The sequence below is a fragment of the Pseudoalteromonas sp. Angola-4 genome (genome assembly GCF_028599265.1).
Taxonomy (GTDB): Bacteria; Pseudomonadota; Gammaproteobacteria; order Enterobacterales; family Alteromonadaceae; genus Pseudoalteromonas; species Pseudoalteromonas atlantica.
Genome location: NZ_JAQREK010000004.1, coordinates 173,014 through 275,935, shown reverse-complemented (window position 1 = coordinate 275,935; position 102,922 = coordinate 173,014). Strand labels below are relative to the sequence as shown.

87 protein-coding genes and 3 pseudogenes (1 of these 90 cut by a window edge) are annotated in these 102,922 nt (G+C 41.6%); 42 read left to right on the top strand and 48 right to left on the bottom strand.

Annotated elements, in window-relative coordinates; all coding sequences use genetic code 11:
- Positions 1-102 precede the first annotated feature (102 nt).
- Entirely contained in the window at positions 103-699 is a 597-nt protein-coding gene (locus PSH48_RS08120; RefSeq protein WP_273611333.1) for a GGDEF domain-containing protein, read from the top strand.
- Between the two features lie 10 nt (positions 700-709).
- Here the strand turns inward: PSH48_RS08120 and PSH48_RS08115 are convergent, their stop codons facing one another.
- The 3 genes from PSH48_RS08115 to PSH48_RS08105 all read right to left on the bottom strand — a co-directional run bounded on the left by PSH48_RS08115 (position 710) and on the right by PSH48_RS08105 (position 1,520).
- Positions 710-928 (bottom strand): DUF6500 family protein, encoded by a 219-nt coding sequence (locus tag PSH48_RS08115; RefSeq protein WP_273611332.1) that lies wholly within the window; start codon positions 926-928, stop codon positions 710-712.
- A 145-nt stretch (positions 929-1,073) separates the two neighbouring features.
- The gene (locus PSH48_RS08110) at positions 1,074-1,211 is read right to left on the bottom strand and encodes a hypothetical protein (protein ID WP_273611331.1); all 138 of its coding nucleotides are present in this window, start codon (positions 1,209-1,211) and stop codon (positions 1,074-1,076) included.
- Between the two features lie 57 nt (positions 1,212-1,268).
- Positions 1,269-1,520: a hypothetical protein gene (locus tag PSH48_RS08105; RefSeq protein ID WP_004589590.1), complete on the bottom strand. Its 252-nt coding sequence runs from the start codon at positions 1,518-1,520 to the stop codon at positions 1,269-1,271.
- Positions 1,521-1,836: 316 nt separating this feature from the next.
- On the opposite strand from PSH48_RS08105, the gene PSH48_RS08100 reads away from it, so the two are divergent.
- Entirely contained in the window at positions 1,837-2,262 is a 426-nt protein-coding gene (locus tag PSH48_RS08100) for a hemerythrin domain-containing protein (RefSeq protein WP_004589589.1), read from the top strand.
- An 84-nt stretch (positions 2,263-2,346) separates the two neighbouring features.
- Here PSH48_RS08100 and PSH48_RS08095 read toward each other — a convergent pair whose 3' ends face one another.
- The gene (locus PSH48_RS08095) at positions 2,347-2,760 is read right to left on the bottom strand and encodes a hypothetical protein (protein WP_273611330.1); all 414 of its coding nucleotides are present in this window, start codon (positions 2,758-2,760) and stop codon (positions 2,347-2,349) included.
- A gap of 348 nt (positions 2,761-3,108) precedes the next feature.
- On the opposite strand from PSH48_RS08095, the gene PSH48_RS08090 reads away from it, so the two are divergent.
- The 10 genes from PSH48_RS08090 (at position 3,109) to PSH48_RS08045 (ending at position 19,842) form a co-directional block, all read left to right on the top strand.
- The gene (locus PSH48_RS08090) at positions 3,109-5,463 is read left to right on the top strand and encodes a TonB-dependent receptor (RefSeq protein ID WP_273611329.1); all 2,355 of its coding nucleotides are present in this window, start codon (positions 3,109-3,111) and stop codon (positions 5,461-5,463) included.
- 16 nt (positions 5,464-5,479) lie between these two features.
- On the top strand, positions 5,480-7,633 hold the full coding sequence (locus tag PSH48_RS08085; protein WP_273611328.1) for an FAD-dependent oxidoreductase: 2,154 nt from the start codon (positions 5,480-5,482) through the stop codon (positions 7,631-7,633).
- A 1-nt stretch (position 7,634) separates the two neighbouring features.
- Positions 7,635-8,453: a DUF547 domain-containing protein gene (locus PSH48_RS08080; RefSeq protein ID WP_273611327.1), complete on the top strand. Its 819-nt coding sequence runs from the start codon at positions 7,635-7,637 to the stop codon at positions 8,451-8,453.
- Positions 8,440-9,717 carry an ABC transporter substrate-binding protein gene (locus PSH48_RS08075; protein ID WP_273611326.1) on the top strand — a complete coding sequence of 426 codons (1,278 nt, stop codon included), beginning with the start codon at positions 8,440-8,442 and terminating at the stop codon, positions 9,715-9,717. The genes PSH48_RS08080 and PSH48_RS08075 overlap by 14 nt, the downstream gene beginning before the upstream one ends.
- Positions 9,714-11,468, top strand: coding sequence for an ABC transporter permease (locus PSH48_RS08070; protein WP_273611325.1), 1,755 nt, complete (start codon positions 9,714-9,716; stop codon positions 11,466-11,468). The genes PSH48_RS08075 and PSH48_RS08070 overlap by 4 nt, the downstream gene beginning before the upstream one ends.
- 23 nt (positions 11,469-11,491) lie before the next feature.
- The gene (locus PSH48_RS08065) at positions 11,492-12,130 is read left to right on the top strand and encodes an ATP-binding cassette domain-containing protein (protein ID WP_273611324.1); all 639 of its coding nucleotides are present in this window, start codon (positions 11,492-11,494) and stop codon (positions 12,128-12,130) included.
- Positions 12,131-12,157: 27 nt separating this feature from the next.
- The gene (locus PSH48_RS08060; protein WP_054981733.1) at positions 12,158-12,802 is read left to right on the top strand and encodes a CDP-alcohol phosphatidyltransferase family protein; all 645 of its coding nucleotides are present in this window, start codon (positions 12,158-12,160) and stop codon (positions 12,800-12,802) included.
- Positions 12,795-13,586: a sterol desaturase family protein gene (locus PSH48_RS08055; RefSeq protein WP_273611323.1), complete on the top strand. Its 792-nt coding sequence runs from the start codon at positions 12,795-12,797 to the stop codon at positions 13,584-13,586. The genes PSH48_RS08060 and PSH48_RS08055 overlap by 8 nt, the downstream gene beginning before the upstream one ends.
- A gap of 595 nt (positions 13,587-14,181) precedes the next feature.
- Positions 14,182-16,842, top strand: coding sequence for a glycoside hydrolase family 16 protein (locus PSH48_RS08050; protein ID WP_273611322.1), 2,661 nt, complete (start codon positions 14,182-14,184; stop codon positions 16,840-16,842).
- 66 nt (positions 16,843-16,908) lie between these two features.
- On the top strand, positions 16,909-19,842 hold the full coding sequence (locus PSH48_RS08045; RefSeq protein WP_273611321.1) for a TonB-dependent receptor: 2,934 nt from the start codon (positions 16,909-16,911) through the stop codon (positions 19,840-19,842).
- A gap of 50 nt (positions 19,843-19,892) precedes the next feature.
- Here the strand turns inward: PSH48_RS08045 and PSH48_RS21190 are convergent.
- From PSH48_RS21190 to exaC, 7 genes and pseudogenes are all read right to left on the bottom strand, one after another.
- A pseudogene (locus tag PSH48_RS21190) lies at positions 19,893-21,364 on the bottom strand (S41 family peptidase).
- A 228-nt stretch (positions 21,365-21,592) separates the two neighbouring features.
- The gene (locus PSH48_RS08030; RefSeq protein ID WP_273611318.1) at positions 21,593-22,105 is read right to left on the bottom strand and encodes a DUF421 domain-containing protein; all 513 of its coding nucleotides are present in this window, start codon (positions 22,103-22,105) and stop codon (positions 21,593-21,595) included.
- A 594-nt stretch (positions 22,106-22,699) separates the two neighbouring features.
- Positions 22,700-23,066, bottom strand: a pseudogene (locus PSH48_RS08025) (DUF7674 family protein).
- 129 nt (positions 23,067-23,195) lie between these two features.
- On the bottom strand, positions 23,196-23,609 hold the full coding sequence (locus PSH48_RS08020) for a helix-turn-helix domain-containing protein (protein ID WP_273611317.1): 414 nt from the start codon (positions 23,607-23,609) through the stop codon (positions 23,196-23,198).
- Positions 23,610-23,821: 212 nt separating this feature from the next.
- A complete protein-coding gene (locus PSH48_RS08015; RefSeq protein WP_071951667.1) occupies positions 23,822-24,169 on the bottom strand; it encodes a DUF3024 domain-containing protein in 348 nt (115 codons plus the stop codon).
- Between the two features lie 117 nt (positions 24,170-24,286).
- The gene (locus PSH48_RS08010) at positions 24,287-24,634 is read right to left on the bottom strand and encodes a hypothetical protein (protein ID WP_004589544.1); all 348 of its coding nucleotides are present in this window, start codon (positions 24,632-24,634) and stop codon (positions 24,287-24,289) included.
- A 434-nt stretch (positions 24,635-25,068) separates the two neighbouring features.
- Entirely contained in the window at positions 25,069-26,589 is a 1,521-nt protein-coding gene (gene exaC, locus PSH48_RS08005; protein WP_273611316.1) for an acetaldehyde dehydrogenase ExaC, read from the bottom strand.
- 172 nt (positions 26,590-26,761) lie between these two features.
- On the opposite strand from exaC, the gene PSH48_RS08000 reads away from it, so the two are divergent.
- Positions 26,762-27,658: an AraC family transcriptional regulator gene (locus PSH48_RS08000; protein WP_273611315.1), complete on the top strand. Its 897-nt coding sequence runs from the start codon at positions 26,762-26,764 to the stop codon at positions 27,656-27,658.
- A gap of 79 nt (positions 27,659-27,737) precedes the next feature.
- The gene (locus PSH48_RS07995) at positions 27,738-28,769 is read left to right on the top strand and encodes a LacI family DNA-binding transcriptional regulator (protein WP_273611314.1); all 1,032 of its coding nucleotides are present in this window, start codon (positions 27,738-27,740) and stop codon (positions 28,767-28,769) included.
- Between the two features lie 73 nt (positions 28,770-28,842).
- Here PSH48_RS07995 and gtfA read toward each other — a convergent pair whose 3' ends face one another.
- On the bottom strand, positions 28,843-30,315 hold the full coding sequence (gene gtfA / locus PSH48_RS07990) for a sucrose phosphorylase (RefSeq protein WP_273611313.1): 1,473 nt from the start codon (positions 30,313-30,315) through the stop codon (positions 28,843-28,845).
- A 173-nt stretch (positions 30,316-30,488) separates the two neighbouring features.
- On the opposite strand from gtfA, the gene PSH48_RS07985 reads away from it, so the two are divergent.
- The 3 genes from PSH48_RS07985 to PSH48_RS07975 all read left to right on the top strand — a co-directional run bounded on the left by PSH48_RS07985 (position 30,489) and on the right by PSH48_RS07975 (position 35,320).
- A complete protein-coding gene (locus PSH48_RS07985; RefSeq protein ID WP_096042800.1) occupies positions 30,489-31,706 on the top strand; it encodes an MFS transporter in 1,218 nt (405 codons plus the stop codon).
- A gap of 164 nt (positions 31,707-31,870) precedes the next feature.
- Positions 31,871-34,261: a TonB-dependent receptor domain-containing protein gene (locus tag PSH48_RS07980; protein WP_273611312.1), complete on the top strand. Its 2,391-nt coding sequence runs from the start codon at positions 31,871-31,873 to the stop codon at positions 34,259-34,261.
- Positions 34,262-34,372: 111 nt separating this feature from the next.
- Complete coding sequence (locus PSH48_RS07975) at positions 34,373-35,320, top strand: carbohydrate kinase family protein (protein ID WP_273611311.1); 948 nt, start codon at positions 34,373-34,375, stop codon at positions 35,318-35,320.
- 42 nt (positions 35,321-35,362) lie between these two features.
- On the opposite strand, the gene PSH48_RS07970 is transcribed toward PSH48_RS07975, so the two are convergent.
- The 8 genes from PSH48_RS07970 to PSH48_RS07935 all read right to left on the bottom strand — a co-directional run bounded on the left by PSH48_RS07970 (position 35,363) and on the right by PSH48_RS07935 (position 44,532).
- Positions 35,363-35,815, bottom strand: coding sequence for a nuclear transport factor 2 family protein (locus PSH48_RS07970; RefSeq protein ID WP_273611310.1), 453 nt, complete (start codon positions 35,813-35,815; stop codon positions 35,363-35,365).
- 153 nt (positions 35,816-35,968) lie between these two features.
- Positions 35,969-36,349: an STAS/SEC14 domain-containing protein gene (locus tag PSH48_RS07965; protein WP_273611309.1), complete on the bottom strand. Its 381-nt coding sequence runs from the start codon at positions 36,347-36,349 to the stop codon at positions 35,969-35,971.
- 225 nt (positions 36,350-36,574) lie between these two features.
- Positions 36,575-37,267: a cupin domain-containing protein gene (locus tag PSH48_RS07960; RefSeq protein WP_273611308.1), complete on the bottom strand. Its 693-nt coding sequence runs from the start codon at positions 37,265-37,267 to the stop codon at positions 36,575-36,577.
- Positions 37,268-37,358: 91 nt separating this feature from the next.
- Complete coding sequence (locus tag PSH48_RS07955; RefSeq protein WP_004589533.1) at positions 37,359-38,825, bottom strand: carbon starvation CstA family protein; 1,467 nt, start codon at positions 38,823-38,825, stop codon at positions 37,359-37,361.
- 451 nt (positions 38,826-39,276) lie between these two features.
- On the bottom strand, positions 39,277-40,194 hold the full coding sequence (locus PSH48_RS07950; RefSeq protein WP_024032786.1) for a carbohydrate kinase family protein: 918 nt from the start codon (positions 40,192-40,194) through the stop codon (positions 39,277-39,279).
- Positions 40,195-40,196: 2 nt separating this feature from the next.
- Complete coding sequence (locus tag PSH48_RS07945; RefSeq protein WP_273611307.1) at positions 40,197-41,720, bottom strand: mannitol dehydrogenase family protein; 1,524 nt, start codon at positions 41,718-41,720, stop codon at positions 40,197-40,199.
- A 36-nt stretch (positions 41,721-41,756) separates the two neighbouring features.
- A complete protein-coding gene (locus PSH48_RS07940) occupies positions 41,757-43,478 on the bottom strand; it encodes a purine-cytosine permease family protein (protein ID WP_029772305.1) in 1,722 nt (573 codons plus the stop codon).
- A gap of 382 nt (positions 43,479-43,860) precedes the next feature.
- Positions 43,861-44,532, bottom strand: coding sequence for an HAD family hydrolase (locus PSH48_RS07935; RefSeq protein ID WP_029772306.1), 672 nt, complete (start codon positions 44,530-44,532; stop codon positions 43,861-43,863).
- Between the two features lie 373 nt (positions 44,533-44,905).
- Between PSH48_RS07935 and PSH48_RS07930 the strand changes: the two genes are divergently transcribed.
- From PSH48_RS07930 to PSH48_RS07920, 3 genes are all read left to right on the top strand, one after another.
- The gene (locus PSH48_RS07930) at positions 44,906-46,444 is read left to right on the top strand and encodes a catalase (RefSeq protein ID WP_273611306.1); all 1,539 of its coding nucleotides are present in this window, start codon (positions 44,906-44,908) and stop codon (positions 46,442-46,444) included.
- 67 nt (positions 46,445-46,511) lie between these two features.
- Entirely contained in the window at positions 46,512-47,006 is a 495-nt protein-coding gene (locus tag PSH48_RS07925) for an ankyrin repeat domain-containing protein (RefSeq protein ID WP_273611305.1), read from the top strand.
- 392 nt (positions 47,007-47,398) lie between these two features.
- Positions 47,399-48,265, top strand: coding sequence for an alpha/beta hydrolase family protein (locus PSH48_RS07920; protein WP_273611304.1), 867 nt, complete (start codon positions 47,399-47,401; stop codon positions 48,263-48,265).
- Between the two features lie 20 nt (positions 48,266-48,285).
- Here PSH48_RS07920 and yddG read toward each other — a convergent pair whose 3' ends face one another.
- Positions 48,286-49,206: an aromatic amino acid DMT transporter YddG gene (yddG, locus tag PSH48_RS07915; RefSeq protein WP_024032801.1), complete on the bottom strand. Its 921-nt coding sequence runs from the start codon at positions 49,204-49,206 to the stop codon at positions 48,286-48,288.
- A 175-nt stretch (positions 49,207-49,381) separates the two neighbouring features.
- On the opposite strand from yddG, the gene PSH48_RS07910 reads away from it, so the two are divergent.
- The 7 genes from PSH48_RS07910 (at position 49,382) to PSH48_RS07880 (ending at position 57,001) form a co-directional block, all read left to right on the top strand.
- Entirely contained in the window at positions 49,382-50,035 is a 654-nt protein-coding gene (locus PSH48_RS07910; protein ID WP_024032802.1) for a TetR/AcrR family transcriptional regulator, read from the top strand.
- A 3-nt stretch (positions 50,036-50,038) separates the two neighbouring features.
- Entirely contained in the window at positions 50,039-50,521 is a 483-nt protein-coding gene (locus PSH48_RS07905; RefSeq protein WP_054981718.1) for a putative 4-hydroxy-4-methyl-2-oxoglutarate aldolase, read from the top strand.
- A 345-nt stretch (positions 50,522-50,866) separates the two neighbouring features.
- Complete coding sequence (locus tag PSH48_RS07900; RefSeq protein ID WP_273611303.1) at positions 50,867-52,075, top strand: amidase family protein; 1,209 nt, start codon at positions 50,867-50,869, stop codon at positions 52,073-52,075.
- On the top strand, positions 52,072-53,646 hold the full coding sequence (locus PSH48_RS07895; protein ID WP_273611302.1) for a gamma-glutamyltransferase family protein: 1,575 nt from the start codon (positions 52,072-52,074) through the stop codon (positions 53,644-53,646). Before PSH48_RS07900 ends, PSH48_RS07895 begins: the two co-directional genes overlap by 4 nt.
- Positions 53,643-54,467 (top strand): sulfite exporter TauE/SafE family protein, encoded by an 825-nt coding sequence (locus tag PSH48_RS07890; protein WP_004587085.1) that lies wholly within the window; start codon positions 53,643-53,645, stop codon positions 54,465-54,467. Before PSH48_RS07895 ends, PSH48_RS07890 begins: the two co-directional genes overlap by 4 nt.
- A 3-nt stretch (positions 54,468-54,470) precedes the next feature.
- Positions 54,471-55,700 (top strand): pyridoxal-phosphate-dependent aminotransferase family protein, encoded by a 1,230-nt coding sequence (locus PSH48_RS07885; RefSeq protein ID WP_004587084.1) that lies wholly within the window; start codon positions 54,471-54,473, stop codon positions 55,698-55,700.
- 14 nt (positions 55,701-55,714) lie between these two features.
- Complete coding sequence (locus PSH48_RS07880; protein WP_273611301.1) at positions 55,715-57,001, top strand: allantoate amidohydrolase; 1,287 nt, start codon at positions 55,715-55,717, stop codon at positions 56,999-57,001.
- 111 nt (positions 57,002-57,112) lie between these two features.
- On the opposite strand, the gene PSH48_RS07875 is transcribed toward PSH48_RS07880, so the two are convergent.
- The 10 genes from PSH48_RS07875 to PSH48_RS07830 all read right to left on the bottom strand — a co-directional run bounded on the left by PSH48_RS07875 (position 57,113) and on the right by PSH48_RS07830 (position 65,909).
- Positions 57,113-57,664: a YrbL family protein gene (locus PSH48_RS07875; protein ID WP_273611300.1), complete on the bottom strand. Its 552-nt coding sequence runs from the start codon at positions 57,662-57,664 to the stop codon at positions 57,113-57,115.
- A 426-nt stretch (positions 57,665-58,090) separates the two neighbouring features.
- Positions 58,091-58,402, bottom strand: coding sequence for a hypothetical protein (locus tag PSH48_RS07870; RefSeq protein ID WP_004587081.1), 312 nt, complete (start codon positions 58,400-58,402; stop codon positions 58,091-58,093).
- 266 nt (positions 58,403-58,668) lie between these two features.
- Complete coding sequence (locus PSH48_RS07865) at positions 58,669-60,207, bottom strand: glucan biosynthesis protein (protein WP_273611299.1); 1,539 nt, start codon at positions 60,205-60,207, stop codon at positions 58,669-58,671.
- Positions 60,208-60,642: 435 nt separating this feature from the next.
- On the bottom strand, positions 60,643-61,395 hold the full coding sequence (locus PSH48_RS07860) for an SDR family oxidoreductase (protein WP_273611298.1): 753 nt from the start codon (positions 61,393-61,395) through the stop codon (positions 60,643-60,645).
- An 81-nt stretch (positions 61,396-61,476) separates the two neighbouring features.
- Entirely contained in the window at positions 61,477-61,710 is a 234-nt protein-coding gene (locus PSH48_RS07855) for a hypothetical protein (RefSeq protein WP_004587078.1), read from the bottom strand.
- Positions 61,711-62,374: 664 nt separating this feature from the next.
- Entirely contained in the window at positions 62,375-62,677 is a 303-nt protein-coding gene (locus PSH48_RS07850) for a hypothetical protein (RefSeq protein ID WP_256847962.1), read from the bottom strand.
- A 117-nt stretch (positions 62,678-62,794) separates the two neighbouring features.
- Positions 62,795-63,886, bottom strand: a complete 1,092-nt coding sequence (locus PSH48_RS07845) for a PIN domain-containing protein (protein WP_273611297.1) — start codon at positions 63,884-63,886, stop codon at positions 62,795-62,797.
- Positions 63,887-64,025: 139 nt separating this feature from the next.
- The gene (locus PSH48_RS07840; RefSeq protein ID WP_273611296.1) at positions 64,026-64,451 is read right to left on the bottom strand and encodes an energy transducer TonB; all 426 of its coding nucleotides are present in this window, start codon (positions 64,449-64,451) and stop codon (positions 64,026-64,028) included.
- Positions 64,452-64,800: 349 nt separating this feature from the next.
- Entirely contained in the window at positions 64,801-65,052 is a 252-nt protein-coding gene (locus PSH48_RS07835; RefSeq protein WP_064387089.1) for a Rho-binding antiterminator, read from the bottom strand.
- A gap of 17 nt (positions 65,053-65,069) precedes the next feature.
- Positions 65,070-65,909, bottom strand: a complete 840-nt coding sequence (locus tag PSH48_RS07830) for a DUF417 family protein (RefSeq protein ID WP_055255482.1) — start codon at positions 65,907-65,909, stop codon at positions 65,070-65,072.
- 96 nt (positions 65,910-66,005) lie between these two features.
- Here PSH48_RS07830 and PSH48_RS07825 point away from each other — a divergent pair, with 96 nt between their 5' ends.
- Positions 66,006-66,440 (top strand): GNAT family N-acetyltransferase, encoded by a 435-nt coding sequence (locus PSH48_RS07825; protein WP_273611295.1) that lies wholly within the window; start codon positions 66,006-66,008, stop codon positions 66,438-66,440.
- Between the two features lie 3 nt (positions 66,441-66,443).
- Here PSH48_RS07825 and PSH48_RS07820 read toward each other — a convergent pair whose 3' ends face one another.
- From PSH48_RS07820 to PSH48_RS07810, 3 genes are all read right to left on the bottom strand, one after another.
- A complete protein-coding gene (locus PSH48_RS07820; protein ID WP_004587070.1) occupies positions 66,444-67,079 on the bottom strand; it encodes a trimeric intracellular cation channel family protein in 636 nt (211 codons plus the stop codon).
- Between the two features lie 486 nt (positions 67,080-67,565).
- Positions 67,566-67,745, bottom strand: coding sequence for a hypothetical protein (locus PSH48_RS07815; RefSeq protein ID WP_096042782.1), 180 nt, complete (start codon positions 67,743-67,745; stop codon positions 67,566-67,568).
- Between the two features lie 134 nt (positions 67,746-67,879).
- Positions 67,880-69,034, bottom strand: coding sequence for an iron-containing alcohol dehydrogenase (locus tag PSH48_RS07810; protein WP_004587069.1), 1,155 nt, complete (start codon positions 69,032-69,034; stop codon positions 67,880-67,882).
- A 221-nt stretch (positions 69,035-69,255) separates the two neighbouring features.
- Between PSH48_RS07810 and PSH48_RS07805 the strand changes: the two genes are divergently transcribed.
- Complete coding sequence (locus PSH48_RS07805) at positions 69,256-70,155, top strand: LysR family transcriptional regulator (RefSeq protein ID WP_273611294.1); 900 nt, start codon at positions 69,256-69,258, stop codon at positions 70,153-70,155.
- A 183-nt stretch (positions 70,156-70,338) separates the two neighbouring features.
- On the opposite strand, the gene PSH48_RS07800 is transcribed toward PSH48_RS07805, so the two are convergent.
- From PSH48_RS07800 to PSH48_RS07760, 9 genes are all read right to left on the bottom strand, one after another.
- Positions 70,339-70,734 (bottom strand): DUF4019 domain-containing protein, encoded by a 396-nt coding sequence (locus PSH48_RS07800; protein ID WP_248443452.1) that lies wholly within the window; start codon positions 70,732-70,734, stop codon positions 70,339-70,341.
- Positions 70,735-70,839: 105 nt separating this feature from the next.
- Positions 70,840-71,853 carry an MBL fold metallo-hydrolase gene (locus PSH48_RS07795; RefSeq protein ID WP_273611293.1) on the bottom strand — a complete coding sequence of 338 codons (1,014 nt, stop codon included), beginning with the start codon at positions 71,851-71,853 and terminating at the stop codon, positions 70,840-70,842.
- 9 nt (positions 71,854-71,862) lie between these two features.
- A complete protein-coding gene (locus PSH48_RS07790) occupies positions 71,863-73,761 on the bottom strand; it encodes a TonB-dependent receptor domain-containing protein (RefSeq protein WP_273611292.1) in 1,899 nt (632 codons plus the stop codon).
- Positions 73,762-73,972: 211 nt separating this feature from the next.
- The gene (locus PSH48_RS07785; RefSeq protein ID WP_248532346.1) at positions 73,973-74,707 is read right to left on the bottom strand and encodes a DUF5020 family protein; all 735 of its coding nucleotides are present in this window, start codon (positions 74,705-74,707) and stop codon (positions 73,973-73,975) included.
- Between the two features lie 30 nt (positions 74,708-74,737).
- Entirely contained in the window at positions 74,738-76,114 is a 1,377-nt protein-coding gene (locus PSH48_RS07780) for a uracil-xanthine permease family protein (protein ID WP_054981699.1), read from the bottom strand.
- A gap of 78 nt (positions 76,115-76,192) precedes the next feature.
- Positions 76,193-77,260: a BMP family ABC transporter substrate-binding protein gene (locus PSH48_RS07775; RefSeq protein ID WP_273586956.1), complete on the bottom strand. Its 1,068-nt coding sequence runs from the start codon at positions 77,258-77,260 to the stop codon at positions 76,193-76,195.
- Between the two features lie 67 nt (positions 77,261-77,327).
- The gene (locus PSH48_RS07770; protein WP_273586955.1) at positions 77,328-78,254 is read right to left on the bottom strand and encodes an ABC transporter permease; all 927 of its coding nucleotides are present in this window, start codon (positions 78,252-78,254) and stop codon (positions 77,328-77,330) included.
- A 2-nt stretch (positions 78,255-78,256) separates the two neighbouring features.
- Entirely contained in the window at positions 78,257-79,360 is a 1,104-nt protein-coding gene (locus PSH48_RS07765; protein WP_273586954.1) for an ABC transporter permease, read from the bottom strand.
- Positions 79,357-80,916, bottom strand: a complete 1,560-nt coding sequence (locus PSH48_RS07760; RefSeq protein WP_273586953.1) for an ABC transporter ATP-binding protein — start codon at positions 80,914-80,916, stop codon at positions 79,357-79,359. The genes PSH48_RS07765 and PSH48_RS07760 overlap by 4 nt, the downstream gene beginning before the upstream one ends.
- Positions 80,917-81,116: 200 nt before the next feature.
- On the opposite strand from PSH48_RS07760, the gene xdhA reads away from it, so the two are divergent.
- The 8 genes from xdhA to puuE are packed head-to-tail and all read left to right on the top strand — an operon-like array spanning position 81,117 to position 90,180.
- The gene (gene xdhA / locus PSH48_RS07755) at positions 81,117-82,622 is read left to right on the top strand and encodes a xanthine dehydrogenase small subunit (protein ID WP_273611291.1); all 1,506 of its coding nucleotides are present in this window, start codon (positions 81,117-81,119) and stop codon (positions 82,620-82,622) included.
- Positions 82,609-84,948 carry a xanthine dehydrogenase molybdopterin binding subunit gene (gene xdhB / locus PSH48_RS07750; RefSeq protein WP_273611290.1) on the top strand — a complete coding sequence of 780 codons (2,340 nt, stop codon included), beginning with the start codon at positions 82,609-82,611 and terminating at the stop codon, positions 84,946-84,948. The genes xdhA and xdhB overlap by 14 nt, the downstream gene beginning before the upstream one ends.
- Positions 84,941-85,831 carry a xanthine dehydrogenase accessory protein XdhC gene (gene xdhC / locus PSH48_RS07745; protein ID WP_273611289.1) on the top strand — a complete coding sequence of 297 codons (891 nt, stop codon included), beginning with the start codon at positions 84,941-84,943 and terminating at the stop codon, positions 85,829-85,831. Before xdhB ends, xdhC begins: the two co-directional genes overlap by 8 nt.
- The gene (gene uraD / locus PSH48_RS07740; RefSeq protein ID WP_273611288.1) at positions 85,828-86,328 is read left to right on the top strand and encodes a 2-oxo-4-hydroxy-4-carboxy-5-ureidoimidazoline decarboxylase; all 501 of its coding nucleotides are present in this window, start codon (positions 85,828-85,830) and stop codon (positions 86,326-86,328) included. The genes xdhC and uraD overlap by 4 nt, the downstream gene beginning before the upstream one ends.
- Positions 86,325-86,663 (top strand): hydroxyisourate hydrolase, encoded by a 339-nt coding sequence (gene uraH / locus PSH48_RS07735; RefSeq protein ID WP_273611287.1) that lies wholly within the window; start codon positions 86,325-86,327, stop codon positions 86,661-86,663. The genes uraD and uraH overlap by 4 nt, the downstream gene beginning before the upstream one ends.
- A gap of 2 nt (positions 86,664-86,665) precedes the next feature.
- Positions 86,666-88,030 (top strand): guanine deaminase, encoded by a 1,365-nt coding sequence (gene guaD, locus PSH48_RS07730; protein WP_273611286.1) that lies wholly within the window; start codon positions 86,666-86,668, stop codon positions 88,028-88,030.
- Between the two features lie 4 nt (positions 88,031-88,034).
- Complete coding sequence (locus PSH48_RS07725; RefSeq protein ID WP_273611285.1) at positions 88,035-89,240, top strand: urate hydroxylase PuuD; 1,206 nt, start codon at positions 88,035-88,037, stop codon at positions 89,238-89,240.
- Between the two features lies 1 nt (position 89,241).
- Entirely contained in the window at positions 89,242-90,180 is a 939-nt protein-coding gene (gene puuE / locus PSH48_RS07720; RefSeq protein WP_004587051.1) for an allantoinase PuuE, read from the top strand.
- Between the two features lie 140 nt (positions 90,181-90,320).
- Here puuE and PSH48_RS07715 read toward each other — a convergent pair whose 3' ends face one another.
- Entirely contained in the window at positions 90,321-92,822 is a 2,502-nt protein-coding gene (locus tag PSH48_RS07715) for a S8 family serine peptidase (protein WP_273611284.1), read from the bottom strand.
- Between the two features lie 572 nt (positions 92,823-93,394).
- Between PSH48_RS07715 and PSH48_RS07710 the strand changes: the two genes are divergently transcribed.
- Genes PSH48_RS07710 through PSH48_RS07695 form a run of 4 tightly spaced genes read left to right on the top strand, consistent with a single transcriptional unit; the run spans position 93,395 to position 96,521 of the window.
- The gene (locus PSH48_RS07710) at positions 93,395-94,897 is read left to right on the top strand and encodes a curlin (protein ID WP_273611283.1); all 1,503 of its coding nucleotides are present in this window, start codon (positions 93,395-93,397) and stop codon (positions 94,895-94,897) included.
- Positions 94,898-94,934: 37 nt separating this feature from the next.
- Complete coding sequence (locus tag PSH48_RS07705) at positions 94,935-95,333, top strand: curli production assembly/transport protein CsgE (protein WP_004587048.1); 399 nt, start codon at positions 94,935-94,937, stop codon at positions 95,331-95,333.
- Positions 95,323-95,748 (top strand): curli assembly protein CsgF, encoded by a 426-nt coding sequence (locus PSH48_RS07700; protein ID WP_004587047.1) that lies wholly within the window; start codon positions 95,323-95,325, stop codon positions 95,746-95,748. The genes PSH48_RS07705 and PSH48_RS07700 overlap by 11 nt, the downstream gene beginning before the upstream one ends.
- Complete coding sequence (locus tag PSH48_RS07695) at positions 95,748-96,521, top strand: CsgG/HfaB family protein (protein ID WP_004587046.1); 774 nt, start codon at positions 95,748-95,750, stop codon at positions 96,519-96,521. Before PSH48_RS07700 ends, PSH48_RS07695 begins: the two co-directional genes overlap by 1 nt.
- 129 nt (positions 96,522-96,650) lie before the next feature.
- On the opposite strand, the gene PSH48_RS07690 is transcribed toward PSH48_RS07695, so the two are convergent.
- The 4 genes and pseudogenes from PSH48_RS07690 to PSH48_RS07675 form a co-directional block, all read right to left on the bottom strand.
- Positions 96,651-97,340 carry a response regulator transcription factor gene (locus tag PSH48_RS07690; RefSeq protein WP_273611282.1) on the bottom strand — a complete coding sequence of 230 codons (690 nt, stop codon included), beginning with the start codon at positions 97,338-97,340 and terminating at the stop codon, positions 96,651-96,653.
- A gap of 172 nt (positions 97,341-97,512) precedes the next feature.
- Positions 97,513-99,015, bottom strand: coding sequence for a trehalase family glycosidase (locus tag PSH48_RS07685; RefSeq protein WP_273611281.1), 1,503 nt, complete (start codon positions 99,013-99,015; stop codon positions 97,513-97,515).
- 16 nt (positions 99,016-99,031) lie between these two features.
- Positions 99,032-100,270, bottom strand: coding sequence for an MFS transporter (locus PSH48_RS07680; protein ID WP_273611280.1), 1,239 nt, complete (start codon positions 100,268-100,270; stop codon positions 99,032-99,034).
- Positions 100,271-100,434: 164 nt separating this feature from the next.
- Positions 100,435-101,445: pseudogene (locus tag PSH48_RS07675) on the bottom strand (LacI family DNA-binding transcriptional regulator); the annotation flags it as partial.
- Positions 101,446-101,724: 279 nt separating this feature from the next.
- Between PSH48_RS07675 and PSH48_RS07670 the strand changes: the two are divergent.
- Positions 101,725-102,922, top strand: partial view of a TonB-dependent receptor gene (locus tag PSH48_RS07670; RefSeq protein ID WP_273611279.1) — the 5' portion only. Its footprint extends 1,052 nt past the window's final position; the window shows 1,198 of its 2,250 coding nt (coding positions 1-1,198); the start codon lies at positions 101,725-101,727; the stop codon falls past the right edge of the window.

Here is a 102,922-nt window from a genome sequence, read left to right as displayed (position 1 = left end):
TCTGCGCCAGTAAGACCTTTACCAGCTTGCAGTTCAGCTAATGCTTTGTTGAAGTCGAAAGATTGAGTCATGTGTCACTCCTGTTTTCTTAATAATACTGAAATGACACAGATTTCTAAACACTACCGCTTAAGTGCCTCAATTGCCTTTATTTTGGTCATCGTGTCGTTATTTTTATTTTACCGCCAAATGCGCCAACGTAAAAAATACCATGCTATAGCATTAACCGACTACCTAACTAACAGCTTAAATCGGCGTGGCATTTTGCAAAAAGCAAATGAGTGTTTATCCCAGCAGAGCCTAGCAATAGCCATTGTCGATTTAGATTACTTTAAAGCTATTAACGACAAATTTGGCCACGATATAGGAGATTTAGTACTTATAAAATTTGCTCAAGCAGCAAAAGACACACTAAGTACTAACGATAAGTTTGGCCGCTATGGCGGCGAAGAGTGGCTATTCGTTTTAAAAACGCAAAGTCGCGATAAAATAAACAACTTTTTTGAAAATCTTGAAAATAAGTTAGCGCAGTACTGCAGTCATATTGAGGCATTGCCAAGTAAAACACACGTCACCTTTAGTGCTGGTGTGGCAATAAGTCATGCTAAAAGCGACTCACTTAGCGAGCTAATTAAACGTGCAGACCAACAACTCTATAAAGCAAAAGAAAATGGTAGAAACCAAATAGCAATCGCGTAAATATACGTTATTAGTCGCCTTCAATAATCATTTGTTTTATTTTTATCGCTTTTTCAAAGTGATCTAACTTATGGGTGTGTATCCACCACGTAGCGGCTTGCATCAACAGCTCAGGATCCGTATTTTTATTTGCAAAAAAAGCGTAAAAAGAAAGGCCTACGTTTTCGCCTTTGGCTGCTATTTTTTTATCGCACACAGCTATAATTTTTGCTTTTAGTTCTTCATGCATACATACCTTGTTTAATTGTATTTTAATTATCTAAATATACCGTTTAAAAAACTAACAATTAGCTGTAAAAGACTTCTATCAACAATACTATGATTCTCAAACTCTTTATTAGGCGTATTTACTTTTGTAGCTTTGCATTCATTATTTAGCGGCTCATTTTATGTATATTGGTTTCATAAGCTATATCAGCTTGCTCCATACATTGTGCAGAGCCCGCATAAGGCTTTGCCGCACAGCCAGTTAAAAATATACACAATGAAAATACAATTAAAAACGCTTTCATATTCAATCCTATTTTACGCACCCTTGTGCTTTAAATTATAGCTGTAAGTTTGCTTACTTAGTCGGCTATTAAAACAAGTAGATCAATAAAAAACACACCAACTTCATCAAAAAAAGTGTCGCCTTTAGCATCCTTTTTTATTTGAGCGCTTACACATTCATTGTAAACCTCTGAGCTTGTTTTAGCGCCATTTAGCTCAGTCATTTCTGCCTCTTGTATGCATACACGTCGTTCAGAATGCTCGGCTGTACTACATGCACTTAATAACGCGCACAGTAATAATGCTGTAGTGGGGCTTTTTAAGTTCATCCTTAAACTATCCTAATATCTAAAGTTTTATAAAAATATAGGTAAGGCAAGTATGTACAGCTTGTACCCAAATAATGCGCTACTTTACCATCTCAATAAAATACCCAACCAGTAAAAATATGTAAGCTTATGTAGCGTCAAAAGCAATCACCTCTTTTAATCTGAAAAAATTGCAGCTGTTTATGTGTAAAAGTTACAGAGCAACTCCATCCAAACCAGCCAAAAGTACATTAAAGTCAATTATATCAACACATTAAAATTTGGCACTGCGCTTGCTTTTAAAAGTTTATAAAGCAATTACAGCAAGGAAAGAGTTATGAATATTTTTGAAGCGCTACGTCACGACCACGATAAACAACGCGAGTTAGTAGATGCCCTTATTCAAACGCACGGCGATACGCAGCAGCGCCACAAGCTAATGGACGAACTAAAAACCGAATTAGAAGATCACGCAAAATTTGAAGAGCGTTATTTTTATAACCCACTCATGTTTGACGATTTAACGCACGAAAAAGCACGCCACAGTGTTGCTGAACACCATGAAATTGACGAATTAATAGAACAACTTGAAGACACCGAAATGAGCTCATCTGCTTGGTTAGTTGCAGCTAAAAAATTGCACCATTTAGTGCATCATCATTTAAGTGAAGAAGAACATGAAGTATTTCAATTAGCGGGTAAAGCCCTAACCGAAGGACAAAAAGAAAGCCTAGCTAAACAGTATAACGATGCCATGCATTAGTTATTAATTAAACCGACTTCCATACACTCCCTTGTGTACTTATTGGTTATAAGCCGTATGGCTTATAACCATTTTTTTGCAGCGCTACTTAATGGTAAATTTAACGTCTTGCTCGCGTAACACATACAGTGCAACACACGCTGCCCACATTGGCCACGCTGTAAAAAACAATAAGTTATTAAAGCCATCAATATACTGATTATAAGATGAAAGCGTAGAAAGGCCGTGCATTACAAATATAACGCCATAAGTAAGGCGCTTTTTAATACCCACTAAAAAAGCCAACACTAAAATAAGCTGTAACGCCCCCAGTACATAAGCAACCACATCTGTAGAGCCGCTAATACCATAAAAATGCTCAAAAATTCGTGCGCTATGCCCAGGGTTAACAAACTTATCAAACGTCCACATAATCATTACAATAAATACGCCTAGGCGTAGCGAAAAAAGCGACCACTGCAAACGATTTTGAAAGTCAGTACCTGTTGTACCAGTCATAAAATTTCCTTAAAACTAAATAATTTAATGTTGAAACTAGCAAGACCGCTCAACACATATTTTATTTCATCTTAATGTATAATTTTTTAATAAATTCTGTGCCCTGCTTTGCGTTTGTTTGCGTATAAAACCGCTATTTATAAATTACGACCTTATCATGGCAATAACTAACTACAGTATTTGTAAAACAAAAACATAGTGCCTAAAACTGAATAACGCTTTTGAGCAATGTGCTAAACTTTTAACGTTTCATTCTAAAAAACAAAAAGAATTAATATTTACTGAAAGTTATTCACAAAGCTGCAGGTCTTTATTGCCACATTCACACTAACCAAAATGAGAACCCTTTTGAAACATTCATATTTGGCACTTTTTATAGCCGCTTCACTCACACCTAATTTTTATGCTCATGCGGCACAATCTGCAGCTAATACCGACTCAATTGAACGTATTGAAGTAGCAGGCCAAACGATTAAATCTCAAGGGCTTTCTGTAAAACATGCCACTATTAACGGCCCCTTCGGCGACAACCTTGCACTGCAAGACATAGCACGCTCAGTCACGCCTATTTCAAGCGAGTTAATAGAGCAACTAAATATTACTACCCTACAAGACGTACTAGCAGTAAGCCCAAACACATACTCTGCAAGTGGCTTTGGTGCACCCAGCTTACCTACTATTCGTGGCCAGCTAGGTGAGCTTTTTCAAGATGGTACACGTCGTCAAGCGGGTAATAATGGCTTTGGCGTGCCGTTATCGTTCAACTCTATAGAACAAATAGATGTAGTAAAAGGCGCACCGCCGGTTTTATTTGGCTCAAGCCAACGTAACGGTGGTTTTGTAAATTTACACTCAAAGACTGCCTCTACAGATGAAAGTAAAGGTAAAATTAAGCTCTCAGCGGGGCGATGGGATCAATACAGTGCCCAGGTAGATTACACTGCCCCCATTATAAAAGATAAAGTGGGCCTAAGAGTAAGTTACGAGCACCTCGATGAAGGCAGCTACTACGATTACTCAGGCACTAAAAGCGACAGCTTATTTGCAGCAGTTAGAATTTTGCCAGATGATAAAAGCAGTTGGGATATTAACTTTGAGTTATACCAAGTTGAATTTACCGACAACGCCGGTATTAACCGCCCTACTCAAGCCTTAATTGATGATGGCCTTTATATTACCGGCCAAGGCGTGCAAGCCAATGGCAGTACCGTACCTGCAGCGGGTTCAATTGTTTCGCCTACTGGGCAAGTAAAAATAGATCGTAGCACCGTACTTACCGACCCTGATAACCAAAACGAAGCTACAACTTATTTAATTCACAGTATTTATAAGCGCGAGCTAAGTGCTAATGCCTCACTTAAAAACATTACGTATTTTCAGCATTTACAGCGTGAAGAAATAGCCCAAAACAGCTTCGTAGAAATTATAGACGGCGCCGATACAGCGCAAAACCGCACTGAGCTTACCTACCGTTGGAATAGTGACCAACAAACAATTTTTGCTTTTGACGTACGCTACAACAAAGTACTTGGCTACAGCCAATTTACTACCGAAGCCGATTTACCAATTGATTTAACTGGCCCACTTTCAAACCGTCGCATTCCCTTAACCGATGCACAAAAAGCACGTTTAGTAGAGCTAAGCCCAGGTGTATTTGTATCGCCTGGTGGTCAATACGATTTAGATAACGATGGCAGCGGCGACTTTAACCTATCAGACACCACCGATTCACGCTCATGGCAAACTGGGCTTGCTATTCAGCAAGACTCTGATTGGGGCGATAAACTTCATACCAGTGTGGGTTACCGCATTGACTTTTACGATGTAGAAGCAAACGACCCTATTGCACCACAAGGGCAAGTTGCCGCAAGCGACAGCATTAACGAAACCCTGCATTCTGGCCAAGTTAGCTTTAATTACAAATTAAATAGTGATTACACCACTTATGGTGCAGCAAGTTATAACGAAGCCACATCAAACAGTATGGCGGGCGGTACATCGCTTGGCAGCGATAATACAATTAGCGCACAAAATTTTGCAACCGAAAACACCTTAGTCGAGTTTGGCTTAAAGTACGCCCCTACCAATAGCGACTGGTACGCTGATGGCGCGGTATTTAGCCAGCGCCGTAGTTTACGTAATCGCGACGGCAGCAATACAGGTATTCGTACTACAGGTTTTGAAAGCCAAGTATTTTACGATGCCTACCCTTATTGGCTAAGTGCGGGTTACAGCTACATAGACGCTCGTTACGACAATTCTGCAAGCAGTCAAGATTCTGCTCAAGTAATCGATGCATTTGACAATTCACGCCCAGATATTATTGCAGGTACCGGCGTTGGCGCACCAAGTTTTACCGCGTTTGCACCTTCAAACCGCCAAGTTCAGGGCATTCCTGAGCAATCGTTCAGTTTTAACGGAAATTATTCAATTAATTCGAAATGGCAAATGGGTTTTTCAGGTCTATATACAAAGAGTTACCCATTAGACTTTTTAGCAACAGTTAAAATTCGTGATCAATACACGCTAAACGTTAATACTAGCTATGCTTTTACGCCTAGGACTAAGTTGCGATTAGATGTAAACAATGTCACTAATCAAAAAAACTGGCGCCCTGTATTTGAAGGTGGTTACTTTGGTGCAACATTGGCATTTCCAGAACTGCCAATAAACGCAAAATTAACACTAACCCATAATTTTTAAGAGCGGTTGAGAGAACATGATTAAAAAACTATTTTTGGTATTGATTGCAGCAGCGGCTATAGGCTTGTTCTTTCACTTTAATTTACACCAGTTACTTACGCTTGAAGGCTTAAAAGGCTCGATGGATCAATTTAGCCAATATAAAGAGCAATCGCCATTATTGGTTTTTGGTGGCTTCTTTTTATTATACGTAGTGGTAACGGCTCTCTCATTACCGGGGGCGGCTATATTAACACTAGCCGCAGGTGCGTTATTTGGCTTAGTTGAAGGCTTATTGGTTGCCTCTTTTGCCTCTACGGTAGGTGCTACGCTTGCCTTTTTAGTATCGCGTTACTTATTGCGCGATACAATTAAACAACGTTTTCCTGAGCGCTTAGACGCTATTGACGCAGGCGTTGAAAAAGAAGGTGGCTTTTACTTATTTACGCTTAGGCTAGTGCCAGTATTTCCGTTCTTTTTAATTAACTTATTGATGGGTGTTACCGCCATTAAAGCATGGACCTTTTACTGGGTAAGCCAAGTAGGCATGCTGGCGGGTACATTTGTATTTGTAAACGCAGGTACGCAACTTGCGCAAATTGAGAGCTTATCAGGCATTTTATCGCTCGATCTTATTTTATCGTTCGCTTTATTGGGTGTGTTCCCTTTTATTGCTAAAGGAATCTTAAACGTGTTTAAAAAACGTCGCGTATACAAAAATTACACTAAACCTAAAAAGTTTGACCGTAACATAATTGTTATTGGCGCAGGTGCTGGAGGCTTAGTAACAAGCTACATTGCAGCAGCAGTTAAAGCCAAAGTAACCCTAATTGAAGCCGGCGAAATGGGTGGCGACTGTTTAAACTACGGGTGTGTGCCAAGTAAAGCTGTTATTAAAAGCGCTAAAATTGCCGAGCAAATTCGCCACGGTGAACACTACGGCCTAGAAAACATGGCACCACAGTTTTCGTTTAAAAAAGTAATGGCACGTGTACACCAAGTAATTGCCGACATCGCCCCGCACGACAGCGTTGAGCGTTACACTAACCTAGGCGTAGATGTAGTTAAAGGCTACGGTAAATTATTAGACCCGTGGACTGTAGAAATTAAGCTTAACGACGGTGGCACGCAAACATTAACCGCCCGTACTATTGTTATTGCCACAGGCGCACGCCCATTTGTACCGCCACTTCCTGGTATTGAAGAAACAGGCTATGTAACAAGCGATACTTTATGGACTAAATTTGCTGAACTTGAAGAAGCCCCTAAAAAGCTTGTTGTACTTGGCGGCGGCCCAATTGGGTGTGAACTTGCACAAAGTTTTGCACGCTTAGGCTCAAATGTTACGCAAATTGAAATGGCAGAGCGTATTATGATCAAAGAAGACCTAGAAGTGTCTACCTTTGCTCACGAAGCGCTTATTGAGAGCGGCGTAAACATTTTAACATCGCATCAGGCACTACGCTGTGAAGCGCGCGACGGTAAAAAATTCATTGTGGTAAAACATAACGATACCGAAATCGATATTGAATACGATGAGCTACTATGTGCTGTGGGCCGAAGCGCTCGCCTTAAAGGTTACGGCCTTGAAGGACTTGGTATAGAAACTAACCGTACTGTAGTCACTAACGAATACCTTGAAACGCTTTACCCTAACATTTTTGCCGCTGGCGATATTGTTGGCCCGTATCAGTTTACGCACGTAGCCGCTCATCAGGGTTGGTACGCAGCAGTAAATGGCTTATTTGGTAATCTTAAAAAGTTTAAAGTAGATTACCGTGTAATCCCGTGGACTACATTTATTGACCCAGAAGTAGCACGTGTTGGCTTAAACGAGCAAGACGCTATTGATAAAGGCATTGACTATGAAATCACTCGCTTTGAATTTGAAGAGCTAGACCGCGCCATTACCGACAGCGCCACCAAAGGCTTTATTAAAGTAATTACACCAAAAGGCAAAGACAAAATACTCGGTGTTACTGTGGTATCTGAGCACGCTGGCGATTTAATAGCTGAATTTGTACTGGCAATGAAACACGGTTTAGGCCTTAACAAAATACTAGGCACAATTCACAGCTACCCTACTTGGGCTGAAGGTAACAAGTACGCTGCAGGCGAGTGGAAACGCGCTCACGCACCTGAAAAAGTACTTAACATGCTTGAAAAATACCACGCATGGCGCAGAGGCTAATATGTTTAAAACACCTTTAAAAGCGCTACTGTTAGGGTCTGCTTTACTTGCAACATCGTTTGCAACGTCATTTTCGGCCCAAGCTCAAAATATGCACGAGGGCTGGAACGCATTATTAAACAACCATGTTGTAGCTATTAATCATGGCCACAGCACAGAGGTTGATTACGCAGCAATAAAAGCTAAGCACAGCGAGCTTAAAAGCTATTTAGATTTGTTATCGGCTGTTACGCAAAATGAGTTTGATACATGGGAAAAACCAAAGCAGCTGGCGTTTTTAATCAACGCATATAACGCCTTTACTGTTGAGCTAATATTAACAAAATACCCAAACCTTAAATCAATTAAAGATTTAGGCAGCTTTTTTAGCTCACCATGGAGCAAAGAGTTTGTGCCATTACTTGGTAAAACGCGCAGCCTTGATGATATAGAGCATGGTTTAATACGTGGCAGTGGTAAATACAACGACCCACGTATTCACTTTGCTGTAAATTGCGCAAGCATTGGCTGCCCAGCACTTCGTGAAGAAGCCTACACAGCCACTGATTTAGAAAGCCAATTGCAAGCGCAAACGGTGCGTTTTTTATCAGATACAACCCGCAATATAGCGCAAGGTAATACGCTAAGTGTATCTTCAATATTTAAGTGGTACGGCGAGGATTTTGAACAAGGCTTTAAAGGTGCAAATACGCTGCAGCAGTTTTTTTTGCAATACCCTAAAGCACTAAAACTGGTACCCGCTCAGCAAAAAGCGCTTAAAAATAACGACATGAAAGTTAAGTTTTTAGACTACAACTGGGATTTAAATGCTCGCGAATAAATGTTGGCAAACATTATCGCGATACAGCTTTTGCTGTGTCGCTTTTTGCATTTGCCTTGTTATTAGCTTTAAAAGCCTAGCAAGTACACAACTACAAAGCCGTTGGCAACAAATAGAAAGCTTAGGTAAAAACCAAAGCGTATATTTTTATGCGTGGGGCGGCGATGCGCAAATAAATGCATATATTAAATGGGCTGCGCAGCAAGTAAAAGCCAAATACAACATTAACTTAGTACATGTAAAACTCAGTGATACCAGCGAAGCCGTAAGCCGGGTACTTGCCGAAAAATCAGCAAACAATAACGATAAAGGCAGCGTAGATTTAATTTGGATAAACGGTGCTAACTTTGCCACCATGAGCGAGCACTCATTATTACTTAAACAATGGGCTAATAAGCTGCCTAATTTTAGCTACACCGACCCTAGCAATAACCCCGCTGTTAATTTTGATTTTGGAATACCCACCAACGGGATGGAAGCACCTTGGGGCCAAGCATCGCTCACCTTTTACTACGACAGTTTAGCAATCGACGGCACTGCAAATAACACACTACCAACAACCCTAAACCAATTACTTAGCTGGAGCGCACAAAATCCAGGGCGCTTTAGCTACCCAAAGCCGCCTGACTTTTTAGGCATGAGCTTTTTAAAATACGCGCTTGTTATGCTACATCAACAAAGTGATGAAACACTTAAAGCACTGTTAAATCAGCCAGCTACTGCACAAAACACAGCCCAAGTATTAAACCCATTATGGGACTTTTTAAATAAGCTGCACCCAACACTTTGGCGCGGCGGTAAACACTTTATGCAAAGTGGTGCACAAATGCGCCGCTTAGTAGGCGACACAGAGCTAAGCATAGCATTTACGTTTTCAGCACCCGAAGTGCCCGCAGCCGTTAAACGCTATGATTTACCAAAAAGTATTCGCAGTTATGCAATGCAAGATGGCAGTTTAAGTAACACCCACTTTGTGGCTATTCCTTATAATGCAAGCCACCAGCAAGGTGCGCAGTTAGTGGCTAATTTTTTATTAAGCCCAGAGGCGCAAGCTCAAAAACAAAAAGCGCCTATATGGGGCGATAAAAGTGTACTTATTCAATCAACGCTAACACCACAGCAACAAGCCTTATTTAAAACAACGCAACCGCATCCAAGCGCGCTGCCTTTAAATAGTATTAAACGCACGCTAAGTGAGCCACACCCAAGCTGGGTAAATGCTATTTTGCAAGGTTGGCAAGCGCGTTTTGGAGTAAACCAATGAGTGTTGTTTCAAATAAGTTAGCAGCGAGCTCAACGCTTAAACCACATAAAAGCGCCGATATGTTTAGCAAATTAGTGACATTAAGCCCACGCTTTTTACTGGCATTGCTTATTTTACCTGTAATAGGCGGCTTAATTAGCGTGCTATTGCCCGCTTTTGGTTATGCGCCGGTACTTGAGCACACAACACTTGGCCTACATGGCTTTACTATGCTCATGCAAACACCCGGCCTAACACACATGGTTATGCTAAGTGTTGGCAGCGGATTAATAAGTACCTTACTAGCCTTTACCATTACATTAATGATTTTAGCGGCATTTTTTAATAGCCCGTGGCTTAACCGTATTCAGCGTTTATTGAGCCCGATACTGGTAATTCCCCACGCGGCAGCGGCTATTGCGGTTGGTTTTTTAATTGCTCCTTCGGGAATGATCTCGCGCTTAGTATCGCCTTGGTTTAGTGGGTGGGAACTTGCGCCTAACGGCATGTTTCCGCACGACGCGTTTGGAATTAGTATAATTTTAGGCTTAACGCTTAAAGAGCTGCCTTTTTTACTGTTAATGGCGCTAGGTGTGCTTGCCCAACCTGAGCTTGGCAAAAAACTGCGCCAACAACATAAAGTAGCGCTTAATTTAGGCTACTGCCCTATGACGGCTTTTTTTAAAGTAGTATTACCAAGCCTTTACCCATTGCTGCGCCTACCCATTTTAGCCGTATTAGCTTATGCCAGTGCAAGTGTAGAAATGCCACTTATTTTGGGGCCAAATACACCACCCACATTAGCTGTAGCTATAATGCACTGGTTTAACGATGTAGATTTAAACCTGCGTATTAAAGCCTCTGCAGGGGCATTATTGCAGCTTGTACTTACTGGTGGTTTGCTAGCACTTTGGCTTGGCGGCGAAAAAGCCATAAAAGCATTATTTAGTGATTTACTCACCAATGGCGAGCGAGAATATGGCGGTGTGTATTGGCAAAAAATAACGACCGTATTAACAGTATTTGTAATTGGCTTTATTTTGCTTTCATTAATTGGCTTAATTATGTGGTCGGTTGCCGGATTTTGGCGTTTTCCGGCGGCACTGCCCGAGCAGCTCACGCTACTTCACTTTAAAAGTGCGCTAATGCAAATGCAACACCCGCTTTTTAATACCCTTGCGATAGGGTTAGTAACTACGTTATTTGCCATTATTATTACCCTTTTGTGCTTAGAGTCAGAGCAGTTAAGTGCCAAACCCATGTCGCGCTTTACCAGCTTAATTATTTATTTACCGCTGCTTGTACCAAGTATTGCGTTTTTATTTGGCCTAGTGTGGCTGCAACAACTAGTAAATAACCAGGCCGCGTTTTTTAATGTGGTATTTACCCATTTATTGTTTGTACTACCGTATGTGTTTTTATCGCTTGCGAGCAGTTATAGGCGCTTAGACCCTCGCTTTGCTCATGTAGCAGCAAGCCTTGGCGCAACGCCCTGCAAAGTGTTTTTACAAGTAAAATTGCCCCAGTTATTTGCTCCTATTTTAATTGCGGCGGCACTTGGTTTAGCCATTAGCTTTGGCCAATATCTCCCTACGCTTTTAGCCGGTGGCGGGCGCATAGCAACCATCACAACCGAAGCGGTTACCCTTGCTAATGGCGCAAGTAGGCGTACCAGTGCAGTGTATGCCATTATGCAAATGGCATTGCCACTCATTGGCTTTATACTGGCGTGGGTGTTACCTAAGTACTTTTTTAAAAGCGCCCATCGCTAACCCATAAATTAAAAGGCTTTTTAATGCAGTCATCTTTAGAGATTAAAAATTGTGAGCTTTATCGTCAAAACCAGCAATTACTTAGCTTAAACGAGCAGGTAAAAGGCGGCGAAATACTCACTGTTATGGGGCCATCAGGCAGTGGTAAATCAAGTTTATTAAATTGGCTTACCGGCACATTACCCAGTGGTTTTAGCGCAAATGGCGAAGTGTGGCTTAACGGCGAAAATATTAATAACTTACCCGCACATTTACGCCACATAGGCGTGCTTTATCAAGATGCGTTATTATTTTCGCATTTATCGGTAAGCGGTAACATTGCCTTTGCTATGCCTAAAGGCAATAAAAAACAGCGCCTTGAAAAAATAGAGCACGCCCTTGAACAAGTTGGATTAAAAGGCATGGCTAATCGCCACCCCGACAACCTCTCAGGTGGGCAACAAGCCCGCGTTGCTTTATTGCGTATGCTATTGAGCGAGCCAAAAGCTATTTTACTTGATGAGCCCTTTAGCAAGCTCGATACCCAATTAAGAGTAGATACGCGCGAGCTAGTATTTAGCCAAATACGCGAGCATAAATTGCCCGCTATTATGGTAACTCACGATCATAGCGATGCAGAGGCCGCAAACGGCAAACTGATCACCTTAAATTTAGTCAAGTAAACGCACAAAAAGCACAAGGCACCAAGCATGTTAGACAAATACATCACCCCAGTAATAAAGCCACTGTTAACCCCTGTTGTGGCGTTAATGCACAAACGCGGTATAACGCCCGACCAACTTACTGTGGCAGGCTTTTTAATAGGCCTATTAGCTGTGCCATTAATTGCGTATGAAATGTGGTATGCAGCGTTAACGGCTATTGCTTTAAATCGTATTTTAGATGGGCTAGATGGTGCATTAGCACGCCATGCAAATTTAAGTTCAAGCGCTGGCGGCTTTTTAGATATTACCCTCGACTTTTTATTTTATGCGGCAATTCCGCTTGGCTTTATTTTGGCAAACCCTGAGCAAAACGCGATTGCAGGTAGCATATTACTGGCCACTTTTATAGGCACTGGCTCAAGCTTTTTAGCCTTTGCCATAGCCGCCGAAAAATTTAAGCTCGAAAAACCCCAGTTTAAATACAAAAGCTTTTACTATTTAAATGGTTTAACCGAAGGCACAGAAACCATCGCGCTGTTTATTGCTTTTTGTATTTGGCCGCAGCACTTTGCCCTAATGGCGAGTATTTTTGCCACTGCGTGCGCTATTACTATTTTTACACGTATACATGGTGGTTATAACACGCTTAAACGCCAAGAAGCTGATGAGGTTAAACAAACCAATGAGTAATGAAATTTGGTGGCGATTAGGGTTCTTTTTTAGCATTTTGGTTATTATGATGCTGCTAGAATCGCGTATGCCTGCCCGTAAATCGCCGATAAAAAGTACCACCCGATGGTTGGCCAATTTTGGACTGGTGTTTGCAGCCTCTGTAATTGCTCGCTTAAGTGTACCAATAGGCTTAACTGCCGTAGCGCTTTATAACCAAGAGCACGGCATTGGTTTATTTAATCAAATAGCCACACCAAGTAGTGTTGCTATTATTATAAGTATATTACTGCTTGATATAGTTATTTATTGGCAGCACCGGCTTTTTCATCAAGTGCCTATTTTGTGGCGTTTGCACCGTGTGCACCACGCCGATGCCCATGTAGATACCAGCACAGGTTTGCGCTTTCACCCTATCGAAATTGTGCTCAGCATACTTATAAAATTGATTGCCGTTACCGCTTTAGGAGTACCTGCTATTGCAGTATTAATATTTGAAATAGCACTTAATGGATTAGCGCTGTTTAACCACGCCAATATACGTTTACCCAATGCCATAGAAAAACCACTTCGGCTCATATTAATGACCCAAATACTGCATCGTATTCACCATAGTCAACGCGTGAGCGAAACCAATTCAAACTATGGATTTAGCGTTATTTGGTGGGATAAACTGTTTGGTAGTTACAAAAATGAAGCGCAAAAAGCCGATAACGACATAGATATAGGCTTAAAAGAATACCCTAACCCGCAGCAAAACGCCTCGCTGTGGGGCTTACTAATTATGCCGTTTAAACGTAAATAAGCTGCCATTTCAAGTGGCTACAATACTATAAAAATAAACAATAAATTATGGGGTAAATGCGTATTTAAATTTACCCATTTACCTTATTAAACCCCGCCAAAGCCTTATTCCCTTTAATTTAACCTTTACAAGCTAATCGCTTTAAAGGGTTTACTAACCTATTGAATGCTATACCACTTTCACTTTTTTTAACTTTCGTTTTTTGTAAAAAAGCAAAATTACACGCCATATAGTTAGCCTAATACGGGTAAATCATCGCAATTAGCGCTAAATGTAATTGCTGCAGGTCACTTTAATATTTACCGCTTAAGTAAAATATTAATAGATGTATTAAAAATGCAACATTTCAAATAATGTAAGCTGTTAAATTTATTAGCGATTTAGTTAATAACTCCAATTGGTAAACTGGTCTTACCGTAAACTAAATGTAAATAAAACACACAAATATGTTGACCATTTACGTAGTGCGCAATACTATTTGTAAGCGCTTACAAAAACACATGATAAATGTAAGCGCTTACAAAAATAAATATGGTTCTTTTTAATAAGTTTAAACACACATTCTGACAACAATCTGTGAAACCGGGGTTCAGCTATGAACATTGAAAAAACACACATTGCTCGCTTACTGGCTGCTATTTCGTTAGCGTCTTTAGCTGGCTGTGGTGGCGACTCAGCCACAACATCTAATTTTGAAAATATCGACGCTTCTGAGCCAGTTTCAGATTGGCAACTAGTATGGAGCGACGAGTTTGAAGACTCAGCCATTGATACTAATAAGTGGAACTTTGAATTAAACTGCGATGGCGGTGGTAACAACGAAAAACAATGTTACACCGATAACGAAGAAAACGCCTTTATACAAGACGGTGTGTTAAACATTGTTGCCCTACCCGCGACAGAAGGCGCTGAAAAGCCCTACACTTCTGCGCGTTTAAATACCCGTTACAATGCTGATTTTACTTATGGCCGCTTTGAAGTGCGCGCAAAGCTCCCTTCGGGGCAAGGCAGCTGGCCTGCGTTTTGGATGCTACCAACCGATGAAGAATACGGTACATGGCCACGCTCAGGCGAAATTGATATTTTAGAATCAGTAAACCTAAAAACCGCTGACGAAGATGGCGGTGTTGAATCAAGCATTCATGGCACATTGCATTACGGCCGCGCTTGGCCAGATAACAGCTACACAGGCCAAGAGTACAAATTTCCTGAAGATAGCAACCCAGCAGATGACTTTCATACTTACGCAGTAGAGTGGCAAGAAGGTGAAATACGCTGGTACGTTGATGGCTACCTATATGCCACACAGCGCCAATCAGAAGTATTATATAATTCCAAAGGCGAAGCCGCAGGTTTGAAACATCGCGGTTGGTTTGCAGAGTATTTTGAACAAGGTTCTGGCGAGCTAGAAACTCATTGGGATAGCGCTCCTTACGATAAGGACTTTCACTTACTGTTAAATTTAGCAGTAGGCGGCGACTGGCCTGAAAACGTAAATGAGTTAGGCGTAGATGCCAGCGCATTTGAAAACGGCCAAACGTTTGCAATTGACTACGTACGTGTTTATCAATGTGCATCAAACCCAGATACCGGCAAAGGGTGTGAAACTATTCGCCCAGGTTACGATAGCCTAGACGATGCCCTGCTAGAGGGCGAAGCGCCTATTCCTAGCCCGCCATCTACAGGTATTGCTACACCGTTAACTATTTTTGGCGACAGCTTTAACCCTAACTGGCCAGCATGGGATTGTTGTGGTGGCTCTACACCTGCAATTGTAAGTGATGAAGAGCAAGGCGACGTTGTTGAATTTACAATAGGCAGCGAGCCTACAGTGGTTGGTTTTATTAGCCGCGATGCGTTTATTACTGACGAAAACGGCGCTGCAACACCTTTTGATGCATCACCTATGCTAGAAGAAGGCTACGTACGCTTTAAAATGAAAGTAACCAGCGCACCAAGCGTGCCAGACACACCTTGGTTTGTAAAACTTGAAAGCACAGAAGCCTCAACCGATGCTGATATGCCGCTTACAAGTAGCGTTGAAGGCCAAGCACCTGTAGTAGGTCAGTGGCAAACCTATACATTTTTACTTTCTGACCTTGCTGACTTAGATTTAGATATCAGCGCAATTGACGTACTTATGGTATTTCCTGAGTGGGGCACGGGCGAAGGCGCAACCTTTTTAATTGACGACGTTGAGATTACACAAGACAACCTAGGCGCATCACCAGAGCTAACTATTTTTGAAGATGAGCAAAACCTAGCATGGCCAATGTGGGATTGTTGTGGTGGCTCAACGCCTATCGAAGTGGTAGATGATGAAGCGCACGGTGTAACCGCTGAATTTAGTATTGGTGCAGAGCCTACAGTAATGGGCTTTAACAGCCGTACTGAAGTAGGTGGTGCAGGTGAGTCATTTGATGCAAGCAGCATTTTAGATGAAGGCGTTATACAGTTTGACTTAAAAGTAACGTCTACTCCTAGCGACCCGTCAACTGCGTGGTTATTTAAAGTAGAGGCAAATGGTGCAACTTCATTTGCAGAACTTGAGCTAACGCAAAGTGTTGAAGGTGTAGCGCCAGTGACTGGCGAGTGGCAAACTTATACATTTAAGTTATCAGATCTCGCAGGTGCAGGCCTTGATGTAAGTGCAATTGATGTACTTATGATTTTTCCGGCATGGGGCGCAGGTGAAGGCGCGGTTTACCGTGTAGATAACGTTAAAATTTACAACCCTAATGCAGCGCCCGTTGCCTCTGGTGAGCTAAACGTATTTACAGATACAGTCGCCGATCAGTGGAGCATATGGGATTGCTGTGGTGGTTCAACACCTACTACAGAAACCGACGATGATCAGCACGGCGCAGTGGCTCAGTTTAGCATTGGTGCAACACCTACTGTAATGGGCTTTTTAGCCGATGAAGGCGTATCGTTTGATGCATCAGCCCTGATAGAAAATGGCGTTGTACAGTTTGATTTAAAAGTAATAACAGCACCTTCAAACGTGGATGCACAATGGTTATTTAAAATTGAATCAATTGGCGCTTCAAGCGCAGTAGAGCTGGCATTAACGCAAAGCAATGAAGGGCAAACACCTGTTACAGGCGAATGGCAAACATACACCTTCCCTATTGGGCAACTATTTGATGCGGGCTTAGATATTAGCGCTATAAACGTGCTCATGGTATTTCCTACGTGGGATATGGGCAACGGCGCACTATACCGCATAGATAACGTGATTATCGCGAATCCATAAAAACACACTACAATAGGCGCATGGCGCCTATTGCTACACAACAACATTTTATAAAGCAGAGCTATTATGAACACATTCAATTTTAAAAAGAGCCAACTCGCGGCTTCTGTGTCTCTTATCATTGCTGCAAGCACGTTAAATACGGCCATTGCTGCCGAAGCAGACACTGCAGCATCTCCTGATGTAGAAGTTATTGAAGTAAAAGGTATTCGTGGTTCACTTATTCGTTCTATGGATATGAAACGTGATTCATCGGGCGTGGTAGATGCCATTTCAGCAGAAGAAATGGGTAAATTTCCAGATACCAATTTAGCAGAATCATTACAGCGCATTACCGGTGTATCGGTGAGCCGTGCAAACGGTGAAGGTAGCCAAATTACCGTACGTGGTTTTGGCCCAGAGTTTAACTTAATTACGCTAAACGGCCGCCAAATGCCAGGCACAGGTTATACGCGTTCGTACAACCTTGAAAACATTGCCTCTGAAGGCGTAAGTGCGCTAGAAGTATTTAAAACAGCGCGCGCCGATGTACCAAGCGGTGGTTTAGGTGCTACAGTTAATATTTCTACTGCGCGCCCTTTTCAAAAGCCAGGTCAAAATTTTTCAGCCACGGTTAAAGCAAATCACGACTCATCAAACGAAGCCGGTGATGATGTAACCCCGGAGCTTTCTGCTGTTTATAGCAACACATTTGCAGATGACAGATTTGGTTTTGGTTTTTCGTTTTCGCACCAAGAACGCGACTTTCAAAAACAACGCGCCAATATCCAAGGTTGGCAAGCCAATGTTGATTTACCTGAATTAGATAGCAGTAACGTTGTTGATAACCGTACTGACCCATCAGGTAACTACTACTTCCCTAAAGACATGAACTACTCTATTGAAGATGTAGAGCGTGAACGTACTAACGGCCAAGTTACTTTTCAATTTGAACCTGTTGATGGCTTTGTAGCCACCTTAGATTACACAGCAAGTAAAGCGGTTACGGGCTCTGAAAGTATTGGTTGGGGTATTTGGAACGACTTTGGTAGCAATATTAATGGCTACGAGCTTGATGAAAACGGCACCGCTGTTTATGCCGATATTAGCGGTAACGATGCCTCGTTTACAGCCAACAAAGGCACCACAGAAGTAAAAGCACGCTCTATTGGTTTAAACCTAGAGTGGGAAATTAACGACACGTGGCACGTTGAACTTGATTACCATGACTCTAAAAATGAAACCGATAACGGCGCCGATGACGGGCTAGGCAGTACTGGCCAAGTGATTTTAGGCTCTGATCAGCTAGCAAACAAAATTTACGATTACCGCGCAGGCGAAATTCCAAGTGCTCAAGTTAACTGGTTAAACGGCACAAGTGAATTAACGCCAGGCGAAATTGACTCTAACTTTAGCCAATTTACGCACTCGCCGGGTGAATCAAACATTGAGCAATTACAATTACATACCACTTGGTACAATGAAAACTTTGATATTGGCCTAGTTAAAGTGAAATTTGGTGCATCGCGCACTGAGCAAAACACCGGTGGTTACACTGCATGGAGTGGCTTAGTGGGTGGCCCAGGCTTTAACCCATCGTACACAGAAATATTCCCAGATAGCATGTTTACTCGCCACGATACGTCGGGCCTTTTAGATCAATTTGATGGCGGCGGCAGCAACTTACAACCAGGTTACTACTACACCTACGATTTTGACGAAGCAGTGGCTCGCCAAATGGCTTACCTAACTTCTGATGTAACCGGTGGCGATGCATACGCAGCCAATGCTTACATGGATGGAATTGATAGCGAAAGCTACGTAGAAGAAATTACAAACAGCTTTTATATTCAATCAAGCTGGGAGTTTGATGTAAGCGATTACTACGTAAAAGTAAATGCAGGCCTGCGCTACGAGCAAACAGATGTAACCAGCACAGTACGCCAACGTGTTGAAGAACAAGTAAACTGGATCAGCGCCTCAGAATGGATAATGCAATATGCAGCCGGCGGCGATGATAACTTCTTAGAGCAGCAAGGCGATTACGACATATTATTACCGTCAATCGATGTAAGTGTTGATTTAACCGAAGACGTTGTAGCCCGTGTTTCATGGGGTAAAACTATGTCGCGTGCACCACTGGGAGATTTAGCCGGTGGCCGTAGCTTAACAGGCAGCCCAAAACCTGGCTCGCGCACGGGTAGCCAAGGTAATACAAATTTATTGCCGTTTGAATCAACCAATCTCGACTTATCATTAGAGTATTACTACGCAGAAGGCAGCTACGCCTCTGTTGGTTACTTTAAAAAAGACGTAGATAACTTTATTCAAACCACCATTACGCAAACCACGATTGAAGGTCTATACGACATTTTAAACGGCCCGCGTTACTTACAAGCAGTTAGCGATATTGAATCGCGCGGCGAGCAAGCAACCACCGATGCTATTTTTGCGCAAATGATTAGCAATGGTTATGGCAATGCGAATGGCGTCATTGAGCCAAATAGTGATGACCCACTTATGGTATGGAACATAAGCCAACCACAAAACACCGACAGCAAATCGGTAGATGGTTTTGAAGTGGCTGTTCAGCATTTAATTGGCGAAACTGGTTTTGGTGTAGGTGTTAATGCCACGTTTGTAGATGGCGATGTAGAATTTGATAGCGAAAGCCTAGACCAACAAGCTCCGCTTACAGGTTTAAGTGACTCAGCTAACTTTCAAGGCTTTTACGAAAAAGACGGCCTATCGGTTAAAATTACTTACGCATGGCGCGACTCGTACTTAATTGGTGTAGGCCAGGCACAAGGCTCAGCCGATGCACCACCGCAATATGCTAAAGCCTACGGCCAATGGGATATGAGCGTAAACTACGATGTAAACGAAAACGTAACGGTATTTTTTGATGGCATAAACTTAAATAATGCCACCGAAGAAGGCTACGGCCGTTACGAAGAGCAGTTTTTATTTGCTAATCAGTACGGCCCACGCTACTCAATTGGTGCCCGTTACACGTTTTAAACTATTCCCTAGTTAGAATAGTTAAGCCGCTTGTTTAACAAGCGGCTTTTTTATAACGCTTTTATTTGCTCAAGCAATACATCAGTTGTCCAATCAATGCCTTTATATGCCACATCGGGCTTATAAAAATCCCCTGCCCCTCGCGCTCTGTTTACGTATACTTTGTTAGGTACAATCACTTTCCCCAACCCTGAAGGTAAATCAGCTAAGCGTACTTCCATATACATAGAATCAGCACTACTTGGCGCACCGAATAACGTGGTATTTTCAAAAAGCTTAAACTTATCAAGCGCATCTAAACAAGCACTGGCGCACTGCGGCGGAACAATAACAAACACCTTGGTTTTAAAGTCACTAGTTAAAGGCTTTTGTGGTATGTTATTTAGCGTATTGGTTTCTTGCTCTACATAAAATGGATCACCACTTTTAAGTGATAAAGCCATACCCGCAGCTGTGATTTTAAATATTTTCAATAATTCAGGCTGATTTTTTACAACCTCTAATAAAGACACTACATGGTCGGTATTATCCTTTGATGCTCTCCACCACACTTGCGTGTTTTGAGAAGTATTATTTACTTTTTGTTCTACTATTTTTTGCCCCATAGTTCTTTGGCTATTTGTGAGCTCCAATAAGATGAGCCACCTTGGTTATGGCGCAAATCTAACACCACGGCTTTTGCAGTAAGTAACTTGCTACGCTGCTGTTGTATTTTTTCAAACACTTTATTGTAGGCAGCAGTTTGCTTTTCGGTTGATGAAAAGCTAGGCATAGCAATCCACGCGATATTTTTTTCAGGCCAGGTTAAATCAATGGGGAGTTCATCACCGTTGTAGGCATTTTCTAAATGCTTACTGACTGACTTAGGCCTTACAGACCAATTTAATACGTGTGTATAGGTATCGCCATTGGCTTTAACAAATTCGCATTCTTTTAAAGGAGTTAAAAATGGGTTGCCCTCGTCAATGAGTAACCGCCAACCTTGCTGCCACCAATGGCCAGGTTGTGCAACTTGCCCATAAAACTTAAACACTCTCTCACGTATTAAGGTATCGGTGCTTTGTCCATCACATTGGCTTACAACGTCGCCTTTGCTAACATTTTTGTTTTCACTGTAATACACTTTTAGCGCATCACCTCGCCACACAGCTCTAAAGCCCGGCCAGCGGCGCGCGGGTCTATCTACGCTTGAAAACGCACCGGCGTGGCCATCTTGTAAAATAGTGCTAAAGCGCGCAATTGCCGCTGCATGAACCTGCGGCCCACTCGCTTGAGCCGACAATGTAAGTGCTTCTGCTTTTGCTTTATTTAATAAGTCAGGGAACGTTGGATTATTAACATCAAACATACCGGGATGATTTTGTGCGGTAATGCTATATGCTGCCTCAATATCGCGCTCTGTTATACTGCGCCACTGCTCAGGTGTAGTAGGTATAATCGGCTCTTGTGCGGCATTTACAACTGCTGGTAGTAGTAAAATTGGGAGCAATACATAATTGGTTATTTTTGTTTTTATAGTCATGAAAATCCATTTAAGCTAAAATAAATTACTGGTACGTTATTGTTCATTAACAATACTAATAAAGCGATTTAAGGTACATAAGTAAATACATACCTGGCACCTAAGTTAAAAACTTAAGAATCGTCCAACCTTATTTAGTAGGTGAGCAATGTGTCTGATACAGTAAAAAAGCCATGCCAATTAATTTTGGTGCTTGAAGGTAATCTTCGGCCGCTAAAAATTGTCCAATTAGTACCGGGGATTTCTTAACTTCATAATCAGTTGATCATAATTTTCACTTTTCGGCACAATACTTAATTCACCATCGGCCTCGAAAACCACCGCCATAACTGTGCTTAAATCACCAAAACCGGCTTTTCGAACACTCGCTTCCACTTCGGTGCTGGTGAGTCGAGTGTCTTTCATAGCAGCCTCTATATATTCACCGTCGAAAAAAACTAATTGTGGAGAGGTTTTGACTACTTTGTCGAACGTCGAAAAATGGGCGCTGATCCAAGTGAGTAAATATTGTAAAAATAGGAGCAAGCTTACCGCGACTAAAACCTCAACTATAACCACGTCTTTCAATAAGATAGCAGAACCCAAGATGGAGCCTGCCGCTACGGTGATTATCCAGTCAAAGTTATTCATTTTAGCAAATGAGCGTTTACCCAATAAATGCGTCGCTAGGATTAAAAAGGGATAAATAATCAAGGTTGTGGTAACAATGCGCGCTATTTCACTCCACGATTCAAAAAACATATTTCCCTCTACTTAAGGTGCTGAATATACTAATAATCATATAAACTAAACAGCCACCTGAATCACACAAACTAGGCAGTCACCTTAATAAAACAAACAACACTGTGCAACTAAATCTGCCATACAGATTCAGGATTTATCTTCTATTAATGGGTCTCTTTACGGATGGTTTTTAATTTATGTCAGGGCATCAAATTATAATGGGACCTAACAAGTTATGATGGGACCCACTTTATTTAGCCTATTAGAATCTAGGCTTTTTAAAGAGCAAAGTTTAAGATGGGAGTTTTGTTAATTCTTTCTCTGAATTTTTTTAACTAAAGGCACTATCGCTAAAGCTAGCAATACGGCAAGAAAAAAGCTCACAAACGTATTACCAAACACCCATCTAAAAAAGATTCCTGAGAGAGATAAAACAAAAGCTGACCAAAGCCATGGATTTATATTCTGCATACTATCTAGAGCACCTCATAACACCCTGCTTAGGGGCGCAAACACATGGGCTATAATTTGGATCGAAGCGACGCTGCCCATGTGTATGCATCCCAGCGAACGAAGTGAGTGTGTTGATTAGGTTGTTAGGTGCGTGCATATTTAAACCACTACCCTAGGGGCTTTACCATGAAAGCCCCTAGGGTAGTTTTTTGAGATTATCTGGCACGAGAGGCCAGCCACGCTCAATACCTTCTTTTGTACCTTTCCAGAATAAGTGCTCTGTATAATATACATCTATGTATTCGAATTCTGCTTTGGTTGCAGTATCTAGTTTTTCGCTCATGTACTGCAACTGTTCTAATGCTTCTTCTAAATTACCTTGGTTAAACAAAATGGTTGTCAAATTTGCGAACTCTTCCATTAGGAATGTGGGTGCCCATGTTTCATGTTTTTCCATGAGAGGCACAACGTCAGGAAATTTAGTGCGGATCTCTTTTAAGAACTGTCTTATCTCTGATTTGGCCATTGATTTCTCAGAAGCACCTAACTTTTCAATAACGGGCGCAGACACGTAGGGCATAATAGCGAAGCCGCCCTGCGTGTATGCGTCCCGGCGAACGAAGTGAGTGCGTTTATTGAGTTGTTATATCGCTACTCACCAATATTTCTTCGTATCAATATAGTGCTTCATGTTAGAAAAGATGTAAGCTAGAAGAAAAAATGCCGGCGTCGCAATTACGTCGGGTTTTATGAACCAAATTAATAGGCCCATGAGCATCGTTATAATTTCTAACATAATAATTTGCTTTCTTGCTTTTACTCCCCAAAACGAAAACCTGACCCATATTGGCTCTTTGTTCCATTCTTTAGATGTTTTGTCTATCACGATAATTTCCTCTTGAAGTTTAGAAATGTCAATTTCAAACACAGAGGCAAGGGCTTTAAGAGATTCTATGCTGGCCTTGTTTCCACTTTCTATTCGTTGAATAGTTCTAGTACTCAAGCCGCTTAACGTGGCAAGTTGTTCTTGTGACCAGTTTCGTTTTTCTCTAAGACGTTTGACTATCATTTGGGCTCCTTACCAATGTGAGAGGAAACTATCCATGTTTTAATCGATTGTCGGTTACGAAATTCACACGACAGTGGGGCGACAGGCGATGTTTACAGCGATATAACTTTTAAATAAGGGGCGCAGGCGCGTGGGGCATAATGGCGAAGCCGCCCCGCGTGTTTGCGTCCCAGCCCGCGCAGCGGGCGAACTTGATTTTTTTGTTATGTGACTTACCCAAAAAAACAAGCGTATTCATCATGATCTATAACGGCAAAGACTTGCTCAATAGTTTTTACATACATATTTGGCTCATAGCCATGCCATTTTAGATCTTGTCGCATCCAGAAAATTTTCCATTTACCTTGAGCGCGGATAAAAGTTGCTTTAGCCATGTCCAGGTCATGATATTCATTTGGGCTGTTCCAAACAGGACGCGTTTCATATATATAAACTGATTGCTTCTCCAGCCGCCAACCAATGTCTAGCTCATTTCTAATATGCACTGGTGGCCTACGCTTATTTAAAAAAGCGTTGGCAGCTTTTTCTATCTTCTTTATTTCGAATTCACTTAAGGCCATAAAAGTTTAATTTTCCACCTGTCACATAACGCCACATTAAGCGGCAAATGATAGTTGGCTAAAATAAGTGAGGCACGAACGGAAAGCCAACTGTTATTAGTCCGTTTGAATGCCTTGTTAGTTGCTAAACTCTGTGACGTGCCAAAGCTCTCCTGATGGCCCCCACAAATAAACAACTTTACCCCAATGCTCTGTTTTTATTGGTTCGTACTTTATGTCGAAACCATCTAATCTAGAAATAACTTCAAAAGCCTCGTTTATATCTAAAACTGAAAGTTGGAACATCAAATTTTTAGCTAGATCTTCGTTATAAAACCTTTGTAGGAAAAAAGTGCATTCACCGTTTTCAAATAAAGATAAATCATCGGTGACATAATCCATTTGAAACCCCAATGCTTGGTAAAAAGATTGGGATATTTCGTAATCCTTACTAGGAATAAAAACTCTAATATCATCAACTTTCACCGGACTCTCCTTTTGCAACTAACAACTTTGTCTACGACATTTGTCGTTTTATAAACCGACAAATGTCCCTATATTACAATGCATTTATCTTAGCCAGCAAATAACCACCTGTAAACAATTAGTTAACTAGAAAGAAATCTCCGTTAATGCTGTAACACACCTAAATGGGGGAGATCAGTTATATCCGACAATGCATAAATCGCTGTACATTTTTAGAGCAACTTTTATAAAAAGTTAATATCGTAAAATCGTTTTTAACGCAGGTAATGAGTTATTAAAACGCTTAGGTTTTAACGTTTTGAACCCGGCTGGTATTGTACTTATATATTACAACACGCTTAAAGTAGCGTTGTGAGCAATGTGAATAAAAGCGCTGCAAATATGCAGCGCCCTCATTACTTAATGGTTGTTGTGTTTAAGTTTGAATTGCTTTATTAGAAAAAGCCGAGCGGGTCTTCGCTATAGCTCACTAATAAATTTTTAGTTTGTTGGTAGTGATCGAGTGCTAGTTTGTGTGTTTCACGCCCTATTCCTGATTTTTTATAACCACCAAATGCAGCATGTGCTGGGTACATGTGGTAACAGTTAGTCCACACTCGGCCAGCTTCAATTTTGCGTCCCATGGTATAAGCACGGTTCATGTTTCGGCTCCACACCCCTGCGCCTAAGCCAAATTCTGAGCTGTTGGCAAGTTCGAGTGCTTCAGCTTCATCTTTAAAGGTCGACATAGAAATAACAGGGCCAAAAATTTCTTCTTGGAACACACGCATGTCGTTTGTACCTTTAAGCAGTGTAGGTTGTATGTAATAACCACCATTTAAATCGTCATTTAGCTGCTCTACGTTTCCGCCGGTGAGTACTTCAGCGCCTTCTTTTTTACCTATGTCTATGTAACTAAGTATTTTATCAAACTGTGCTTTTGAAGCTTGAGCGCCCACCATGGTTTCGCTGTCGAGTGGGTTACCGCGTTTAATTTGTTGGGTACGTTCGAGTATGCGCTCAATAAACTGCTCGTATATATCTTCTTGAATAAACAATCTTGATGGACAGGTACATACTTCACCTTGGTTAAAGTAAGCAAGTACGGCGCCTTCTATGGCTTTTGATAAAAACGCATCGTCTTTTTCCATTACATCATTAAAAAATATATTGGGCGATTTACCGCCAAGCTCTACCGTTGAGGGAATAATATTTTCAGCAGCACATTTTAAAATATGTGAGCCAACAGGTGTAGAGCCTGTAAATGCAATTTTAGCAATGCGTTTACTTGTGGCCAGTGCTTCGCCTGCTTCTTTACCAAACCCATTTACAATATTGAGCACGCCTGCAGGCAGTAAATCACCAATAATGTCCATTAAAACTAAAATAGATGCTGGAGTTTGTTCGGCTGGTTTTAGTACCACACAGTTACCTGCAGCAAGTGCCGGTGCAAGTTTCCATGCGGCCATTAAAATAGGGAAGTTCCACGGAATAATTTGCCCAACCACACCTAACGGTTCGTGAAAATGATACGCCACCGTGGTTTCGTCAATTTCGCCAATACTGCCATCTTGCGAGCGCAGGCACCCTGCAAAGTAGCGAAAGTGATCGGCCGCTAACGGAATATCAGCCGCGAGTGTTTCGCGAATGGCTTTACCGTTATCCCATGTTTCGGCAACGGCTAGTAGCTCTAGGTTTTGCTCAATTCGGTCGGCTATTTTTAGCAGTATATTACTGCGCTCGGTCACCGAGGTTGTGCCCCACTGCTCTCGCACTGCATGCGCTTTGTCGAGTGCTAGGTTTATATCGTCTTTGTCGGAGCGAGGTATTTGGCAAAATACCTTACCATTTACTGGGCTTATATTATCAAAGTATTGGCCGTTTACAGGCTTTACCCACTCCCCGCCAATGTAATTACCGTATTGGTTTTTAAAGTTTACGAGTGCGCCGTCGCTGCCTGGGTTTGCGTATATCATGTGTGTGCTCTCTTTATTGTTGTTAGCTAAAGGTCGAACATTTATATAAAACAAAATGCTTTATATTTAATCAGTGTTGTTTGACATTAGCCTAACGAGCACCTAAAAACTTGATTAGCTGTCCACAAAAGTTGTCTGTGAGTCCACACTAATAAAAATTTAAAGGATTGATATGCACACATCTCAGTTAAACAAAAAACGCCAACAACTTGATGTTTTAATTGAAAATAAAGTGACATTTGCAGCAGATAACAGCGAGTTGAGCATTTACGACACGTACCAACGCGCACAAAAGGTGGCACTGCATTCAAAGGAGTTACTGTTTTGTGCCATGCTCAGCGGTAAAAAAGTAATGCACGTAGAAAGTAGCCAATACCATAAAGCATTTTTACCCCACGAGTCGTTTGTATTAGCGCCAGAGCAAGGTGTATTAATTGATTTTCCACAGGCATCTATGCACGCCCCAACCACGTGTTTAGCAATTGAAATAAGCAAAGATAAAATAAACGCTGTGGCGAGTGCGCTTAACATGCAGCAAAGCTTTGCACACGATGGCGACTTATTCGAGTATGTTCCACAATTGGTACACAGCCAACATAATAGTCAAACGCAGCAATTATTAGAGCGCATGGTGCACTTATTTAGCGAACAAGGCGCACAGCGACATTACTTAATTGATTTGTCGTTAAACGAATTGATCGCCCGGTTGTTACAACAACAAAGTCGCGACTTATTACTCGCTAATAGCGATAAACCACGCCTTAAAACAAAAATAAGCGATGCACTGCTTTATATGGAAGAGCACTTAAACGAAACGCTCGATATAAATACCTTGTGCAAAATAGCCTGCATGAGCCGCAGTAAGTTTTATCAGCAGTTTAAATTGGCATTTGGCACTACCCCAGCCCTTTGGCAGCAACAATTAAGGCTTAAAAAAGCCCGCAATCAATTACTGCAAGGCCATGCTATTAGCCAAGTGTGCTTTGATGTTGGGTTTAATAGCGCAAGCCACTTTAGTCGTGTATTTAAACAAACCTTTGGCATTGCGCCTAAAGAGTGCCGGCATTAAGGCTAAAACCTTATTTTTTACTTTGCTAACGCCCTGAATATGTTAGTTTATTAACATGAGTATTGAGTAAAGAATTGGTATGAGTAAGCAAACCCGCTGGACCCTAAAAAGTATTGCTAAAGAGTTAGGTGTATCTAACGCAACAGTCTCTAATGCGTTTAATCGCCCTGATCAGCTATCGGCTAAACGCCGAGACGATATTCTTGCAGCGTGCAAAACCTTGGGTTATTACGGGCCCAATAAAGCCGCGCAATCGCTTCGCAGTGGTACGTTTAATATTGTGGCGTTAGTACTGCCCGATAGTGTGGAATATATGGTGTCTGACCCTGTGGCCAGTAGCTTTATGCGGGGTGTAACCTCGGTGCTTGAAAAAAACGGCATTAATGTTTTATTGTTTTCAGGAAATAGCGATAACCTTAACAGTGTGGTCGACTTCGTTGATGGCTTTATTTGTTATGGCCGCCCTCGAAATAACACATTAGTAGAGCAGTTAAAAACGGTCTCTAAACATGTGGTAACTATTGATTTTGATATAGCCCGCAATGCCTCAGTAAATATTAATAACGAGCAAGCAAGTTACGAAATAGCCAAGCATGTTTTAAAAAATCAAAGCGATAAAGTCGCTATTTTAGGCTTAAGATTACTTGATGAAAACGTATTGTGCCGCGTATATGAGCACCACGAATTTGAAACGGGGCAATCTATTTCGCACCAACGTTTACGGGGTTATCAACGTGCTTTAAGTGAGGCAAATATAACCGTAGCTGATGACCGCATTTGGAATATACCTGAGAGCAGCGAGCGTTTTGCTAACATTGCCGCCAAAGAGGTGTTAAGTGCCTCCCCCCGACCTAACGTTATCATTTGTATGAGTGATTTAATTGCCCTTGCCACCATGCGAGAAGCGATAAAACAAGGCATAAAAATAGGTGAAGAACTGCGTATTGTCGGCTTTGATGGAATAGACGAAGCCGCTCGTTTTGTGCCGCGCCTAACCACTATTCATCAAAACAGCCAAGAAAAAGGCGTAATGGCCGCCGAGCTCTTTATATCAAAAGAAGAAAAAATATGTGATGTAAGTTACGAGCTAGATATTGGCGCAAGTGGTTAATAGGTTATGTTAAAAAAGACTGGGTAAACAAAAGCCAAGCTCAAGAGCTTGGCTTTTATGTTTTAATAGCCTGTTAGGCTAACAATGCGTTTAAACTTATCGTTGTTTCTTCATCACCATTTACTTGAGTAATAAGCGCGTCTCGTGTTTTAAAATTAACACTTAATGCAATAGACTTATCTTCTAGTTGCCACGTTAAACAACATATTCCCTGGGTGCCGTGAGCACTAAACTCTCCTGCAAAAGCGGGGTGTTCATTACGTAATTTAATGAGCTCTATTAAACCTTTTACTACAGGTTTATTGAGTGCGTGCTCAATTGTTTCAGTATTTAAATACGGGCGGTTAATATCACGGCCCACATTGGTACGCGCAAGTAAATCCATATCGTTTTCGCAGGCAAATAAACCGCCGTAGTACACTTGCGGCACACCGGGGGCAAAAAACTGTATGGCACGCGAAATCAAATAATCTAAATCGTTAGCGCCTAATGCATTGTAATACGTGCAATTTACTTGGTATAAATCAACATTACTGGCAGCAGCACCCGTAGCTTGGCGGCTTTGGTTGTTACTGTTGGCATGCATGGTTTCTACAAGCGTATCTATTTGCTGTGCATTTAATAGCCCTGGCTTGTCGCCCATTGGACCAGCATCAATAATGCCTATGCCGTCGTGCGTATCAAGTACCGTTAAACAGTTGCGTGGTGAAATTTGTAACCATTTAAGCAGTGCATCTACATCGTTATTAAATAAGCTATGTAAAATAAGCGGCGGTAATGCAAAGTCGTAAACCATGTTTACACGCTTTGCTACTTCTACTTGTGTTTGGTAGTGGCTATGAATTTCAGCAATGGTTTCCATGCCAAGCTCGTTTGCTTGCTTTGACAGGTTATCTAGGTAGCCAAAGGTTTCGTCTAGCATAAAACAGTTAGTACCGGCTTGTTTAATTGCGTAACCCGCTGCATCTAAACGAATAATATTTACGTTATTTTCAGAAAACTTAGTTAATACGTTATTTAAATACGCAATACCTGCTTCAACTTTTACGTTTATATCAATTTGGTTATCGGTAAACGTGGTCCAAAAGTCATACGTTTGACCATCGCCACACTGCATTGGCGTAAAACAGCTACCGGGACGCGGGCGATAAATTGCTTGTTGCTCTTGCTCGCTCATACCATTTGGAAAAACGTCTTCTTTTGTTAAAAACAAATCCCAAAATTCTGATTGCTTACCTTTAGCTAGCACATCTTGAAACTGATAAGACTGCGCCGATACATGGTTAACGATTAAATCGGCCATTAGATCATGGTTTTCACCCAGTGCTTGAATATCAGCCCATGTACCAATGCGAGAATCTACTTCGCTGTGATCAATCGGGTCAAAGCCCGCATCGCTTCCATCAATAGGATTATAAAAAGGTAAAAGGTGCACACCACCAAATACGCCCTTCAAAGGACCTTTTAACAATGTTGTAAGTGCGTTTATATCTTGACCTGTAATTCGATCAGCGTATGTGATCAATTGAACTTTATTCTTCATCATGTGTGATTACCAAGTTGAAACTTAATCGATTAAGATATATCTTTAACTAGCACGTACAATTTTACAAGTAATTTTTAAATATTTTACATACAAAAGTTGTGGCAACGGTAATACTAACTAGAGTAAGTGATTGAGTTATTACTATAACTTGAGCCACAACGAGGAAAAATCACATGACGAATTTACACACACACACCCAAAGCGACCCAATGCAGCGCATACGAATACTCACTTACATGATGTTTTTTATGTTTGCGATGACCTCAGATGCAGTAGGTATGATCATCCCTGAACTGATCACAGAGTTTGGTTTAAGTATGACCCAAGCCAGTGCTTTTCATTATGCACCTATGGCACTCATTGCCTTTAGTGGCTTGTTTTTGGGCTTTTTAGCCGACAGCCTAGGCCGTAAACAAACCATAATGTTAGGCTTACTAATTTTTTCGCTCAGCTGTTTTTTGTTTGCCTTTAGTAACAGTTTTTCGGTATTTTTAATTTTGCTGTGCTGTATAGGGCTTGCCATTGGTTTATTTAAAACCGGCGCACTAGCGCTACTTGGCGATATATCTGCAAGTAACGCAGAGCACACTAAAACCATGAACAAAGTAGAAGGCTTTTTTGGTATTGGTGCCATAGTTGGCCCTGCGCTGGTAGGCGTACTGCTTACTCAAAACGTGAGCTGGACTTATCTGTACATTATTGCCGGCGTTATGTGTTTAATTTTAGCGTTAATGGCATGGCGCGCCGACTACCCAAGTGTTGTTAAAAGCACAGAAAAGCCCGCTTCGCTTGCCACCACCATGAAAATGATTAAAAACCCGTACGCACTTGGTTTTTCATTGGCTATTGCCTTATATGTAGCTACCGAGGTTGCTATTTACGTGTGGATGCCAACACTTTTAAAAGATTACACAGGCTCGTGGCCTTTACTTGCAACCTACGCACTTACACTATTTTTTGTATTACGTGCTGCTGGGCGCTTTATTGCTGTATGGCTTTTAAATCACTTTAGCTGGCAAGGGGTTATGGCTTATTTAAGTTTAGGCATCGCACTGTGTTATGTGGGCACTTTGGTAGGCGGAGTTGATTGGGCGGTAGGCTTGCTTCCGCTTTCGGGTTTATTTATGTCGATGGTTTACCCTACTTTAAACTCTAAAGGTATATCGTGCTTTCCTGTTGCACAACATGGTGCAGTAGCGGGTGTTATTTTATTTTTTACCGCGCTTTCGGCCGCACTTGCGCCTTTATTTATGGGCATGATAAGTGATTACTTTGGCCACGTACGCTACGGCTTTTACTTAGCTACCGGCTTTGCTGTGATCTTATTTTTAGCCATGCTTTATAACTTTTACCGCGACCCTGCGGCAAAAGCATTAACTAAAAATGCATAAATGGCTGCTCAAGCCAGTATAAAAAACACCTTTAAAATCAATACAAAAATAAAATAAGAGCAAATTACACACAAAAACAATTTGCTTATTGTAAAAACTTTGTTATTTTTACTTAATCGATTAAGTAAAAATAACAAACTCACACAACACAATGAGGCGTTAACATGACAACACACCACACACCTTTATATTTAATCAGTGCCTTAGCACTTGCAGTAAGCCAAGGCGTTCATGCACAAGACGAGCAAGAAACCAAAGTGCAAGCCAACCAAGGGCTTGAAACTATTGTTGTTACCGGTGTACCTCGCCGCACAACTATTATGGCATCGAGCTCATCAGTAAGCAGTTTATCGCTTGAGCAAGTTGAGGTATCAACGCCACGCTCAACGGCTGAAGCATTTAGAATTATTCCGGGTGTTCGCGCTGAATCAACAGGCGGTGAAGGTAACGCAAATATTGCAGTGCGTGGCTTGCCTGTAGCATCGGGTGGCGCTAAGTTTTTACAACTGCAAGAAGATGGTCTGCCTGTAATGCAGTTTGGTGATGTTGCCTTTGGTAACGCCGATATTTTTATGCGCCTTGATAACACAGTGCAAACAATCGAATCAATTCGTGGTGGCTCAGCCTCTACATCAGCCAGTAATGCACCTGGCGGCATAATTAACTTTATTTCTAAAAACGGCGAAAACGAATCGGGTAGCGTATCTACTACTGTTGGCCTAGATTACGACAGTGTACGCACCGACTTTGAATACGGCACCTATTTAACCGACAGCGTGCGTTTTCATGTAGGTGGCTTTGTACGCCAAGGCGAAGGCCCGCGCGAAACAGGCTACACATCAAATAAAGGTGGCCAAATTAAAGCTAACCTTACTAAAGATTTTGAAAACGGCTACGTACGCCTTTACTACAAACACCTAGACGACAAAAGCGTAGGTTACTTACCAATGCCAATGTACTCAAATGGTGACTCTATTGCCGGGTTTGATGCGCAATCAGATACACCGCATTCAGCATTATTTACCAAAACAGTGCGCCTAAATGGCGAAAACCAAATTAGCAGTGGCGATTTACGCGACGGCATGAACCCTAAAGTGGATGCGGTAGGTTTTGAAGCTGTATTTGATTTAGATAACGATTGGCGTATCGAAAACCGTTTTCGTAAATCGTCAATTAGCGGCAACTTTAACTCGCTTATTCCTGCTGAGGTTGGCAGCGCATCGTCTATTGCACAAAGTATTGGCGGTGTAGGCGCAACACTGAGTAACGCAAACACAGGCGAAGCATTTAATGATGAACTTGCCATGCGTATTCACACTTTTGATGTAACGCTTAATGACTTTGGCTCTATTGTTAACGATTTTAAACTAACTAAATCGTTTAGCGATGACACTAGCCTAACCTTTGGTTACTTTGCCTCTACACAAAACATTGCTATGTCGTGGTTATGGAACTCGTACTTAATGGAGCTTAAAGGCGACAATGCGGCACTTTTAAATGTAACCGCAGCCGATGGCACTGAGTATTCAGAAAATGGTTTATATGCATACGGCACGCCTTATTGGGGTAACTGTTGTCAGCGCGATTACGACACCGAGTACGACACTCGCGCACCGTATGTTGCGTTTTCAACAAAACTTGGTGATGTAAGCATTGATGCAAGTGCCCGCTACGACAGCGGTGAAGCACGCGGTAACTACGCAGGTGCCGTAACTTCAACAGTAGATATGAACCGCGACGGTACTATTTCTATTCCTGAGCAAAACGTAGCAGGTATTGATATAGCTAATGCAAGCCCTGTAAATTACGACTGGAGCTACTCGTCTTATTCTGTAGGTGCTAACTACCAAATTGACCCAAGCCTAGCTACGTTTGCACGTATTAGTAAAGGCGGGCGCGCAAATGCAGACCGTTTATTATTTGGTAAAGTACGCAGTGACGGAAGCGTAGCTGATGAAGATGCAGTAGATGAAGTAAACCAATTTGAGATTGGTGTGAAAAAACGCTTTGATTCGTTCTCGGTATTTGCAACAGCCTTTTACGCAGAAACAGAAGAGCAAAACTTTGAAGCAACATCGCAAACCTTTTTCGACCGTGAATACGAAGCAAAAGGGATTGAGGTTGAATCAACTTACTTTATGGATGCATGGGACTTTAGAGGTAACTTTACTTGGACCGATGCTGAAATTGCAAAAGATGCGCTAACTCCTGAAGTTGTAGGTAACACACCACGTCGCCAAGCGGATTTAATTTACTCACTAATGGCGCGTTACAGCTACGATAAAGGCGCGGCAGGTGTAAGCTTTATTGGTACAACCGATGCTTATGCACAAGATAACAACGACCTTAAGTTTGACGGCTACACACAAGTAAATGCGTTTGTAAGCTACGACTTATCAGAAAACTTAAACCTTGCGCTTAATGTAAACAACCTATTCGATACAGTGGGTATTACAGAAGCCGAAGAAGGCTCAGTACCAGAAAACGACATTATTCGTGCCCGTACTATTAACGGCCGCACTACGTCGGTTACTTTAAAATACGCTTTTAACTAAATGTGTGTATTGCGCTGCAGTGAGTCATCGCTGTAGCGCCTTTTAAAGTATGAATAAATAACACCCTTCATGTTTTAGCCTAGCCTTGCTAGGCTTTTTAGGATATTCCAAATGACCAAACTCCTGTGCTTAGGCGAGCTTTTAATTGATATGCTGCCACAAGATGCTCATAACTCAGCGTACTTACCCATCCCTGGTGGTGCACCTGCTAATGTTGCTGTTGGCTATGCCAAACTTGGCGGTGAGGCTGCATTTTGTGGTGGTAAAGGTGACGATCATTTTGCCAATCAATTAAGTAATGCACTGGCGCAATACAATGTAAATACAGACTATTTAATTACCATTGCTGGCTCACAAACCGCCATGGTAATAGTAAGCCTTGATGAAACAGGCGAGCGCAGTTTTGGCTTTTATCGCCATAACACAGCCGATGTACTTTTAACCCAAGCGCATTTAGCGCAAATAAATTGGCAAAGCATAAGCACCCTGCACTTTTGCTCAAACACCCTAACCGATCCAGCCATAGCTAGCACAACGGTTAAAGCGCTAGAACTTGCTAAAACACATAATAAGCTCGTTAGTTTTGACGTAAATTTACGCTACAGCTTGTGGGAAAACACCCATGATATAGCCAGCAATGTACAAGCCTGCTTCGCTTATTGCGACATAGTTAAGCTTTCGCGTGATGAACTTAATTTTTTAGCAAAGCATAGCGAAACAACGGGCGAAGATTACATTCAAATGCTATTAAATACCGGAGTAAAACTGGTGTTTTTAACCGACGGGCCTGAGCCTGCTACGGTTTACCACAGCGCATTTATACTTAACGAATCTGCACCAAAAATAAACGCAGTAGATACAACAAGCGCGGGGGATGCCTTTATAGCGGGGGTTTTATACTATTTAAATAACTTAGGGAGTAATTTAGTGCTGGCAGATAAACTAAATGATGAAACCAGCATAAAAAACGCCCTGCACTTTGCCCTTCAATGTGGCTCTAAAGCGTGTTTAGCTAAAGGGGCATTTCCGGCATTACCAGTGCTAGCTGATGTAATATAAACAGTTAAAGCCCCAAATAGCGGGGCTTAACCTAATTTATAATTATTGCTTAATAAAAGTAACGCCTTTAGGTGTTTCACCTTGTGGTAAACGGGTTGAGTGCATTTGCGATAATAGCCATTTGTCACCCATTTTTGATACAACCACGCTTTCTAACCAATAAATGTCAGCACTTTTATCGGCGTTTTTAAAATTGGCTTTATTCCAGTAATTAATAAACGCAACATTTCCTTCTACACGCGAATTTATAACACTAAAATAATTAGTTCTTATGTAATCAGCGGGCTTAACAACATTTACAAAGTCATCAATAGTCCACACTTCACCGTGCTCTAAAAGCAAGAATGAATCGTCAACAGCCGCGCGCATTTTTGCGTGATCAAAGTTAGAAACAGCTAAAAATAAATCGCTCACGGGCGTAAATATGGTGTTGTCTTTTGCATGTATTGATGTAGAAAATATGAGTAATACAAAAAGGGCAAGTACGTGTTTCATTGTTATTATAATGTATAGTTTTATTAGTACTAAGGAGTGTATTTTAATTAAGCAACATTAACAATTAAAATAAAGCAAATTCAAAAACTTATTAACGCTCCTATATAAAAAAGCACTCTATAAGAGTGCTTTAACTTAAACTTTTCAATCAAGCTATTCATCTAGCCAATCGATGGCGGCGGTGGCGTTTTCGTAGTATTGCACCTCGCCTGATATAAACCAGTTGCCTATTTTAGCCATGCGGGCTTGCCACTCTTGATTGCCATAAATAGCAATTTTATTAAATTCTTTTGAGTGTCTTACGCCAAGCTTTAAATCATCCCACGCGGCGCGAAGCTCCCACCCTTCTAGCTCGCTGGCATCAATAAGCACGTTTGCTATAGGGTGTTTAACCTCGTCAAGGGCAGAGTCGATCATGGGGGTAATGACTTTATAGTCGTCGTGGGTTAGCGTTCCTACAGCTTTTAGTTTTAAAAAAAATTCTCGGCCTGCGCGTTCAATACCAATAGATAAACCATGTGTTGTGTGTACCATGCTGCTCTCCTTAATCGGGTGCGCTTGTGTTATTTACAGCCTGTGTGAGTGGGTTTTATAACGAAAGTTGGAGTTAATTAAAGCCTATAAAGTGAAATTATTCCCTTTAAAAAATAAAAACCCCAAAAATACCCATCACTTACTGAGTTAAACTATAAAACTACACCGTATTAAGTTAATTAGTACTGAACTAAATCAAACAATACTGCTAAAAAATGCTATTTGCTAAGCGTTTTGTACGCGCTCTATTTGCTTATCTACATCTGTTAAGTGCCCTAATTTAAGCCACACTTTTGCACCTTGCTTACCTGCGGTTATATTAAGCTCACTATTAATAGGCAGCCTTAACCAGCTGTGTTTTACTAATACATCTGTTTGCTCACTTATATCGCCTTCAAGCACGAGTAACTCAGCACCGCCATTTGCACTAATTTGCATGTTGGCGTCTGCCTCAAAATGCAATAAGCTCACATCTTCAAAGTCATCTTTATAAAGTGGGGTTATGGCAAGGCCTTTAAATGTGTCGTGTTGCACGCTGCCCATATGCTGTGTTTGTAAGCGTACGTGGGTTCTATCTTGTGGCTGAAATTGCCAAAGCTTCACAAATATTATGCAGCCTTCATCAGAGCCTGGTTTGTGCTTTGATTGCGGTGGGTTACGAATATAAGAGCCTTGTGGAAAATCGCCATGCTCATCTTGAAATACCCCTTCTAGTACAAAAAACTCTTCGCCGCCTGTATGCACATGAGGCGAAAATTCGCTCCCTGGTGCATAACGTACAATACTAGTTGCACGCGCAACTTCATCGCCTACTCTATCAAGTGCTCGCCTATCAACGCCCGCCATTGGCGAAGGGTTCCAATTAAGTTGCTCACTATGAACAACGACTCTCTGGGTAAAATCGGCAGCTATTTTCATTTTATTACCTTTAAAATTGCATAGTGTGAGAGTAAATTTTATGCATAAAAAAAGCGAGCTTAATAAGCTCGCTTATTTAATTTTTAACGCTTTACGCTACATCTAGCTTTTTATGCTTAGAGTGTACAAACACTAAACCTACTAAGCCAATAACAACCACAGCGGCACCAATTGGTTTACCTAAGTCGGCCGATAAATTAAAGCCAATAGCAGCAGTCATAATGTACGAAAGTGTTACGCCAGTAGCGATAACGGCAGGTATGCTGGTGATCCAGTGGAATGCACGTCTATCAAATAAGTACTTAGTTGCAAGCCATAGCACACTGGTTGAAAGCAGCATGTTTGAAAATGCAAAGTAGCGCCAAATAACTGAGAAATCTAATTTAGTCATAAAAAAGGCTATCGTTAAAATTGGCACTGCCAGTAATAAGCGATTACGTAAGCTTTGCGGAATATTAAACGCATCAACCACGGTTAAACGCAGTGAACGGAACGCCGTATCGCCAGAGGTAATAGGGAACACCGCAACAGCAATAATGGCCATAATACCGCCCATTACGCCTAAGTAACTATTTGCTACATGGTTAACCACTAAACCTGGGCCACCTTGATCAAGCAATGCTTTTAAGCCTGCGTAACCTTCTGGGAATGCAGCAATACCCGCAAGTGCCCATACACAACCTACAATGCCTTCACACATCATTGCGCCGTAATATACTGGGCGTACGTATTTTTCGTTTGTTAAACAGCGGGCAATAATAGGCGCTTGAGTAGAGTGAAAGCCACTAATAGCACCACAGGTAATGGTAATAAACAGTAACGGCCAGGTTGGCAGGCCATCAGGGTTTGGCTCTAAAAAGTCATGCGCGTGGTCGGCTTCAAAGTAGGCTAAAAAGTCGCCTGCAACTGGTAAGTGTGGTGCATCTAGTAATAACGCACCGGCTATTAATGTAGTCATTACAATCATTAATAAGCCAAATAGCGGGTAAAACTTAGTAATAATTTTATCAATAGGTAGCAACGTTGCTAAAAAGTAGTACGCTAAAATAGCCAAAACCCAAAAGGTATTATTAGCAAAAAAAGTGCCTTCAAATACATCTAAGTTACTTAATAAGCCTGCTGGGCTCATAATAAATACAACGCCCACAAAAAACAGTAGCATGGCTGTAAATATCAGCATAAAGCCTTTAAACACAACGTTGTAATAGTGCCCTGCTATTTCTGGTAAGCTTTTGCCATCTTCTTTAATGCTCATCACACCCGAGAAGAAGTCGTGTACCGCACCGCCTAATACGTTACCAAGCACAATCCACACAAGTGCTACCGGTCCGTAAAGCGCACCTAAGATTGGGCCAAATATAGGGCCTACGCCCGCAATATTTAAAAACTGAATTAAAAATGCACGCACAGGGTGAATGGCTACATAGTCAACACCTTCGCTAAAGCGTTTTTGTGGTGTATCAACTGTTGTATCCATACCTGCTTGTTTTTCAACAAACGGGCTATAAAACTTATATCCCAGTATTAAGATTGTTATGCAGATAAAAAAGATGATCATAAAGCACGTTTCTCTTTTTGTATTTGGAGTATAGAGCGCCTAATTGCCGCCCCGCCTTTCAATCCATGAATAATCGACGAACATTAACAAAGTATTAATCCCCCCGCTATAAGACGAATAGCTAATACACAAGGGTCTGTAGACCTTTCAAGGTTAAATTTGCAGCAGCCTGTTTGGTGTGGTTATTCCCCATAAGTAGGCGATAACGCAGGAGCAGTTATCGAGCCCACTAGGTTACAAACCTCGCGCCGCGATTAAACCGCCCCTAGTTTGAACAAATTTCAAACTGCAAAGGTCAACAGACCCTATTTGAGTTACTTTTTATGCACCTTGCTCAACACTTAATCTAAACGGCTTCATTAATAAAAATTAAAACAAAAAAAAGCGGCTTTACTATAAAAGTAAAGCCGCTTACACACACAATGATTGGGTGTAACTGTGATTTTTTACGTTATGCTGGGCTCATAAACTCGTTAATTTGTTCATGAGTAAGTGTAGGTGTAGCACCGGCACTTTCGGCCACCATTGCACCTACTGCACACGCAAAATCAACAGCATGTTGTGCACAATCGCTACTACAAAGCTGATAAATTAACGACCCTAAAAACGAATCCCCCGCGCCTACTGTATCCACAACGCTAATTAAATAACCTGAGTTATAGTAATTTTCGCCTTTTATGGTTAGTAGTGCACCGTGGCTGCCTTTAGTTACACATAAGTATTCGGTGTTAGTTTGCTGTGCAATAAACGCTAAGTTTTGCTCAAGTGAATGGAACTTACAGCCCATTGCCTTGGCAATTTCGTAAAGCTCTTCATCGTTTAATTTGATGAAGTCGGCTTTATTCATTAAATCTACTAATGTGTCTAACGTGTAGTGTGGCGCACGTAAATTTACGTCAAACACTTTAAAGTTAGCTACATCAACTAATTGGTTTAATGTAGCAAGTGAGGCTTCGCTTCGGCCAATTAGGCTGCCAAATACAAATACATCACTGGCTTTTACTTTTTCAATAAGTGAGTCTGTAAGCTCAATGTTATCCCACGCAGTGTCGGCAACTATTTCGTAGCTGGCTGAGCCGCTTTTATCTAAGGTAACTTGTACTGTGCTGGTTTTTTTGTCGTTATTAACGCCAATGTATTCGCAGCTTACGCCTTTGCTTTTAATTTCGCCTAGTAGCTCAGTACCGAGTTCATCGTTACCTACAGCGCTTATCATGTCGGCTTTAATGCCCAGTGAGTTAATACGCACACACATGTTAAGCGGCGCGCCGCCTAGGCGTTTATCGTTTGCAAAACAATCCCATAGTACTTCGCCAAAGCAGCTTACGCTTACGTCTTTACCTTGTTTAGAATCAATTAAAATGCTCATTATTAGTTACCTTTAGGCTCAAGCACGTTATTCATAATTGCTTTAATTTTGCTAGCCGGTGCGTATAACGCTTCTACATTGTTTTTGTAGTGAGACGTAAAGGCACTTTGCGTATTTAAATCGCCAAATAAGCTTGTTAGCGATAGAAATGCAAGGTCATCAGTCGCCGTTTTAGCCGCGGCTTCATGTAACTCGCTTTGCATTGCATCGATTATTTCAAGCTTATTGCCTTGCTCATCTTCGCCTTTATCGCTGTAAAAACACCATGCAGCAATAACCAGGGTCGCAAGTGATACATCACGGCCATGGACTAGATTTTCGTTAATGGTGGCAATTAAAAACTTAGGTAGCTTTGCTGCGCTTTCTGAACAAATGCGCGATAAGCTGTCTTTAATGTTTGGATTAGCAAAGCGCTCAATTAGCGTGTCTTTGTAGATTTCAAGATCAATGCCTTCTAATTTCTCTAGGTTAGGCGTTACTTCTCTATCCATAAACGCACGTAAGTACTTAGCAAATAAAGGATCTGATACTGTTTCGTCAATTGTGCCGTAGCCATGTACAGAGCCTAATAAACCCAGTACCGAATGTCCTGCATTTAATAAGCGTATCTTCATGGTCTCAAAAGGTGTTACGTCACTTACAAATTGTGCGCCAACGCTATCCCAATCTGGGCGTCCGCAGCAAAATGAGTCTTCAATTACCCATTGTGTAAACGACTCACAGGTAATTGGCCATTCATCGCTAACACCGTACGCATCAACAACGTAGTCAATATCGCTCTTTTTAGATACTGGCGTAATACGGTCAACCATTGCATTTGGGAAGGTTACGTTAGTGGCAATCCACTCGCTTAGTTCTTTGTCTTGCTCGGCCGCAAAGGCAAGTAGCATTTTACGCGTTACATTACCGTTGTGCTGAATGTTATCGCATGACTGTACTGTAAACGCATCAAGGCCTTGTTCTTTACGTAGCTTTAACGCAGCAGTAATGTAGCCAAACGCCGTAATTGGGTCGTTCGGGTTATTAATGTCGTTAATAATGTCTGGGTTTGAGTAATCAAACTCACCCGTTACTGGGTTAAAGTTATAGCCGCCTTCGGTAATGGTTAACGACACAATATGCGTATCGCTGTGCGCAAGCTTATTAATAACCGCTTGTTTGTCCTCTGGAGCAAACAAAAAGTCAATCATAGAGCCAATAACTTTGTTATCTATTTGCCCGTTTGGGTGTCTTACCGTTAACGTGTAAAGGTAGTCTTGCTGCTTTAAAATATCGCGCAGACCACGGTTACCCTCTAATAAGCCAACACCACAAATACCCCACTGTTCAGCACCTGGCGTTTTTAATAGCTCGTTAATGTACACCGCTTGGTGAGCACGGTGAAAGCCGCCCACACCAATATGAACTATACCCGCTTTTAGCTTACTACGGTCGTAGTTTGGTGTATCTACATGGCTTGGCATATCTGCCAAGCTTTGTTGGTTTAGCCCTTTAACAAGAGCGTCAGTGTGCTGGTGTTGCGTCATGGTGCGGCCTTACTAAAACAATATTAAAAATTTAAATTAAGATGCAGTATTGAGTGCTTTATGGCGCAATAGCGACCAGTAAGCGGTTGCAAAATAAATAATGGTGCAAATAAAACATGCAATTTCAAACTGAGATTTATTTCCTGCGTAAATGCTCATGCTGTCACTAAAAAACATTACTTGGCTGGCAAAGCCAAAAATAATAAGTAACGAAACAGTCGACACGCCATTTAACACTTTGGTTAGCATTGAGTTATCAACAACTGGAGCTTGAACGTTTTCTGCAAGCCCTGCTTGGTACTCTTTAATGTCTTGCTGCTCTTGCTCTTCTGCTGCAATTTCTTTGCTGTAGTCTTCACCTGCGCCGTACTTTTTAGCCAGTAGCGTGTAAATAACAATGGTGAAAATCCAAGTAGGAATAAATAAGTAGTAAAACGACATTACATCAATTGCATTTAAACCAAAGCCAAACACAAGTGCTAATGCCCAAGAGGCAATGGCCGGTACGCTACGTGTAATGTTTTTGTATTTAGCCCAGTAGCGGGTTAAACCAATTTTAGGAAATAAAACATGCTCGGCAAATACAATGCCGCCTACAGGTACTACTAATAAGCCTGCGTAAGTTAAAAGCGGTAACATTTGCGAAAATACAAACGGGAAACACGCAATTATAACGGTTACAACACCGACAATTGCGGTAGTGCGCTCGCGCGATTGGTCAACAAAAATAGATTGTGCTGCAAGGCCTGCGCGGTAAAGGTTGGCGTTAGCTGTAGTCCAGCCCGCAATAATTACAATAACAAAGCCTGTCCAGCCTAATGCGTGGTAAGCAACGTCACCTGGGTCAAGTGATGAAATAGTTGTTTTAAGTAATACCGCAACACCTGCGCCCATAATACCGGCCGAGATCCATGCTAAGTAATGGCCAAAAAACATACCTACGCCTGAAAACAAACCGTAGCTTTTGCGTTTAGCAAATCTAAAAATTGCCATATCAATTAAGCCAAAGTGGGTAATAGAGTTTGCAGCCCATGCAAAACCAATAACCTCTAATAAGCCAATACCTTTTTCGCCATCAGCGGTGGTACCGGTCCAAATAGAAGAATCCCCTATCGCCATAAAGTCATCAAACCCTGTTAGCGTGGTCACTCCTAATACATGATTAGAAAGCTCAGGGAACAAGGCAAACGAGCCCGCTATAAAAATAACAAATAACCATGGCGCACAAATTTTAGAAAAATCAGCAACGGTTGAAAAACCATACATAGCCACAAATACAACAATAGAGCCAACCGATAATACAATGGCCACAAATGCTAAGCTGTTAGGGTACCAATCGAGTTGCGCGGGTATATCAAACAAAAACCGCACTGCGGTTGCCGATACCGTGATCATGGCGGCGGATATCACACTAAATATGACCACGTTTGCCCAGTTATAGAGCTTGGTCATTGAGTTACCCGCAATTTTATTTAGGTAGTTGTATAAACTTAAGCGTGTTTCTACCGCAATTGGAGAGGTAATTAACCACCACGAACACATAGCTAATAGGTTACCAATTAATAAACCTAATAAAATGTCGATGGTCGATGCGCCTAATGCAACAAAGGTTGCACCAATAACAAACTCGGTTGCAGCAACGTGTTCACCAGCGTATAAACCGGCAAAGTGCTTCCAACCATGAAGCTTATGATTAGCAACGGGCAATTGCTCTTCGTTAACATCGTTAAATGTTTGTGTGTGTGGACTTGATGCCATGGTATTTTCCTATTGTTTTAAGCACAGCCCTAACTAACCTGAACTCTGGATAATAAATCTATCTCAAGCAGCTATTTCCAGCGCTAACTACGTTAAATTTACTTGCAATAGGCTAGCTATTGACGCGTAATTTCGCCTTGTTTTCACTGTAAATCTCTGGCTAGAGAAAATAAACATAGATATCACTTTTGATTTAATATGTTAGTAAATCTCTTAACCAAAGTTCAGGTTAACTATTAATTTAAATAAGTGTTTTTTATTTAAATTAATAGTGAGTAAATCACCGTGCCTTTTTATAATGCTACTACTATAACTAATTAATAATTAATGCATTTTTACGTTAAGCTTTGTCAGTGTCATAAAGCTCAACGTTGATATTCTATTACTGTGTTTGTAATGTTGGGTACTGCTTATAAAAGTCATCCCAATGCGTTAAATGCGCTACCTCTGGGTAAGCTTGGTGAACAAAGTTCACTGCATCTTGCATATGCCCACCCCCGCTGTAATGCAAAACCTGCATATTGGCGGCAAGTGCGGCGCACACGCCGGCTTTTGAATCTTCAATCACTAAACAATTTTGTGGCTTTACGCCCATTTGCTCAGCGGCATGTAAAAATAAATCGGGTGCAGGCTTACCATTTTTTACCTCACTTGAGGTAAATACCTTATTAAAGTGCTGCGATAAATTAACCACATTAAGCGCTTTAGCGGTGCGTTTAGGGCTACTGCTTGTTGCAATACAACAAGGTACAGATAATTGCTCTAGCACGTGTTTAATGCCGTTAGTTGGCATTAATGCAGTTTCGAACTCGTTTAATAATGCTTCTCGGTAATCGGCTTCAAAGCTCTCAGCTAAGGTCACGTTAAAGGTATCGAATAAGTTTTGGGTAACTGTTTTAAAATTACAGCCCAAAAAATATTGTTGTACATAGGCTCGGTCAATATTAACGCCAATCTCTGCAAGCATGTTTATTAACACTTGCGCGCTTAATATTTCGCTATCTATAACAACGCCATCACAATCAAAAATAACTAATTCTATTTTAGTATTCATATTGCCCCTTTTTATACACCTAGTTTGGTGCAACCTTACCTTGAGCATAAGCCCAGCAAGTGAGCATATTCTCTTTATTGTTATAATAAGTCAACATTTTGTTAGTGAAAAACGCACCACAGTGGTGAATATTTATTCATTAAATATGAAATTGTCTGTATTTTCATTGATTTCAAAATTGCAATTACGACTAAGGTCGAACATTGCAAAACGGCTATTTAGAAAATAAAAGGCAGCACACAAACAGCAATCTAAATTTATGATTACTCCAATCTAGACAATCAATTTTACCGAATCCACTTTTGTTAATACACTCGTTAACAGTTAAACAGCCAGCAACACTGCCGGCACTTTTATACAGATGAGGTCGACAATGAATACTCAAAAAAACATGATTAATAATAAATCTACGTTAACGCTAAGCGCATTAGCTTTAGCAATGGCATTACCTGCAAGTGCCGCAACTACCCTTACTAAAGACAACGGCGCAGCTGTTGGCGACAACCAAAACTCTATTACCGCAGGTGAGCGCGGAAGTGTATTACTTGAAGACGTACACCTAATTCAAAAGCTACAACGTTTTGCACGTGAGCGTATTCCTGAGCGTGTAGTGCATGCGCGTGGTACAGGTGCACACGGTGTGTTTGTAGCGTCTAAAGAATTAGATGACTTAACAATTGCTGCACCGTTTGCAGAAGCGGGCAAAGAAACAGATGTATTTGTACGTTTTTCATCAGTAATTCACTCAAAAGGTAGCCCAGAAACACTGCGTGACCCACGTGGTTTTGCTACTAAGTTTTACACCGACCAAGGTAACTGGGATTTAGTAGGTAACAATTTACCGGTATTCTTTATTCGCGATGCGATTAAATTTCCAGACATGGTTCACTCGTTAAAGCCATCACCGGTAGATAACATTCAAGATCCTAACCGCTTTTTTGACTTTTTCTCATACGAGCCAGGTTCTACTCACATGTTAACGTGGGTATACAGCGACTACGGTACACCAGCAAGCCTACGTAAAATGGACGGCTGGGGCGTACATGCTTACAAAATGATTAATAAGTCAGGCGATGTTAAATACGTTAAGTTTCACTGGGTAAGCCAACAAGGTATAGACAACCTTGATGCTAAAGAAGTAAACGAAGTGCAAGGTAAAGACTTCCAACACTTAACACGCGACCTATACAGCGAGATTGGTAAAGGCAACTTCCCTAAGTGGGATCTATACATTAAAACCCTTGATCCGTCGCAGTTAGATGACTTTGACTACAACCCATTAGATGCAACAAAAATGTGGTTAGACGTTAAAGAAACTAAAGTAGGCACCATGACCCTAAACCGTATGCCAACTAACTTCTTCCAATCTACAGAACAAGTTGCAATGGCACCGGCAAATGTAATTCCGGGTATTGAGCCATCTGAAGACAGACTATTACAAGGGCGTGTTTTCTCTTACGCCGATACGCAAATGTACCGCTTAGGTGCTAACCACCAACAATTGCCAATTAACCGTGCAAAAGTTGAAGTGGTTAACTACAACCAAGACGGCGCAATGAACTACGGTAATACAACAAGTAACGTGAACTACCAACCAAGTCACGAAAACGTTGCAGAAAACCCAATTGCACGCAGAAGTAACACAGAGCTTAAAGGCTACGTACAACAAGCAGCAATTAAAAAGCAGCAAAACTTTGCTCAAGCGGGTGTACTTTACCGCAGCTTTAGCAAGCAAGAGCGCACTAACTTAGTTAACAACTTAGCCGGTGATTTAGGCAAAGTGAAAGACAGCAAAGTTATGCACAAAATGCTTAGCCACTTCTACAAAGCAGATAGCGAATACGGTACACGCTTAACTAACGCTGTAAACGGCGACATGAAACAAGTTAAGCAACTAGCCGCTAAGCTTTAATATTTTACCCAACCTGTGAGTTATTGAGGAAAGCCTAGCTTTCCTCTTTTTTAAAAAGGTAAACAGTATGCGTAAATTACTTATTATATTTACTTTAGTGATGAGCTTTTCAAGCTTTGCCAATGAGCCACAAAGCGCTGTAACAGAACAAAGCACCGCCCAGTCGCAATACGACAGCTTACTTGCTTATTACTTTGCAGCCGCACGCACCGACGACACCGCCGTAATAACGCAATTTGTTGATGCTGGCATTCCTATTAATAGTTACAACAACAAAGGTTACACCGCGCTAATGATTGCCACCTACCACGGCAATAAAAATACGGTAAACACCTTATTGCAACTAGGCGCTAATGCATGCCTTGAAGATAACCGCGGTAACACAGCCCTAATGGCCGCCATATTTAGAGGCGAATTTAGCATAGCTAAAACACTTGTTAGCCTTGATTGCGACAACGCACATCAAAACAAAGCCGGCCAAACAGCCGAGCAATTTGCACAAAAATTTGGCCAACAAAAAGTGCTCGACTTATTAGCACAGGTAAACAGTAAATCTAATTAACCAACTTTTAATATACCCATTAGCCCGTTATTGTTAGTGACAATAAGGCTACATTAGCAGCCAATAACAAGGCTCTAGCAAAATAAGTAGTACCCTTGAGTTATTTAAACCTTCCTCTCGCCCCATTTCATCTGGGGCGTGGTTTAATACCAACGCCAATAAATAGCTGATCTATTTTACTTGCTAAAACAACTCATTTTTTTGTTGTAATTTTCGTCGAGGGAACAACCATTTACATCAATTTACGCCTAAACTGAATTGTTTTTTCTGGGTAAAATTTAGAACACATACTTAATGGGGTTGGTATAAACAACGCACGCCCCTCTTGCTGAGACTGGTCTAACCAGCTATTATTTTTACCTGTGTACTTTATATGGGAAATAATAATTCTAATGACCGCACCACACTTTGAGCACGTCACTATTACCTGCAATAACAGGCAAACCCTAAGCGCCCGTGTATTTACACCCACCAGCCCTATTAAAGGTGCGGTGATGATTGCCCCTGCAACCGGTATAAAGCAGCAGTTTTATGCAAACTTTGCTACTTACTTACAGCAAAATGGCTTTGGCGTTATTACGTTTGATAACAGTGGCATTGGCCAATCGCTTAACCGCAGTATTAAAAAAAGCAAAGCCAGTTTACAAAGTTGGGGTGAGCAAGACATGCCTGCGGTGCTTGAGCATTTGCAAAGGGTATTTCCTAATACTCAGTATCATTTAGTGGGTCATAGCGCCGGCGGGCAATTAGTGGGGCTAATGCATAACGCTAACGAGCTAAGCTCCGCGTTTAATTTTGCTTGCTCGTCGGGTAAATTAACTAATATGAGCTTAGCGTATCAGGTTAAAGCGCACTTTTTTATGAATGGGGTTATACCCTTTAGTAATGCCTTGTTTGGTCATACTAAATCGCAGTGGTTTGGCATGGGCGAGCCACTACCTAAAGGCGTAGCTAAACAATGGCGAAAATGGTGTAACGCCCAAGGGTATGTGCAATCAGCATTTGGTGATACCGTATTTCAACACTGTTACAACACGCTTTCTATGCCCTCAATATGGGTTAATGCTACCGATGACGATATTGCTAACAATGCAAATGTTGCCGATATGCTCTCGGTTTTTCCTAAATTAAAAGCACAAACCCTAACCTTAAACCCACACGACTATGGTTTGAAGGAAATTGGCCATATGAAATTTTTTAGCAAAAAATCTGACGGATTATGGCCACTTGCGCTTAATTGGCTAAACAAACATAGTTAAAGAAGGATGCATTTACTCCGTTAATTTACGGCGTTAATTTGCTTTTTAACTGGTTTTTCACGCGTTACGAAATAGCATACGAGTGAGCCGCCAGTTACCATTATTACTCCTTGCCAAAACGAGGCACTAAGGGTAATTGATAAATAAAGCGCCGAAATAATCGCCGAAAAAACCGGCGTAAAATACGAAAGCGTACCAAGCAACATTAAGTTACCGCCAATAATAGCTTGGTTCCAAAGAGCATACCCGCTGCCAACAACCACACCAGCTAACACAAGCGTTACGGTCGCGTGCAGTGTAAAGGTCATTTTTGGCTCGTCACTTAATCCATACAACACCCATAAGCTTAGTGCCGTGGCGATAAAAAACAGCACAATGGCATTTTGCCCATTGCTATTTTTTTGAGTAATTACACAGTAAACAGACCAAATAAAAGGCGCTACAAACGCCAATAAGTAGGCCGTTGGGTTACTGGCAAAATTGCCCATAATACTATTAAGAGATAACCCACTATCGCCACCAACGCACCAAGCCACACCAAAAAAAGCGAGCAGCATACCGGGGTAAATCCAAACACTTACTTTACTACGATTAACTATAATACTAAGCAAAATGGTAAGTGTGGGCCATAAATAATTTATAACTGCCATTTCTACCGCTTGGTGGCGATTATTAGCAAGCCCTACAAACAGCGCTAAACACACCTCGTAAAGTGCAAATAAAGCAGTGCCCCAAATAATATAACGCTTATTAAACCCAGCAAACTTAGGCCGTCCCATTACCAAAATTAAAAACAGCGCGCTTACACTGTACATGAGTGCCGCCCCACCTATAGGGCCAAATAACTCCGAAACATCCCTGAGCAGAGCCACTAAACAACTCCATAATAAAATAGCGGCAATGCCATAAAGCGTGTATTTATGATTAGAAAAAAAGTCCATTAACTACCTAAAAGTACTACTTACGTTTGACGTTACGCTAACAGTAATTAGTGGGTTAAACAATTGTTGCTCATCATTTATTGTTATAAAGATGTTTTTGGCCTGAACTTAAGTGTTTGACCTTTTGGTCAGTAAAGTTACAATCATTCAACACGTTAAAAACAGCATCGCCATAATGAGCACACAAACAAAGCCAAATAAAAAAGAACTCACCCGAGTAAAAAACCAAACATTAATACTCGATGCCGCCGAGCAATTGTTTTCTCAGCTTGGTTACGATGGCACCAGTATGAGTATGGTTGCCAAAGAAGCAGGCGTTCCTAAGGCCAATATTTTATATTATTTTAAAAGCAAAGACGGCCTATACGAAAACGTAATAGACCGCATTATTGCACACTGGAACTTAGGCTTAGATAACGTAACCCCTGAGGACGACCCTGCGCATGTGTTGTATCACTATATTAAAAGCAAAGTCATACTTGCCGTAAACCAGCCGCTGCAATCACGTTTATTTGCCAGTGAAATACTGCGCGGCGCTCCTTATTTGCAAAACTACTTTAGAACCAACACACGCCCGTGGGTAAAACAAAAGGTAGATGTGTTTCAGGCCTGGATAGATGCAAACAAAATGGATAATGTTGACCCTTACCATTTATTATTTACCATTTGGTCAACTACGCAGTACTACGCCGACTTTCAGGCCGAAGTGTTACTGGTAATGAACAAATTAGAATACGACGAAACCGATGTGGCACAAATAACGCAATCAACTGCCCACATAATTTTAAAAGGTATTGGTTTAAAAATACCTGAGCACAGTGAGGCTTAACCCATGGATAACTTTACCACCCCAGACTTATTTGACGATCACCGCAATAGCGTACAAGTAGCCGACAGCGGCCTGCGCCACTTTGGTAAAAAAACCACATTTAGTGGCCAAGCAGTTACCGTTACCTGCCCAGACGATAACTCGTTTGCCGCCGACATACTGCATGAAAACGGCAAGGGTAAAGTACTGGTTATTGATGGCTTTGCTAGCAAACGCTTTGCTTTTATAGGCGATATTATGGCGGAGCGCGCGTTAAAAAACGGCTGGGAAGGCGTGATTATTAACGGCTGTTGCCGCGACATTGAAATACTTGCCACAATGGATTTACCGGTTATGGCACTGGGCTCTACCCCGCGCAGTACATTAAAGCGTGGCTTTGGAGATAAAAATCAAACAGTGACCATGCTTAGTACCACAATTAACCCTAACGATTGGCTATACGCCGATGTAAATGGCTTAATTATTAGCCCTAACGCATTACTATAAACGCCACACTTGCAACCAAGTTGGTGCAATCACGCACCAACTTGGTTGTTTTCACCTCTAAATTACACCTTCTTTAATACTTATATTTTTATAAATATCTGCTAAACCCCATACAAACCAAACAAAACCTGACCGAACGGACAACTTTATTGCATTTGGCATTGCTTTTGCTTAGCTTTTAGGCAATATAATAGCTAACCGATTAAAAAGCGGATCAGGCTCTGTAAAATAAAAATAAGATGTTACGCAGTGGGCTGAAAAATAATAATAAGTAATTAGTCTTTTTAATCACCCTAAATCTGATTATAACCAGTTGGTCAGATTTACTTTATAACGAGTGGTGATATGAGTACCAAAACACATAATAATTTTACCGGTATTTTTTGTGACCATGGCCCTAACGCATGGCAAACACAAACCCACGGCACACTTGTAAATAAGCGCCTTGCGGTAAAAGATGTATTTGCAGTTAAAGGCGAGCGCAACAGCGCAGGTAACCCAAGCTGGTTTAAAGCAGCAAAACCTGCACAGCAAACAGCAAGTGCCGTAAACAAACTAATGAATGAGGGTTGTCGCTTTACAGGCTTTACCCATACCGATGAGCTGGCCTACAGCTTAGAGGGCAATAACATTCACTATGGTGCAGCACAAAACCCAAAACTTAAAGGCCATGCAAGTGGCGGCTCAAGTATGGGTTCGGCTGCAGCTGTAGCGGCTAACTTAGCCGATATTGGCTTAGGCACTGATACTGGTGGCTCTATTAGAATACCGGCAAGTTATTGTGGCTTATTTGGCATAAGGCCAAGCCATAACGTAATTGAAAAAGATGGCCTAATACCGCTAGCGCCCCCATTTGATACCATTGGCTGGCTTACGCAAAATGCAGAGCTGCTAAGCGATGTAGGCAATGTACTGTTACCAAATCAAGCTATTAATAACGTTGATACTTTAGTTATTTGCGAGCCATTATTTGAGCTGGTTGACCCTGCTTTACAAGCCCCGCTTAAACAACTGCTTGAAAAAACCAAACCTTATTTTAAACACCATAAAGAATTTGAACTGCCTAACAGCAGCTTATTAAGCGAACTGGCTGACAGCTTTAGAATACTGCAAGGGCGAGCAATCGCAAAAACGCATAAAGATTGGCTTCAATTGCCAGGGCAACTTCCCCAGTTTGCTCCGGCAATTGCGGCACGTTTTAACATGGCGCTTGCTCTAACCGCCCAAGAAGAACAAGAAGCACTAAATGTACAAACCCAATGGCAAACACTAATCGCTAAAAACCTAAACACAAACAGTTGTTTATTTTTGCCAACCACACCCACAACTGCACCTAAATTGGGCGCCGACACAAGCGCCTTACGTATGCAAATAATCACCTTATCGGCCATTGCGGGCTTGAGCCGCTCGGCGCAAGTACACTTACCATTGGCTAATTTAGAAAATGGCCACCCGTATGGGTTTTCATTAATGATGAGCCACGGCAACGATAAAAGCCTACTTGCCTGCGTACAACAATTAGCTGCCCACTTTAAACAGGACACACTTGCATGAGCACACACAACATTGCCTTTACTGCCCCGCATTTTGCAGCAACCGAGGCAGGCACCTTAATACTAAAACAAGGCGGTACAGCCACCGAAGCCATGGTAGCGGCAGCGGCTGCTATTAGCGTGGTATATCCACATATGAACTCAATTGGCGGCGACAGTTTTTGGCTTATTGATAACCCAAACCAAAGTATACCCACTGCCATTGATGCCTGCGGGCGCGCACCAAACGATATAAGCGCCTATAGCAATGAGCCACACATACCAGAGCGCGGCGGTTTAAGCGCGCTTACTCAGGCTGCAACACTTCGCGGCTGGCAAAAAGCCCTTGCGGTAGATGAGCACGCTGCTCTTTCGCTAAGTACTATTTTAGCCCCAGCCATAAAGCTCGCGCGCGATGGCTTTACAGTATCTAAAAGCTTGCAAGCAGGCTGCGAAAAGCTTGCCACCGCTTCAAACACTAACGCTGCCTTTAAAGAACTTTACATACCTAATGGTAAACCGTTGCAAGCGGGCCAACATTTTAAAAACCCAGAACTTGCCAGTACCTTTGAGCACTTAGCCGAGCATGGCTTAAACGCCTTTTACCAAGGCCCTTTAGCAGAGTCGTTTGCAAACGATTTAGCTGCCGCAGGCAGTGCAATTACACGCGCTGATATTGCCAATACGCAGGCCGATTTAGTAACGCCGCTCAGTGCTAATTTATCGGGCATACAGTGTTATAACTTACCCGCCCCCACGCAAGGCGTGCATTCTCTGCAAATAATTGGCGCTGTTAATAAACTAAAACATTTAGCCAAAACAGAGGCCGATTGGATGCACTTAATTGTTGAAGCAACCAAACAAAGCTTTACGCACCGCCCTACACTGTGGGCCGACCCAGATGCGCTAGGCGATGATTATAAAAACGCATTAACTGATGAGCGCTTAAATGCGCTTGCCAGCAATATAGATATGAGCCAAGCCAAGCAATGGCCATTTAATGCAGAGCCAGGCGATACCGTTTGGATGGCCGCACGGGATAAAAACGGCCAACTAGTGAGCTTTATTCAAAGTGTTTACTGGGAGTTTGGCAGCGGCATTTTGATGAGCAAAGGCGGCTTTGTGTGGAATAACCGCGGTTTAAGTTTTAGTTTAAATAGCAACGATGCCAATGCCTTAAAAGCGCATAAAAAACCGGCTCATACACTCAACCCGGCTTTAGCAAAATTTGACGATGGTAGGCGCCTTGCCTACGGCACCATGGGCGGCGAAGGCCAGCCACAAACACAAGCTGCAGTATTTAGTGGGTACGCATGGCGTAATAAATCAATTACCCAAGCAGTAAGCGATCCGCGTTGGTTATTAGGGCGCACCTGGGGCGATACAAGCACAAATTTAAAGGTAGAGCAAAGCTTAGTAATTCAAGTTAAACATGAATTAAATCAACGTGACCACGACTGGGTAAGCGTTGATAATAACAATGAAATGATGGGTCATGCAGGTGCAATTTTAGATACGCCTACCAGCCTTGAAGCAGCCACCGATCCTCGTTCAGATGGTCGCGCAACAGTAACTACAGCAGGAACACAATGACAGAAATAATAAATCAATGGCCGATTATAGCGGCCTTAATAGCAACCGGTATTTTTGCAGGTATTTTAGCAGGCCTATTTGGTGTAGGCGGCGGCATAGTAATTGTGCCTGTGCTGTACTTTTTACTGCAAGGCTTTGGCGTAAGCCCTGAGTCGGCCATGATGATAGCCACCGCGACATCGCTTGCCACCATAGTGCCTACTTCTATTTCGTCGATTCGCTCGCACCATGCCAAGGGCAATATCGACCTTGCTTTAATTAAATACTGGGCCCCGTTTATTTTGGTAATGGCCGTTATATGTAGCTACTTAGCTCATTCTATACGCGGTAATGCATTGGTACTTATGTTTGCCTGTATTGCCATTTTAGTAAGTTTAAACATGTTATTTAGAGCCGGCGCGCCTGCCCTTGTTAGTAAATTACCAGGTAAATTTGGCCAAGGCATTATGGCAAGTATTGTAGGTGGTTTATCGGTAATGATTGGCATAGGTGGCGGCACTATTGGCGTACCCATGCTAAACGCGTTTAACGTACGTGCTCATGTTGCCGTTGGCACCGCTGCTGTATTTGGCTTATTAATTGCGCTACCGGGCGTTATTACTTTATTAAGTATTGGTACTACACCCACCGATGCGCCGCTTGGCACGTGGGGCCTTGTAAACCTACCTGCTTTTATACTTATTATTCCGCTTACTATTTTGTTTGCCCCTATTGGCGTAAAAATTGGTAGCAAGCTAGATCAAAAACAATTAAAACGCGCCTTTGCCGTTGTATTAATGATAACGGGCATTCGTATGCTTATTCAGACTCTGGGAGCCTAAAACATGTTTAGCGACACGCAAATTCAAACTTTAAATCCGCCACAGCGATTACTCATGGGCCCAGGCCCAATAAATGCAGATCCACGTGTGCTACGTGCTATGTCGGCGCAGCTAATTGGCCAATACGACCCAGTAATGACCGGTTTTATGAACGAAACCATGGCCCGCTATCGCGAAATTTTTAAAACCAAAAACGAATGGACCATGTTAGTTGATGGTACATCGCGCGCAGGCATAGAAGCCGTTTTATGCTCTATTTTACGCCCAGGCGATAAAGTACTGGTGCCCATTATGGGCCGCTTTGGCCACTTGCTTGCTGAAATAGCCGAGCGCGTAGGCGCAAAAGTACACACCATAGAAGTTCCGTGGGGCGAGGTATTTACCCCCGAACAAATAGAAAAAGCCATTGTTGATGTAAAACCCCATGTACTTGCTATGGTACAGGGCGATACCTCTACAACCATGAACCAACCCCTTGAACACATTGGCGATATTTGCCAAAAGCACGACGTATTATTTTACTGCGATGCCACCGCTTCGATTGTAGGTAACGATTTACCCGCCGATGAGTGGAAACTCGATGCGCTTTCGGTTGGTTTGCAAAAATGTTTAGGTGGCCCGTCTGGCTCTGCCCCTTTAACACTGAGCGATAAATGCGCCGATTGGATCCAAAAACGCAAAAAAGTAGAAGCGGGTATTCGTACCGCGCAGCATACCGACGGCACCGAGCCATTTGTACGCTCAAACTATTTTGATTTAGGCATGATCATGAATTACTGGGGCGAAGAGCGCCTTAACCACCACACCGAAGCCACCAGCATGCTGTATTGCGCATCAGAATGTGCTCGCATTGTTATTGAAGAAGGCGTAGATAACTGCGTTGCCCGCCACAAGTTACACGGCGATGCCATGCTAACGGGTATTCAAGCGCTGGGCTTAAACGTATTTGGCGACTTAAACCATAAAATGAACAACGTAGTGGGTGTTTATATACCCGAGGGCATTAATGCTGACCACGTACGCGGACAAATGCTAACCGACTTTGGTATTGAAATTGGCACCTCGTTTGGCCCGCTGCATGGCAAAATTTGGCGTATTGGCACCATGGGTTACAACGCCCGTAAAGATGCCGTATTACAAACATTGGCAAGCCTAGATGCCTGCTTACACGCCAATGGTTACAAAGGCCCTAAAGGCGAAGCCGCTATTGCCGCCCTTGCCCATTATAAATAAAAAAAGGATTTAGCATGACGATTGCAAGCCCCCTCCATGAGCCATTATTAAACAGTGAGCTGGCTAATAAATTTGCCGCGCGCGCGTTATTGCGCTGTAAAACGCTCAGTGGCCTATCGCAAATGCAAGGTGGCATTCACCGTGTGTATTTATCTAAAGAGCACAAAGAGTGTAACCGTGTAACTGCTGCGTGGATGGCTGAGGCGGGCATGCAATCGTGGCAGGACGAAGTCGGCAATTTATGGGGGCGCTTAGCATCATCTAACCCAAGCGCTAAACGATTAATTATTGGCTCACACCTAGACACCGTACCAAACGCCGGCGCATTTGATGGTATTTTAGGGGTGTTATTGGGGATTGAAATAGCCGCCCTTGCGCATACACTTAAGCTTGATTTACCGTTTCATTTAGATGTAGTGGGCTTTTGTGATGAAGAAGGCACCCGCTTTGCCACCACGTTAATTGGTTCAAAAGCACTGGCGAACGAGTTTGACCCCCAGTGGTTAAATATACAAGATACAAACGGCATTAGCATGCGCCAAGCCATGCTTGATTTTGGCCTAAACCCTGATGATTACGCTAAAGCCGCCCTTAACAAAAACGAATTACTCGGTTATTGGGAAACCCACATAGAGCAAGGCCCAGTGCTTGAATCGGTAAACCAGGCGCTAGGCGTAGTAACCGCTATTGCTGGCGCCAAACGCGCTATGATCACCCTAACAGGCCAAAGCGGCCATGCAGGCACTACGCCAATGAACTTACGCCAAGATTCGTTAGTTGGCTGCGCCGAGCTTACCCTTGCCATAGAGCAACTAGCAAAAAACGCGAGTAATGGTGAAGTCGCCACCGTAGGGCAAATTCATGCTCGCCCAGGCGCTACAAATGTTATTGCCGGTAAAACGACTATAAGCCTAGATGCACGCGCACAAAATGATGCCGACCTAGCAGTATTACTTAATGCAATACATACCCGCGCCGATCAAATTGCAACATCGCGTAATTTAACGCTTGATTGGCAATGGACACATGCGGCCGACGCCGTAGCGTGCGACACTCAAATTCAGCAATTGTTTAGCAGTGCCTGTAAATTGAATAACCAAGCCTCGCCTTCACTTGCCTCTGGCGCTGGGCACGATGCCATGGCTATTGCCCCTATTTGCCCTGTGGGCATGCTATTTATACGCAGCCCAGGCGGGATAAGCCATCACCCCGCAGAAGCTGTTATTGATGAGGATGTAACAAAAGCCCTTAGCGTAATGTACAGCGCACTCATGCTGTATATAAAAGAGTTAGAAAAGTAACTAACGGTTGTGTATCCGCAGGGTAGGCTATGTGCAGTTAGTTTAGCCCTGCGTGTTAAACGGGGCTGCGGTTATTAATTAAAGCCAGTATTTAAAGTCGGAGTTTAAAACTTAATTAAGGCTTAAGCCAAGCTCATTTAAACTCGCTTCAAAGCGCTGCCATTTTCTATTTATTTTACGCTTAGCCGATGAGCTCACGTAATTACTAATAGGAAAAAACTCAGTATTACCAATATCATCAACAACAACACACCGCTCAATGGTACCGTTATTATTAACACACGCTATATTGCGTGGTTTTATTTCTTTGGTGATCACTAAATTGTGCAATAAATAATCTTTTAAATTTAATAGTGGCTCGGCTAAGGCTTCACTATTTGGCTGATTTAAATAATATTCTAGCGTTTTAGCCGGCTGATTATTTGCATCAATCACTAAATCAAACACATACCCTGTGCCAATATTGGTGTGTACCGTACCATGGTATCGCGCTAACAACTGCCACTGAATATTTCGGTTACTAAGTCGCTTATAATAAGCCAGCTCTTGGTCTTGCTCCTGCGGAAACCCTTCATGGCTTACTTTTATACATAAATTATGTGCCTCAGGGTGCCTGTAACACGTTCTATGCGCCCCTTTACCTACAATTAAATCGTCGTTCAATGATATCAAACCAATTTTCGTCCTAACGTAAATTTACAAATACCAATTCGCTTAATTAAGTAACCTATTTGGAGGATTGGTATAAAACGAGGTAAATAACACGCCATAAAATTGCACGCTTAGTATTTACATCAATTAATGCAGCTTTTATTACTATGTCAGTAATAAAGTAGGCACATTCGTTAAATAAGCCAGCCATTTTAACTATAAATTAGGGTTTATCAAGGTAAATTAGCTACAGTTTGAATGTATTAAAGGCTAAGGTAGATTTGCTTTTGTATTATTATTAAAACGAATACCAGGCTATTGAGATAAGGAAGAAGAACAAAAAACTTAGATTTGTTCGCGGTAGTTAACCTAGTCTTACAAATAAATATTTAGATAGTAGAAGCCCCGTTTTTACTACCTAAATACGCCGGTATATAGCTAGACCGACTTTGTATATTTGTATTCGCATGATACAACAGCTGCACATAAGCCACTAAAAGCTAAAATACAAACTGCAGAAACGGCACCCCAAATTGACATTATCATCACAGGTAAACCGGCATTTGGTGCAGACATAACTATTCCATTCCCTAAATCTTTAGGTGCGCCAAGGTTAGAAAAAACACCAAATAAACCAATGCAAATAGCTATAAAAAACAGTATATAACTCAAAAACCCAAGCACTCTAGAAGCGATAAGCAGGCCCTTAAGGTTTTCTGTTTTAATTGTTGAGTACGGGTAAAGTTTCATATTCATCCTTAATTTAATTACATTTATTATTGTTCTGAGCGAATGTTTATTATTCACACAAGCAAACTTAAAAACAAGTAGGAGCAACTTAAAATAGCTAAATTCACCAAGTAGTTAGCCAAGCATGTTAAATTTATAACTAAGCATTAGATGTATATTGAAATAAGGGAATTGCTTTAGCTAACCTTCGCTAAAAACATTTATTTTGCAGTTATTCGGGTGGCTACATAAAACTAATTATAGGGCCACCGCTTTAATTTTTATAGTTACTCAACCGTTACCTTTGCATCACTTACCCATGTTTCGGTTATCGCCTCTTCGTTTTTATCAACCAAATACGCGCGTATGCTTACGGGGTCGTTATTGCTCTGTTTGTAGTCAAATGCTAATCGCCATTGGTTGGTACCCACTATTGGGTAAGCACCAATTGGCTCCAGTATTTCGCCGTTACTGGCTTCAACAATAGGCTTTATGCCACTTTCTCTATCTAGGCCTTTAAACACTGGCCCTTCAAAATCAATCACCATTTTGTTTACGCCCTCAGGTATAGGCTGGCCAGGAATTCCGCCCTGCCCTTGGCGAGTATTAACAACACTTGCTAGGTTTTTTGATTTTGGATCGAGTGGACGCCACTCAATATCATAAGAAAAGGTAAACTCATCGCCTTTACGTACCTCTTTTTCAGGCACCCAATAGGCAACAATGTTATCAAACGTTTCATCTTTGGTTGGGATTTCGATTAGCTGCACAGCGCCTCTCCCCCAGTCGCCCGTAGGCTTGATCCACGCTGATGAACGCTTATTGTAAAACACGCCGTCGTCTTGGTAGTTATTAAAGTCACGGTCTCTTTGGATTAAGCCAAAGCCTTTAGGGTTTTCATCAATAAAGCTATTGGTCGACACCGACTGCGGATTATTTAACGGTCGCCAAATATACTGGCCCGACCCAGTATGAATCGCTAAGCCATCGCTGTCGTGAATTTCTGGGCGCCAGTCTTTCGCTACCGTTTTATCTTTTTCTGAGTACCAATACATGCTGGTTAGCGGCGCTATACCTAAGCGCTCTACATCGGCGCGCATATATAAATTAGCACTTACAGAGGTAACATGCCCTTTGGCCTCTTTGTTGTCTTTACTCAAACCAAACCGATAAGCACCTGTAACAGAGGGCCCCTCAAGTAATGCCCACACAGACATGCTCTCACCTTTATTTTCTGCAGGGCCTAACCAAAATGCCGAAAAGCGTGGAAATTCTTCTGGCTCACTCATACCGGTATTAATTGCAATACCACGAGCCGACAACCCATATTGCCCCTGAGGGCCATCAGTTCTAAAATAAGACGCCCCCAAAAACGATATCCAATCTGGTTTTATATCGGGGCGCATAATTCTAAAGCCTGCAAACCCAAACCCTTCTGGCAGGTCGTGGGCAGGGCTATCGTCAGGCATATCAAAAAGCGCATTACTAAAAGGCAATTCTTTAACATTGTTTTTATCATCTCTGATGAAAATACTTACCGGCTCAGGAAAATATCGCCCAGGGTAAAATAATTGTACCGGTGCCTTTTTGCCATTTGGGTAGAGGGTTTCATCTTCTTTAAAGCGTATTTTCCAATGTTCGTCATAGGTAATTTTATCAATAAGCTCAGGTGCAGGCACTTCGACAGGCGTATAAGGCTTTTTGGCAGAGGCTTTTGCCATTGCTTTTAAATCTTCAAAAGTAAACTTAGCACTTGCTTGTGCTTGCGCCCCGTGTAACGACACAGAGGAGGCAATAATTGCGGCAATAAATAACTTTAACTTCATAAAAAGTATCTCTAATAAAGGGAGTCTAAAAATAAGCGCCCAGTACGAACGCCTAACTTAAAATGCTTGTAAAGATATTACACACCGCAATATGAACTCGCGTTTACTAAAATAACGTTATTTGGCGAAGCTTCTATGCTTAGCTGTGTTTGGGGGAGGTTGTGTTTGAATAGTTGCGTTTGAATAGTTGTGTTTGAATAGTTGTGTTTAATAAATGCGGCTGATATAGCTTTTACTTAGTTAAAGCCAGTTAGTGCTTTAAAATCGAAATACTGATCTGTGCGTCGCTGCTACGCTTATTATAACTACCTGATTAATGCAGGCTTGTGAACAAGAACTGAGAAGTCGAGTAGCATATTCAATCCTTTTTTAGCTTAAACACCCACTTAAAAGTGTTAAGCGTGAGGAATTGCCATTACATTGGTTTGCTATGTATTAAAGGCCACCACATAAGTCTAAAAAATTTCCTGTCGAAAACGATGACTTTGCTGATGAAAGCCAATAAATAGCTTCGGCCACCTCCTCAGGTTCACCTCCGCGCTTAAGAGGAATAAGCTCCTTTAACCTTTCTACTCTTTCAGGTTCACCACCATCAGCGTGCATTTGCGTATTAATTAGCCCAGGACGCACACAATTAACTCTAATTCCTTCACAAGCAACCTCTAGTGATAAACCTTTAGTGAGTGTATCTATAGCCCCTTTTGAGGCAGCATAATCAATATATTCATTCGGTGAACCCGAACGAGATGCCCCCGATGAAACATTTACAATAACCCCACCGTTTCCGCCATGGCGTGTAGACATACGCTTTATGGCCTCTCGACAGCACAAGAAGTAACTAGTCACGTTGTTTGCTAAAATAGTATTAATTCTTTCAGCCGTTAAATCCTCCAAACGCGACTGCTTACGTAAAATACCAGCATTATTAACAAGTACTGATAAAGGGCCTAGCTCTGCATCAATTTTTTTAAACAGCCTTAGCACATCATTCTCAACCGAAACATCTGCTTGGACTGTAATACAACGATTACCTGCAGCCCTAATATCGCTTGCGACAGCTTCGGCCGAAGCTAGATTAGACTTGTAATTGATACAAACCGTATACCCTTTTGATGCAAATAATTTAGATGTAGCAGCCCCAATACCTCGACCTCCGCCCGTTATTAAAACCACTTTTGTGTTATTCATAAGTCATCCTTAAAATAATGATGATGGAGGAATATAAAATGCTTTGCTAAACAGTAAGTAGTTGGCATAAATTAGCTATACTTAGCAAGAAGCTGCATTTTGTGCACAAGTTTTCTTTATCCCTAACTCTTCGTGAAAATTCATTGCGACATTAAAAGTCAGTACAAAAATAATAAAACCTAACAACCAGAAATTAAGCTCTTTTAATTTAAACCTTCCACGCCAAAACGCTGTTACAAAAATGAAAAAATATCTTATAGTGAAAAGAAACGTGATAAAGAGAAACACAAAAATAATAATTCCAGCTTTACTCATAAGTCTCCAGAGCAACTAACGAGCTTGTAAATTAACTCGTTTTAAATTTATTTTTATTAATGAATCAACCATAGCCGAGTTCCTATTTTGGTTCAATCCGTTATAGATATTTCACATAAAATATAAGAAGAGAATTTGCGGCTGTTTTAATGGACGTTTTAGAGGAAGTTATAGTTGCTTGATTGGCGTATTTTGGTATAAATGGGCTCTCCTTTTTTTTAATGCTTCATGTTTTGCAGCTTTCTCATTTATGAACAAGGCAATACAGTTGTTTCAGCAGAAAATAAAGGCGTTCATATTCGTTTTATCCTGTAAGGCCAACTTTTTCATGTCTCTCTGACCGTATTATTCCGCTTTTTATTTAAATGAAAACAGACTTAATAAACCCGAGCCGTTTACTTTTTTATAAAGTTTCTTGTCGCCTATCGGACTATCCCTTATTACTTTTATCTTGTCAGTGTAGTTCAGCTTTTTAAATGATTCATTTTCATGAATTTAACCTAACTTAATGTTATAAATAATAATTTACGTAAAGGTTAGAATGGGTGTCACCCTAACTCCTTAAGGCTTATAGCGCTTGCCTAACCGACGCGAAATAGCAGGCTAAAATTAGCGTCAAAGGAGCGCAAGCCTGCTGTATTACGTCACTTGGTTTAGGCACTTGTTAGCCCGAAAAACCTAGCTTCCAAGCTAAATACGCAACAAACAAACCTAGTAAAATTGTTGATACAACTTTAAAAGAAAGACTGTCATGCCAAGGCCGCTCGTCGCATTTCTGTTGGAGCTGTTGAACCAAATTCTTTACGTGAGGTGGTAAATTTCCACCATTTTTATGTCTGGCTTTAGCAAACAACTCAAAATAACTTAGATAAACTTTTATTTGTTTAGAGTTTGAACAGGTAGAGGCTAAATCGATCACTTTATGTAAGTCAGTAAATTTTTCTGCATCCATTTCTTCTAACTTCATTTCAACTCCATAGCTAATTGAGTGGCTAACGCCGCTCTAACCTACTAAAAATAGTTGGCAAAAATTTTGTGAGTCACGAACAAAGCCAACTGTTTATTGCCCGAGTTTACAACTTTTCTAGCTTCGACCTGATAGTTGCTCAATACTTAAGTTTGAACATATTTCTGACGTTGTATCATATTCAAAGCTTGCATCTATATATAACCTAAAGGTAAAAGAAAGGTTTACTGTACCCTCATCAATTTCAATATTATAAAGTGCCTTTATATTCTCAATATCATCTACGTGCTGCTTAAATTCAACTAAGTCGATAGTTACTACTAGATCAACCGTTCTCATCTCATAAGAACAACTTATATAAACGCTTGAGTCTGATAATTCACTAACGTAATTTACTTCAGGATCTTCTAGCCCTTCAAAAATATCTGACTTAATATCAATAACTTCAGTAAGCTTTTCTCCAAAAACTCTAGAGCCCAATAGATTACTAAGTACAGAATTAGACATAGAGTTTAAGTAACTTTCAGTTTCTTCGATTAGGAAATACTCTTCATCATCTAGGATTTCATATTTATTTACTGCATTCGCTATTTGATCTACATTTTCTTTATTAAAATCAAAAACTTTAAGATAAGGCTTAATGTTTGCCCCAATTTCCAAAGCTATAATATCCTTCTGAAGATCTCCATTCAAAACTAAATCAGAACCTTTTTTTTCAAAAAAGTCACTTTTATTATTCGTAATAAACGCCACATCGCCTGTTATTGAATTGTCTTTTAGGTATTTTAGAAAAGACAACCAAATCAAAGTATCTCTATAACCTTTTTCACCATCTGTAAATGGTTTCGTTACATTTAGAGCTCGCTGGACGACTTCTTTCTGCGATATTCCCTCATAGTCAATATTTTCTATTGAATGTACTTTGCCTTCTAAGATCGTCTTAATATCGTACTCGGATGTGGAAATATCTTCTATTGCCACCCCAATACTTCCACTATTTAACTTATGTAAGCGTTTAAAGTGCTTTTTAATTTCCGACTTAGATGCAACAACCTCCCTGTTTCTGAGGTTATTGACCTCTTGCACTACCAATTCAGATAAGAGCAAGTCTAAGTTTTCATTATTTAAGTAGTGAAACAAGAGCTTAAAATTAACATTACCTACAAACCAATTATTAAAAAAAGCATTCGTATCAATAAAAACATTCATAATAGATTTCACTTTGATTGAGTGACCACTGAAAAAGCTAACGTCCTGTTAACGGGCAAAATTTAGTTGGCTAGAATAAGCGACGAAGAAGCACAAACCAACTGTTTTTTGTCCTTGTTTAACAGCTTGTTAGGGTTACTTAAATCTTACAGTTTTTATATGCATCTTTGTAGTTAGATGAGTTTCTAACCACAAAGTCAAGTTGGATAGTAGTTGCAACAGGTTGTCTATTTGAATTTGTTGATGTTGGAACCCATTTCCATTTTTCAATAGCCCTTGTAGCCTGAATATCAAATACACCTTCAGGAAACGCTTTTATTATTTTAGGGTTAATTGCATTACCACTTGAATCAATAATTAGCGAGAATTCAACGCAACCCGATATTCTTTTGGTGTTAGCCTGTTGGGGGTATTTGGGAGCAATCTTTTTTTTAACTACCCAGTAAACAAGTACAGCTTCTTTATTACCAATTAAATCTAAATGCTCGTTAGAAGAATTTTTTTTTGTAGTTGAGCATCCACTCAAAAGTAAAACTCCAATTGCGAATAAAAATGATACTTTCACGAACTCTCCTTGTAACCCTAACAGTTTATTGAACACCACTTTGGGGGTTTATAACGCCCCAAAACGGCGCATATTACATTGCTCAATAATTCCACTAAATAACTGTAATGTAAACAAGCAATTAGACAGTAGTGAAAAAGCCTTTGTTATGTTACCCAAAACAACTTTTAATAATGTTATTGGACAAAGTCAAAATAACTGTTTATGTGAACAGTTCATTCTAAAGGTAAATTTTGGCTTTGTGCATTTAGCACGTATGAGTTAAAGCATTGGCGAGATAAGCGAGCCTTAACATAATAATGAAACAGGCCCGCTGGAGTGTTTATGATAAAACGAATTGGTTAGTGATTTACTTTACATCAAAGTTCACATGATCAAAGTAAGGATTACTCTTACGTGCTTTAAGTAGACTAATTGTAGTGAGCACAATAAGCTTTAGCTCGCCATTTACGTTAATGGCAATGCACTCTTGTTTGAGTGCATTGCGTTTTGTATCAGTTGCTACACCACATACACTATCACCATTTTTTAAAATAAGCTCAACGCTTAAATGGTGCATACAGGCAATTTCGATGTAATCGTAATGGTTGCAACTGATCATAACGTCCTCTTGATATATTATTTAGCTGGCTTAAGTAGCATTAAAGTGGCAATAACAATTAAGTTGCCTACATACCATAAATCTTTGATTACAAATTGCCCTAAACGCTCTAGTAACGTGCTTGAGCTAAACGCGCCGTTTGCGGTAATTAAAAATGTTTGGGTCATTAAAAATACACTTAAACACGCTAAGCCACTAACAATAATAAGCTTTTTATTGTTAAGTAAAATACCTGCACCAAGTAGTACTGCAAATAATACATCAAACCCACCAATGATATTTGATGCGCCTTGTACGCTAAATACCGTGTATAACCACGACATAAACGGTGAGGTTTCTACTAGGCCTACAATAGCTTTGGCTTCAAACTCATAAAATTTCATGCCGCCAATCCACAATAAAACCATAGCAACCGGTATAAAGTTTAAAAGTACGTGTTGTTTGTCAGTAAGCTTATTTTTATAAAACAAAAATAAATACAAAGGGATAACAGCAAAGTATTTAATTATGCCTTGCCCACTGCCAATAATTGGAAAGCCGCCTAACTGTGCCATCCAGCGGTTACTGGCAAATAAGGTAAGTAAAGGTACTATGCTAACAACTAATGCGAGTATAACTGCAGGCACAGGCTTTATTAATTTTAAATGCGCAGCTAAGGTGGTGACTGCCAACGCAATCATCGCGCTGCCTGTGAGCAAACCTAATGTATTGTTACTGAGTAAGGTATCAAGTTCATAAAAACTAAAGGTAGCTGAGAGTGTGTTTGGGTTTGCACCTAAAGCAAACGATACACCAAGTAATGCAAAGCTGAGTGTAAGTAAAAAGGTGAGTGCGTTATTTGTGTGTGTTATGTTCATTGTGTGCCCATTAAATCTGTAATGGCTAATAAAGACCTAATTTTTACAAAAAGTGATTCAACTAAAGTTAAATTTTTTAATACAAGGAAGGACATTTTGGTTTTTACGTTTACAAAAGCCACGCGTGAAAAGCGCGGCTATTTATTATGTCTTAGAAAACTTACTATGGTAGAGCACCTTGAGGTGGCCGGCTTATTTTTAACTGAGCAACAGCATAATGAAAGGGTTGACGAGCAATACGATTGCTCTCATCTTATACAGTTTAATGGTGAAACTATAGGTACGCTAAAGTACAAAATATGGGGTAGCCACATTGAAATAATGCAATTGCAAATACACCCCAACCATCAAAATAAAGGCTACGGCAGAGGCGTTATTGAGCAAGTAATTAAAACTGCAAAGTTAAAGCCTATCAAACTAACAGTACTTAAAAACAACCCTGCTAAAGCACTTTATACTCGACTAGGCTTTAAGATCACTGGGGAAGATAACTATGAGTACCATATGCAAACCCAGCCTATAAATAACTAAGAGCTACTCTCTTTGATCTTTAAAATCTTTTTTTCTGAAAATGGTTAGGTGCCAGCCCCATTTAAGCGAGCCTAATCTTAAAAATACAGTGGTAAAAAGTGAGCCTAAAATACACCAAATGTAATCGACTTCTATGGTAAACAGCGCAGCATAAACTAGGCCGCCTACTAAACAGGCTGAAGCATAGGGCTCGTTTCGCATAACTGAGGGTACTTCGCGGCAAATTACATCTCGTATTAGGCCGCCAAAAATCCCTGTGGTGATCCCCATTGTTATCGCTATTACCATACCTGTACCGCTTATTAAGGCTTTTTCTATCCCCATAATATTAAATAATGCCATACCTATAGCATCGACTAATAAAAAGTAATAGTTATTTACATGAGGCAAGTAACGCACAAAAAATATGGTGGCAATAATAGCGGCGTAAGTTGAGTATAAATACTCAGGCGTAGCTATCCAAAATATAGGTTTATCTAAAAGTATGTCTCTTAGCGTGCCGCCACCTAAAGCTGTAACAGTTGCGACCACCACTACCCCAAAACCACTTATGTTTTTTTCGTAGCCTAGCAGTGCTCCTGCAACCGCAAAAAAAGCCACTCCGAGCAGCCCCAGCACCATAAAGTATTCAGCAGTCATGTGCATTCCCTTTTAAATTTTATACATTGGTGTATCAATTTATATGCCAGATGTAATTAGCAAAAGCCAAAAGCGAGGATTAAAAGTACATTTAAAAACAATGGGTTAATAAATTTTTGATAAAATTAATGATGGGTTATTGTGATATGCGATATTTAAAAAGGTAATTATTTTAAAAGTGAGTAGTTTTTACACATTTTTTATTTTTAGCTGAGTCGCTTTTTTTAGTCAATTACTAAGCTCATTAATATACGTACGGGAAAGTAAATAACGGCTGGAATGCCGAATAACCAATTAGCAAAGCTTTGCGGCATGACATAAAAAGCAACCTGCTTCACCCAATATCTAATACCAACCCGCAATAATACTTAATCATTTTTAGGGGCTAAACGTGTCGCTATCTGCGTTAAAAAATTCTCATTTAGAATAACTAAATAACGAATTTTTTGCCTAGCTATCAACACGTTTATCTATCCTCAAAATAGATCACTTAATTAAGCGGATTGGTATAAACTCTACATACTGCGCTAAAAAGTCATTAAGTGATAAGCTCAAAAGTGCTAAATTATTACTTATTAAAACCCATAGTGCATACAAGCCAAGCAGGCCATCGCCCACACTGCCAATATAAGATGAGTAACCAATAAATAATAACAAGCCGCGCATGGTAAGTCCCTGTTAGCTGTATCGTTAAGTTAAATAATAAACTCGCTTAGTTAATTGCACCATTTAGCTTTTAGCTTTTAGCTTTTTGAGCATAAAAAATGGCGCTAAAAAGCGCCATTCAAAAAACAATTAAATTAAAGCGCTAGGCTTAAAATTTTCTTCGCTTTAGCTATGTCAATATCGCCATGCTCGCCAAGGGCTGTCATGCCGTTACGCTCAAGGTTGTTGGCAACGGCTTCAACCGCGTCTTCACCTAGGTCGTAATCGCCAAGTTTTGTTTTAATGCCCATTTGCTCAAAAAAGTCTTGAGTATGTTTAATGGTTGCATCAATCAGCTCGTTTTTGTCTTGCATATCAAGGCCAAATACACGCTCACCTAACTGAATAATTTTAGCGCGTTTTTGCTCTTGCTGAACAAACATTAGCGGTGGTAATACAATCGCAAGTGTTACAGCGTGATCTAAGCTATAAAGCGCTGTTAGCTCGTGGCCAATCATGTGCGTAGACCAATCTTGCGGTACGCCTTGGCCAATTAAGCCATTTAGTGCCATCGTTGCCGACCACATTACGTTTGCACGAACATCGTAATCTTCTGGGTTTTCAAGGGCTTTAGGGCCTTGCTCAATTAGCGTAGATAAAATGCCTTCTGCAAAACGGTCTTGCAGTGGCGCATTAACTGGGTACGTTAAGTATTGCTCAATAACATGTACAAACGCATCAACTACACCGTTAGAAATCTGGCGAGTAGGCAGTGAGAATGTATACGTAGGATCAAGCACAGCAAATTGCGGTTGCACTATTGGCGTACCAAAGGCACGTTTTTGCTGGGTTTCTTTACGGGTAACAACTGAGTTACCGTTGCTTTCTGAGCCAGTAGCCGGAAGCGTTAATACCGCGCCAATAGGTAATGCACTTTTTACTTCTGCGCCATTAACTAAAATATCCCAGCCGTCGCCTTCGTATTTTGCTGCTGCCGCTACGTATTTAGCGCCGTCGATAACACTACCGCCGCCTACAGCTAATATAAAGCTAACGTTTTGCTCTTTCACAATTTCTACAGCTTTTGAAAGTGTTTCGTAAGTTGGGTTTGGCTCAACTCCCGAAAACTCCACAAAGTCCACACCTTCAAGTGCATTTACTACATCGTCATATACGCCGTTCTTTTTGATCGAACCGCCACCGTATAAAAACATGACCTTGCCTTGGCTTGGTACGCGGCTTGCGATCTCATTAATTTGATCTTTGCCGAATAAAATCTCGGTGCGGTTTTTAAATGCAAAATTTAACATATTTGTACTCTACTTGGTTACGGGGCACAGCCCCTGGTGCTCATTGCTTTATAAAATGGGAATTAATAGTTAACTTTCAAGTAATTAATTACCTATTTTATAAATTAAATATGAAAACGGTTAATGTCTAACTGAACGAGCGCAAGTGTACACGCACTTTACAATAACTAGAATTCAGTTAATCTTGCTTTACCCATCGGATTTCTGATACCTAATGTTTTATGTCTTATTTTGTACAATTACGCACCTTTGTTGAGGTATATCGTTGTAAAAACATCTCTCGGGCTGCTAAAAATTTGGGGCTGTCGCAACCAGCTGCAACCGCGCATATACAAACAATGGAGTCGGTGGTAGGTAAGTCGTTATTTGCGCGGCGTCACCGAGGCGTAGAACCAAGTAATGCCGCCCACGATTTAGCAGGCCAAGTGGCAAATCACCTTGATGCTATAGAGCAAAAAGTCGCCTCTGTACGCACCCGTTCAAACGATGTGAGCGGAACGATTACACTAGCCGGGCCCGCCGAATATATTAGTTATGTTGCCTCTGCACAGCTGGCAAATTTGTTACAAGCAGGCAATGTTGATGTGGTCGTGCTGCCTGGTAATCGTGAGCAAATTTATTCAGCGCTCGACACTGGCGTTGCCGATATGGCTATTACAGCCTCCCTGCCCGATAACAAAATTTACGACTTTGAAGTGCTCGACAGCGAAGAGCTAGTACTAGTGGCGCACCGTTTATTAGCGCAAAGCTTAGAGGGGCAAACCATTACGCCAGCACTTTTAAATACGCTGCCGGTGGTCAGTTACGACAGTCAATTACCGCTTATACGCCAGTATTTTGATACTGTATTTAAACAAAGCTGTACGTCAAAAATAATTGCTCGCTGCCCCGACATACGCGCGCTCGCCGGCATAGTAAGAACCGGTGTAGGCTATACCGTGCTGCCTGATTATATATGTCATGACGATATTCAATCGGGTAGATTAATTAAACTTGGTCCGCAAGGGCCGGAAAACAATTTGTACTTAGCGTGGCGTAAAGGGGCGCTTGCCCACCCGCGGCTTAATTATGCCCGCGATGTGTTAATGGCTTTTTCTAATATTAATAAATACGCAAAATAGTTTTTTAACTTATACCAATCCGCATAATTAAGTGATCTATTTTGAGGATGGGTAAACGTGATGATAGCAAGGCAAAAAATTCGCTATTTAGTTGTTCTAAATGAGAATTTTTTAAAGCAGATAGCGACACGTTTAGCCCCTGAAAATGATTATGTATTATTACGGATTGGTATTGAACGCTGGTTATTTAATAAAATAGCCAACCGCGCGCCATTGCCCACTGCTTTTACTTAATGTAAGGGTTTCAACCGCAAGCCTTGCTGAAAATTGCGTTTTAAATTGCACAATAAGGTATTTACCTTGCGGGGCACCAGGTAAAGATGAGTAAGCATTAGCACTTATTTGTTCTCGCGTAGCCACTTTACCTAGTGGCGCACGCACTGTGTTTAGGGCGCTTTTCCAGTTTGCTTTACTTAATTGCGATTTAAATAGCGCATCGGCTTGTTGCCAACTTTTTGTGTATTCACCCGCATCAATTAACTGTAACCAGTTTATTGCTACGGGCATATTTTTAGTGGTTTCGGCCCACACTGAGCAGCTTATAAACAAGCATAAAATTAAAATGAGGGGTTTCATCATTCTTCCTTTTAATCTGGCGTTAAAAGTAAATATAGATACTCCAAATTACAACACATTGGTTAAATGGTTAACCCCTAATATTAAAAACTTTTGCAAATAAGTGCCTTACTCTCCTTTAATTTTTAAAACCTGCGCGTAAGTGCAATCGCTCAACATAGAAAAACCATGCGAGGCTTGCTCTTGGCCTATTACAAATGGATGCGCCGCCTCGGGGGCTCTATTTTTAAGTTGCTTTATGCGCTCATACGAACCATCGCGTTTAGGGTGGTTTGATATAAACACATCTACACCGGCCTGCATTGCCACATTGCCAAAACGTTTAGCGGCAACACTGTAAGCGCTAATTCGCTCAATATCAGGCCCATAGTTTAGCCCAGTCCCTCCCCACAGGCTTAGCATATGTTTTTTGCCGTTATCGTATACTGGGAACAACAACGAAATAGTGCCAGGGGTGTGTCCAGGCGTTAAATGAACGCCAATGCTGGTATCGCCAAGCGTAATTGTATCTGCCTCTTTTGTGCTTATATCTCTTGTTGGCCGTTTGCCCCAACGTGGGCTTTCAAAATCAAGCTTTGGTTGTTCTAAGCGTCGCCACTCAACCTCACTCATTACAACACGCGGTTTGTATTTATTAACTAAGTACTCTTGCCCACCGTAATGATCACCATGCCCATGGCTAATAATTAAATACTTAATATCTTCGGGGTTTAAGCCTAGTGTGAGCAAACCTTTTTCAATGTAATTTTTAGCTTGTTCGTTGTTATTTAGCGCATCAATAACAATAAGCCCTTGTGATGTTTTAACTACCCAACTTGCCACTCCACCAGTACCTACATAATAAAGGTTGTCAAACACTTGTGTAGGTTCAATCGTTGATGAGCGCCGTTTACTACCCAACTTTTTACTGCGCTTTTTACCTTCATTATTAGTGCGAACACGCTTTGTTAAATCACGTAACGGGTTTTGTATATCGCATAGGCTTGTTAACCCCGGAAACTCATCAGCGTACTGCATTCCTTTTTCGACATAATCTTGCGCTGTTAATTGTGTATTTTGCGCAATAGCTGGGTGCGTAGCTAAAAAGCTAAGTACCACAGCAGAGAATATAAATTTTGGCATAAACACCCCTTATAGTTTTGTATCTATAGCTAGCCAGTAGCGTCGGCCATCTTCTACATAGCCGTATTCATCGTAGCTGGTTGCTTTATCAAATATATTGTAAATACCAAACATAACTTTAACGTTACCGTTTACTTGCCACGCACTGCCTATATCTGCTGTTGCAATAGAAGGGGCTGAGGTTAAACGGCTAGTTATAGAGGCTGCTTCGGTTTCTTTACCGCGATAATTAGCACGTGCCCACGTATTAATGTTATCGCTTACATCCCAGTTAATATTTAGCGTTGCTAAATGTTTAGGTATTTGCGTAAGTGGCTGGCCTTTATTGTCGCCACTGCGTTGCTCAGAAAACGTATAGCTGTAGCTAGTTGCAAGGGTAATATCTGCACTTAACATTGTTTCTATATTTAGCTCAGCCCCATAAGTCACCGCTTTATCAATATTGATGTTATAGCGGTCGGTTTCATCACCACACACTGTGATAGGACATAAAGCGGTGTTAATTTTGTCTTCAAAGCTATTATGAAAAACCGTGATATTAGTTTGAAAATCACTGTTAGCATAATACATAGCCGCTTCTTTACTGACGGATGTTTCGGGCTCTAGGTCAGCATTTCCATATAAGTCGCCACCGCGGCTGCTTTGGATCCAATTAGGGCTAAGCTCGCGTAAATCTGGCGCTCTGTAACCGGTAGCTACGCCCGATTTAAAGGTCCATGCCTCATTAATATTCCAAACTCCGTATAGGCGTGGACTCAAGTGCGAATCAAACTGCTCGTTATCATCAACTCGTAAACCCGTGGTAAGGGTAAAATCGGGGTGTAAGCTCCACTCATCTTCAGCAAATAGCGACCATTGTTTGTTATCTATTTTAGTAATAGTGGCTGCGTTTGTTGTTTTGTCATCAAGCTTTTCTTGTTCAAATGCGCCGCCTAATGTTACATGGTGGTTTTCAAGTGCAATTGACCACTGCGTATTTGCTAAGGTATTTTCGATGGTTATTTCACGGCCTTCGTTTTCAACCGACTCTTGTTGAATATACGAATGCGCAGCGCCCCAACTATAGCTGCCTTTATGTGCTAACGACCACGTGCTGCGGTTATTGTTCGTTTCGCTAGAGCTATTTCGACTAGGTAACGATAGCCCCGAGGTAGAAATACGTTTTTGATCGTGTTCGCTGTATTCAAGCGATATCACATCGTGCTGGGTGGCTGTTAAATGCAGTGTACCACTGTAACTTGTCAGCTCTTTTTCACCGTAACCGCGCTCAATTTCATCTTCTTCACGCTCTTGGTAAAGAGCCGAAAGGTTAACGCTTAATAAATCTTTTATTAATGGCCCCGCTGCATATATTTGCCCTTGGTATTCATCACCCGAATTACTGTTTTCTTGCTGTGTGGTTTCTAGGCGAACATTAGCATGCCAATTGTCGTAATTTTTACGGGTTATAACATTAATAACGCCGCCAATTGCATCCGACCCATACAACGTAGACATAGGCCCACGCACAACTTCAATACGTTCAATAGCATCTAGTGGTGGCAGCCAATCTTGCTCAAAGCCACCGCTGCCGCTTGGTTGTGATTCACGCCCTGACTGCTTTTTACCGTCTACCAAAATAGCAGTGTACTGCGCTGGCATGCCACGCACGCTTATATCTTGTCGCGAGCCACCACCGGTAACCGTAACCCCTGCAACATCGTTAAGTGCATCGGTTAAGTCTTTATAAGCACGGTTTTCTAGCTGCTTTTTGCTAATTAAAGTAATAGAAGCTGGCGCTTGCGCTAAGGTTTGTTCAAAGCCTGAGGCGGTCACTACTATTGTTTCTATATCATTGTTAGCATTAGCCAAAGTGTAAAATGGCGCAACAGCAATTAGAGGCAGAGCTAAAGTGTTTTTCAGAGTCATTACGTGGTATTTAATTAGTTACTTTACGTAATGATAACAATTATCAATAACTTCGGCAATTAACATTTCATTAATTTACAATAAAACTTAATCAATTAAGCTGCAGTTACTCCAGTGCCATTATTAACAATAAGCCAATTTTATTGCGTTTATTGTACAAAAAAGGCTGCATTAACTAGCAGCCTTTTTGTATTCTGTATCGCTTAAGGTTTTAAAAATGCCATTTAACCATCAAATTTGGGTTGTGCTCTGTTTGACCATCTACACCAAACTTATTTTTCCAATATACGTATTCTATGCCTACATCAAGGCGACCTGTGTCTAGGCCAAGCATAGGAGCAATGTTGTATTTAAGTTGTGAGGTAAAGTTAAAACCGCCTTCGCTTTTACCAAACATAGTGTCGGTACTGTCAACAATATCTAAAAAGCCATCGTATCTAAAGTTACCCTTGTTATAGCCCCACGTTACGGTTATTTGGTTGTTATCTTCACGCTCTATGCCAATATCGTCCTGAAAACGACGGTAATAAGCCACATTAAAATATTGAAACCCTGGTACATCTAACGAGACGCCGCCACCTAATAAGTAGTTATTTTGATCGGTATCGCCTGAGCCATATTCTGTTTGTAGGCCTAAAAACACCTCTTTAACAAAGCTGTTTTGCGGCTTGAACAGCGTTGGGTTTATGTTTAGCTCTCCGTATACTTCATCGGGGTTGCTTAATCTATCCATAAAAAAGAAGGTACCGCCCCATGTATGCCCCGATGCATGCTCAATGGTTACTACACTTCTGTCATCTTCCTCCCCCGAGAACGGCTCGAGGTAATCGGCGCCGGTCATGGCGGTTATACTAAAATCTGACCACAGCTCTTTTGCCGACACACTACTTGAACACACCGCGATAGCACTTACTAAGGCTAATTTTTTAATTGTTGTAATTTTCATTGTTAATCCCTTTGTTATAATTTTATTAGTCTAGTTAAGATGATCTGTACTTGCTGAATAATTTTCTGGTAAAACAAGCGTCATAACGATGGCGGTTAAACCCGATACCGTTACAGCGCTGCCAAAAATAGCGGTTACCAGCTTAGGCGCATTTATAAACATTTCGGGCACAAAGCTAACCCCTAGCCCCATACCTAAGCTCACCGCAATAATAAGTAAGCTACGACGATTTATTTTTTCGCTTGCAAGAATTTTTACCCCTGCGGCTGCCACTGTGCCAAACATAACAAGCGTTGCACCGCCTAGCACTGGTTTAGGAATATTTTGTAGCACAGCACCAATCACCGGAAATAACCCTAAAATAATCAAAATTACACCAATCCACAGGCCAATGTATCTACTTGCTACACCGGTTAACTGAATAACGCCGTTATTTTGGCTAAAAGTGGTATTAGGAAACGTATTAAATGCGGCAGCAATCATTGAGTTAACCCCATCGCCTAAAATACCTCCGCGTATACGCGCTAAATAGCTTGCGCCTTTTACCGGTAATTTAGACACCGCACAATTTGCGGTTATATCGCCTGTGGATTCAATGGCGGTAATTAGGTATAAAAAGCTAAAGGCAATCATGGCGCCAAAATCAATATTAAAGCCATATTTAAAGGGTAATGGCATGGCGATTAAATCAAATTCGCCCATTTTAAATTTGGCTATACCTAAAATAAGTGCAAGTAACCACCCTACTAACATGGCAACGACTACAGCGGTAAGCCTTACCCACTGATTTTTGCTAGCATTTAGTAATACCACCAGCGCCACCACCGAAAAGCCCACAATTAAGTTGCTTGGCGAGGCAAACTTTTCAGGCATATTGGTTAATAACCATTGCCCGCCGCCTATGTCGGTCATACCTACTTTAATGAGGTAAACCCCAATGGTGGTGATCACCACACCGGTCACTACAGGCTTAATTACTTTGCCAAGCTTTTCTATAAAAAAGCTAATGAATATCTCTACAAAGGCTGCTAAAAAACACACAGCAAAAATGGTGGCAAGTACTTCATCGTTTCCGCCTCCAGTGGCTTTTACGGTAAAACCGGTTGCCAAAATAGTGCCTAAAAAAGCAAAGCTGGTGCCTTGTACGCAAATAAGCCCTGAGCCAATTGGCCCCACACGGCGAGCCTGAATAAATGTACCAACCCCCGATACAAACAACGCCATACTAATTAAATACGGTATTTCGCTACCAAGCCCCAACACGCCACCAATAATAAGCGTGGGCGTAATAATACCTACAAAACTTGCCAGTACATGTTGCAGGGCAGCAAAAAAAGATTCGGTCAGCCCTGGTTTATCATCTACTGCGTAAATTATGTCTTCTGAGATTGCTTCTTGGTTTGACATAGTCAACATCCTTTTAGCGCTTTAATATGGGCAAGGTATATACGCCTTGCCCAAGTTTTAATTTAAATACAGTGGCGCTTATTTAAGCTGCCCTTCAACACCCTCTACATAAAAGTCCATACCCAGTAAGGTTTTATCATCAATTGTTTGCCCCGCTTTAGTTACCAGCTCACCTTGCTGATTGTTAATTGGGCCACTAAATGGATGAAACTCACCGTTGGCAATTTTGGTTTTAATCGCCTCTATCTCGGCAACAATATTGGCAGGAATGTCTTTACTCAGCGGCGCTAAGCGGGTCATACCGGCATCTATGCCTTTCCATACATTTTGCGATTCCCATTTATCGTCAAGCACTTGCTGCACGCGCTCGGCGTAAAACTCATCCCAATGATGCACAGGCGCCGTAAGGTGCGCTTTTTTGCCATAACCGCTCATATCTGAGTGGTAACCAATGGCGTATATTCCGGCGGCTTCTGCGGCTTGAAGTGGCGCAGGTGAGTCGGTGTGTTGGGTAATAATATCAACACCTTGGTCGATTAAACTGTCGGCAGCTTCGCGCTCTTTACCAGGGTCAAACCAGCTATTAACCCACACTACTTTTACTTTTGCGTTAGGTTTTACTGAGCGCAGGCCTAAAGTAAACGCGTTAATACCGCGTATTACCTCAGGAATAGGAAACGCGGCAATATAGCCAATACTGTCAGATTTACTCATGTGCCCAGCAATAACACCGGTTAAGTAGCGCCCTTCGTAAATACGGTCAAAATAAGTGCCCACATTTTTAGCGCGTTTATAACCTGTTGAATGCTCAAACTTTACGTTAGGAAAACGTTTAGCCACTTTAATGGTCGGGTTCATGTAGCCAAACGAGGTGGTAAATATTAAATCGTGCCCGCTTTTGGCTAGTTGTGTAATAACTCGCTCTGCATCGGCGCCCTCTGGCACGCTTTCTACAAAGGTGGTTTTTATTTTTTCGCCAAATTTATCCTCTAAGTAGCGGCGGCTTACATCGTGGGTGTAAGTCCAACCAGCTTCGCCAATCGGGCTTACATATACAAACCCTACTTTTACGCTGTCTTTTGCCATTGCACTCGCGCTTAACCCTAAGCTAAGTGCTACGCCAAGCGCTGTTATTAGTTTTTTCATTGTTATTCTCCGTGTTGTATTTTTAATATCCTGTTGAAGGCTTATTGTTACTCTTTGTATAAAATTTTTAATGGCCCTTATGCCAAGGCTTACCTAGCCACATGGGTTCGTACATTTTTAGTTTTTGTTTATTTTTACTTAGCATAATCAGTACTATAAGCGTTGCACCATAAGGCAGCATGGCCAGTAAATTAGAATCCACCGCTAAGCCAAGCGCCTGTGCCACTAAGTGCATAATGCTGGCAAAACCAAATAAATAAGCGCCGAGCATTACCCGCTCAATTCGCCAACTTGCAAATACCACTAAAGCCAGTGCTATCCAGCCACGTCCCGAGGTCATGTTTTGTGTCCAAAGGGGTGTGTAAGCAAGCGACAAGTACGCCCCTGCAATACCCGCCATTGCGCCGCCAAACATCACCGCTAAATAGCGAGTACGCATTACAGGCAAGCCTAAGTTATTACCAACGCCTGGGTTTTCACCAATAGCGCGTACCGCAAGCCCTGCCTTGTGGTATTTAAAAAATAAATAAGCGCCAAGTACTAATGCCCAACTTAAATACACAATGGCGTCTTGCGAAAACAATGCTTTGCCCAGTAGCGGAATATGCTCAAACCCTGCAATTGCTAAAGTGGGTAAGGCATTAATGGTTTTACCCTCGTAATCAACGCCTAAAAATGCCGACAAGCCCGTGCCAAAAATAGTTAGCGCTAACCCCGCAGCCACTTGGCTAGCATTTAAATTAAGTGCTACAAACGCAAATACTAACGACGCCATAACCCCCACAAGCGCAGCCACGCTAAAGCCTATAAAGAGGTTGTCGCATTGGTACATGGTTATAAACCCTGCCACCGCGCCTAATAACATCATGCCCTCTTGCCCAAGGTTAAGTGTGCCGCTTTTCTCGCATACCATTTCACCTAGAGCCACCAGCAATAAAGGCGTGCCGGTGCGAATAGTGGCGTATAAAATATTTGTGATTACCTCTAAATCCATGTTTAAGATTCCTGTGCGATGGGTGTTAGCTGCGTTTTTTGTTGTTTAAATGGCAGTAACAATTTAATGCGATAACCAATAAGCACATCGCACGAGAGTAAATAAAACAGCATTAAGCCCTGAAAAATGCCGGTAATGGCATTGGGTAGGCCAATTTCTATTTGCGCCATTTCGCCGCCCATATAAATAAGCCCCATTAACAGCCCTGCTAAGGTGATCCCAAGCGGATGTAAGCGCCCTAAAAAAGCCACAATAATTGCAGCGTAACCATAACCGGGTGATATTTGCGGTACTAATTGCCCAATAGGCCCAGCTACTTCGCCAGCCCCTGCAAGCCCAGCTAACCCGCCACTTATTACCAATACCCCTGCAATTAAAAGCGCACGTTTATAGCCCGCCATTTTGGCCGCCGATGCATCAAGCCCAAGTACTTGAATTTGAAAGCCCACAAAGGTTTTACTAATAAATACCCATGTGGCACACAGCGCTAATAACGCAAATGCAAGCCCTAAATGAAGGCGAGTACCCTCAAATAAAACTGGTAGTAAGGTGCTATCGCCAAATAAGGCGCTTTCAGGAAAGTTATAACCGTATGGGTCTTTTAATGGCCCGTGTACTGACCACAGCAACACATTAACGGCAATGTAATTGAGCATAATGGTGACTAAAATTTCGTTGGTGTTTAAACGTAATTTCATAAAGGCGGCTAAGCCTGCCCACAGCATGCCACCGGCAATACCTGCAAGTAATGTAAGCCCTAATGCAAAGGAACTTGTAGAGTCAACAAAGTTAACAGCTACGGCACTGGCGCATACGCCGCCAATCAGTAGCTGCCCTTCAGCACCTATATTCCACACCGACGCCCTGTAACACAGCGCTAAACCATAGGCACATAATAAAATTGGAATGGTCATTACTAATAGCTCGGTAACGCCGTACCAGTCAGAAATAGGCGCTACGAGTAAGGTATATAAGGCATTAAGCGGGTCGTGCCCTAGTAAGGCAAACACCACATAACCTGTTATTAAAGTGAGTAAAATGGCTAAAACAGGAGAGAGATAACTCCATGTGTTTGAGCGCTCTACGCGGGGTTCAAGCTTTATCATGCCGGCGCTCCTTGCGGTGTTATTTTTGCTGTGTTGTTTTTAAGGTCGTGATTAAAATCGCCCGCCATCCACTGCCCTAATTGCACAAGTGGTACACAGTCGGTATTTAAAATAGGCGAGAGTTTGCCATCACAAATTGCCCCAATACGGTCACAAATTTTATAGAGCTCGTCTAAATCTTCTGAAATAACCAGTACTGCACAGCCTTCGTCGCGCAGCGTTAAAATTGCCTCGTGAATGGCAACTTGCGCGCAAATATCTACACCCCATGTTGGGTGTGACATAACCAGCAATTGTGGGTTTTGCTCAACCTCTCGGCCAATAATAAACTTTTGCAAATTACCGCCCGAAAGGCTTGCTGCGTGAGTACGGTTGCTGGGGGTTTTTACGTTGTATTTTTTAATGATTTTGTCGGCGAGTTGGCTAATTTTTTGTTTTACTAAAAAGCCTTTTTTAACTAAACCACTATCAAAACTGGTAAGAAGTGCATTGTGCGCTAAGTCCATATCAGGGACTGCGCCGCGCCCTAGCCTGTCCTCTGGTACGCATGCAAGCCCGAGCCTGCGCCTTTTTAGAGGGCATAACGCATCAACAGCGGTATTTTTAAATTTTATTGCGTTGCTATTTTTTTGCGGCTCCTCTCCCGAAAGCGCTTTTAATAGCTCCTCTTGCCCATTACCGGCAACCCCTGCAATACCGACTATTTCGCCTTGTTGTACGGCAAAGTTCACGTTTTTAAGCGCAATATCAAATAACGCCTGCGCACTGGTTGATAAGTTATCGACTGTTAAAAAATCACCTGTGCCAGTCGCTCTGCGCGTTTGGTTACTTATTGGTGTGCTGTCGCCTACCATTAAGCGAGCTATTGATTCGCTGGTTTCGTTTTTAGGAATGCAATGCCCACTTACCTTGCCAGCGCGCAAAATAGTGGCGCTGTCGCAAAGCGCAATAACTTCATGCAACTTATGGCTAATAAACAACACCGAGCAGCCTTCTTTTTTAAGCGAATGCAGGGTTTTAAACAATGCGTCTACTTCTTGCGGAGTGAGTACCGAGGTGGGTTCATCTAAAATAAGTAGTTGAATATCTAATAATAAACACCTGACTATTTCTACTCGTTGGCGCTCGCCCGTTGAAAGCGTAGACACCAACCTATGCGGGTCCAGCGGCATGCCGTACCTAGCCGATGTTTTACTAATTCTGCTGGCAAGTGTGCTGCTATGCCCTGCTAAATCGCCCAGCGCTAACGCGATATTTTGCGCAACTGTTAGGGTTTCAAATAACGAAAAATGCTGAAACACCATACCTATGCCTAATTCGCGGGCATCGGCGGGTTCTTTTATGTCCATTTTACGACCGTTAAAAAACATGTCCCCTTGGTCAGGTTTAACTACACCGTAAAGCATTTTCATTAACGTGCTTTTACCCGCGCCGTTTTCACCAAGCAGGGCATGTACCTCACCATGTTTTATTTTTATTGTTACGCCGTCGTTGGCTATACATCCGGGGTACTGCTTTGTCATTCCCTGCATAGTAAGGCGGTATTTATTGTCCATTATTTAAACCTTTCTTTGTGCTTGTTGGTTAAATAAGCTAGCCTAGAAACTTAGCTGACCAAGCGGTCAACAATGGCATGGTATCTGCAATTAACTTACCAAGATGAAAAAGTTTTTTTCTTACCTGCTTAAAAACAACAAGAAAAAATATACGCCAAGCCTTTAAATATCAGGGCTTTATAAAAGTTAAGGGGGTCTGTGTGATTACGTTTTTATTAAATGACACGCCAATAGAAGTAGAAGAATGCTCGCCAAGTCTCACCATTTTGGACTGGCTTCGCACCAAAAAAGGGAAAATGGGCACCAAAGAAGGGTGTGCAACAGGCGATTGTGGCGCATGCACAATTTTAGTTGGCGAAGAAAAACTAAATTCAAACGGTGAGCCAGTTTGGCACTATAAAACCATTAATAGCTGCCTGCTTTTATTAGGTAATGCACACGCAAAACACATAGTAACCGTAGAGGCTGTAACAACAGGGCTTTACCCTACACTTAACGATTTACATCCGGTGCAACGCGCATTGGTTGAGTGCCATGGTTCGCAATGTGGTTTTTGTACCCCTGGCATAATAATGAGCATGTTGGCGCTTTATATTAATAACCCGAGTTACCCAGGTAAAAAAGCCGCTATTCATGCTTTAGGTGGCAACTTGTGCCGTTGTACTGGCTACAGCCCTATTTTACTTGCAGTTGAAAAAGCCTACCGCTATGAGCGCAAAAATGAGCCTTACTCAGCCATGGCAGCTCAGTTTAAAGCCTCACTTAATACGCAACATGATGACGATGTTCCATTTTTAAAAAATGGCCCTCGTACGTTTTATTTACCACAAAGTGCAGCGCAACTTGTTGAGCTTAAAGCGCGTTACCCGCAGGCACACTTGGTTGCTGGTGGCACCGACTTTGCCATTGAGCTTAGCCAAAACATGCTATTGCCCGATATTATTATATCGCTTAGCCAAACCAGTGAACTGTGCACTTTAAGCGATAACAACGGCGAGCTACATATTGGTGCAGCACTACCTTACAGCCAATTTATTGAAGCGTTTTACACTTACTACCCTGAGTCTAAAGAGCTGTTTGAACGCCTTGGCTCTAACCAAGTACGTAACAGTGGCACCTTAGGTGGCAGCATAGGAAATGCCTCTCCAATTGGCGATCCTGCCCCTTTACTTATTGCACTTAATGCCACCTTAGATTTATTAAGCACAGCAGGCACACGTACAATAAACGTGGCCGACTACTTTGTTGATTACAAAAAAACAGTCATTAAAAGCGATGAAGTCATTAGCAAAATTACCGTACCTAAACGCCCAGACTCGTTAAAGCTTGCGTGTCATAAAATTTCAAAACGCTTTGAAGATGATATATCTACTGTGTGTTTAGTGCTGGCTATAGAGCAAACGCAAGGCGTAATTAGCAATGCCCGCTGCGCCATGGGCGGTATGGCTGCCATACCAAAACGCGCCGCACACATAGAGCAAAAGCTTAATACTCAGTCCTTGCAAGTAAGCACCTTTATAGATGCCGCTAGTGCTATAAATGATGACTTTGATCCCATGAGCGATGTACGTAGCAGCGCACATTACCGCACTACGGTAAGCAAAAACTTGCTACAGCGTATTGGTATTGAGTTTTGCGGTGCACAACCAAGCAGTAAAAATAATAACAACATTGCCATTACGAGGATTTCACATGCGTCACTTTGAAATGGATAAACTAAAAGCCCAAGGCGGAAGTGTTGGCCAATCTAAGTATCACGAAAGCGCAATAAAGCAAGTATGTGGCAATGCAAACTACGCCGACGATAACCCAGAGCCCCATGGCTGCTTGCACGCCTACCCTGTACTTGCGCCTATTACCAGCGGCTTTATTAAATCAATTGATACAAGTAAAGCGCTTGAAGTGGCAGGCGTTAAACGTATTTTATCGGCTGATGATGTACCCGGTAAGCTTGATATTGGCCCAGTATTTCCTGGGGATATGCTATTAACCAATCACGAAATTCAATACCACGGGCAACCTGTGCTAGTAGTGGTTGCCAAAAGCTACGCCATTGCGCGCCGCGCTGCTCGCTTAGTGGTTATAGAGTGCGAGCAAACCACCCCCATACTTGATATTAAAGAAGCGATTAAAAAAGAGCACTGGGTAAGGCCGCCACACTCACTTAACCGCGGTAATAGCGAGCAAGCCATAAATAATGCAGCCCACCAACTTACAGGCGAAATACACATAGGCGGGCAGGAACACTTTTACCTTGAGGGGCAAATAGCACTTGCTCAGCCCGACAACGATGGCGGGATTCATGTGCAATGTTCTACGCAGCACCCAACAGAGGTGCAGCACTTAGTTGCTAAAATTTTAAAAAAGCCATTTAGCTTTGTAAACGTAGAAACCCGCCGTATGGGCGGAGCCTTTGGCGGTAAAGAAACCCAAGGCGCACCCTGGGCTTGCCTTGCTGCCCTTGCAGTTTACTACCTTGGCTGCGCCGTTAAAATGCGCCTAGCCCGCAGCGACGACTTTAAACTTACCGGCAAGCGCCACCCATTTTATAACCAATACCATGTAGGGTTTGACGAAAATGGCCTAATTGAAGGCGCTGATGTAACCGTAAATGGGTTTTGTGGTTATTCACCTGATTTATCTGATGCCATTGTCGACCGCGCAATGTTTCATGCAGATAACGCGTATTACTACCCAGCTGCCACCATTAAAGGGAATCGCTGTAAAGTAAACACCGTAAGCCACACCGCATTCAGAGGATTTGGTGGCCCGCAAGGCATGATCATGGGCGAGCTAATAATGGACGATATAGCCGCTAAATTAGGTAAAGACCCGCTTGAGATCCGAAAACTTAATTTATACAAAAAAGGCCGCGACACTACGCCGTACCATCAAACAGTAGAGCAGCATATTTTAAAAGATATGATAAGCCAGCTTGAGGAGTCAGGTGATTACTGGGCGCGAAAAAAGGCAATTAAAGCCTTTAACGCATCATCCCCTATTATCAAAAAAGGCCTTGCGATGACGCCGGTTAAATACGGTATATCGTTTACCGTACAGCACTTAAACCAAGCGGGTGCACTCGTGCATGTATATAGTGATGGATCAATTCATTTAAACCATGGCGGCACCGAAATGGGCCAAGGGCTTAATACAAAAATAGCGCAAATAGTAGCCCATGGCTTTGGCGTTGATTTTGACGCAGTAAGCATAAGCGCTACTCGTACCGACAAAGTACCCAACACCTCGCCAACTGCTGCATCAAGCGGGACTGACCTAAACGGCATGGCGGCGCTAAACGCGGTAAATACCATAAAAGAGCGTTTAATAAACTTTATAAGTGAGCACTTTGAAGTAGACAGCCAAAGTATTGTATTTAAAGATAACCTCATTACCTTTAGTAACGGCGAAATTAGCTTTAGCGAACTTGCAAACCTTGCTTATATGAATCGTATATCGCTTTCATCAACCGGTTATTACGCCACGCCTAAAATTCATTACGATAGAGCGAAAGGCGAAGGCCGGCCATTTTTTTACTACGCACACGGCGTAGCGCTCAGTGAAGTAGAAGTAGATACGCTGACAGGCGAAAACACCGTAACCCGCGTGGATATACTGCACGATGTGGGCAGCTCAATTAACCCTGCACTTGATATAGGCCAAATTGAAGGTGCCTTTGTGCAAGGTATGGGCTGGCTTACCACCGAAGACTTACAATGGAATGATAAAGGCCAGCTTGCAAGCTTTGGCCCTGCTAACTATAAAATTCCTGCAATTGGCGATACCCCTGCCGAATTTAATGTAAATTTATATAACTCGGCCAATCCAGAAACCACGGTATTTAGATCAAAAGCGGTTGGCGAGCCACCGTTTATGTTGGCCTTTAGCGTATGGAGCGCTATTCGAAATGCCATAAGCAGTGTGGCCGATTACAAATACACCGCCCCACTTGATACACCCGCCACACCTGAGCGTGTATTAAATGCAATTGAGCAAACCGCTAGCTGGTTTAAGGAGCAGCAACATGGCTAATTTAAATGAGTCGTTTCAGGGTTTTCATACGCAAAATTGGGCACAAGCTATAAACGAGCACGAACAAAGCGGCACTAATTATGTTATTGCCACTGTGCTGGGAACTAATGGCTCAACCCCACGTGGCACGGGCTCTAAAATGGTAATAAGCGGAGAGCACATTTACGACACCCTTGGCGGTGGACACCTTGAATACGTAGTTATAGAAAAAGCCCGCGAGCTACTTGCCAAAGGCGGGGCAGCCCAAGTGATAGAGCAATTTAACCTAGGCGCAAATTTAGGCCAATGCTGCGGGGGAGCTGCCACCGTTATGCTTGAGTGCATGCAATGCGAGCGCTTTACCCTCGACATATACGGCGCAGGCCATGTAGCACAAGCGCTTATTGGTATATTGGCACAGCTGCCTATGCGCATACGCTGGATAGATAGCCGCGCCGATGTATTCCCGCAGGTTATTCCTAATAACGTAATAAAAGTGGTTGATGAAGAGCCAACAGAGCAAGTTAAACGCGCGCCAAAGGCTAATAATTACTTAATATTAACCCATAACCACCAGCTCGACTTTGCACTTACACAAGCCATTATTAAGCGCGCTGATGCTAATTGGCTTGGTGTTATTGGCTCAGATACTAAAGCAAAACGCTTTAAACAGCGCTTAGCCCATCGCGATTTTACCACCGAGCAAATAAAGCAAATGACCTGCCCTGTAGGGCTTGAAAATGTAACGGGCAAGCTCCCTATGGAAGTAGCAATATCAATTAGCGGGCAGTTAATTGGGCTTTATCAGGCTATGCAAACCCATGCGCCCAAACGCCAAGGCCTGCAATGGCGTGCACTTAAAAATGCCTTAATTAGCACCACGCACGAGGAAGAAAACGCATGAGTAGCTTAAAAATTAATAACCTAAATGAAGCGCAAGCGCATCAAGCATTAGAGCATTGCTGCGCCGCCCCTAACTGGGTAAGCGGTATGCTAAATATCATGCCATTTGAAAATAAAGAGCACTTATTTAACAGCGCTCAAAGCGTATGGGATAGCCTAGGTGAGAGCGATTATTTAGCCGCTTTTGAAGGCCACCCGCAAATAGGCGATTTATCAACATTAAGTAAAAAGTACGCCGCTACAGCGCAAAAAGCGGGGCACGAACAATCAGGAATGAGCAAAGCAAACGAGCAAACCCTAAAAAAAATGATTGCGCTAAATAAAGAATACCTCAGTAAATTTGGCTTTATATTTATTGTGTGTGCCAGTGGTAAAAGTGCTGAGCAAATGCTTGAACTTATTGAGCAGCGCATACACAACACCCGCAGCACAGAGCTTAATATAGCCGCGGGCGAACAAGCCAAAATAACAAAAATAAGATTGGAGTCATTGCTATGAATAAAAGCCCTATCACTACCCATATTTTAGATACCAGCACAGGCAAACCGGCTGAAAATGTAGCTGTACAATTGTTTGTATACGCTAATAACGAGTGGCAATTAATTGCTCAAGGTAAAACAAATAGCGACGGGCGAATTACCGACTGGCTCAACACAGACGTAGAATTTGCAACCTATAAACTGGTTTTTGACTTAGACAGCTATTATGAAAGCCAAGAAACACCTGCGTTTTACCCTGAGGCGCAAATTACCTTTAGATTACAAGATCAAAAGCATCATCACATCCCATTATTGCTTAGCCCATTTGGCTACTCAACGTACAGAGGCAGCTAATTATGAGCACGCAAAATAATAATAAAATGACCGTAATTTGTGCCAACATACTCGATTTTGTTGACGACCCCGCCATCGCAGGCGAAAGCGCCCATCGCTATTTTGAAAAAGGCGCGTTAGTTATTCAAAACGGCAAAGTGGTTAACCTTGGTTACGAGCAAGACATACTGCCAAGCATTGATAAGTCAGCCACTATTATTCGCCACGATGGTAAATTAGTAATGCCCGGCATGATAGACACGCACATACATTTGCCGCAAACCGAAATGGTAGGCGCGTATGGTGAGCAGCTTTTAAGCTGGCTTACCGAATACGCGTTTCCAACCGAAAAAAAGTTTACCTGTGAGCACTATTCAAAAGATATATCTAATCGCTTTTTAGATGAGCTACTGCGTAATGGCACCACTACCGCATTGGTATTTGGCACTGTGCACCCGCAATCGGTAGATGCGTTTTTTAACGAATCTCAAAAACGTAATTTACGTATGATTGCCGGTAAGGTAATGATGGACAGAAACTGCCCAGATGACTTATCAGATTGCGCGCAAACCAGTTACGATCAATCAAAAGCACTGATAGAAAAATGGCACAATGTTGATAGGTTAAGCTATGCAGTAACGCCACGTTTTGCGCCCACATCTACCCCAGAGCAACTACAAAAATGTACTCAATTATTAGAAGAATACCCCGACACCTACCTGCATACCCACTTATCTGAAAACAAAGACGAGTGCGAATGGGTAAAAGGGTTATTCCCAGAGGCTGATGATTACCTAGGCGTGTACGAGCAAGCTAAAATGGTGCGTAAACGCTCGGTATTTGCCCATAGTATTCATTTATCTGAGCGCGAGCTGTGCTGCCTTGCCGATAACAACGCGGCTATATCGCACTGCCCTACCTCTAACTTATTTTTAGGCTCGGGCCTTTTAAATTTAAAGAGATGTGAAGAGCATGGAATAAATGTGGGTATGGGTACCGATGTAGGCGCAGGCACAAGTTTTTCTATGCTACAAACAGGTAACGAAGCGTACAAAATTCAGCAGCTACAGGGTCAAAAGTTCTCAGCATTTAAAGGGTTTTATTTAGCCACCCTAGGCGGCGCGCGTGCCCTTGATTTAGAAGGCACCATAGGTAACTTTAATGAAGGCTGCGAGGCCGACTTTATTGTAATGGATTACGCGGCCACCTCCTTTTTAAAGTTCAGAATTGGCCATGCCAAAACCCTTCACGAACAGCTTTTTGCCATAATGATGCTAGGCGACGACCGCTGTATTGAACAAACCTACATTATGGGTAAAAGCGTGTATAAACGCGACGAACAAGCCCAGTTTGCAGCCACACCCACACCCGATTTAGAAGAGGCATAACCCGATGGAAAACTATTTATTTGAGCTTGCTCATTTGGTGTTTAGATACTTTCACGTGGTAGCAGGTATAGCGTGGATTGGCGCCTCATTTTATTTTGTGTGGCTTGATAATAACTTACAAACACCGCCACAATGGAAACAAGATAAAGGCATAAAAGGCGATTTATGGGCTATTCATGGCGGCGGCTTTTACGAAGTGGCTAAGTATCAAAATGGCCCAGAACAAATGCCCTCTACCCTACATTGGTTTAAATGGGAGGCCTACACAACCTGGATCAGCGGCGCGCTGTTATTTACGCTGTTATATTATGTGGGCGCAGATGTGTATTTACTCGATGCCAGTAAAAGTGAGCTCAGTAAGTTTGCAGCTATTGGTGCATCACTTGGTTTTATAGGCTTAGGCTATGGTGTTTATCGGTTATTATGTAAAAGCCCGCTTGTTGAAAACGGCAAGGCATTTATTGCCCTAGGTGTAGGCTTTTTAGCGTTATGGACGTATGGGGTTGATCAGCTATTTAGTGACCGCGCAGTGTATATTCATGTTGGTGCATTAATTGGTACCTGTATGGCCGGTAATGTATATCACATTATAATGCCTGCACAGCGCTACATGGTAGGCGAAGTAGAAGCTGGGCGCATTCCTGATTCAGCGCCGGGTTTAAAAGCAAAGCAATGCTCAGTACATAATAACTACGCCACCCTACCAGTTATTTTTATTATGCTAAGTAACCATTTTTCGTATACCTATAGCCATGAGTTTGGTTGGTTAGTGCTTATTGGCTTTTTTATTATTGGTATGTGGATACGCCACTTTTTTAATTTAAAGCACCAAGGTGTTAATAAGCCTTCAGTACTAATAAGCGGTATTGCCGCGTTTTTTGCGTTAATGCTAGCCATTGCACCGTGGCCAAGTAGTTCTGTAAACGCGAATAATGAGCTACAAGCAAGTATAAGTGATGCGCAAGCATGGGATATTATTAATAAACACTGTACACAGTGCCACAGTGAAACCCCTACATCGAAGCTTTTTCAAACCGCGCCGCTCGGCTTTAAGCTCGACTCACTTGCTGATGTAAAAAAAGCCAGTGCACTTATTCATACTCGCGCCGTTATTACCAAAGATATGCCATTGGCTAACATGACCAAAATGACTGATGCAGAGCGTGAAGTGCTTGGCACTTGGCTTAGCGCAGTAAAAAAGGAGCAGTAACATGAGCGAGCAATTTAAACATTACCCGCGCGATTTAATTGGTTATGGTGCACACACTCCGCATGCCAACTGGCCTAATAAAGCCCGTATAGCCGTGCAAGTAGTATTAAATTACGAAGAAGGCGGTGAAAACTGTGTACTGCATGGTGATGCAGCAGCCGAAACGTTTTTATCTGAAATAGTCAGCGCTCCCCATGTAGAAGACCGCCACATAAGCATGGAGTCTATTTACGAATATGGCTCGCGCGCAGGTGTGTGGCGCTTACTTAAACTCTTTAAAAAATACGATATACCGGTCACCATTTTTGCTGTGGCAATGGCCCTTGAGCGCCACCCCGATGTAGCTAAAGCGTTTGTTGAAGCTGGGCACGAAATTGCAAGCCACGGCCTGCGCTGGATTAATTATCAACATATAGATAAACAAACCGAGCGCGAGCACATGCAAAAAGCCATTGAAATCATTCAAACACTTACTGGTAAAAAGCCCACAGGCTGGTACACCGGGCGCACAAGCCCTAACACAGCAGCCCTTGTGGTTGAAAATGGCTCGTTTTTATATGATGCCGACGATTACAGCGACGACTTACCCTTTTACAGTATTAAAGAAGGTAAACCACAGTTAATAGTGCCCTACACGCTTGATGTAAACGACATGCGCTTTGCTGCAGTGCAAGGCTTTAATGCCGGCGATCAGTTTTATAATTATTTAAAAGATGCGTTTGATACGCTTTATGAAGAAGGCGACCCACAAGGTGAAAACGCCCCTAAAATGATGTCGATAGGACTGCATTGTCGCTTAATTGGCCGTCCTGGGCGCATTAAAGCCCTTGCACGGTTTTTGGAATATGCTAAATCGCATGAGCAAGTGTGGTTTGCCACGCGCGAACAAATCGCCGAGCACTGGCTTAAAACTCATCCGTATAATACCAATCCGCAATAGTACTTAATCATTTAGTTATGCGCATTGGTATAATGAAGCCTAGATGTGAGCCGTTAAAACTAAACTCTAAGAGCTTATTAGATTTATCGTAAAACAAAAAAAGCCCAGCAGTGCTGGGCTTAAGGTCACTTTAGGAGTAGTTAATTAAATGACACTGTAATGATGTTAGAACATACATTTTCAGTTACACATAATTGGTAATCGTACGATGGTAATGTAGCACCACGTACGTAGTCGCGGTAACGGCCGTTGTCTGATGTGGTATCAACCAGCTCACCGTTACGGTATACGCTTAATGACTCAGCGCCAACACGTTCCCAACTTAAATCTACACGCATAGTATCAAGGCGAGATTTATTAGCGCGTTTAAGGGTAAGCTCAAGCTCTACATCACTTACTACAACCGTTTGCGTTGACGTGCTTGTATTGCCTTCGCTGTCAGTTACGGTTAGTACAACATCATAATTACCAGAGGCTGCATAAACATGCATTGGGTTTTGATCAGATGAAGTTGCTCCATCACCAAACTCCCAGCTCCACTGTGTAATATCGTTATTTGCATCCGTACTTGAATCAGTAAAGTTAACGGTTAAACCTTGTGTTTCTACATCAAAACCCGCACGCGGTGGTTGTGGGCTAACTTCACCAATAGCGCTTAATGTAAGAGACCAAGTATTAATGGTACCCGTATCGGCTGCTGCGGTATCTTCAACGTGTAGCGTCCAATCACCTGTTGCCACTTCACCGTTAAATGACTCAGACGTAAAGCTTCTCACTATGTCGTCGCTTGAACCACCCACGTTGCTTTGTAGCGTTACTTGCGTGCCTTGTGCTGATACTAGCTTAACCACTAAGTCGCCTGAGTAAGTATGCGTAATATCAACATCCGCTGTTGTACCAAACACAGTTAAATCATCAGGTACATTAATTAATGATACGGCGCCCACTGGCGAGTTATCAGGAATATCAACACTTGCATTACTGCTGTAGGTAAAGTCGTTTAGGCCTACCGGTTGAATCATTAATTTAACTGACTGCTGTTTAACAATTTCATCCGCTGTTGCAGTAACGGTTAGCTCGTATTCACCCCACTGTGTATCAGTGTCGGTTTCAACGTTAAGCATTACTTCATCACCAGGGCGAGCCGTGCTAGCCGACAAATAAGCGCCGCTTAATGTTGATGATAGTTCAAGCGTTACTTCTTCATCCCACTGGGCAATTGAGCCAATGGTAAATGTGTAATTTGTAGCTTGGCCCGCTACAATTTGTTGCGTAAGTGGATCGGCTGAAATTTTAAAGCCAGGTGTAGGATCTGCATCAATAAGTGCTTGGTTAACATTAAGACGCGTACCTGCCACCGTTACACCTTGCAGTGCAGCGTTGGCATCGCCAGAGCTCATTAGTAATTCTTTAAGCTCTTGCGTGTTAAGTTCTGGGTTAATAGATAGCACTAGCGCTGCAGCGCCAGCTACATGAGGAGTCGCCATTGATGTGCCTGAGTAAGACGCATAGCTCTCACCTGGTGTAGTAGATAAAATTGCGCTACCAGGGGCGCCCATATCAACGCTGGTTAAACCATAATGCGAAAACCACGAAATATTATCGGTTTGATCCGTACTTGCTACAGATAACACGCTTGCGTTTTCGTAGTTAGAAGGATAATGCGGGTTTACATCGTTATCTATGGTGTCGTTGCCCGCTGCCGCTACAAACAGTAAATCGGCTGCTTCGCTTGAGGCAATTGCATCGGCTAATGCTTGGCTATAACCGCCACCGCCCCAGCTATTATTTAAAACACGTAAGTTAACACCGGCATTTTTAAGTCCTACCATGTAATCAATACACTTAATTGCATCTGATGTTGAGCCATTACCTGCAGCATCTAAAAATTTACACCCTACCAGCGATACTTCGTGGTTAACGCCTACAACACCTGTTGCGTTATTACCACTTGCGCCTATGGTGCCCGATACGTGAGTACCATGGCCTTCATCATCCATAGGGTCACCGCTGTTGGTAATTGCATTAATACCGTGCACGTCATCTACAAAGCCGTTACCGTCATTATCGATGCCATCTCCAGGCACTTCACTGCTGTTAACCCACATATTGCTAGCTAAATCGCTGTGGCTATAGTCAATACCAGTATCAATTACACCTACCACAACATCGCGGCTACCTGTCGAAATATCCCATGCTTCTACTGCATCAATATCAGCATCGGCAGTACCGCCTGTTTGGCCGTCGTTATTTAAACCCCACAACTCATCAAAGCGCGGATCATCAGGCGTTTGAGCAATGCTTACTTGGTAATCAGGCTCAACGTATTCAATCGCTTGGTGAGATTTTAAGCGTGCAATGGCTTCTTTAGTACTCATGCCCGAAATTTTAAACTTAGCTAACCGCCCAGAAAGTAAAGACTTATAGTTATCATCAATTTCATCAGCGTTTACATCTGAAATTTTTGCTTTAACTAACGAACGCGCTTGTTTACGCATTTGTGCTGATGCATTTTTTTTGTATTTAACAATTACAGCATCACTACTTGCTACAACAGGGTGTTTAACACCTGCATCAGGTAGTTTTGCAGCAGCTAAACACGGGAGTAAAGCAAGAGTGATAATAGATAATTTTGTTTTCATTGTTCTATCCATAGTTGGTTTAACTTAGCCGTACTAAGTAAGTTTACTTACAACTTCAAATACAAGAGGATCACGTGGCATAGAACTAGAAAACTAATAAATATGGATTTACACAAGTCAAAAAATAACAAACAACTAAAAATCAACATTTTTAACCAGACTGATTAACAAAAAAACATACAACACAGTCATTTTTATGAATTACCGTCCGCCATTTTTACCTTTTTAAGGACCAAACATTTTTACTAGTTTTCCTTCCCAGTTTTGTTCCTATATAGATACTTTTTTATAACTCGATGAAATACATAAAAAAATAAAATTGGTAAAAAAAGATGATTTAAGTCCTTCGCCGGGGAGAATACAGTGAAAGTGTTCTTACAAAAAAGTTTAGCCACTTTATGTTTAATAAAAATGACAGGCTTAAACTTAGTATTTGTAATAACAAACGATTTACAAAATCAAATTAACAGTGGATCACACCATTATTTCAGCACGGCATGCTGAGCGAAAATATCTTATTAAAATTTATAACACTTAAGGTATTTGATTTTACTATTTCAAGGAGAATAATAATGAAGTTGAATAAAACACTTTTAAGCTGCGCTGTTGCATTAGCAGTCGGTACCAGCTTTGCCTCACACGCAGATACACAAAACAAGTCAGTGTCTAGCTCGCAACTAAGTACACAGGTATCTACAGAGAGTCTAGAAAACAGCTTAACCCTCAGCCAAACTTCAAATGAAAATAACGCGTTTCTTTATCAAGAAGGCGACAGCAACACCATGCTTGTGACCACCACAGGTAACAATAACGACACTGAAGTTGTGCAAAGCCAATTTGGTAATTATGCCGAAGTAACAACAACTGGCGATAACAACACGCAAGTGTACTCGCAAGATGGCGTTGCTAATGGGTTTATTTCTGAGGTAACAGGTAACAACAACATGTTATTTGTTAGCCAATTTGGCCAAGGCTTTTTCGTAAATAACGAAGCGATTAACATCGTAACCGGTGATGACAACCTTATTGATGTAGAGCAAGGTAGCGGCGGCCACTGGTTCTACAACATGGATATGCAAGGTAATGCAAATGAAATCATGTCTTTACAACAGGGTGAATGGCATGAAGCAGAAATCACCATGCTTTCAGGCGATGAAAATACACTTGATTTACTTCAAGACGGCTACTGGGATACCTTTAAAGTAAGTAGCTTACAAGGTAATGAAAATGAGCTTGAAGTTGAACAAAACGGCGACCGTAACGCTGTAGCATTTAGTTCAATTTCTGGTGATGCAAATGAAATTGAAATTGAGCAAGATGGCTTAACAAATGCAGTAACGTTTGCAGCTGTTGTTGGCGATGATAACCAAATAGATTTAGATCAAGAAGGTTCATTAAATACAATTGAATCAAACTTATTTGAAGGTGCAAATAACGAAGTGACAGCAACGCAAGTTGGCGCTGAAAACTTAATGACAGCCGATTTAATTGGCGATAACAACGAGCTAACTTCACTACAAAACGGTGACTTTAACGAATCTTACATGGGTGTAATTGGCTCTGATAATGAGTTTTCAACCACTCAAGTTGGCGACTTAAACTCTGTTCACCTTGCTAACTTTAACGGCACAGATAACGATGTTGATTTAGTTCAATCTGGTGATGAAAACGTCATGCTGGTGCAATCGTCGTACCCTGATGTATCGCTTACATCAAACAATAACGATATTGATATTGCCCAAAGTGGTGCTCAAAACGAGGCAGTTGTTACGCTTGCTGGTATTTTAGATAGTAACGATAACCAAATCGATATTGCGCAAGATGGCATGTTAAACCTAGTCGATATGATGGTTGAAGGTAGTAGCCACAGTATTGATATTTCACAAGAAGGTGAAGGTAACTGGGTAAGCGGCGTTGAGCAGTCAGCCTTTTTAGTGGGCGGTGAAAACGTATCGTTTACAGTCACTCAAGTAGGTAACGATAACCTTGTTGAAGGCTCAGTAATTGGCTACGACAGCACGGTTTCTGTTACGCAAATTGGTGATGGCAACACAGCAACAATTACGCAAATGTAATTATTGAGGTGGGGAGGTTAACCCTCCCCATTTTACTATGAAAATAAATATTCTCTTACGTTACTACCTACTGAGTTTTTTTCTGTTTTTTTCTTCGCTAAGCAATGCTGCGCAAGAACTAGAAATAGATGGCTTACTGCTTGATAGAAGCATTAGTCGTTTTGGCCATCAATTTTATTACGAGTTTTCAAATTACTGGCGAGATCTCCCTTCAACCGCTGGTTTTAATATAGAAATAAGAGAAACAGTAATACCAAAAGCTGGCACAAAGCTTTCGCTAATTATGAATAACCAACTCGTGTATGTAACCTATTTAGGACGTAGATTAGCGCCCCTCGACGAACGCGTTGAGCAAGCTGTTTACACTGTAATAGACGCGATGGCACGCTCAAATATGGCAACATCGTCACCCGATATGGCAGTAAATGGATGGTAAAATGAAAAAAATAGCACTTATAATAATAACAACACTTAGTTTTTCAGCCTCGGCAACTGAAATAATTTATACCCCAATCAACCCAAGCTTTGGTGGTAACCCACTCAATGCCACTATGCTGCTTAGTAAAGCGCAAGCGCAAAACAAACACAAAGCCCCAACCATCGAAAAAGGCTACGCCGAGCAATTTCAAGACTCATTAGAGCGCACCTATTTAAACCGCATGGTAAGAGAAATTACCGATATGGCGTTTGGTGAAGAAATTGAAGACAGCCTATTTGACCAAGACTCAATATTTATGAGTGGCGATTATCAAATAGAAGTCATCACCAGCACAACCGACACTATTACAGTAAAAATAACCAATATATTAGATGACTCTGTCGTGATCATCGAAGTTCCGAGGTTTGGATAATGCGCAAAATACTCATAACAATAACTCTATTAGCCATAACTGGTTGCTCAAGTATGGGAAACTTAATCCCTCCCTCACAGCAAGTCGCCACCACATTAGAACCCACTGAAATATTTAGTGATTTAAAAAACTTACCTAAACCTGTAGGCAGTATCCCTGTGTCTGTATATTCGTTTAGAGATCAAACAGGCCAATACAAACCGCAAACTAATGTTAGCTCGTTTTCAACGGCAGTAACGCAAGGTGCTAACTCTATTTTAGTGCAAGCACTGCACGAGTCTGATTGGTTTACACCGGTTGAACGCGAAGGCTTACAAAATATTTTAACAGAGCGAAAAATTATTCGTGCAGGCCAATCTGACAACCCTAACCAACCAGATTTACCGCCCCTAACAACCGCTAAAATAATTTTAGAAGGCGGTATTATTAGCTACGATACCAATGTAAAAACAGGCGGTTTAGGAATGGAATACTTTGGTATTGGCGCATCTGAGTTATACCGTGAAGATGCAATATCTATATATTTACGCGCAGTTGATGTTCGCACTGGCCAAGTATTACTTAGCGTAGCCACGAGCAAAAAAGTACTTAGCCAAGAAATGCGTGCAGGATTTTTTAGGTACGTAAGCTACAAACGCTTAGCCGAAGCCGAAGCCGGCTTTAGTGATAACGAACCGATGAGCATATGTGTAACCCAAGCCATTGAAAAAGCACTCACAGACTTAATTACAAAAGGAATTGATAGAGGGTTGTGGGCACAAAAAGCAGCGTAATACCAATGCGCAATAACATTTGATTAAGCGAATTAGTATAAGGCTATAATTTAAAAATAAAAAAGGCTACATGATGTAGCCTTTTTTATATGAGTGTATACAACAATCGTTTTTAAAAAATTGCTATAACTACTTAGCCATAGGTAATAAAACCGATATGTAACGCTGAGCCCAATTTGCTAATTCAACACGGTTACGAGAATTGGTTTTTTTAAAGGCACTGTACAAATGCGTTTTAACGGTGTGGTCACTTATATTAAGTTTATCGGCAATGGCGTTATTGCTCGCCCCTTGAGCAATTAAGTGAATAACCGATTTTTCACGTTTAGTAAGGTGCGCATAATCCCCTTTTTTTAGGGTGATATCTTCTTGTAGGCTATTAAACGAAGAGGCAACCGAGAGAATATCTGAAAACGCTTTTGATATAACCTTTCGCGTAAACCATAACTCGCCTGAGGTTATTCTAACTAGCCCTTTAAAAATAGTTTCTGGTGCATCTGATTTATAAAACACGCCATTGAAATGATTTAACAGTAGGTTTTTTTCGCACACGGCATTGGGCTCTACATTAAATAAGACAACTTTATACTTTTTAGCGAGGCAAATTAAGTCGGCAGGCAGCAAATCTAACCAGTTATTTTTAGCGCCATCAATTAAAAATAAATCAAACTTGTCCCTTTTCTCGTTTTTAGGGATCACGTCGTCCATTTTAATATCGCCAAAAATAGCTTGCATGGTTTTTAATATAGTTGTGTAGCTTTCACAGTGAAAAGAAGATTGAAACGTGGTTTTTACAAAAACGGCGTGTGGTTGTAGCATAGATTTCTTCCTTGAAATGTTTAGACCACATTACCGAATTTATTAACAACTTACAATGCGCCCTTGGTATTATTCATACACGGCATAAAACAATCACCAATAATATTTAGTTAATATTTACAATAACTTAATGATAATGAATGAATTATTTTCATATAAAATACTGCTCTGATCAGTCCTCACATAACGTATAAAAGCGTGAGGTAACCCCGTTAGTCCAGCCAAAACCTTGCTGTACTACATATTCTCCGCCCCCTGCTTTTAATTGAGGCACGCACACATTGTATTTTTCTAATAGGCACTGATTAACAGAGAAGTCGTTTTCTACCATTGTTAACCAGTTTTGCATTATACGTTTACTAAGATCACTAAAACCGTAATTATTAAGCCCTTTAACAGCAAACCACTGCAGCGGAGCCCACCCATTAGGGCTATCCCATTGCTGTGATGTAGAGGTAACGGTAGTAACTATGCCACCGGCCTTTAAAAAGTCGCGGCTTAGTCGCTCGGCAATATGTTGAGCTTGTTGCTCAGACGCTAAGTTAAAAAATAATGCAGTACTTGCGGCAGCGCTTAACACCTTAGATTGACTCGCTTTGTGATGATTATAATCAACAAAAAAGTGTTGTTGCTCACTCCACATGTATTTATTAATCAGTGTGCGGCGAGCTGCTGCGTAGTCGCTAAATAAATCGGCTTGTTGGTTATTACCTAGCAACTTATTAAACTTCCTAAGCTGTTTTTCTAGGTTATAAAGCAAACAATTAAGATCAATGGGTAATATATCGGTCGTTTGTATAGAGCTAAGTGAATTAGGCTCAGCTAGCCAGCGAGAACTAAAGTCCCAGCCAGATTCACATGCAGCACGTATATGTCGATAAAAGTCGGGCTTTTTATGCTCAGCTAAGCCCTCTGCGAGTGCCAGATCTTCTCTCAGGGATTCTGCCCTAGGGGTTGCTTCATCGTCCCAATAACGATTTAACTTGCCACCGCATGGCATTTTTACAACTCGCCTTAGTGCCGTTTTCTCGTTCGTAAGCTCTTCTGCGCCTTGCATCCAAAACGCATACTCTTTTTCAAGCGCATCAACACATTTTTCAAGCCATGCTACATTATTGGTTTTACTGTGCTCGTGCTGCCATAGTAATTCAACCATAAGCGCTAAAATAGGTGGCTGTGAACGCGATAAGTAGTAACTGCGGTTGCCATTTGGAATACACCCATAATCGTTTATAAGGTCGATAAAGTTTTGCAGCATATCTTCAACAATCTCGGGTTTATTAGCATCAATTAAGCCGAGCGCTGTAAAGTAGCTATCCCAGTAGTATATTTCCTGAAAACGCCCACCAGGCACAATGTAGCTATGCTTTAATGCTAATAAAGAATCGGCTTTAGGTTTATCAGCCGCCCGTCTCAAACCATGCCACAAAGAGTTAATGTAGTGTTTAACACTTGCGGTATCTGGCTCACTTTGCATACGTAGTAAGGGGGTCGTAATAAAGTGAGCATTTACAAACTCTTTTAATTGGGCTTGATTAAGCGGTGCTGCTTGCTCATAGTTTTTACACGCACTTTGCCAGCTGGTTCGTGCAGTTGCATCTGCAAATGTTTTACAGTCATCAAAAATATGTTGGGTCTGTACATCTTTAAATAACTGGCTCTCAAAAAAATTCATAACAATCCTAAATCAATTATATGCTGGCAGCGTGCTGAGAAATGGCGCGGGTGCGCTGTTTAAAAATAATCACGCTTATAAAAATTAAGCTAATGGGAATTAACGACAGGTAAAATGCGTGCTGACCACTAAAATGCTCAAATACGTAGCCTGTGATCATTGAACCAGTTGTGCCTCCAAGTGCTGAAAACACAACGATTAACCCTGTCATGGCTGCATGCTGGTGCTTTTCTAATGCGCTGAGCATTACCGAATTTAACACTGGATAAATTGGCGCCATAAAAAAGCCAATGAGGGGCAAAACAAATGCAGCTAGTGGTGCATCAAATAGGCTAGTGATTGCTGTATTAGGTAGGTTTTCAGTTAGGGGTAACGTTATAATAATAAGTAATGCCATGGCGACTAAGCATCCGCACAGCACAAAAAACCAATTAATGTGCTTAAGCACCTGCCCCGCAACTAAGCGACCAAACGCTAACGCCGCTGCAAAAATACTCGCTAACTGAATACTTATAGCCACAGGCAATTGTAAAACTTGGTTATTAAAGGTTGGCAGCCAAGTGCCTACGCCTTGTTCAATAAGAACATATAAAAATGCACTTATAATAAAAATAAGCACCAAGGGCTGATATGTTAATTTAAGCATGGCTATAAAGTCACTCAAACTAGAGTCAGTTTTATTTTTATCAATTGCCGGCGCAATCGGTGCAATAACAACACTTAGTAATACAATTAAAGTAAGCGCAGCCAACGCGTAATAAACATTGAGCCACGCATTGCTTTGGCTTGGGTCTATAAAGGCGGTAAAAATCCAATAACCACTTAATACACCCACCATAAAAATGCCTTCGATGGTGTTTAAAAGTGACGAGTGACTATTCGCATCTTCGGTTACTTGGCCAATAATCGAATAAACAGAAACTTTGACTACCGCAAAGCCACAGCCTATCACTGCAAATAGCACTTTAAACATATAAAATTCGCTGATCAGTGCGGTGCTTAAGCACACTAATGCAACGACCGCTAAAGCCCCTAACATTGCGAGCTTATACCCTAACCTTGGAATGAACGAGGCAACAACAAAAGATATTATCGCAATTGATAAGTCTTTAAAGCCTTCCAAAACAGACGCCTCAGTTTTGCTAACGCCCAGTGTGTTTATTGCCTGCAAAATGACTGTTCCTACGCTATTTAATAATATTGCGAAAATAAAATAGCTTGCAGCAATTGCTAGTGTGATTTTTGCTTTACTCATAGCTTGCCTTACTTATAACGCAGTGCGCCATAACGATTAAAGCTAACACCTTTGGGTAATTAGCGTGTGTGTTTGTGTCAGTGAACGTTGAGTTTAGTGTAGAATAAAATTTAATGCAATCGTTTGCATTTTAAGTTTTAAAATTTGTATCTATCATCCATAAATCAACGTTTGCTCGATTGACGAGTTATTAATTCTATATCAATAACTTGAGATTCAACTTTTTGACCCATAAATTGTTGCATAAGCTTTTTAACTAAAAGTTCAGCCGCTAATTGAGTATTTTGTTTAATTGTTGAAAGCGACGGATGGCTAATATCTGCCATTGCTATATCGTCAAAGCCAACCAATGCAACATCATTAGGAATACTGACATAGCGCTCTTTTAACGCCTTCATTGCCCCTAAGGCAACCATATCGCTACAAGCCATTATTGCATCAAAGTAGAGCCCTTTTTCGCGCAATAGACTATTAATTTCTTGATACGCCGAACTACTAGTAATATCAATAGAAACAACGTGCTGCTCTAGTTTATGTGTAGATAGCGCAGCCGCATAACCACGGTGTCTTTCACTAATTTCACCGTGCTCTGGGTCACCTAAAAATAAAATATTTTTTGCACCGTGTTCGATTAAGTGCGCAGTGGCTTGCATTCCACCTAGGTAGTTATCACTGCCTACAATAGGGTAATTACTGGGTGTTTTAGGGTCTCCCCACACAACCAAAGGGATCCCCGCTTTAGCAGCCGCCTCTATATTGCGCTGATCTTTACCCTGCCCAACCACAATAATGCCATCGGCCCTTCGACCATTAATAAAATAATTGGCCCAATCGTGCTGTGCCATTATTGAATTAGACAATAAAAGCTCTAGCCCTTGTTGATTAAGTGCAAGATTAATTTCGCTAACCACTTTAAGTAAAAATGGATCGCTAATCGATTGTTCGGTTTGTTCATCTAAGTTAATGATAACAGCAACAACATTTGTTTTTTGCGTTCGTAAGCGGCTTGCAGCGGTGTTTAAACTAAAATTATGCTCTTTAGCGAGTTGTTTTAATTTATCGCGTGTTTCTTGTTTTATTAACGGGTTGTCATTTAAAGCACGCGAAACCGTAGAGGTAGACACCCCTGCCAGCTTTGCTAAATCAGCTAATTTTATTTTTTTGTTATCCATGAAAACCCTGAGCCGCGTTGTACTAACTAATGTTTAATGTAACTAGCTGACAATATAGCATTATTAATTTTTTCTGGCTTGCCTCACAGGCTAAAAAAGCCATACCTAGGCTTTTACGCTCAATATTTCTACAAATATAATTCATAAATAATTTACAAATAAATATTGCAAACGTTTGCATTAATCTTTAAGGTTTCATCATATACAGCCTGTTTACATAAAAACTTTGTTTACAGCGCAGTAAAAAACACACTGTTTAACACACTAAAAACGGGATCACACATGACATTCAATAAAGCAAAAAGTACATTAGCGTGCGCTATAACTTTAGCCTTGAGCTCACACGCCACCTTTGCACAAGAGCAAGCACAAGAAACCAAGGTAGAGCGAATTGTTGTTTCGGGCACACCTACCGGGGTCGGCATCAGAAAAATTGATGCAGGCTACGCTGTTACAAATATTGATAGCCAGCAAATTATTAAACTTTCACCTAAAAGCACTGCCGATCTGTTTAAAGCCGTACCTGGGGTTTGGGTAGAAAGCTCAGGGGGTGAATCTGGTGCCAATGTATTTGTACGTGGTTTTCCTGGCGGCGGTGACGCCCCATTTTTAACCCTAAGTATTGAAGGGTCACCCGTTTACCCAGCCCCTACATTATCGTTTTTAGAAAACTCTTCACTTTTTAGAATTGATGAAACGATTGAGACCATGGAGGCTTTACGCGGTGGGCCAAACCCTGTTTTATCAAACGGCCAACCGGGTTTAACAACTAACTTTAGGCTAAAGCGCGGTAGTGAAGACACCGAGGGCTTATTTAAATACACAACATCTGATTACGACCTACAACGAGTAGATGCTGTTATTAGTGGTGAAATTACTGACGATTTATACTTTATGGTTGGCGGCTATGTAAAAAGCTCTCCGGGTATTCGTGATGCAGGTTTTACCTCTGAGAAAGGCAGCCAATTTACCATTAATATCACTAAAGATTTAGATAATGGCGAGCTTAATTTTTATACCCGTCAAACAGATGACCATGGTGCATGGTACTTACCTACCCCACTTAATATTGGAGGGATTGACGCAGAATATACCCAACTTGGCACGTTAAACCGCCAAGCAACCATTTTTACCGGCCCCGATGCACAAGCACACGATATTGACTTAGGGGATGGCCGAGGCTGGGACGGCCATGTAACAGGCGGTAGCATTAAACTAGAGCTTGATAATGGTTGGCAATTTTCTGACCGCTTTAATATAACTAAAGGGGATGCCAATACATACGGGTTGGTGCCAAGTGGCTCAGCAACCACGGTTGGTGAAGTTGCCGATAATGGGCAAACCGCATTTGGTGCAGTAACCAATACTGAGTACGCAAGCGACACCCCAATACAACAACTTGGCCGCTGGGTTGTTTTAAAAGAAATTAGCTCATTTACAAACGATTTAGCGTTTTCAAAGCAATTTGATAATTTATCAG

Excerpts from the sequence above, each read along its gene's own strand:
- PSH48_RS07945 (WP_273611307.1), bottom strand. The coding sequence starts at position 41,720 with ATGACGCAACACCAGCACACTGACGCTCTTGTTAAAGGGCTAAACCAA.
- PSH48_RS08000 (WP_273611315.1), top strand. The coding sequence starts at position 26,762 with ATGCACACATCTCAGTTAAACAAAAAACGCCAACAACTTGATGTTTTA.
- PSH48_RS07685 (WP_273611281.1), bottom strand. The coding sequence starts at position 99,015 with ATGAATTTTTTTGAGAGCCAGTTATTTAAAGATGTACAGACCCAACAT.
- uraH (WP_273611287.1), top strand. The coding sequence starts at position 86,325 with ATGAATAAAAGCCCTATCACTACCCATATTTTAGATACCAGCACAGGC.
- PSH48_RS07815 (WP_096042782.1), bottom strand. The coding sequence starts at position 67,745 with ATGCGCGGCTTGTTATTATTTATTGGTTACTCATCTTATATTGGCAGT.
- PSH48_RS08055 (WP_273611323.1), top strand. The coding sequence starts at position 12,795 with ATGAGTAATGAAATTTGGTGGCGATTAGGGTTCTTTTTTAGCATTTTG.
- PSH48_RS07860 (WP_273611298.1), bottom strand. The coding sequence starts at position 61,395 with ATGAATAACACAAAAGTGGTTTTAATAACGGGCGGAGGTCGAGGTATT.
- PSH48_RS07970 (WP_273611310.1), bottom strand. The coding sequence starts at position 35,815 with ATGAAACACGTACTTGCCCTTTTTGTATTACTCATATTTTCTACATCA.
- PSH48_RS07955 (WP_004589533.1), bottom strand. The coding sequence starts at position 38,825 with ATGATCATCTTTTTTATCTGCATAACAATCTTAATACTGGGATATAAG.
- PSH48_RS07810 (WP_004587069.1), bottom strand. The coding sequence starts at position 69,034 with ATGTTAAATTTTGCATTTAAAAACCGCACCGAGATTTTATTCGGCAAA.
- PSH48_RS07985 (WP_096042800.1), top strand. The coding sequence starts at position 30,489 with ATGACGAATTTACACACACACACCCAAAGCGACCCAATGCAGCGCATA.
- PSH48_RS07905 (WP_054981718.1), top strand. The coding sequence starts at position 50,039 with ATGGATAACTTTACCACCCCAGACTTATTTGACGATCACCGCAATAGC.
- PSH48_RS08110 (WP_273611331.1), bottom strand. The coding sequence starts at position 1,211 with ATGAAAGCGTTTTTAATTGTATTTTCATTGTGTATATTTTTAACTGGC.
- PSH48_RS07965 (WP_273611309.1), bottom strand. The coding sequence starts at position 36,349 with ATGGTACACACAACACATGGTTTATCTATTGGTATTGAACGCGCAGGC.
- PSH48_RS07680 (WP_273611280.1), bottom strand. The coding sequence starts at position 100,270 with ATGAGTAAAGCAAAAATCACACTAGCAATTGCTGCAAGCTATTTTATT.
- PSH48_RS07930 (WP_273611306.1), top strand. The coding sequence starts at position 44,906 with ATGAATACTCAAAAAAACATGATTAATAATAAATCTACGTTAACGCTA.
- PSH48_RS07705 (WP_004587048.1), top strand. The coding sequence starts at position 94,935 with ATGAAAATAAATATTCTCTTACGTTACTACCTACTGAGTTTTTTTCTG.
- PSH48_RS07960 (WP_273611308.1), bottom strand. The coding sequence starts at position 37,267 with ATGAAAATAGCTGCCGATTTTACCCAGAGAGTCGTTGTTCATAGTGAG.
- PSH48_RS07800 (WP_248443452.1), bottom strand. The coding sequence starts at position 70,734 with ATGATGAAACCCCTCATTTTAATTTTATGCTTGTTTATAAGCTGCTCA.
- PSH48_RS07835 (WP_064387089.1), bottom strand. The coding sequence starts at position 65,052 with ATGATCAGTTGCAACCATTACGATTACATCGAAATTGCCTGTATGCAC.
- PSH48_RS07900 (WP_273611303.1), top strand. The coding sequence starts at position 50,867 with ATGAGTACCAAAACACATAATAATTTTACCGGTATTTTTTGTGACCAT.
- PSH48_RS07700 (WP_004587047.1), top strand. The coding sequence starts at position 95,323 with ATGGATGGTAAAATGAAAAAAATAGCACTTATAATAATAACAACACTT.
- PSH48_RS07795 (WP_273611293.1), bottom strand. The coding sequence starts at position 71,853 with ATGCCAAAATTTATATTCTCTGCTGTGGTACTTAGCTTTTTAGCTACG.
- gtfA (WP_273611313.1), bottom strand. The coding sequence starts at position 30,315 with ATGATGAAGAATAAAGTTCAATTGATCACATACGCTGATCGAATTACA.
- PSH48_RS07830 (WP_055255482.1), bottom strand. The coding sequence starts at position 65,909 with ATGAACATAACACACACAAATAACGCACTCACCTTTTTACTTACACTC.
- PSH48_RS08030 (WP_273611318.1), bottom strand. The coding sequence starts at position 22,105 with ATGTTTTTTGAATCGTGGAGTGAAATAGCGCGCATTGTTACCACAACC.
- xdhB (WP_273611290.1), top strand. The coding sequence starts at position 82,609 with ATGCGTCACTTTGAAATGGATAAACTAAAAGCCCAAGGCGGAAGTGTT.
- PSH48_RS08105 (WP_004589590.1), bottom strand. The coding sequence starts at position 1,520 with ATGAACTTAAAAAGCCCCACTACAGCATTATTACTGTGCGCGTTATTA.
- PSH48_RS07845 (WP_273611297.1), bottom strand. The coding sequence starts at position 63,886 with ATGAATGTTTTTATTGATACGAATGCTTTTTTTAATAATTGGTTTGTA.
- PSH48_RS08015 (WP_071951667.1), bottom strand. The coding sequence starts at position 24,169 with ATGGCCTTAAGTGAATTCGAAATAAAGAAGATAGAAAAAGCTGCCAAC.
- PSH48_RS08060 (WP_054981733.1), top strand. The coding sequence starts at position 12,158 with ATGTTAGACAAATACATCACCCCAGTAATAAAGCCACTGTTAACCCCT.
- PSH48_RS07725 (WP_273611285.1), top strand. The coding sequence starts at position 88,035 with ATGGAAAACTATTTATTTGAGCTTGCTCATTTGGTGTTTAGATACTTT.
- exaC (WP_273611316.1), bottom strand. The coding sequence starts at position 26,589 with ATGATATACGCAAACCCAGGCAGCGACGGCGCACTCGTAAACTTTAAA.
- PSH48_RS07995 (WP_273611314.1), top strand. The coding sequence starts at position 27,738 with ATGAGTAAGCAAACCCGCTGGACCCTAAAAAGTATTGCTAAAGAGTTA.
- PSH48_RS08100 (WP_004589589.1), top strand. The coding sequence starts at position 1,837 with ATGAATATTTTTGAAGCGCTACGTCACGACCACGATAAACAACGCGAG.
- PSH48_RS08020 (WP_273611317.1), bottom strand. The coding sequence starts at position 23,609 with ATGATAGTCAAACGTCTTAGAGAAAAACGAAACTGGTCACAAGAACAA.
- PSH48_RS07805 (WP_273611294.1), top strand. The coding sequence starts at position 69,256 with ATGTCTTATTTTGTACAATTACGCACCTTTGTTGAGGTATATCGTTGT.
- PSH48_RS07895 (WP_273611302.1), top strand. The coding sequence starts at position 52,072 with ATGAGCACACACAACATTGCCTTTACTGCCCCGCATTTTGCAGCAACC.
- guaD (WP_273611286.1), top strand. The coding sequence starts at position 86,666 with ATGAGCACGCAAAATAATAATAAAATGACCGTAATTTGTGCCAACATA.
- PSH48_RS07765 (WP_273586954.1), bottom strand. The coding sequence starts at position 79,360 with ATGATAAAGCTTGAACCCCGCGTAGAGCGCTCAAACACATGGAGTTAT.
- PSH48_RS07885 (WP_004587084.1), top strand. The coding sequence starts at position 54,471 with ATGTTTAGCGACACGCAAATTCAAACTTTAAATCCGCCACAGCGATTA.
- PSH48_RS07910 (WP_024032802.1), top strand. The coding sequence starts at position 49,382 with ATGAGCACACAAACAAAGCCAAATAAAAAAGAACTCACCCGAGTAAAA.
- PSH48_RS07770 (WP_273586955.1), bottom strand. The coding sequence starts at position 78,254 with ATGGATTTAGAGGTAATCACAAATATTTTATACGCCACTATTCGCACC.
- PSH48_RS07890 (WP_004587085.1), top strand. The coding sequence starts at position 53,643 with ATGACAGAAATAATAAATCAATGGCCGATTATAGCGGCCTTAATAGCA.
- PSH48_RS07775 (WP_273586956.1), bottom strand. The coding sequence starts at position 77,260 with ATGAAAAAACTAATAACAGCGCTTGGCGTAGCACTTAGCTTAGGGTTA.
- PSH48_RS08050 (WP_273611322.1), top strand. The coding sequence starts at position 14,182 with ATGAACATTGAAAAAACACACATTGCTCGCTTACTGGCTGCTATTTCG.
- PSH48_RS07865 (WP_273611299.1), bottom strand. The coding sequence starts at position 60,207 with ATGAAGTTAAAGTTATTTATTGCCGCAATTATTGCCTCCTCTGTGTCG.
- PSH48_RS07710 (WP_273611283.1), top strand. The coding sequence starts at position 93,395 with ATGAAGTTGAATAAAACACTTTTAAGCTGCGCTGTTGCATTAGCAGTC.
- PSH48_RS07940 (WP_029772305.1), bottom strand. The coding sequence starts at position 43,478 with ATGGCATCAAGTCCACACACACAAACATTTAACGATGTTAACGAAGAG.
- PSH48_RS07780 (WP_054981699.1), bottom strand. The coding sequence starts at position 76,114 with ATGTCAAACCAAGAAGCAATCTCAGAAGACATAATTTACGCAGTAGAT.
- PSH48_RS07855 (WP_004587078.1), bottom strand. The coding sequence starts at position 61,710 with ATGAGTAAAGCTGGAATTATTATTTTTGTGTTTCTCTTTATCACGTTT.
- PSH48_RS08045 (WP_273611321.1), top strand. The coding sequence starts at position 16,909 with ATGAACACATTCAATTTTAAAAAGAGCCAACTCGCGGCTTCTGTGTCT.
- PSH48_RS07870 (WP_004587081.1), bottom strand. The coding sequence starts at position 58,402 with ATGAAACTTTACCCGTACTCAACAATTAAAACAGAAAACCTTAAGGGC.
- PSH48_RS07790 (WP_273611292.1), bottom strand. The coding sequence starts at position 73,761 with ATGACTCTGAAAAACACTTTAGCTCTGCCTCTAATTGCTGTTGCGCCA.
- PSH48_RS07820 (WP_004587070.1), bottom strand. The coding sequence starts at position 67,079 with ATGACTGCTGAATACTTTATGGTGCTGGGGCTGCTCGGAGTGGCTTTT.
- PSH48_RS07975 (WP_273611311.1), top strand. The coding sequence starts at position 34,373 with ATGACCAAACTCCTGTGCTTAGGCGAGCTTTTAATTGATATGCTGCCA.
- PSH48_RS08065 (WP_273611324.1), top strand. The coding sequence starts at position 11,492 with ATGCAGTCATCTTTAGAGATTAAAAATTGTGAGCTTTATCGTCAAAAC.
- PSH48_RS07715 (WP_273611284.1), bottom strand. The coding sequence starts at position 92,822 with ATGAAAACAAAATTATCTATTATCACTCTTGCTTTACTCCCGTGTTTA.
- xdhC (WP_273611289.1), top strand. The coding sequence starts at position 84,941 with ATGGCTAATTTAAATGAGTCGTTTCAGGGTTTTCATACGCAAAATTGG.
- PSH48_RS08095 (WP_273611330.1), bottom strand. The coding sequence starts at position 2,760 with ATGACTGGTACAACAGGTACTGACTTTCAAAATCGTTTGCAGTGGTCG.
- PSH48_RS08075 (WP_273611326.1), top strand. The coding sequence starts at position 8,440 with ATGCTCGCGAATAAATGTTGGCAAACATTATCGCGATACAGCTTTTGC.
- PSH48_RS07980 (WP_273611312.1), top strand. The coding sequence starts at position 31,871 with ATGACAACACACCACACACCTTTATATTTAATCAGTGCCTTAGCACTT.
- PSH48_RS07690 (WP_273611282.1), bottom strand. The coding sequence starts at position 97,340 with ATGCTACAACCACACGCCGTTTTTGTAAAAACCACGTTTCAATCTTCT.
- yddG (WP_024032801.1), bottom strand. The coding sequence starts at position 49,206 with ATGGACTTTTTTTCTAATCATAAATACACGCTTTATGGCATTGCCGCT.
- PSH48_RS07785 (WP_248532346.1), bottom strand. The coding sequence starts at position 74,707 with ATGAAAATTACAACAATTAAAAAATTAGCCTTAGTAAGTGCTATCGCG.
- PSH48_RS07925 (WP_273611305.1), top strand. The coding sequence starts at position 46,512 with ATGCGTAAATTACTTATTATATTTACTTTAGTGATGAGCTTTTCAAGC.
- PSH48_RS08080 (WP_273611327.1), top strand. The coding sequence starts at position 7,635 with ATGTTTAAAACACCTTTAAAAGCGCTACTGTTAGGGTCTGCTTTACTT.
- PSH48_RS08120 (WP_273611333.1), top strand. The coding sequence starts at position 103 with ATGACACAGATTTCTAAACACTACCGCTTAAGTGCCTCAATTGCCTTT.
- PSH48_RS07695 (WP_004587046.1), top strand. The coding sequence starts at position 95,748 with ATGCGCAAAATACTCATAACAATAACTCTATTAGCCATAACTGGTTGC.
- puuE (WP_004587051.1), top strand. The coding sequence starts at position 89,242 with ATGAGCGAGCAATTTAAACATTACCCGCGCGATTTAATTGGTTATGGT.
- PSH48_RS07880 (WP_273611301.1), top strand. The coding sequence starts at position 55,715 with ATGACGATTGCAAGCCCCCTCCATGAGCCATTATTAAACAGTGAGCTG.
- PSH48_RS08085 (WP_273611328.1), top strand. The coding sequence starts at position 5,480 with ATGATTAAAAAACTATTTTTGGTATTGATTGCAGCAGCGGCTATAGGC.
- PSH48_RS07760 (WP_273586953.1), bottom strand. The coding sequence starts at position 80,916 with ATGGACAATAAATACCGCCTTACTATGCAGGGAATGACAAAGCAGTAC.
- PSH48_RS07950 (WP_024032786.1), bottom strand. The coding sequence starts at position 40,194 with ATGAGCATTTTAATTGATTCTAAACAAGGTAAAGACGTAAGCGTAAGC.
- PSH48_RS08115 (WP_273611332.1), bottom strand. The coding sequence starts at position 928 with ATGCATGAAGAACTAAAAGCAAAAATTATAGCTGTGTGCGATAAAAAA.
- uraD (WP_273611288.1), top strand. The coding sequence starts at position 85,828 with ATGAGTAGCTTAAAAATTAATAACCTAAATGAAGCGCAAGCGCATCAA.
- PSH48_RS07920 (WP_273611304.1), top strand. The coding sequence starts at position 47,399 with ATGACCGCACCACACTTTGAGCACGTCACTATTACCTGCAATAACAGG.
- PSH48_RS07850 (WP_256847962.1), bottom strand. The coding sequence starts at position 62,677 with ATGAAGTTAGAAGAAATGGATGCAGAAAAATTTACTGACTTACATAAA.
- PSH48_RS07935 (WP_029772306.1), bottom strand. The coding sequence starts at position 44,532 with ATGAATACTAAAATAGAATTAGTTATTTTTGATTGTGATGGCGTTGTT.
- PSH48_RS08070 (WP_273611325.1), top strand. The coding sequence starts at position 9,714 with ATGAGTGTTGTTTCAAATAAGTTAGCAGCGAGCTCAACGCTTAAACCA.